General features: G+C 40.8%; 105 protein-coding genes, 8 tRNA genes and 1 pseudogene (1 of these 114 only partly in view). 70 read left to right on the top strand and 44 right to left on the bottom strand.

The features are described from left to right. Nucleotides 1-25: 25 nt before the first annotated feature. A complete protein-coding gene (locus E0H89_RS05705) occupies nt 26-3,517 on the bottom strand; it encodes a hybrid sensor histidine kinase/response regulator (RefSeq protein ID WP_131215344.1) in 3,492 nt (1,163 codons plus the stop codon). A gap of 182 nt (nt 3,518-3,699) precedes the next feature. Here E0H89_RS05705 and E0H89_RS05700 point away from each other — a divergent pair, with 182 nt between their 5' ends. From E0H89_RS05700 to E0H89_RS05685, 4 genes are all read left to right on the top strand, one after another. Then, nucleotides 3,700-4,032 (top strand): DUF485 domain-containing protein, encoded by a 333-nt coding sequence (locus tag E0H89_RS05700; protein ID WP_131215340.1) that lies wholly within the window; start codon nt 3,700-3,702, stop codon nt 4,030-4,032. Between the two features lies 1 nt (nt 4,033). Next, nucleotides 4,034-5,749: a cation acetate symporter gene (locus E0H89_RS05695; RefSeq protein WP_131215336.1), complete on the top strand. Its 1,716-nt coding sequence runs from the start codon at nt 4,034-4,036 to the stop codon at nt 5,747-5,749. Nucleotides 5,750-6,052: 303 nt separating this feature from the next. Then, nucleotides 6,053-6,745 (top strand): ion channel, encoded by a 693-nt coding sequence (locus E0H89_RS05690; RefSeq protein WP_131215333.1) that lies wholly within the window; start codon nt 6,053-6,055, stop codon nt 6,743-6,745. 174 nt (nt 6,746-6,919) lie between these two features. Beyond that, nucleotides 6,920-8,890 (top strand): glycine betaine transporter, encoded by a 1,971-nt coding sequence (locus E0H89_RS05685; protein WP_131215330.1) that lies wholly within the window; start codon nt 6,920-6,922, stop codon nt 8,888-8,890. A 62-nt stretch (nt 8,891-8,952) separates the two neighbouring features. Here the strand turns inward: E0H89_RS05685 and omp33-36 are convergent, their stop codons facing one another. Continuing rightward, a complete protein-coding gene (omp33-36, locus tag E0H89_RS05680; protein WP_131215326.1) occupies nt 8,953-9,828 on the bottom strand; it encodes a porin Omp33-36 in 876 nt (291 codons plus the stop codon). A gap of 1,110 nt (nt 9,829-10,938) precedes the next feature. Here omp33-36 and blaOXA point away from each other — a divergent pair. Both blaOXA and E0H89_RS05670 read left to right on the top strand, forming a co-directional pair. Then, nucleotides 10,939-11,760 carry a class D beta-lactamase gene (gene blaOXA / locus E0H89_RS05675; RefSeq protein ID WP_131215323.1) on the top strand — a complete coding sequence of 274 codons (822 nt, stop codon included), beginning with the start codon at nt 10,939-10,941 and terminating at the stop codon, nt 11,758-11,760. A 213-nt stretch (nt 11,761-11,973) separates the two neighbouring features. Further along, a complete protein-coding gene (locus tag E0H89_RS05670) occupies nt 11,974-13,677 on the top strand; it encodes a GGDEF domain-containing protein (RefSeq protein WP_171459133.1) in 1,704 nt (567 codons plus the stop codon). 7 nt (nt 13,678-13,684) lie between these two features. Here E0H89_RS05670 and E0H89_RS05665 read toward each other — a convergent pair whose 3' ends face one another. Then, the gene (locus E0H89_RS05665) at nt 13,685-13,975 is read right to left on the bottom strand and encodes a hypothetical protein (protein ID WP_131215320.1); all 291 of its coding nucleotides are present in this window, start codon (nt 13,973-13,975) and stop codon (nt 13,685-13,687) included. Between the two features lie 379 nt (nt 13,976-14,354). Beyond that, nucleotides 14,355-17,186, bottom strand: a complete 2,832-nt coding sequence (gene uvrA, locus E0H89_RS05660) for an excinuclease ABC subunit UvrA (protein WP_131215317.1) — start codon at nt 17,184-17,186, stop codon at nt 14,355-14,357. A 258-nt stretch (nt 17,187-17,444) separates the two neighbouring features. Between uvrA and E0H89_RS05655 the strand changes: the two genes are divergently transcribed. After that, nucleotides 17,445-17,798, top strand: coding sequence for a DUF1304 domain-containing protein (locus E0H89_RS05655; RefSeq protein ID WP_131215314.1), 354 nt, complete (start codon nt 17,445-17,447; stop codon nt 17,796-17,798). 64 nt (nt 17,799-17,862) lie between these two features. Then, the gene (locus tag E0H89_RS05650) at nt 17,863-18,204 is read left to right on the top strand and encodes a GlpM family protein (protein ID WP_131215312.1); all 342 of its coding nucleotides are present in this window, start codon (nt 17,863-17,865) and stop codon (nt 18,202-18,204) included. 318 nt (nt 18,205-18,522) lie between these two features. Here E0H89_RS05650 and tenA read toward each other — a convergent pair whose 3' ends face one another. Continuing rightward, entirely contained in the window at nt 18,523-19,194 is a 672-nt protein-coding gene (gene tenA / locus E0H89_RS05645) for a thiaminase II (protein WP_131215309.1), read from the bottom strand. 239 nt (nt 19,195-19,433) lie between these two features. Between tenA and E0H89_RS05640 the strand changes: the two genes are divergently transcribed. The 4 genes from E0H89_RS05640 to ahpC all read left to right on the top strand — a co-directional run bounded on the left by E0H89_RS05640 (nt 19,434) and on the right by ahpC (nt 23,465). Continuing rightward, nucleotides 19,434-20,519 carry a DUF475 domain-containing protein gene (locus E0H89_RS05640; protein WP_131215306.1) on the top strand — a complete coding sequence of 362 codons (1,086 nt, stop codon included), beginning with the start codon at nt 19,434-19,436 and terminating at the stop codon, nt 20,517-20,519. A gap of 148 nt (nt 20,520-20,667) precedes the next feature. After that, nucleotides 20,668-22,032, top strand: coding sequence for an MFS transporter (locus E0H89_RS05635; protein WP_131215303.1), 1,365 nt, complete (start codon nt 20,668-20,670; stop codon nt 22,030-22,032). A gap of 51 nt (nt 22,033-22,083) precedes the next feature. Beyond that, nucleotides 22,084-22,689, top strand: coding sequence for a single-stranded DNA-binding protein (ssb, locus tag E0H89_RS05630; protein WP_131215300.1), 606 nt, complete (start codon nt 22,084-22,086; stop codon nt 22,687-22,689). Nucleotides 22,690-22,901: 212 nt separating this feature from the next. Continuing rightward, nucleotides 22,902-23,465 carry an alkyl hydroperoxide reductase subunit C gene (gene ahpC / locus E0H89_RS05625; protein ID WP_131215297.1) on the top strand — a complete coding sequence of 188 codons (564 nt, stop codon included), beginning with the start codon at nt 22,902-22,904 and terminating at the stop codon, nt 23,463-23,465. Nucleotides 23,466-23,970: 505 nt separating this feature from the next. Here the strand turns inward: ahpC and ycaC are convergent. Then, nucleotides 23,971-24,597 carry an isochorismate family cysteine hydrolase YcaC gene (gene ycaC / locus E0H89_RS05620; RefSeq protein ID WP_131215294.1) on the bottom strand — a complete coding sequence of 209 codons (627 nt, stop codon included), beginning with the start codon at nt 24,595-24,597 and terminating at the stop codon, nt 23,971-23,973. 307 nt (nt 24,598-24,904) lie between these two features. Between ycaC and E0H89_RS05615 the strand changes: the two genes are divergently transcribed. From E0H89_RS05615 to E0H89_RS05605, 3 genes are all read left to right on the top strand, one after another. After that, complete coding sequence (locus tag E0H89_RS05615; RefSeq protein ID WP_131215292.1) at nt 24,905-25,792, top strand: pirin family protein; 888 nt, start codon at nt 24,905-24,907, stop codon at nt 25,790-25,792. Nucleotides 25,793-26,221: 429 nt separating this feature from the next. Further along, entirely contained in the window at nt 26,222-27,520 is a 1,299-nt protein-coding gene (locus tag E0H89_RS05610; protein WP_131215288.1) for an FAD-dependent oxidoreductase, read from the top strand. A 3-nt stretch (nt 27,521-27,523) separates the two neighbouring features. After that, nucleotides 27,524-28,351 carry an SAM-dependent methyltransferase gene (locus E0H89_RS05605; protein ID WP_131215285.1) on the top strand — a complete coding sequence of 276 codons (828 nt, stop codon included), beginning with the start codon at nt 27,524-27,526 and terminating at the stop codon, nt 28,349-28,351. 85 nt (nt 28,352-28,436) lie between these two features. On the opposite strand, the gene E0H89_RS05600 is transcribed toward E0H89_RS05605, so the two are convergent. From E0H89_RS05600 to E0H89_RS05580, 5 genes are all read right to left on the bottom strand, one after another. Continuing rightward, a tRNA-Thr gene (locus tag E0H89_RS05600) sits at nt 28,437-28,512 on the bottom strand. Between the two features lie 136 nt (nt 28,513-28,648). After that, nucleotides 28,649-28,876 carry a hypothetical protein gene (locus tag E0H89_RS05595; RefSeq protein ID WP_131215281.1) on the bottom strand — a complete coding sequence of 76 codons (228 nt, stop codon included), beginning with the start codon at nt 28,874-28,876 and terminating at the stop codon, nt 28,649-28,651. Nucleotides 28,877-29,143: 267 nt separating this feature from the next. Next, entirely contained in the window at nt 29,144-30,202 is a 1,059-nt protein-coding gene (locus E0H89_RS05590) for a type II asparaginase (protein WP_447053754.1), read from the bottom strand. 377 nt (nt 30,203-30,579) lie between these two features. After that, complete coding sequence (locus tag E0H89_RS05585) at nt 30,580-30,690, bottom strand: hypothetical protein (RefSeq protein ID WP_131215275.1); 111 nt, start codon at nt 30,688-30,690, stop codon at nt 30,580-30,582. Between the two features lie 273 nt (nt 30,691-30,963). Next, a tRNA-Ser gene (locus E0H89_RS05580) sits at nt 30,964-31,054 on the bottom strand. Between the two features lie 122 nt (nt 31,055-31,176). On the opposite strand from E0H89_RS05580, the gene E0H89_RS05575 reads away from it, so the two are divergent. Continuing rightward, on the top strand, nt 31,177-33,057 hold the full coding sequence (locus E0H89_RS05575) for a potassium transporter Kup (protein WP_131215272.1): 1,881 nt from the start codon (nt 31,177-31,179) through the stop codon (nt 33,055-33,057). Between the two features lie 83 nt (nt 33,058-33,140). Here E0H89_RS05575 and E0H89_RS05570 read toward each other — a convergent pair whose 3' ends face one another. Beyond that, nucleotides 33,141-33,875: a prolipoprotein diacylglyceryl transferase gene (locus E0H89_RS05570; protein WP_131215268.1), complete on the bottom strand. Its 735-nt coding sequence runs from the start codon at nt 33,873-33,875 to the stop codon at nt 33,141-33,143. A gap of 254 nt (nt 33,876-34,129) precedes the next feature. On the opposite strand from E0H89_RS05570, the gene E0H89_RS05565 reads away from it, so the two are divergent. Further along, the gene (locus E0H89_RS05565) at nt 34,130-35,248 is read left to right on the top strand and encodes a DNA/RNA non-specific endonuclease (protein ID WP_131215356.1); all 1,119 of its coding nucleotides are present in this window, start codon (nt 34,130-34,132) and stop codon (nt 35,246-35,248) included. 69 nt (nt 35,249-35,317) lie between these two features. Further along, a complete protein-coding gene (locus E0H89_RS05560) occupies nt 35,318-35,563 on the top strand; it encodes a hypothetical protein (protein WP_131215265.1) in 246 nt (81 codons plus the stop codon). Between the two features lie 174 nt (nt 35,564-35,737). Here the strand turns inward: E0H89_RS05560 and E0H89_RS05555 are convergent. Next, nucleotides 35,738-35,986, bottom strand: a pseudogene (locus E0H89_RS05555) (MIP/aquaporin family protein); the annotation flags it as partial. Nucleotides 35,987-36,046: 60 nt separating this feature from the next. Continuing rightward, complete coding sequence (locus tag E0H89_RS05550) at nt 36,047-37,048, bottom strand: AraC family transcriptional regulator (protein ID WP_131215259.1); 1,002 nt, start codon at nt 37,046-37,048, stop codon at nt 36,047-36,049. Nucleotides 37,049-37,159: 111 nt separating this feature from the next. On the opposite strand from E0H89_RS05550, the gene E0H89_RS05545 reads away from it, so the two are divergent. After that, entirely contained in the window at nt 37,160-37,771 is a 612-nt protein-coding gene (locus E0H89_RS05545) for a sterol desaturase family protein (protein ID WP_131215256.1), read from the top strand. A 306-nt stretch (nt 37,772-38,077) separates the two neighbouring features. Here the strand turns inward: E0H89_RS05545 and E0H89_RS05540 are convergent, their stop codons facing one another. Next, a complete protein-coding gene (locus E0H89_RS05540) occupies nt 38,078-39,025 on the bottom strand; it encodes an IS30 family transposase (protein ID WP_131215253.1) in 948 nt (315 codons plus the stop codon). Between the two features lie 154 nt (nt 39,026-39,179). Next, nucleotides 39,180-39,938: an imidazole glycerol phosphate synthase subunit HisF gene (gene hisF, locus E0H89_RS05535; RefSeq protein ID WP_131215250.1), complete on the bottom strand. Its 759-nt coding sequence runs from the start codon at nt 39,936-39,938 to the stop codon at nt 39,180-39,182. 113 nt (nt 39,939-40,051) lie between these two features. Here hisF and E0H89_RS05530 point away from each other — a divergent pair, with 113 nt between their 5' ends. The 3 genes from E0H89_RS05530 to E0H89_RS05520 are packed head-to-tail and all read left to right on the top strand — an operon-like array spanning nt 40,052 to nt 42,067. Continuing rightward, nucleotides 40,052-41,002 carry a homoserine kinase gene (locus tag E0H89_RS05530; RefSeq protein WP_131215247.1) on the top strand — a complete coding sequence of 317 codons (951 nt, stop codon included), beginning with the start codon at nt 40,052-40,054 and terminating at the stop codon, nt 41,000-41,002. An 18-nt stretch (nt 41,003-41,020) separates the two neighbouring features. Beyond that, complete coding sequence (locus E0H89_RS05525) at nt 41,021-41,644, top strand: DUF1294 domain-containing protein (protein ID WP_131215244.1); 624 nt, start codon at nt 41,021-41,023, stop codon at nt 41,642-41,644. A gap of 30 nt (nt 41,645-41,674) precedes the next feature. Continuing rightward, nucleotides 41,675-42,067, top strand: a complete 393-nt coding sequence (locus tag E0H89_RS05520; RefSeq protein WP_131215241.1) for a DUF4870 family protein — start codon at nt 41,675-41,677, stop codon at nt 42,065-42,067. Between the two features lie 150 nt (nt 42,068-42,217). Here the strand turns inward: E0H89_RS05520 and E0H89_RS05515 are convergent, their stop codons facing one another. From E0H89_RS05515 to hisB, 6 genes are all read right to left on the bottom strand, one after another. After that, nucleotides 42,218-43,120, bottom strand: a complete 903-nt coding sequence (locus E0H89_RS05515; protein WP_131215238.1) for a DMT family transporter — start codon at nt 43,118-43,120, stop codon at nt 42,218-42,220. Nucleotides 43,121-43,192: 72 nt separating this feature from the next. Beyond that, on the bottom strand, nt 43,193-43,924 hold the full coding sequence (gene hisA, locus E0H89_RS05510) for a 1-(5-phosphoribosyl)-5-[(5-phosphoribosylamino)methylideneamino]imidazole-4-carboxamide isomerase (RefSeq protein WP_131215235.1): 732 nt from the start codon (nt 43,922-43,924) through the stop codon (nt 43,193-43,195). 67 nt (nt 43,925-43,991) lie between these two features. Beyond that, nucleotides 43,992-44,669: a 3'-5' exonuclease gene (locus tag E0H89_RS05505; protein ID WP_131215232.1), complete on the bottom strand. Its 678-nt coding sequence runs from the start codon at nt 44,667-44,669 to the stop codon at nt 43,992-43,994. 109 nt (nt 44,670-44,778) lie between these two features. After that, nucleotides 44,779-45,303 carry a DUF805 domain-containing protein gene (locus E0H89_RS05500; protein ID WP_131215229.1) on the bottom strand — a complete coding sequence of 175 codons (525 nt, stop codon included), beginning with the start codon at nt 45,301-45,303 and terminating at the stop codon, nt 44,779-44,781. A gap of 168 nt (nt 45,304-45,471) precedes the next feature. Next, a complete protein-coding gene (gene hisH / locus E0H89_RS05495; protein WP_131215226.1) occupies nt 45,472-46,089 on the bottom strand; it encodes an imidazole glycerol phosphate synthase subunit HisH in 618 nt (205 codons plus the stop codon). Continuing rightward, nucleotides 46,089-46,682 (bottom strand): imidazoleglycerol-phosphate dehydratase HisB, encoded by a 594-nt coding sequence (gene hisB, locus E0H89_RS05490; RefSeq protein WP_131215223.1) that lies wholly within the window; start codon nt 46,680-46,682, stop codon nt 46,089-46,091. Before hisB ends, hisH begins: the two co-directional genes overlap by 1 nt. A 96-nt stretch (nt 46,683-46,778) precedes the next feature. On the opposite strand from hisB, the gene E0H89_RS05485 reads away from it, so the two are divergent. The 7 genes from E0H89_RS05485 to E0H89_RS05455 all read left to right on the top strand — a co-directional run bounded on the left by E0H89_RS05485 (nt 46,779) and on the right by E0H89_RS05455 (nt 50,775). Further along, complete coding sequence (locus E0H89_RS05485; RefSeq protein ID WP_131215219.1) at nt 46,779-47,156, top strand: acetyl-CoA sensor PanZ family protein; 378 nt, start codon at nt 46,779-46,781, stop codon at nt 47,154-47,156. Nucleotides 47,157-47,654: 498 nt separating this feature from the next. After that, nucleotides 47,655-47,730 (top strand) — tRNA-Phe (locus E0H89_RS05480). Between the two features lie 132 nt (nt 47,731-47,862). After that, nucleotides 47,863-47,938: transfer RNA gene (locus E0H89_RS05475), tRNA-Phe, on the top strand. A gap of 108 nt (nt 47,939-48,046) precedes the next feature. Then, nucleotides 48,047-48,496, top strand: coding sequence for a hypothetical protein (locus E0H89_RS05470; protein ID WP_131215216.1), 450 nt, complete (start codon nt 48,047-48,049; stop codon nt 48,494-48,496). A 17-nt stretch (nt 48,497-48,513) separates the two neighbouring features. Further along, entirely contained in the window at nt 48,514-49,215 is a 702-nt protein-coding gene (locus tag E0H89_RS05465; RefSeq protein WP_131215212.1) for a hypothetical protein, read from the top strand. A 27-nt stretch (nt 49,216-49,242) separates the two neighbouring features. Next, nucleotides 49,243-49,977 carry a class I SAM-dependent methyltransferase gene (locus tag E0H89_RS05460; RefSeq protein WP_131215209.1) on the top strand — a complete coding sequence of 245 codons (735 nt, stop codon included), beginning with the start codon at nt 49,243-49,245 and terminating at the stop codon, nt 49,975-49,977. Between the two features lie 267 nt (nt 49,978-50,244). Beyond that, nucleotides 50,245-50,775: a hypothetical protein gene (locus E0H89_RS05455; protein WP_250697842.1), complete on the top strand. Its 531-nt coding sequence runs from the start codon at nt 50,245-50,247 to the stop codon at nt 50,773-50,775. Between the two features lie 95 nt (nt 50,776-50,870). Here E0H89_RS05455 and E0H89_RS05450 read toward each other — a convergent pair whose 3' ends face one another. After that, nucleotides 50,871-51,317, bottom strand: a complete 447-nt coding sequence (locus tag E0H89_RS05450; protein ID WP_131215208.1) for a hypothetical protein — start codon at nt 51,315-51,317, stop codon at nt 50,871-50,873. Nucleotides 51,318-51,715: 398 nt separating this feature from the next. On the opposite strand from E0H89_RS05450, the gene E0H89_RS05445 reads away from it, so the two are divergent. Further along, entirely contained in the window at nt 51,716-51,985 is a 270-nt protein-coding gene (locus tag E0H89_RS05445; RefSeq protein ID WP_131215206.1) for a hypothetical protein, read from the top strand. A gap of 201 nt (nt 51,986-52,186) precedes the next feature. Then, nucleotides 52,187-53,056 carry an SAM-dependent methyltransferase TehB gene (gene tehB / locus E0H89_RS05440; RefSeq protein ID WP_131215204.1) on the top strand — a complete coding sequence of 290 codons (870 nt, stop codon included), beginning with the start codon at nt 52,187-52,189 and terminating at the stop codon, nt 53,054-53,056. An 82-nt stretch (nt 53,057-53,138) separates the two neighbouring features. Here the strand turns inward: tehB and E0H89_RS05435 are convergent, their stop codons facing one another. From E0H89_RS05435 to E0H89_RS05420, 4 genes are all read right to left on the bottom strand, one after another. Further along, nucleotides 53,139-53,990 (bottom strand): hypothetical protein, encoded by an 852-nt coding sequence (locus E0H89_RS05435; RefSeq protein WP_131215202.1) that lies wholly within the window; start codon nt 53,988-53,990, stop codon nt 53,139-53,141. Between the two features lie 174 nt (nt 53,991-54,164). Next, entirely contained in the window at nt 54,165-55,337 is a 1,173-nt protein-coding gene (fadA, locus tag E0H89_RS05430; RefSeq protein WP_131215200.1) for an acetyl-CoA C-acyltransferase FadA, read from the bottom strand. 12 nt (nt 55,338-55,349) lie between these two features. After that, complete coding sequence (gene fadB, locus E0H89_RS05425; RefSeq protein WP_131215198.1) at nt 55,350-57,503, bottom strand: fatty acid oxidation complex subunit alpha FadB; 2,154 nt, start codon at nt 57,501-57,503, stop codon at nt 55,350-55,352. A 537-nt stretch (nt 57,504-58,040) separates the two neighbouring features. Further along, nucleotides 58,041-59,090, bottom strand: coding sequence for an AAA family ATPase (locus tag E0H89_RS05420; protein WP_131215196.1), 1,050 nt, complete (start codon nt 59,088-59,090; stop codon nt 58,041-58,043). Between the two features lie 191 nt (nt 59,091-59,281). On the opposite strand from E0H89_RS05420, the gene uvrC reads away from it, so the two are divergent. The 3 genes from uvrC (at nt 59,282) to pgsA (ending at nt 62,681) form a co-directional block, all read left to right on the top strand. After that, nucleotides 59,282-61,081: an excinuclease ABC subunit UvrC gene (gene uvrC / locus E0H89_RS05415; protein ID WP_131215194.1), complete on the top strand. Its 1,800-nt coding sequence runs from the start codon at nt 59,282-59,284 to the stop codon at nt 61,079-61,081. A 109-nt stretch (nt 61,082-61,190) separates the two neighbouring features. Next, nucleotides 61,191-61,985: a thioesterase family protein gene (locus E0H89_RS05410; protein WP_131215192.1), complete on the top strand. Its 795-nt coding sequence runs from the start codon at nt 61,191-61,193 to the stop codon at nt 61,983-61,985. 108 nt (nt 61,986-62,093) lie between these two features. Then, nucleotides 62,094-62,681 carry a CDP-diacylglycerol--glycerol-3-phosphate 3-phosphatidyltransferase gene (gene pgsA, locus E0H89_RS05405; protein WP_131215191.1) on the top strand — a complete coding sequence of 196 codons (588 nt, stop codon included), beginning with the start codon at nt 62,094-62,096 and terminating at the stop codon, nt 62,679-62,681. A 902-nt stretch (nt 62,682-63,583) separates the two neighbouring features. Here pgsA and E0H89_RS05400 read toward each other — a convergent pair. Both E0H89_RS05400 and argH read right to left on the bottom strand, forming a co-directional pair. Continuing rightward, nucleotides 63,584-63,859, bottom strand: a complete 276-nt coding sequence (locus E0H89_RS05400) for an oxidative damage protection protein (RefSeq protein ID WP_131215189.1) — start codon at nt 63,857-63,859, stop codon at nt 63,584-63,586. An 11-nt stretch (nt 63,860-63,870) separates the two neighbouring features. Beyond that, nucleotides 63,871-65,301 (bottom strand): argininosuccinate lyase, encoded by a 1,431-nt coding sequence (argH, locus tag E0H89_RS05395; protein WP_131215188.1) that lies wholly within the window; start codon nt 65,299-65,301, stop codon nt 63,871-63,873. Here argH and E0H89_RS05390 point away from each other — a divergent pair. The 21 genes from E0H89_RS05390 (at nt 65,292) to rimI (ending at nt 82,833) form a co-directional block, all read left to right on the top strand. Next, complete coding sequence (locus E0H89_RS05390) at nt 65,292-66,446, top strand: sensor histidine kinase (protein ID WP_131215186.1); 1,155 nt, start codon at nt 65,292-65,294, stop codon at nt 66,444-66,446. The genes argH and E0H89_RS05390 overlap by 10 nt on opposite strands. Nucleotides 66,447-66,499: 53 nt before the next feature. Further along, nucleotides 66,500-67,240, top strand: a complete 741-nt coding sequence (locus tag E0H89_RS05385; protein ID WP_131215185.1) for a LytR/AlgR family response regulator transcription factor — start codon at nt 66,500-66,502, stop codon at nt 67,238-67,240. Between the two features lie 107 nt (nt 67,241-67,347). Beyond that, nucleotides 67,348-68,265, top strand: a complete 918-nt coding sequence (gene hemC, locus E0H89_RS05380) for a hydroxymethylbilane synthase (protein ID WP_131215183.1) — start codon at nt 67,348-67,350, stop codon at nt 68,263-68,265. Between the two features lies 1 nt (nt 68,266). Further along, entirely contained in the window at nt 68,267-69,046 is a 780-nt protein-coding gene (locus E0H89_RS05375; RefSeq protein WP_131215181.1) for a uroporphyrinogen-III synthase, read from the top strand. Next, nucleotides 69,043-69,885 (top strand): hypothetical protein, encoded by an 843-nt coding sequence (locus tag E0H89_RS05370; RefSeq protein WP_131215179.1) that lies wholly within the window; start codon nt 69,043-69,045, stop codon nt 69,883-69,885. Before E0H89_RS05375 ends, E0H89_RS05370 begins: the two co-directional genes overlap by 4 nt. A gap of 7 nt (nt 69,886-69,892) precedes the next feature. Beyond that, nucleotides 69,893-71,086, top strand: coding sequence for a heme biosynthesis protein HemY (locus E0H89_RS05365; protein WP_131215177.1), 1,194 nt, complete (start codon nt 69,893-69,895; stop codon nt 71,084-71,086). A 10-nt stretch (nt 71,087-71,096) separates the two neighbouring features. After that, nucleotides 71,097-71,525 carry an acyl-CoA thioesterase gene (locus E0H89_RS05360; RefSeq protein WP_131215175.1) on the top strand — a complete coding sequence of 143 codons (429 nt, stop codon included), beginning with the start codon at nt 71,097-71,099 and terminating at the stop codon, nt 71,523-71,525. A gap of 157 nt (nt 71,526-71,682) precedes the next feature. Next, nucleotides 71,683-72,009, top strand: coding sequence for an H-NS histone family protein (locus E0H89_RS05355; protein ID WP_131215173.1), 327 nt, complete (start codon nt 71,683-71,685; stop codon nt 72,007-72,009). A gap of 172 nt (nt 72,010-72,181) precedes the next feature. Then, nucleotides 72,182-72,925, top strand: a complete 744-nt coding sequence (gene gspN, locus E0H89_RS05350) for a type II secretion system protein N (protein WP_131215171.1) — start codon at nt 72,182-72,184, stop codon at nt 72,923-72,925. Then, nucleotides 72,925-73,773: a type II secretion system protein N gene (locus E0H89_RS05345; protein ID WP_131215169.1), complete on the top strand. Its 849-nt coding sequence runs from the start codon at nt 72,925-72,927 to the stop codon at nt 73,771-73,773. The genes gspN and E0H89_RS05345 overlap by 1 nt, the downstream gene beginning before the upstream one ends. Nucleotides 73,774-73,816: 43 nt before the next feature. Then, entirely contained in the window at nt 73,817-76,087 is a 2,271-nt protein-coding gene (gspD, locus tag E0H89_RS05340; RefSeq protein WP_131215167.1) for a type II secretion system secretin GspD, read from the top strand. A gap of 69 nt (nt 76,088-76,156) precedes the next feature. Continuing rightward, complete coding sequence (locus E0H89_RS05335; protein WP_131215165.1) at nt 76,157-76,891, top strand: FHA domain-containing protein; 735 nt, start codon at nt 76,157-76,159, stop codon at nt 76,889-76,891. 93 nt (nt 76,892-76,984) lie between these two features. Beyond that, entirely contained in the window at nt 76,985-77,656 is a 672-nt protein-coding gene (locus E0H89_RS05330) for an HAD-IA family hydrolase (protein ID WP_131215163.1), read from the top strand. A gap of 112 nt (nt 77,657-77,768) precedes the next feature. Further along, on the top strand, nt 77,769-79,262 hold the full coding sequence (gene trpE, locus E0H89_RS05325) for an anthranilate synthase component I (RefSeq protein WP_131215161.1): 1,494 nt from the start codon (nt 77,769-77,771) through the stop codon (nt 79,260-79,262). A 98-nt stretch (nt 79,263-79,360) separates the two neighbouring features. Next, a tRNA-Thr gene (locus tag E0H89_RS05320) sits at nt 79,361-79,436 on the top strand. Nucleotides 79,437-79,490: 54 nt separating this feature from the next. Then, nucleotides 79,491-79,574 (top strand) — tRNA-Tyr (locus tag E0H89_RS05315). A gap of 37 nt (nt 79,575-79,611) precedes the next feature. After that, nucleotides 79,612-79,687, top strand: a tRNA-Gly gene (locus E0H89_RS05310). A 14-nt stretch (nt 79,688-79,701) separates the two neighbouring features. Further along, a tRNA-Thr gene (locus E0H89_RS05305) sits at nt 79,702-79,776 on the top strand. 149 nt (nt 79,777-79,925) lie between these two features. Then, nucleotides 79,926-81,116, top strand: a complete 1,191-nt coding sequence (gene tuf / locus E0H89_RS05300) for an elongation factor Tu (protein ID WP_131215160.1) — start codon at nt 79,926-79,928, stop codon at nt 81,114-81,116. 274 nt (nt 81,117-81,390) lie between these two features. Beyond that, nucleotides 81,391-82,272 carry a metal-dependent hydrolase gene (locus E0H89_RS05295; protein ID WP_131215157.1) on the top strand — a complete coding sequence of 294 codons (882 nt, stop codon included), beginning with the start codon at nt 81,391-81,393 and terminating at the stop codon, nt 82,270-82,272. Nucleotides 82,273-82,374: 102 nt separating this feature from the next. Further along, on the top strand, nt 82,375-82,833 hold the full coding sequence (gene rimI, locus E0H89_RS05290; protein ID WP_131215156.1) for a ribosomal protein S18-alanine N-acetyltransferase: 459 nt from the start codon (nt 82,375-82,377) through the stop codon (nt 82,831-82,833). A 6-nt stretch (nt 82,834-82,839) separates the two neighbouring features. On the opposite strand, the gene E0H89_RS05285 is transcribed toward rimI, so the two are convergent. From E0H89_RS05285 to trxB, 3 genes are all read right to left on the bottom strand, one after another. Next, nucleotides 82,840-83,655, bottom strand: coding sequence for an arginyltransferase (locus tag E0H89_RS05285; protein ID WP_131215154.1), 816 nt, complete (start codon nt 83,653-83,655; stop codon nt 82,840-82,842). Nucleotides 83,656-83,676: 21 nt separating this feature from the next. Next, entirely contained in the window at nt 83,677-84,408 is a 732-nt protein-coding gene (gene aat / locus E0H89_RS05280; RefSeq protein WP_131215152.1) for a leucyl/phenylalanyl-tRNA--protein transferase, read from the bottom strand. A 113-nt stretch (nt 84,409-84,521) separates the two neighbouring features. Then, a complete protein-coding gene (gene trxB, locus E0H89_RS05275) occupies nt 84,522-85,478 on the bottom strand; it encodes a thioredoxin-disulfide reductase (RefSeq protein WP_131215150.1) in 957 nt (318 codons plus the stop codon). Nucleotides 85,479-85,764: 286 nt separating this feature from the next. Here trxB and E0H89_RS05270 point away from each other — a divergent pair, with 286 nt between their 5' ends. Next, nucleotides 85,765-88,815: a DNA translocase FtsK gene (locus E0H89_RS05270; RefSeq protein WP_131215148.1), complete on the top strand. Its 3,051-nt coding sequence runs from the start codon at nt 85,765-85,767 to the stop codon at nt 88,813-88,815. A 149-nt stretch (nt 88,816-88,964) separates the two neighbouring features. After that, on the top strand, nt 88,965-89,867 hold the full coding sequence (locus tag E0H89_RS05265) for an AEC family transporter (RefSeq protein WP_131215146.1): 903 nt from the start codon (nt 88,965-88,967) through the stop codon (nt 89,865-89,867). An 86-nt stretch (nt 89,868-89,953) separates the two neighbouring features. On the opposite strand, the gene E0H89_RS05260 is transcribed toward E0H89_RS05265, so the two are convergent. From E0H89_RS05260 to yihG, 6 genes are all read right to left on the bottom strand, one after another. Continuing rightward, nucleotides 89,954-90,241, bottom strand: a complete 288-nt coding sequence (locus E0H89_RS05260) for a PA4642 family protein (RefSeq protein WP_131215144.1) — start codon at nt 90,239-90,241, stop codon at nt 89,954-89,956. 263 nt (nt 90,242-90,504) lie between these two features. Then, nucleotides 90,505-90,777 carry a cell division topological specificity factor MinE gene (gene minE / locus E0H89_RS05255; RefSeq protein WP_004648029.1) on the bottom strand — a complete coding sequence of 91 codons (273 nt, stop codon included), beginning with the start codon at nt 90,775-90,777 and terminating at the stop codon, nt 90,505-90,507. A gap of 3 nt (nt 90,778-90,780) precedes the next feature. Then, nucleotides 90,781-91,593 carry a septum site-determining protein MinD gene (gene minD / locus E0H89_RS05250; RefSeq protein ID WP_067862937.1) on the bottom strand — a complete coding sequence of 271 codons (813 nt, stop codon included), beginning with the start codon at nt 91,591-91,593 and terminating at the stop codon, nt 90,781-90,783. A 66-nt stretch (nt 91,594-91,659) separates the two neighbouring features. Next, nucleotides 91,660-92,394 (bottom strand): septum site-determining protein MinC, encoded by a 735-nt coding sequence (minC, locus tag E0H89_RS05245; RefSeq protein WP_131215142.1) that lies wholly within the window; start codon nt 92,392-92,394, stop codon nt 91,660-91,662. 121 nt (nt 92,395-92,515) lie between these two features. After that, on the bottom strand, nt 92,516-93,568 hold the full coding sequence (locus tag E0H89_RS05240; protein ID WP_131215140.1) for a preprotein translocase subunit SecA: 1,053 nt from the start codon (nt 93,566-93,568) through the stop codon (nt 92,516-92,518). Nucleotides 93,569-93,587: 19 nt separating this feature from the next. Then, nucleotides 93,588-94,511, bottom strand: a complete 924-nt coding sequence (gene yihG / locus E0H89_RS05235) for a 1-acylglycerol-3-phosphate O-acyltransferase, YihG family (RefSeq protein WP_131215138.1) — start codon at nt 94,509-94,511, stop codon at nt 93,588-93,590. A 245-nt stretch (nt 94,512-94,756) separates the two neighbouring features. Here yihG and E0H89_RS05230 point away from each other — a divergent pair, with 245 nt between their 5' ends. The 9 genes from E0H89_RS05230 (at nt 94,757) to E0H89_RS05190 (ending at nt 104,353) form a co-directional block, all read left to right on the top strand. Then, nucleotides 94,757-95,407: a YiaD family glycine zipper/OmpA-like lipoprotein gene (locus tag E0H89_RS05230; RefSeq protein ID WP_131215136.1), complete on the top strand. Its 651-nt coding sequence runs from the start codon at nt 94,757-94,759 to the stop codon at nt 95,405-95,407. Between the two features lie 125 nt (nt 95,408-95,532). Beyond that, nucleotides 95,533-97,572, top strand: a complete 2,040-nt coding sequence (locus E0H89_RS05225) for a UvrD-helicase domain-containing protein (protein WP_131215134.1) — start codon at nt 95,533-95,535, stop codon at nt 97,570-97,572. Nucleotides 97,573-97,607: 35 nt separating this feature from the next. Then, nucleotides 97,608-98,060: a dUTP diphosphatase gene (dut, locus tag E0H89_RS05220; RefSeq protein ID WP_131215132.1), complete on the top strand. Its 453-nt coding sequence runs from the start codon at nt 97,608-97,610 to the stop codon at nt 98,058-98,060. A 461-nt stretch (nt 98,061-98,521) separates the two neighbouring features. Continuing rightward, nucleotides 98,522-99,946, top strand: coding sequence for a phosphomannomutase/phosphoglucomutase (locus E0H89_RS05215; protein ID WP_131215130.1), 1,425 nt, complete (start codon nt 98,522-98,524; stop codon nt 99,944-99,946). A gap of 10 nt (nt 99,947-99,956) precedes the next feature. Beyond that, complete coding sequence (gene argB, locus E0H89_RS05210) at nt 99,957-100,856, top strand: acetylglutamate kinase (protein ID WP_131215128.1); 900 nt, start codon at nt 99,957-99,959, stop codon at nt 100,854-100,856. A gap of 209 nt (nt 100,857-101,065) precedes the next feature. Continuing rightward, nucleotides 101,066-101,914: a class II glutamine amidotransferase gene (locus tag E0H89_RS05205; RefSeq protein WP_131215125.1), complete on the top strand. Its 849-nt coding sequence runs from the start codon at nt 101,066-101,068 to the stop codon at nt 101,912-101,914. Between the two features lie 436 nt (nt 101,915-102,350). Next, nucleotides 102,351-102,806 (top strand): bacteriohemerythrin, encoded by a 456-nt coding sequence (locus E0H89_RS05200; protein WP_131215123.1) that lies wholly within the window; start codon nt 102,351-102,353, stop codon nt 102,804-102,806. Between the two features lie 141 nt (nt 102,807-102,947). Next, the gene (locus E0H89_RS05195) at nt 102,948-104,030 is read left to right on the top strand and encodes a hypothetical protein (protein WP_131215121.1); all 1,083 of its coding nucleotides are present in this window, start codon (nt 102,948-102,950) and stop codon (nt 104,028-104,030) included. Then, nucleotides 104,030-104,353 (top strand): RnfH family protein, encoded by a 324-nt coding sequence (locus E0H89_RS05190; RefSeq protein ID WP_131215119.1) that lies wholly within the window; start codon nt 104,030-104,032, stop codon nt 104,351-104,353. The genes E0H89_RS05195 and E0H89_RS05190 overlap by 1 nt, the downstream gene beginning before the upstream one ends. 44 nt (nt 104,354-104,397) lie before the next feature. On the opposite strand, the gene E0H89_RS05185 is transcribed toward E0H89_RS05190, so the two are convergent. Further along, nucleotides 104,398-104,796: an outer membrane protein assembly factor BamE gene (locus tag E0H89_RS05185; protein ID WP_131215117.1), complete on the bottom strand. Its 399-nt coding sequence runs from the start codon at nt 104,794-104,796 to the stop codon at nt 104,398-104,400. A gap of 112 nt (nt 104,797-104,908) precedes the next feature. On the opposite strand from E0H89_RS05185, the gene fur reads away from it, so the two are divergent. After that, on the top strand, nt 104,909-105,346 hold the full coding sequence (fur, locus tag E0H89_RS05180; protein ID WP_131215115.1) for a ferric iron uptake transcriptional regulator: 438 nt from the start codon (nt 104,909-104,911) through the stop codon (nt 105,344-105,346). A 61-nt stretch (nt 105,347-105,407) separates the two neighbouring features. Here the strand turns inward: fur and E0H89_RS05175 are convergent, their stop codons facing one another. Beyond that, nucleotides 105,408-106,529, bottom strand: coding sequence for a PilT/PilU family type 4a pilus ATPase (locus tag E0H89_RS05175; protein WP_131215113.1), 1,122 nt, complete (start codon nt 106,527-106,529; stop codon nt 105,408-105,410). A gap of 25 nt (nt 106,530-106,554) precedes the next feature. Next, nucleotides 106,555-107,592, bottom strand: a complete 1,038-nt coding sequence (locus E0H89_RS05170; RefSeq protein ID WP_131215111.1) for a type IV pilus twitching motility protein PilT — start codon at nt 107,590-107,592, stop codon at nt 106,555-106,557. Nucleotides 107,593-107,715: 123 nt separating this feature from the next. Between E0H89_RS05170 and E0H89_RS05165 the strand changes: the two genes are divergently transcribed. Both E0H89_RS05165 and E0H89_RS05160 read left to right on the top strand, forming a co-directional pair. After that, nucleotides 107,716-108,402 carry a YggS family pyridoxal phosphate-dependent enzyme gene (locus tag E0H89_RS05165; RefSeq protein ID WP_131215109.1) on the top strand — a complete coding sequence of 229 codons (687 nt, stop codon included), beginning with the start codon at nt 107,716-107,718 and terminating at the stop codon, nt 108,400-108,402. A 161-nt stretch (nt 108,403-108,563) separates the two neighbouring features. Continuing rightward, nucleotides 108,564-109,361 carry a thioesterase family protein gene (locus E0H89_RS05160; RefSeq protein WP_131215107.1) on the top strand — a complete coding sequence of 266 codons (798 nt, stop codon included), beginning with the start codon at nt 108,564-108,566 and terminating at the stop codon, nt 109,359-109,361. Between the two features lie 62 nt (nt 109,362-109,423). On the opposite strand, the gene E0H89_RS05155 is transcribed toward E0H89_RS05160, so the two are convergent. From E0H89_RS05155 to E0H89_RS05145, 3 genes are all read right to left on the bottom strand, one after another. Then, complete coding sequence (locus tag E0H89_RS05155) at nt 109,424-113,020, bottom strand: AAA family ATPase (RefSeq protein ID WP_131215105.1); 3,597 nt, start codon at nt 113,018-113,020, stop codon at nt 109,424-109,426. A gap of 9 nt (nt 113,021-113,029) precedes the next feature. Next, nucleotides 113,030-114,280: an exonuclease SbcCD subunit D gene (locus E0H89_RS05150; RefSeq protein WP_131215103.1), complete on the bottom strand. Its 1,251-nt coding sequence runs from the start codon at nt 114,278-114,280 to the stop codon at nt 113,030-113,032. Between the two features lie 124 nt (nt 114,281-114,404). Further along, a complete protein-coding gene (locus tag E0H89_RS05145; protein WP_131215101.1) occupies nt 114,405-114,782 on the bottom strand; it encodes a VOC family protein in 378 nt (125 codons plus the stop codon). Between the two features lie 300 nt (nt 114,783-115,082). Here E0H89_RS05145 and E0H89_RS05140 point away from each other — a divergent pair, with 300 nt between their 5' ends. Continuing rightward, on the top strand, nt 115,083-115,343 hold the 5' end (the start) of the coding sequence (locus E0H89_RS05140) for a sensor domain-containing diguanylate cyclase (protein WP_131215099.1). Its footprint extends 720 nt past the window's final position; only the first 261 of its 981 coding nucleotides appear in the window; it begins with the start codon at nt 115,083-115,085; the stop codon falls past the right edge of the window.

The raw sequence follows: 115,343 nt of genomic DNA, 5'->3' as shown, positions 1-115,343 counted from the left end.
GGACGTGCGGGTTTACGATTTAGGTTTAATCACTGGAAATTTTTAATCCAGATAACCATGAACGAAGCGATGCCGGTTTTAACGGTTTTTTCAGCAGCACAATATTCAGGTCTTTCAAATATTGTGGAAGATCAGGATCAGAATCTGCAGTAATCAGCGCCACAGGGACCTGTTCCTGACGGTTTTCCTGAATAAAATCGAGACCAATTTTACCGTTATTTAAATGCTGGTCGACCAGCCATACCTGAATGTTTTCTTGCTGAATCAGTTCTAGCGCCTGTTCAGGTTCAGTCGCTTTAAACACTTGATAGCCCCATTTGGTCAGCAAGGTCGACATCCCTTCTAAAATGGTTTCATCATTGTCTAAGCATAAAATTTTATAGGCTTTGCTTTTCAGTGGAATCGCCTGAACCGGTGTTGCCACCACTTTTGGCGCTTCCACAATCGGTACTTCAATCATGAAGCAAGAGCCTTTGCCATATTCGGAATAGACATGTACCGGATAGTCCAGCATGCTGGTCATACGTTGAACAATGGCCAGACCGAGTCCCAAACCTTGTTCACCCCAAGGGGAGGTGTGGCCGCAGCGCTCGAATTCCTGAAATAGCTTAATCCGTTGTTCTTCAGCAATACCTGGACCGGTATCCCAAACCCCAATCCGAATGTTATTGGGTTTATCGCTTGAACGCAGCACACCGACAATCACGCGACCTCTGGCGGTATAACGCAAGGCATTGCTGACAAAGTTTTGAATAATACGGCGAATCCATTGCGGGTCGGTATCAATCCAGAATTGCGCATCATGCACACTGAATTTAATCCCGCGTTGTGCAGCAATGGATTTAAATTGCAGTTCTAAATCACTGAGCAAGTCATGTAGAGGATAAGACTGACGTTTCGGCTGAATTGTTCCGCCTTCCAGACGGGCAATATCCAGCAAGGCTGACAGCATGCTTTCTGCCCCATGTAAGGCGCGATCAAGTTGTTGCAGGGTTTTGCGATCTTCATCTGACTGAACGCTTTGTTCCAAGGCAGTACTAAACAAACGCGCAGCATGCATCGGCTGTAGCAAGTCATGACTTGCCGCTGCAATAAAGCGACTTTTTGACATGTTGGCCCGGTCGGCCTGTTCGCGTGCCAGTTGTTGCTCGGAAAGTGCATTGGCAAGCTGTTGGGTACGATCTTGAACTCGTCCTTCAAGCATGGCTTCGTTTTCACGGAATGCGGTAATGTCGGCAAAAGTGGTGACGAAACCGCCACCTTCGATCGGATTACCGCGCATCTGAATCACTCGGCCATCTTTACGGATCCGTTCAAATTCATGCGCGCTCCCCATGGCCATCCAGTGAATCCGTTTCCGGACGTGCTCTTCCACCGAACCCGGACCGCATTCACCGCGTTCCGCGTTATAGCGAATTAAATCGGAAATTGGGCAACCGACATAGACAATGTCTTTTGGATAATCGAACAGTTTCAAATATTGATTATTCCAGGCCACCAGACACATGTTTTCATCTACCACACTGACCCCTTGGGTCATATGATCAATCATGGTCATGATCAGGTTTTGATTAAACCGCTGCCACTGTGAGGCCTGATCTAGAATATTCGCCACTTGACCGAGGGCTAAGCCATTATTCACCATCGCCGTGGTGAGCAGGGTACGCGCAGAAGCTGAACCAATAGTTCCTGCCAGATATTGCTCGGTGAAACGCCACCACATGCCATTGGCACTGCTATTTTCATTCAGGATGACATTATTTTGTGCGCAGAATTGGTGGAAAGCTTGGGTGGTGGGTCCTTCACCGGTAATCCGTTTGGCCAAGGCAATTAAATCTCCCACTTTCAGACGCGCCACATCATGATTGAGGTAGCTAATATCAGTCGAGCTGGTGTGTGCCGGCAAGGGCTTGGTTTCATAATAGAAGAAACTTTCTGCTTGAATCTGTTCTGCAATACTGGGGCGGAAAATTCGGGAGACCCAGACATATAACAGGATATTTAGACCTAAAGACCAAACTACGCCATGGGTCAAGGCTGCAAAAGACTGAAAGCCGAGCAGGGCTTCTGGACGTAACCAGTTAATCCCCAAAGGTCCCAGACTCAGAAACTGTTGGGAAAACTGGCTATATTCAGCAGGCAAGCTACGCAGTACCGTCGGTAACAGCAAGGTATACGCCCACATTACAAAGCCGGTAATCAGACCTGCATAAACCCCTTGTTTGCTACCGCCACGCCAATACAGTCCCCCAATCAAGGCAGGGGAGAACTGTGCTACTGCACTGAATGCCAGCAAGCCGAAAACAGAAAGTTGGTCAATGTCATTAAAGAAATGGAAGAACAGGAAGCCCAGCAACATGACTGCTAAAATACAGACGCGACGGGTAAATTTGAGGACCAACGGCAGACGTTTGTCGTGACGTGAAATTATGCCTGTGCGCCAGAGTGCCGGCATAATCAGGTCATTACTGAGCATAATCGACAAGGCGACTGATGACACCAGCAGCATGCCGGTTGATGCAGAAAAACCACCCAGAAAGGCCAGTAAGGTTAACCATTCCTGATTATAACTGAGCGGCAAGGACAGCACGGCAACATCTGGAATGGCTAAAAAGTGCGGGGCTGCATGTAATGCCCAGCTGGCAATGGGAATAATTGCGATGGTGGTCAGGATCAGATAAGTGGCAAACCAGCGACGTGCCCCGCGAATATGTTTTTCGTCGCGTAGTTCAACTACAGCCACATGAAATTGGCGCGGCAAACAAATGATCGCCAAGGCTGCCAATACCGTTTGTACCCAAAACGTTTCCGGTACCCCAAACAGTTGAACCTCTTTAAAGGTGTCCGCGACATCACTTGAAATTTGCGCCAGATTTCCCGGAGAATCAAACACGAAAAATAAGGCGACACAAAGTAAAGCGAAGAGTTTTACAAAGGATTCAAATGCCACCGCCAGCATTAAACCACCATGCTGTTCGGTATTGGCAATTTGCCGGGTCCCAAAAATCATGGCTAAAATGGCCAATATCCCCGTTAAGAACAGCACGCCATTGGTGGTGCCTTCTATGCCAGAGTCCTGTTGCAGAATCACGGCGGCACTTAAGGCAATCGCTCTGAGCTGTAAGGCCAAATAAGGAATAATCGCGATGACGGCAAGAATGGTAACCAGTGACGCCAATGTCCCGCTTTTGCCATAACGTGCGGCAACAAAGTCGGCAATAGAGGAAATAGCATGATGTTGACGTACCCGGCCCAAACGTCGCCAAATATCGTAACCGACCCCAACAAAGATTAACGGTCCTAAATAAATGGGCAGGAAGATAATCCCTTCCCGAACTGCGGCCCCCGTTGCGCCATAAAATGTCCAAGATGAACAATAAACCCCTAAAGTTAAACTAAAGAGTAGCATGCGTCCGCGGGTACTTAATCGACTGGCATGTTTTTCCCCAAAAAATGCACAGATAAAAAGTAATGCGATATAAAGGGCAAGAACCCCGATAATAAGCCAGCTATTCATATTGCCTGCAGTATAAAACTATATCGTAATAATACCCTATCTGATAATCTGACCGCTCAATTGATCAAAATTTAACGACCAAAGTATTAATTACAACAACCCAACAAGATTGTTAAGTTATACAACGTAATAATTCGAATTAAAAATAGCACCTAAGATTGGATGCACAAAGGAGCATTGTTATGGATGAGAGACAGGTAGAACAAATTCTACAAAATCCAAAATTTAAACAGATGGTCAGTAAAAAAAGTACACTGAGCTGGACACTTACAGCAATTATGTTGTTCGTCTACGTGGGTTTTATGCTGCTCGTCGGTTATAACAAAGAATTCTTAATGAGTTCTTTTAGTGGTGGTGTAACAACTTGGGGCATACCACTAGGTCTAAGCATCATCGTATTATCATTTATACTTTGTGGCGTGTATTCCTATATTGCTAACAACAAGTTAGATCCGCTAACAAAAGAAGCGATGAGAGAAGTAGAAGCAATTGCCAACGCAAAAGGACCGCACTAATATGAAATGGAATTCATTAAAGGCTCAGACCTTGGCAGCATCAACGCTGTTCATGTCAGGTATGGTCATGGCTGGTCCAGATCTTGGGGCTGCTGAACAGCAACCGACCAACTGGCATGCCATTATCATGTTCGTGATTTTTGTTGCTTTCACTTTGGTGATTACCAAATGGGCAGCGAAACAAACCACCAGTACCACGGATTTCTATACTGCCGGTGGGGGGATCTCAGGTTTCCAAAATGGTTTAGCGATTGCTGGTGACTATATGTCTGCCGCATCCTTCCTTGGAATTTCTGCACTGGTTTTTAGTTCAGGTTTTGACGGTTTGCTTTACTCACTCGGTTTTATGGTGGGTTGGCCAATCGTATTGTTCCTGGTGGCTGAACGTCTGCGTAACCTGGGTAAATTCAACTTATCTGACGTGGTGTCTTTCCGTTTGGCAGAAAAGCCGGTACGTACTTTGGCAGCTGTGAGTTCACTTGTGGTTGTTGCGTTCTACTTAATTGCTCAGATGGTTGGGGCAGGTCAGCTCATCAAACTGCTTTTTGGTTTGAACTACAACATTGCTGTTGTCATCGTTGGTCTATTAATGATGGCTTACGTGATTTTCGGCGGTATGCTGGCAACTACTTGGGTACAGATCATTAAAGCGGTGATGTTACTTTCAGGCGCGACCTTTATGGCATTTATGGTCATGAAAGGTGTGGGCTTTAGCTTCACTGAAATGTTTGAACAATCGATTCAAATCTTCTCTAAAGTACATGATGTAAGTTTGGCAGAAGCCGGCAATATTATGGGGCCAGGTAAATTAGCAGCCAATCCTCTAGATGCTATTTCACTCGGTCTGGCATTGATGTTTGGTACTGCAGGTTTACCCCATATCTTGATGCGTTTCTTCACCGTAAAAGATGCTAAAGAAGCTCGTAAGTCAGTAGTTGTTGCAACTGGTTTCATTGGTTATTTCTACCTTTTAACTTTCATCATTGGTTTTGGTGCGATTCTTTATGTATCGAATAATCCGCAATTCCTTGATGTGGCGAAAATGGCAATGACCGGCAAGTTAGAACTTGTTGGTGGTAACAATATGGCTGCGGTGCATTTAAGTGATGCGCTTGGCGGCGACTTGTTCATGGGCTTCATTTCAGCAGTGGCATTCGCAACGATTCTTGCTGTGGTTGCAGGCTTGACCTTGTCGGGTGCTTCAGCAATTTCACATGACTTGTATGCAAACGTATTCAAAAAAGGTCAAACGACGCCTGAATCTGAACTTCGTATGTCAAAAATTGCGACTCTAGGTCTTGCAATCTTTGCGATGATTTTGGGTATTTTATTCGAGAAACAAAACGTTGCCTTCATGGTTGGTTTGGCATTCTCGGTGGCTGCATGTGCCAACTTCCCGGTACTTGTACTTTCAATGTTCTGGAAAGGTTTAACCACGCGCGGTGCAGTGATTGGCGGTGTTGTAGGTCTGGCTCTTGCAGTACTCTTGATTGTTCTGTCTAAAGCAGTTTGGGTAGATACCTTAGGTATTTCTGATACACCAATTAATCCGTTTAATGGTCCTGCAATCTTCGCTATGCCATTGTCGTTCTTCTGCTGCTGGTTGTTCTCTGTGACTGATAACTCAGCACGTGCACAAGCAGAACGTAAAGCATTTGACGCACAGTATGTTCGTTCACAAACGGGTATTGGGATCTCTGGAGCGTCGGATCACTAAGACTCAAAATTGAACCGATAAAAAAGTCCCTGCGGGGACTTTTTTATTGTCTCAAGATTGATGATGTGCTTGATGAATAAGCTCTTGTTTCAAATTTAATCGGTTTATTTAAAGCTGATTTTTATTTTTTTGCTTCATAGATTCAATGTTTAAAATTAAATTTAGAGTATTGATGAATCAATTTCTTGATGATTTTCATACAAATGTGTTGCTAGGATTGTGTTCAATTCATGCTAATTTTATTAGATGAAAATAAAGAAAAATCCCTGATAAACAAAAAATAGTCATGTCTTGGAGTAATGAATGCAGGCGTTTATTCATGTTTGGAAGATTTTCCGCTTATTACCTTCAGCCTGGCTGATCTTGTTGCAATTTTTCATTTTAATATTATCTGTAGCCGTCAATTATAGTATGACCTATCGGACTTTGACTTGGCTTTTAGGGGTATTGGTTTTATTGGTGATTGCCAAAGTTATTCGACAAACACCGATGTTTACATTTTTAGGCTTAAGTTTTGTGGGTGGAGCCGTCGTTTTTTCTTCACTGAGTTTATTGGGTATAGATCATCCAATGATTCAAGTAACAGCGCATGGTTTCGAGGCTGCAGCCTATTTTAGTGCTGCATATGGTTTATTGCGTTATATGTTTGAAGACCGTTATTTAACTATAGATGAACTGTTTGCGGCAGGTGCTGTATTTACGTTGCTTGCTTGGGGTTTTGCCTTTTTATATAACATGTGCCAGCTTTTGGTTCCGGGCAGTTTTTACAATTCAAATATGACTGGTTTACACAGCTGGCTGGATTTATTGTTTTTAAGTTTTAGCTTGCAGTCAGCAACGGGTTTATCTGACTTAATGCCAGTGAGTGCACCTGCACGGGTGTTGGCCATGTTGCAAATGTTCTGTGGTGTGATGTACCTGGCGCTGATTGTTTCGCGGTTAATTGCGCTGCAATATATTGCGCATTTACCTAACCGGGATAAAACTAACAAATAAAATCAAGTTTTTATTATGTTACAGGACGGTAACTGCTTTATAGCTAACATTAATTTATGATGCGCCTGAGTTTTTTATGTAGTTCTACTTAAATCGTCTTTAATTTATCTTCTATAAATGCTTTGTTTGACCAATAGGTCTGTCACATTAATTAAAATATAAACTGGAGGATATATGCCTTCCAAAAATCCATCCTGGTTTGCAAATGTCAATCCAAATGTGTTTTTAAGTACGGTGGCTATTATTGTCATCTTCTTGGCAGTAGTGGTTTTAGCCCCCAATTCATTTGAGCTGATTACCAAACATCTCAATCAGTGGGTTACGGATTCTTTTAGCTGGTTTTACGTATTATCGGTCGCAATATTCCTTATTTTACTGATTTATATTGCGCTATCGGATATGGGTAAAATTAAACTGGGTCCTGATCATAGCCAACCCAGTTATAGCAATGGTTCCTGGTTTGCCATGTTATTTACGGCAGGCATGGGGATCGGGTTGATGTTCTTTGGTGTTGCCGAACCGGTCATGCATTATGTGTCACCCCCAGAAGGTGCGGGTGAAACGATTCAATCTGCACAGCAGTCTATGCGTGTGACTTTCTTTCATTGGGGCTTTCATGCCTGGGCAATTTATACTGTCGTGGGATTGGCACTGGCTTATTTTGCTTATCGCCATAATCTGCCACTAAAAATTCGTTCTGCTTTATACCCGATGATTGGTCAGAAAATTCATGGCCCAATTGGGGATGCAGTGGATACCTTTGCCACCATCGGGACAGTTTTTGGTGTCGCTACCACCTTGGGCTTTGGGGTTACACAAATCAATTCCGGGCTGAACTATCTGTTTGGAATTCAGCAAGCGCCCATGACTCAAGTGATCCTGATTATTGTGGTCAGTGCCATGGCTTCAATGTCGGTATTTTTAGGCTTAGATAAAGGGATTAAACGGCTATCTGAACTTAATTTAATTCTGGCGCTAATTTTATTGCTGTTCGTATTTTTTGCCAGTTCTTCGATCTATTTGCTACAGACCACCATTCAAAATGCCGGGCAATATGTCTCAAATTTATTCGCGATGACTTTTAATCTCTATGCCTATCAGCCCAATGGCTGGATTGGCGGCTGGACCATTATGTATTGGGCATGGTGGATTTCATGGTCGCCATTTGTGGGAATGTTTATTGCCCGGGTATCCAAAGGACGCACTATTCGTGAATTTATTGTGGGTGTTTTGCTGATTCCGACCGGCTTTACCCTGATCTGGATGGGTTTTATGGGAAATGCCGCGTTATATAGCATTCTCCATGAAGCGAATCATTCTCTGGTTCTGGCGGTGCAACGAGATTCATCGGTCGCATTATTTGAGTTCTTGCACAGCTTGCCTTTTTCAAGCGTCATGAGCTTACTGGCAACATTTTTAGTGATGCTGTTTTTTGTGACTTCTGCGGATTCGGGTGCATTGGTGACCGATTACTTAACTGCAAAATCTGAAAATTCTCCTACTTGGCAAAGATTGTTTTGGACCGTACTGATGGCAGTATTGGCGATTGTTCTATTGTTAGTAGGCGGATTAGGTGCATTACAGTCAGCCACCATGATGAGCGCCTTGCCGTTCACTTTTATTATGCTGTTTATTTGTTGGGGTTTATTAAAAGCCTTGCGTTTAGACGTCACCAAAATGAATGCATTACAAGAGGCACGCATTACTCCACGAGCAATCCAAAACCCACGCAGCTGGCAGCAGCGTTTAGGTTTAATTATGCATTATCCGCATACTGAAGCAGAGGTGAAACAGTATATTGAAACTGAAGTATCCAAGGCCTTCCAAAGTGTGCAAAAGGAGTTTCAACGGCGTAAGTTGACGGTGAGGATTGCTTCGATTGCTGATGGCTTGGAATTGAGAGTCGATCATCATGATGAAATTAATTTTATCTATCAAGTGGTGATACGAGAAACGGTTCCACCGAGCTTTATGCCAGAAATGACTGCGAATGAAGTGACCTATTATCAAGCGGAAGTTTTTTTAAGAGAAGGTGGTCAGAACTATGATGTGATGGATTGGACTTCAGATGATTTATTGCAAGATATTATTGATCAATATGAACGTCATTTACATTTTTTAAGTTTGGTTCGAACATCTGAATAAAGCTAGAAAATAAAAAAGGACGCATAAAGCGTCCTTTTTTGAATTTTTTTTCTAATTAAAAATTAGAAGCGGAATTTAGCATTTACGCCAACAGTTTGAGTATCAAGAGCAACTTCTTCGGCATTTGCATTTACGTAAGAAGCGCCAACTGCAACAGCAGGAGTAATGAAGTAATTTACATTTGCGCCCCAAGCGTTATCTGGAGTACCAGCAAAGCTAGATTCAGCGTAAGAAGCACCAACGCTTAATTTAGGAGTTACATAAAGGTCAGTTTTTAACTGGTAAGCCGTGTCATCACCATAAATGATGCCAGACTCAAAACCGATTGCCATATTCGTGTCATCGATCGCACCCACATATTTAGTACGTGCAGTAATTGCGTCTTGATCTTGACCGATTGTTGCAGTTTCAGCAACAGATTTAGCAATCCCATTACCCATTACATTAAACGCATCTACAGCAGCTTGGTCAGCAACGTTAGTATAACCAACAGCCATTAAGAAGTTTTTAGTAGCAAAAGCACCAAGTTCTAATGCAAAACGGTCGCCGTTGTTATCGTTAACAGCTGCATTTTTAGAATCAAGGATGGTATGGCTATAAGAAGCACTTGCGTATGCAGGAACAAATTTAGTAGGAATGAAAGCTTCAGCTTTAGCACCAAAGTTATGTGCTACAACATCAATACCATTTGAACCTAACTCGCCGTAATTATAAGCAACAGAAATGTTAGACGCTTGGTTTAAGAAAGCTGCTTCAGCCAATGGGCCTTTAGAAGAATCGACATCTTTAAGGTAATAAGTACCTTGAACACCGCCAGTAAAATCTTTGTCATTTGCTGTAGTGTCGATGTACTCAGATTGACCTTGTACTTCGAATTGGTATGCTTGAGCACCGGTCATGGCTAATAATAAAGCAGTGGCTAAACCGAGTTTTTTCATAATAGTTACCAGTTCTGTTAAAAATGGATTAAACAGCAGGCATTGTATTGTAACAAAACATTAAGTCAATGAACTAAAACAACATTATTTTGTTGAGGTTTTGTTCTAAATAATATGAATGGTTAATAAATAAACTTATATTTTTTTGTGTATCAACTAAAAAACTTTTTCAGAACAAAAGAATATGTGTATTCAAGCAATTTATCCTTCTTGAAATTAAGAAAATTCAGTGAATCTTTACAATGTTAAATTAGATTAACTTTTATATTTCAATTGTAAAAAACAATTTATGAGTGTAGGTATAGCGTCAACTAATTATCATATTTGTAATATTTTCTAGATCAAAACAATAAATAACACTTTAAATAGATATTTTTTGTTTAAAAAATCAACATTCTAATTGGGAGATTGCGGAAGATTTCACATTTATCTGTGATTATTGTGATGAAATTAAATCCATACTGTTTCTATAGGCTTTACTTATTTAGTATTTTTTACCATAATCTATCTATCAAGTCGTATTACATTGAAATAATGTGATCATGATCTGATTCTCCATAAACAAGTTTTGTTTTTATATGCCCAGCTTTCCCCAAGGTTGGGCTTTTTTTTTGCCTGAGCTCAGTGTGCTTAAAATGAATCTTGATATTCAATCAAGAAACTATCCAAACATTCGCTCCCCCATTCAAATCCAAATATGATTACTTTTTCTTTTCCACAGGTATTTATTGCCAAATTTAATATTTTAAAAAGTTTATTTGTAAATGTTGCCACTTTAGTTGCCTTATTTTGGTGCAATAATCATTTGAATTTTATTTCACTGAGTAATTTTAAGCAATAAAAAACCCCAGTTTTCAAAGAAACTGAGGTTTTTTAGCCAAAATCTCAGGTAAATCAAAGATCCTGCTGAGGAATGATTTTGATATGCCCTAATTCAGTGCATTATGAACTTGTTTGTAGCATGTGTAAATATTTTCTTACATCTGTTATAAAAATATTTTTAGATATGCCTAATCCCTACAAAACAGGTTCGGGAATTTGATAAAAATAACAGATTAGCTCAGTCGAGAATTTTAGATAAAACAGGGATTATTCTACTTAGGTTGCTTAATGGCCTTGATGCAATTAACGGCTTGCCACCTGCAAACAGAACAGAATTCTAAACACGGCGTGATAAAACCCGTCTCGGAAGTCACGTCTGTACGATCAAAAGATATTGCCACATTATTAAATCAAGCCAATAAACAAGCAGTCTTTACGACTTACGATGGTCACCAGTTGAATCATTATGGAAATACTTTAACCCGTGCCAAGCATTCCTATATTCCAGCCTCAACGTTTAAGATGTTAAATGCCTTGATTGGCTTGCAACATAATAAAGTGAATGCAACGGAAATCTTTAAATGGAACGGTCAGAAACGTAGTTTTGCTGCATGGGAAAAAGACATGACTTTGGGGCAAGCCATGCAGGCTTCCGCAGTTCCGGTTTATCAGGAGCTGGCTAGACGGATTGGGCTGGACTTAATGCAACAAGAAGTACATCGTGTCGGTTTTGGAAATCAAAATATTGGTCAACAGGTAGATAATTTTTGGCTGGTGGGTCCTCTGAAAATCACACCTGAACAGGAAGCGAAATTTGCTTATCAGCTTGCAACAGAACAATTGACTTTTGATGCTGCTGTACAAAAACAAGTGAAAGAAATGCTTTTTATAGAGCGTCGAGTGAATACAAAACTATATGCGAAAAGTGGGTGGGGAACAGATGTTCATCCACAAGTGGGCTGGTATACCGGTTGGGTTGAGCAGCCCAACGGACAGATTACTGCTTTTGTTTTAAATCTGGAAATGCATGACACTGATGATGCAGGCGAGCGCAAGCAGCTCAGTTTAGATATTTTAGATAAACTGGGTCTGTTGTCTTATCTTAATTAATTGCAAGCAGATAAAAAATCAAAATTTTAAAATGATATATAAATGTGATCTCTTATCACAAAATATTATAAGAGACTGATAAAAGGTATAAATTTACTAAAATTGGTTAAATTTTGTCATTAAATATTAAAATAATGTAATATATACGATTGTATTGTAAACACAACCTGATGATGACTAGCCAGCTGTTTCTGTGTGGAGCGTACTGAAATTATGTATAAATTACGTTCGAAGCATATTAGTCAGCGACTTTTTTTGTCGATGATCATCATTATCCTTTCATTACTTTTTCTTTCTGTTCCCTTAATTGTCAGTAGTTATCAGAGTTATCAAAAGGCAGATCGTGCCTTAATTGAAATTTCTGCACTACGTGCAGTTGCAGATTTATCCAATAAAGTTTCACGTGAGAGAGCACCTGCCAATAAGGTGATGTCGAGTAACGCTGATGAATTAGCGGAAAATTTAAAAGAATTGCATGCGCATCGAAAAGAAGTTGATTTACAGATTGAGCGAACCCTGCAGATTTTAGAAGCAGCGGGCTTTTCTGCTCAGGTGCGCGGCTTATTTTCCAATTTAAAAGTGACTTTACATCAAGGTCGTCAAGCTATAGATGCTTATGCTGCTTTGCCTCAATCTGAACGAACTTCAAAACAGCTTGATAATGCGATTAAGCAAATGTTCACGGCTTGGGATAGCTGTCATGACATTTTAAAAAATGTATTAATACAATCTGAAGCTGAAAGTACAGCTGTTTCTGAATACTACACCCTGATTTTAATTCTGGCAGATTTACGCGATCAGGCAGGGCGAATTGCCTCAAATATTATCGCATCCATTACTTTTGCAGAAAAAATATCTGCGGATAATCTAGCTCGATCATTACAGACTCAACATCAAGCCTATTATTTATGGGACTTGGTCAATACCCTACAACCTGAACAAGCTAAAACTCCAGAATATTTAGCTTTGCATCAACAAGTAAAGGCGCAGTTTTTAGATCAAGGTATTCCAATCATTACGCGTTTAATTAATGAAAGCATGCACAATCAAGCATATTCATTGACTGATACGCAATTGACAGAAGTAATGGTTGATAAATTCTTAACCGTGGTAAATTTGCAAACCTATATTTTGGATTACAGTGTCAGCATTGCTCAAAACCAAAAAAATCAAGCACAGCAACAATTTATCCTAACGTTATTGGTTGCGGTAATTTGTCTGGTTACAGTATGCTTTACCATGATCTATGCGCGAAATGGGGTGTTTAAACCTTTGCTTAAAGCCAAAAATAGCATTCTTCGTTTGGCACAGCATAAAATTACAGATCATGAGTATGAAGATTCACCTACTGATCCGATCACTTTGCTCGATGCAATTAAAAAGTTAAAACACGTGCTAGAGCAACGAGATGCTTTAGAATTTCAGCTCAGAAACATTGCCAATACCGATACTTTAACCGGTGTATCCAACCGTTTGGCTTTGGATGAATATATTAAATATGTGGAAAAAAAATCTGAAAAATTTACTCAAACTGGTTTAATTATTTTCGATATTGACGATTTTAAACAGGTAAATGATACGTTTGGACATATTATTGGTGACGAAGTTATTCGGCTGGTTGCGGAAAAATTACAATTTTGTGTGTGTACTTCAAATTTAATTGTACGTTATGGCGGTGATGAGTTTTTGGTATTAATCGAGCAGGTTGATTTTAAGGATGCTTGGAGCATTGCGAATAAAATTCTTGAAGAAATTGGCAGTTCCGAACTGTATATTGCCGAGATCAATCAAAATATTCAGATTTCGGTAAGTGCAGGTGTGGCGGTTGGTGCAGCATCGTGGATGGCATTATTGGAAAAAGCCGACAAGTCTTTATTTCAGGCCAAAGAAAATGGCAAAAATAAAGTAGTGGGGTGAGTTAATTTCAGTCAAAAAGTATTGTTCTTAAAGATAGTTGCATGAGATACCAAGAACCGCATTCTTCACCTCTCAATTCTGGAAAACCTGAACCTTGATTTGCATAGTTTAAAGATACGTAGGCTTCTTTTGAAAAATTAATACCATTTGTTAAATAGGATATCTGTGTTTTAATTTTAGTTGTTGATGGATTTATATCTTTGGATTCCTTTATATAAAAATCTATAAGTTCAAATTTTGAATAATCGATTTTAATATCTAATATTTCTTTTCCTAGATGGTTGCCAATTGTATGCAATAATTTGGGAGCTAATTTCCCCCATCGTTTATTTTTCCACGCATGTAAAAACTCGAATAAATTATATTCAGGGCTGCTTTTTTCTAAAGTTTCGATAGTTTGTTTTTGCCAATATTCAGAATCATAGATAGGGCGTTTCGTCCAAGCATTTATTCGCTTTGAATATCCGCTAGTTCTGTTCGCGAAAAGACCTTAACTTGGGAAATTGAGTATAAAGAAAAGGCAGCCTATCTATTATTTCAAAACTGCCTTTAAAAGTTTTTGTCAGATCGATTAAGGGTTTTACGGATTCATTATCTTTAATTTTTTTAGTCATATCAGAAAATAAAAAAACGGTGAATGAATCACCGTTTTATCATGCATTTAAGCTAAAAGAAAATTATTTCAATAACGGCTTCAAGAACTTCGCTGTATGTGAAACTTTAGATTTCGACATGTCTTCAGGTGTACCTTCAGCAATAATCATACCGCCACCTGCACCACCTTCAGGACCAAGGTCAATCACCCAATCGGCAGTCTTAATCACATCCAGATTATGTTCAATCACTACAATGGTATTACCCTTATCGCGCAGCTGATGCAAAATATCGAGCAACTTGGCAATATCATGGAAATGCAGGCCTGTAGTTGGTTCATCCAAAATATATAAGGTTTTACCTGTATCACGCTTGGCCAATTCACGTGCCAATTTCACACGTTGTGCTTCACCACCTGAGAGGGTGGTCGCAGACTGGCCTAAACGGATATAACCCAAACCGACATGAGTCAAAGTCTCTAAACGACGGTGAATCACTGGAATGGCTTCGAAGAAATGCATGGCATCTTCAACAGTCATGCCCAAAACATCAGAAATGTTTTTGCCTTTATAACTAACTTCTAACGTTTCACGGTTATAACGGTCACCATGACAGGCATCGCAAGGCACATACATATCCGGTAAGAAATGCATCGCCACTTTAATCATACCGTCGCCTTCGCAGGCTTCACAGCGTCCGCCTTTTACGTTAAACGAAAAACGACCAGCAGCATAACCGCGTGCTTTGGCTTCAGGTGTTTGCGCGAACAATTCACGAATCGGGGTGAACAAACCGGTATAGGTTGCAGGGTTTGAACGTGGCGTACGTCCAATCGGGCTTTGGTCAATATCTACGACTTTATCAAGGAACTGTAAGCCATCAATCGAATCAAATTTTTCTGCCGTTAAGGTGGTTGCACCATTCAATTGCGTTGCCGCAAGCGGTAATAAGGTACGGTTAATCAAGGTCGATTTACCTGAGCCCGAGACACCGGTGACACAAGTCATCACGCCTAAAGGAATGGTTAAATCAACATTTTGCAAGTTATGACCTGCTGCACCCATCAACTTGATTTTTTCTTCCGGTTTTGGCGGTTGAGTTCGGACTTTCGGCACTTCAATTTTTAACTTACCTGATAAATACTGTCCAGTAAGCGAGTGGGGATTCGCCAAAATTTCTTCATACGTCCCTTCGGCAATAATATGTCCGCCATGCACACCCGCACCTGGGCCAATATCAATAATGTGGTCAGCGGCACGAATCGCATCTTCATCATGTTCAACGACTAAAACTGTGTTTCCTAGGTCACGTAAACGAACCAGAGTTTCCAGCAGACGGTCATTATCACGCTGATGCAAACCAATTGAAGGTTCATCTAGTACATACATCACACCCATCAAGCCTGCACCAATTTGCGAAGCCAGACGGATACGCTGTGCTTCACCACCCGATAATGTTTCGGCAGAACGCGAAAGACTTAAGTAGTTCAAACCGACAGAAACCAGGAAGTGCAAACGCTCACGAATTTCTTTAAAAATCTTGTCGGCAATTTCACCTTTGGCGCCTTCAAGGTTTAAATCTTGATAGTAATCTTCAGCATCGCCAATCGACATTTTGGTAATCTGTGCGATGGTTTTGTCTTTAACCCGGACGTTACGTGAAATTTCATTCAGACGCGAGCCATCACAGGCATCACACGCAGCATTAGATAAATACTGCGCCAAATCATCACGAACATAATTCGATTCAGTTTCACGGTAGCGACGTTCCAGATGCGGCAAAATCCCTTCAAAAGGAATGACCCGATTATGTTTGCGGCCACGTTCATCAATATAACTTAAATCAACTTTGTCTTTTCCGGTGCCGTAAAGGAATTTCTTTTTAGTATCGGCATCCAGTTCATTCCAAGGCGTATCTAAAGAAAAGCCAAAATGTGCTGCGACTTTTTCAATCATGCTGTAGTAATACGGACGTTGTCTGTCCCAACCACGAATCGCGCCTTGGCTAATTGAAACTTCATTATTTGGAATCAGTTTTTCAGCACTGAAATGACTGCGTGTACCTAAACCATCACAGACCGGGCAGGCACCAAATGGATTGTTGAAGGAGAATAAACGCGGTTCAAGTTCGGCTACAGCTCGGTCGCATTCAGGGCAAGAATGTTTGGCAGAAAATACACGATCTGCCTGTTCATCTTTCATCCACGATAAAATCGCGATGTCGCCACCTAAACGCAGCGCAGTTTCAAAAGATTCGGCAATGCGGTTACCCAAATCATCACGCACTTTAAAGCGGTCGACCACTACTTCAATGGTATGTTTTTTCTTTTTATCCAGTTCAGGTGGAGTGTCAATATCAATCACTTCACCATCTACACGCGCACGGACAAAACCCTGACTTTGCAGTTGTTCAAACAGATGGGTATATTCACCTTTACGCTCACGTACCACAGGTGCAAGCAGCATTAAAGCGGTGCCTTCCTCCAAACCTTTAACCGCATCCACCATTTCTGAAATGGTTTGTGCCACCATCGGTAGATCATGTTCAGGACAATATGGTGTTCCGACACGGGCATATAAAAGACGTAAATAGTCGTAAATTTCGGTGATTGTTCCCACAGTTGAACGTGGATTGTGACTGGTTGATTTCTGTTCAATTGCAATTGCCGGGCTTAAACCTTCAATAGAATCGACTTCTGGTTTTTCCATTTGCGAAAGGAACTGACGTGCATAGGCAGACAGTGATTCCACATAACGGCGTTGACCTTCGGCATATAAGGTGTCAAATGCTAAGGAAGATTTACCAGAGCCTGAGAGTCCCGTAATGACCACGAACTTGTCGCGTGGAATATCGAGTGACACATTTTTTAAGTTATGGGTACGTGCGCCTCGAATACGGATATGACTTTGGCTCATAAAACATCTCGGTAATGTGCAAATTGAAGGTTATATATGATAGCGATTTAATTTTGTTCAAGCTGAATAAAATCGTTTTTTAACGACATAATGTGTCGGCTGAATGAATTTAGTTAAATTTTATAAGACTGTAGCGGGCTTTAGTGAGACTCACAAGTCTGAATAAGTTACTTTTAATGTGAATCGTGTTAAATATGAGAGTGCTAAAAAAGAAAAATCACTGTACAAGAGTATGAAAATAAAAAAGGAATTAAAACCATGATGGCTAAAATTTTAATCGCACTGATTGCATTACTGCATGTTTATATATTAGTGCTTGAAATGTTGCTGTGGGATAAACCCATGGGTATGAAAGCTTTTGGCAATAATGCAGAAAAGGCAAAATTGACCAAAGTTCTAGCGCAAAATCAGGGTTTGTATAATGGTTTCTTGGCAGCCGGATTAATCTGGTCGCTGTTTGCACCTGAAACTTATGCGACCGCACTGGCCAATTTCTTTTTAGCCTGTGTTTTGGTTGCCGGGATTTATGGTGGCATCACTGCCAGTAAAAAGATTATTTATATTCAGGCTGTACCGGCATTGATTGCCTTGATTGTGGTGAATTTCATTTAAGCGAAAGATAGTTTGCAGCGTAGACTATGTGATTGAATGAGTTGATCTGTTTGGATGGATAGGGATGCTGGCTTTATTTTTAAAATGTAGTTTAGGGGCAGCGGTTGTTTTAATTATTTCTCTCCTTTCCAAGAGTAAAGCTTTTTATATTGCCGGGCTGGTTCCACTATTTCCGACTTTTGCTCTAATTGCACATGTGATTGTGTCGCAACAGCAGGGCGCAGAAGCGTTGCGTAAAACCGCATTATTCGGTTTATGGTCGCTTATTCCCTATTTTATTTATTTGATTTTGGTGTATGTATTGGCAACCAAAATGTCGATGTGGTCGTGTCTGGGTATAGCGACGCTATGCTGGATGGTGGCTGCGGCCGGCCTGATTTATGGCTGGCAGATGTTTCAGAATTAAAAACAAACAATGCATTTTTATGACTAGTAATTAGATAACTTGTGAAAATCAAAATATGTTCAATATTAGATTTTTTAAAATCAGAACTGCCTTATTTAACTGATTTAATTTCTATACCTTTGCGTAGGTATTAGCTCTACTTTTGAAAGGTCAAAAGTAGACAAAAACCTTTTGTTCCCCCATACACGACATCCTTGTCGTAATGGGAAACGTGTGGCATCCATGCCACACTCATGAATCAAATACTTGCTAAATTTATCTTTTATTTTAGTTTTATGAGGAATTTGTAGGGATTGAAAAATGACTTATGAAAGAAGTCTATTCATCCAAACCTAACCATTGGCGCTGATCATAAGCACTATCCCAGAACAGCCATTCCAGTTTAGCGGCTGTGGTATAGGCATGATGCATTTTCTCAAGCGTATCGGCATCACAGCGCGCTGCGACTTTATCAATGGTGGCAATCACATTTCGTACTGCTTCATTAAATTCTTCGCCTGAATAGGTGTCGACCCAAGCTTGGTACGGATTATTTTCTATAGAGTTTTTGACAATATCTTTACCGACTTCTGCATAAATCCAGAAACAGGGAAGTAAGGAAGCCAACACCACCGGATAGCTTTCAGACCAGGCTGTCGCAGTTAAAAATGAAGTGTAATGATGACAAGCCAAGGTCAAAGGAGTGGATTCAAATTCTTTTTTGGTGATATCAAATTCCTGCATGAAACCATCATGCAGACTGCGTTCAACCACAATGGCAATGCGAGCAGCTTCTGCAAATTGAATCACGTCATCAGCTTCAAAAGCTTTCGCAGCACAGACTGCCAGCGCACGCCCGTATGCCAGTAAATAATGCGCATCCTGAATCACATAGTGACTAAAAACCTCTTTGCTCAACGTACCTTGTGCAAGTTCCTGATTAAATGGCAGGGTTAAAGTTTTTTGATATAAATCCAGATTTCGCTGCCAAACCTCTTGAGAAAAGCTCATCTCATCATCCTAACGCTATTAAAAGAAGAATTTACAGAAGGCAGGACTATAACAAGAGTTTTCACACGAAGATATCCGGCAGCCCAAAGCGTGATTTTATCTTCAAAAAAAAATCATACGAAGAATTTTGGATTAATCTCAAAAAGGCGTCATAATTATGCGCATAAAATCTTAAGCTTCTGTTTTTAAGTTTTACCGAATTTACTCTCCATACATCTTTGTTCATAGGTCGATCTATCATGATGAAACATTTTGGTTTCTCAATCATTTTTACGATCGTGTGTCTGGCTATTTCTGCATATTGGGGCTATACCCATGGCCCAGAAGCAGGTTTAAAGACCATGTTCACGGCGCTCACCATTACTGCCATTCTAGCAGTCATGGAAGTGTCACTTTCTTTCGATAATGCTGTGGTGAATGCCTCGGTACTCCGCGGTTGGGATCATTTCTGGAAAATGATTTTCTTGACCGTCGGCATTGTTATTGCTGTATTTGGCATGCGTTTGGTGTTCCCGATTGTGATAGTGGCTGTCACTGCAGATATGGGCATGCTTGAAGTCGTGAAAATGGCGATCAATGATCCTATTCTTTATTCAGAGAAATTAATGGCACATCATGCTGAAATTGCAGCATTTGGTGGCTCATTCTTGTTGCTGGTATTTCTGAATTTCTTCCTGGATAGTGAAAAAGATACACACTGGTTTAGATGGATTGAAGCACGTTTGTCGAATCTTGCCAATGTACCGGCAATGTCGGTATTTATTGCTTTGGTTGGCTTGCTGATCATGGCGGCCAATGTAGCGGAAGCATCGCGTTTAGCTGTGACCATGGCAGGGATCTGGGGTATCGTCATTTACATTGGGGTTCAAGTCCTGAGCCACTTGTTAGGCGGTGAACCTGAAATTGATGAACAGGGCAATGCTGTGGCACATGATGCCAGTGGAGCATCTACAGGTGTGATTAAAGCCGGTTTTGGTGGTTTTCTTTACCTTGAAGTACTTGATGCGTCATTCAGCTTTGATGGTGTCATCGGTGCTTTTGCGATTACATCGGATGTGGTGATCATTATGCTGGGTCTAGCGATTGGTGCCATGTTTGTGCGTTCAATGACCATTTACCTGGTCGAAAAAGGCACACTAGATGCTTATGTTTTCCTTGAGCATGGCGCGCATTATGCCATTGGTGCTTTGGCATTCATTATGCTGGCGAGTGGTGCCGGGTTACATATACCAGAAGTCGTGACCGGTTTGATTGGGGTCGCGTTTATTGTCTGGGCAGTCATTGCATCCATTCAATATAGCAAGCGTCAAGAACGGATCGGTTAATGGTTTTTTAAGAAAAACGGTTACAATAGAGGCGCATGAAAATGCGCCCTTTTTTATGAGGGCTGCCCTTTGAATAAATCAGCATCCAGAACATGAATGTTGTAGGATAGCCCATCGAAATTAAACTTATAAACCTAAGCTTACTGATATGATGAATGCTTTAGAACGCCGTTCAACCTTTGCCTTGAGCAGTATTTTTGCACTGCGTATGTTGGGTTTGTTCATGATTATTCCTGTGTTTTCTGTAGCAGGACAGTCATATCAAGGCGCAACGCCTGCGCTGATTGGTCTGGCGGTCGGCGTATATGGTTTAACCCAAGCCATTTTACAGATTCCATTTAGCTTGCTGGCTGACCGTTTTAGCCGTAAGCCTTTGGTCGTTTTAGGCTTATTGTTGTTCGCACTCGGTGGTGCAATTGCCGCGATGTCTGAAACCATTTATGGCGTGATCATTGGTCGTGCGATTGCCGGCGGCGGTGCGGTTTCTGCGGTCGTCATGGCTTTGTTAGCTGATGTCACCCGTGAAGAACAGCGCAGCAAAGCCATGGCGGTTATGGGGATGAGTATCGGGTTCTCTTTTATGCTCGCGTTTAGTCTTGGACCTTGGCTCACGAGTCTGGTCGGTATTTCCGGACTATTTTGGGTGACCACCATTATGGGCCTGGCGGCAATTTCCATGTTACTGCTGGTTCCCAAAGTCACCCGTCATCATAAAAATTATCAGCAAGGTTATCTCGCACAACTGAAACAGGTGCTGAAAATGGGCGATTTAAACCGCTTGCATGTTTCCGTGTTTGCACTGCATCTGTTGCTGACAGCGATGTTTATTTATATGCCATCGCAACTGATTCAGTTTGCTGATATTCCATTGGCCAGTCATGGTCTGGTGTATTTGCCTTTACTAGTGATTAGCCTGTTTTTTGCTTTTCCAAGTATTATTTTGGCGGAAAAATATCGTAAAATGCGCGGCATTTTCCTGACTGCAATTGGCGGGATTATTCTGGGTTTACTGGTACTGATTTTTGGCTATGAATCCAAATATATTTTATTGGCAGGTTTGGGGTTCTTCTTTATTGCCTTTAACGTAATGGAAGCGCTGTTGCCTTCGTGGCTCTCTAAATCCGCACCGATTCAGTCTAAAGCCACAGCGATGGGTGTGAATGCCAGCAGTCAGTTTTTAGGAGCATTTTTTGGCGGTATGATTGGTGGTCAACTCTTATTACTCAATAATACGGCCTTGGGTTGGAGTATCTTAAGTGGTATCGCCATTGTCTGGTTGCTAATCAGTTTTGGCTTGGCTCAACCGCGCTATCTTTCATCTTTGGTTTTGCGTTTACCTGAGACCAAACAAACGGATGAGTGGACTTCTCAACTTTTGGCAATTCGTGGTATTGAAGAGGTTGTGGTGATGTCTGATCAGCAATTTGCTTATGTTAAAATTGATAAGCAGCTTATAAATGAAGCTGCGCGACAAGATTTAACGCAGTTGTTAGGTAAAGATATAGCCATTTAAGCATAACTCTTATAAAGTAAAATATAGAAATAAATAGGAAGTGTACGTCTGATGCGTGGTGTTAATAAAGTAATTTTAGTCGGAACTTTAGGTAAAGATCCTGAAACCAAAACTTTTCCAAATGGTGGTTCTCTTACTCAGTTTTCAATTGCAACTAGCGATTCGTGGACTGATAAAAATACTGGTGAGCGTAAAGAGCAAACTGAGTGGCATCGTATTGTGTTGCATAACCGCTTAGGTGAAATTGCACAGCAATATCTACGTAAGGGTTCAAAAGTTTATATCGAAGGTTCATTGCGTACGCGTCAGTGGACAGACCAAAGTGGTCAAGAACGCTACACCACAGAAATTCGTGGTGAACAAATGCAAATGTTAGATAGTAACCGTCAGCAAGGTGAACAAACTGCGGGTGGTGACAACGCGGGTTATAATCAACCACGTTTCAACAACAACCAAGGCGGCGGTTATAACAACAATAATAACAATAGCAATAACCAAGGCGGTTATGGCAATAATCAAGGTGGTGGTTTTAATAACAACCAGCAAGGCGGTTATGCAAACAATAATCCGTCTGCTTTCCAGCCGAAAGCACCGCAATCAGCACCTGCTGCGCCTGTCGCTGCACCTGCTGATCTAGATGACGATTTACCTTTTTAATTGAATTAGAACGGCAAGTCATCTCCAAAGCCCTCTCATTGCAGAGGGTTTTTTTATTGCCTAAACCAATCACTTTTATAAAATGAATAGGAATAATTGATCGTATAATTCGATTGTTTTTATAAAAAAGTACGGTTTTACCTATTTGAGAAACTTTCGTATTCTTGCTTCACAAGATAAGCAATCCCAGAAGTAAGTTAGAGGAATATTTAATGAGTTTAATTAATACTGAAGTAAAACCATTCAATGCAACAGCGTATAAAAATGGTGAATTCATTCAAGTGTCTGAAAAAGACATGATCGGAAAATGGTCAGTGGTGTTCTTCTATCCTGCAGACTTCACTTTTGTTTGTCCAACAGAACTCGGTGATTTGGCAGATAACTATGCTGAATTCCAAAAAATGGGCGTTGAGATTTATTCAGTATCTACAGATACCCACTTTACTCATAAAGCTTGGCATGACAGTTCTGAGGAAATCAAGAAAATCCAGTATCCAATGATCGGCGATCCAACCTGGACTTTGGCAAAAAACTTTGAAGTTTTAATTGAGTCTGAAGGTTTGGCAGACCGTGGTACTTTTGTGGTTGACCCAGAAGGTAGAATCCAGATTATTGAAATCAATGCCGGTGGTATTGGTCGTGACGCTCAAGAGCTTCTACGTAAAGTGAAAGCAGCGCAATATGTACATGCGCACCCGGGTGAAGTTTGCCCGGCAAAATGGAAAGAAGGCGATGCCACACTTGCACCTTCAATCGACTTGATTGGTAAAATTTAATCTCAAGTTAAAATACTCTCCCAAAAAATCCAGGACTTAGCTCCTGGATTTTTTATATGCACCATCTGTTAACTTAAAGCGCATAACCTAAATGATCTTTGGCTAAATTTATTAAACCTTCAACCAGATAATCAAACAGTCTTTCCATCACCAGATGTTGATCTTCTGCATGGAAACTCCGACAAAATTATTAATTTTAATCCGTGGTTGCAGCGGAATATCAATGACTTCATCATGCGTACGGTTGTTCAAATGCCAATAATATTATGATTTTTGTATGCCGCGAACTATGTTTGAAATTTGATTTGATGAGATTGCTGGCATCAATTGTTGCACTAAATCCACCATATTTCACCACCAAAGAAGTTAATCATCAAATGAATGTATAAATCATGCTTAAACTGGGTAAAGAACTCTTTATTGTGGCTGAAAAAAGATAAAAAGAAGGAGGTTATAAAACAAAATAAAAAGCGATCCGAAGATCGCTTATTTATAAGAAAAAATCTTATTTTTGAGTGCTATGTTGGTTATAACTGTGAATTAGGTTGCGATAATCAGGAATGTGATTCGAGAACAATGCGCCCAAACCTTCCACATCATTACGCCAGTCGCGATGTAATTCACATGCCGCACCAAACCAAGTCATCAGTTGCGCACCTGCATTTGACATACGATTCCATGCCGAGTCACGGGTTAAAGAATTGAATGTACCGGAAGCATCAGTAATCACGAATACCTCAAAATCTTCTTCCAGTGCAGAAAGTGCAGGGAAAGCCACACAGACTTCAGTTACCACCCCAGCAATAATCAGCTGTTTCTTACCTGTGGCTTTTACTGCTTTGACGAAATCTTCATTATCCCAAGCATTAATTTGACCCGGACGTGCAATATAGGGCGCATCCGGAAACATTTCTTTCAGTTCCGGAACCAGAGGCCCATTGGGCCCGTTTTCAAAACTGGTGGTTAAAATAGTGGGAAGATTAAAATATTGAGCTAAGGCAGCTAATGCTAAAACATTATTTTTGAATTTATCCGGATCGATATCACGAACCAATGACAGTAATCCAGTTTGATGGTCGACCAGTAAAACTGCTGCATTATCTTTATCTAAACGAACATAGGGGTTGCCCATTTTTGTAGTCCTCTTTTTAATCATTATGGAGGCTGATGGACCGAGCATAAAACGCTGACCTCAGCTTCTGAATATTTTCATTATGACCTACAGTAAAAACGTGAAGTGTGTGAAAGGGGGAAGCCTCATCATAGGATGAGTAGCCTCAGAAGATTGATAAAAATGATCTATTTTTTGTATTCTTTTTGAGTGTAAAAAATAGAATTATCCCATTCCTGGGACGCTGTATATTGCTCATGCGCTAGGCTGGTGACTTTAAAAGTTCTAAGATAAATCCATATTATTTCCTAGTGATAGGAGCTTTGAAATGAAAAAAATTATTGGTGTTTACCGTAACCAGAACATGCATTGGGTCGGAGATGGTTTTCCAGTTAAGAACCTGTTTTCCTACGACCGCTTAGGTCAGGCGATTAGTCCATTCTTGCTCTTGGATTACGCAGCACCCTATCATTTTAGCCCGACTACGCAGCAGCATGGCGTGGGTTCACATCCGCATCGTGGTTTTGAAACGGTGACGCTGGCTTATCAAGGCGGGGTGACTCACAAAGATTCAGCAGGCGGTGGCGGTCAGATTAAAACCGGTGATGTACAGTGGATGACTGCAGGTGCAGGTTTGATGCATGAAGAGTTTCACTCTGAAGAATTCGCTAAAAATGGGGGACTCTTTGAAATGGTGCAGCTTTGGGTGAATTTGCCTGCGGCAGATAAAATGACCCCGCCTAAATATCAGGCTATTGAAGCACAAGAGATTCCGGTCATTGAACTTGACGAGAGTGCCGGGCATATTCGCGTGATTGCAGGGCGCTATCTACAGGGTGATACAGAACATAGCGGCCCTGCCTCTACTTATAGTCCTGTAAATGTCTGGGATGGTGAATTAAAAGCAGAACATATTCATCACATTCATGTACCGGTCGATCACAATGTATTGATTGTGGTGCTATCCGGTGAAATGCAGTTGAACGGAACGCAGCATGTTCAAGACAGTTCCATTGTCATGTTTGCTCAAGATGGTGAAGCCAATATTCAATTACAGGCGATTAAAGACAGTAAATTTTTGGTGCTAACTGGTCAACCTTTGAATGAGCCCATTCAAGGCTATGGTCCCTTCGTAATGAATACCAAGGATGAAATCGTGCAAGCTTTTAATGATTTTAATAGCGGCAAGTTTGGTGAGATCCCGGTTGCCAGTTAATTTTGGCCATTCCTTGATCATATAAGAAATAAAGAAGCCCCTAAAATATTTAGGGGCTTTTTGCGAAATAAATTTTCTTGTTTTTACAGCATTTGCATAGTTATGGGTTGTTAAAAGTGTGATCTGATGGTCAATTTGTTAGGTGAGGTATGATAGTGATATTTTAGGCTTTTGTAAAACGATCGTTATAATATTGGTTAATATATATATGCTTTTTTTAACATGTTTTAAAATTTATCTTAATAAATTTTAAAACTTTATTATATTTATTTGGGGTTTTTTCTATGTAAGTAAATGTAAAAATCTTGCTGATATCCCTGATGAGGACTTTTGTTAAAAAAACATATTCTGGAATATTTTAATACCGCCTTTTAATCTCGCTTGGTTCATAATTTCAAGAATCTTATATGTAACTGACGGATAATAATTTTGGATATTGCAGTTATTGGTAGTGGCATGGCTGGGCTAGCTACCGCCAGAATTCTTAAAGATGCAGGGCATAGCATAACTATTTTTGAAGCATTGCCTGGACGTGGTATGGATAGCCATAGCATTGAATTTGAAGGCGGCTTAATTGATGCACCCTTGCGTGTAATGAATCCTCATTTGTGGAAAAATACCCTGAGTCTGGCGACCTATTTGGGTATACCCACTTTCCCTGTGCGTACCTATATGGCATGCAGCTGGTTGTTTGAAGACCGTACTGAAACATGGTTAACCACTACTCGTAGCCGTATTGGTAATTTCCCGATTATTAACAACCGTAAAGGACTTCAGCAATACGGTTGGCGCCTGGTCAAAGGCATGCTGCAACTGAAAGCAGCTATCACTCGATTCTTCAAATCAAAGAATCAGGATATTACCCTGGCTGAATTTATAAATAATAATGATATTGAAGAAGTATTCTGGCATGGCGCAGTGATGCCAGTGCTCTATACCATTTGTACCTGTAATCCAAAAACTATTGGCGAATGGCCTGCAAAACCTTTATTGACCTTCTTGCGTCAATTGACCGATGGCGATGCTTTACTGCGTATTCAGGGCGGCACTCCGGCATTGGTAAACAAGCTGATTGAAGGCATTGAAATTCATAATAGTTCTGCCATTACTCAAGTTAAAGAACAAGACAATGGTGTTTTGATTGAAAATGCACTAGGTGAGCAGCGCATTTTTGACCGTGTGATTGTGGCCACACCGACCAATAAAATTGAAACCTTCTTAAATAATGAACAATTTGCAGCTGATATTGCGCTGTTAAAGAAATTCAAATTTGAACAGGGTCAATTGGTGATTCACACCGATCAAAGCGTAATGCCACCCAAACGTAAAGATTGGGCGGTACTCAGTTATATGATGGATCGTAAATTTACCCGTCAACAGTTCACGGTATGGTTGAATTCGGTTGAGCCGAGTCTGGTTGGTAAAAATCCAGTGTTCCAAACCTGGCAGCCGGTGACTGACATTGATCCTAAGAAAGTCATTTCCAGCGTTACGTTAAATCGTGCTGTAGTGGACTCACAAACAGTGGCTTTAAATAAAGAGCTGCAACAACGTCATAAAGATCTCAACCGTAAAGTGTTCTATTGCGGTTCTTGGTCTTGTGATGGTTTGCCACTTTTAGAATCGGCAGTGACTTCAGCAATGAATATTGCGGAAATTTTTAATGCCCCATTGCCGTTTGTAGGATTACAACCTAAAGTTGAGGTTGCCCCACAACTCGGCTACTAATAGATGAAATGGCTTCAAACGGTTCAGCAGCAATTTTTACAACATAAGTATGCGATAAACGCAAAACAGTTGGGAGATAATGCTGAACTTGCTTGGAGTAATTTAGGTTATTGGAATGATGCAACATCATTCTATCCAGAGGCTTGTCGTCAATTGGCAGATCAGTTGGCGCAAGCAGTCCATTTAACTTCAAAGGACAGATTGCTCGATTTAGGCTGTGGACAGGGTGCAAGTCTGGTTCATTGGCAACAGCAATACCATGTTCAAAATATTGAAGCCGTGGAATTACAATCCAGTTGTGTGATTCAAATTCAAAAACTTCTTCCTGAACTTCCTGCGATTCATCAACAATCTTTTTTAAATTTAAAACAGGTTCAGTTCCAAACTGGATTTGATGTGGTGCTGTGTATCGATGCAGCCTATCACTCAAATTTGAATTTATTTCTCGATTCAGCGGGGAGTGTTTTAAATTCAAAGGGCAGATTGGGTTTTCATTATTTAATGTGGTCTGAAAAATGGCTAGATTTAAATTCATTCCAGAAAAAAAAGTATCAGTGGTTATTAAAAGCAGCAGATGTCAATTTAAATCATTTAATGACGGAATTAGTCTTGAAGCAAACCTTGCAGAGCTATGAGTTTGCAGAGATTGAAATTCGTGATTTATCTAAAGGCGTTTTGCAGGGTTTTGCAAATTATTTTCACACCTTGCAGCAATTATCGCCACAGACTACAGATTTGGATGCATTTAAAATTCGTATGACAGCAAAGTTATGTCGCAAGCTGTATGCAGAGGGTGTGGTCAAGTACGTGCAAATCAGCGCGAAAAAATAATAAATAATGATGGGTTAAATATTTTGAAAAAAGATGAGTCCCAAAAACAACAAAGCCTCACTAAAAAGCGAGGCTAAGTATAAAATGGTGCCGGCACACGGATTCGAACTGTGGACCTACTGATTACAAGTCAGTTGCTCTACCAACTGAGCTATGCCGGCAACGTGGGATGAATAATAGCGAATTTTGCTGAAAACGCAAGCCAAAAAATGAACGATTGATTTACCAGCTTTAAGATAAAAAAATTACCCACCGCAAAGGTGGGTAAGTCAAAAAGAATTTAAAAGATAAAAATGCTTATTTGGGCCTCAGGATCTGGGCTAAGTCTTGTGCGCATTCTTCTAATGTTAAAGCCATGTCTATTTGCATTTGTGGCTTCAGTTCATCTGCAAGCTTTCTCCATTGTTCTATTAAACGTATAGCTTTCTGAATTTTATGTTTATTCATGTCTTTGGCAATGGTTGGGGTATAACCACCACGTTTCGCATTCTTGATCTGTTTTACATAGTTATCGCTGGTATTCATGCTTACTCCCGAATAGCAGTTTTTGATATGTTGAATGAGCTTTTAGGCTTCGATCTAAGGTTCTGTAATATGATTATTATCAGCAGAATATTGCAGCTTGATGATATTTTTTTGAGTTTTTATGGAGTCTTGTAATACTGGAGTGAAGGTCTAAATTTATTTTCAAAATGTGCGCCGTTATTTTAAATTTTAAATCCACAGATGACGACTTTTAACTTCATGAATGAAGAAAGTATCTAGGGATACTTTCTTCAGTTTATCTAAATATTAATATTCCCAAAACATGCGCTGAATTTCTTTTGCATCTCGGGTTTTGGTAAGCGCAAGGGCTGCCAGTAGTTTTGCTTTCTGTGGATTTAAGTCATGCGCCACCACCCAGTTATATTGATCATCGGGCTGTTCTGCATTTCTTAAAACAAAGCCTTGTGGCACACGTGAGGAACGGATAATTTGCACGCCTTGTTTTTGTAGCTCATTTAAAGTTGGCACAATATTTTTTGCCACTGAGCCATTGCCTGTACCTGCATGAATAATGGCTTTTGCCCCAGCTTTTGCATACGCTGTATATGCATCGGGAATCATATTGCCAGAACCATAGACAATTTGAACTAGAGGTAACGTATCACCTTTAATATTTTCAATATTGAATTCAGAGGCATTATTAAAACGTTTCGCCACATTTCTAAACCAATAGGTTTTACCTTCGACCAGGGTACCTAATGCCCCCCACTGACTAGTAAAGCCATTGGTATGAATATTAATACTTTTGGTCACATCACGTGCTGCAAAAATATCATCATTCATGAGCACAAAAACGCCTTTAGCTTTGGCATTGTCGGCAGCAGCTAGCGCCACAGCACTATATAAATTTAAAGGCCCATCCGCGGATAATGCTGAAGGTGGGCGCATAGAACCCACGACTACAATGGGTTTATCCGTATGAACGGTCAAGCTTAAAAAATAAGCTGTTTCTTCTAGGGTGTCGGTGCCATGCGTGATCACAACGCCATTTACATCTGGATTTTTCACCAATTCATTGACTTTACGTGCAATGGTTAAAAGTTCTTTGTCTGTAATGCTTTCCGAAGCAACTTGAAGTGCCTGTACACCGGTAACATTTGCAAGGTTCTGAATTTGAGGAACAGCTTTAAGTAAGTCGTCCACAGGTACTTTGGCTGCGGTATAGGTTGCACTATTGGTGGAACTGGCACCTGCACCTGCAATCGTACCGCCTGTGGCGACCACCACGACATTATTTTTAGCAAAAGTTGAAAAGGGTAGTAATAAACCGAGGCTCAAAGAAAGGGCGGTAAGTGTTTTTTTCATCATTTTTCCTTATAAACGTTCTGTACAATCCAATCATTTTTTGTACCACTTATAACGTAATATAAAGACACTAGATTTGCCTATACCTAATTTAAAATATGCATTTCATAATGAGAAATATAACAACTGATGATTTTTATATAGGCTGAATAAACGACAGTAAAATGCTAAATAGGTTATTTTTATATTGATAAAACAATGATATGAACGAGATGGAGGTAAATTCTAACAAAGAGGGGATAGTAAGTATCTAAGTGAAGATACCCATAAGACTAAACTACCCTTTGATTTTAATGTAGCGCCTCCACCCAAATAAAAAGATTTATATCTGGGTACAGGGCGTTTTAGCAGGAATAAATATTAGAATAATTAAGAATTTATAAAAAATATTCCCAAATAACATACCCCAAACCGAATCCAATAAATGAGTAAAGTGTAATGATAAAGAATACAAAGCTCGCTTTATTTTTCTTTTTTAAAAAACTCATATTAATCCCCAAGATTCGGCCTAAGTTAGATCATATTATCCCATTTGTTTAGGAAAAGTGGTCTGCTCGGCTGCTTTTAAATAGACCCATTTCGTTTTTTTTTGATTATAAAAACACTCTTAACGCAATCGTCGAGAAGCTGCGGTTGAAACTTATCTAGAGCGATACGCTAGTTTAGACAGATTAAATGTGGGGTTATAGACAATAAAAAAGGCTTAATCCCTTTAGAATTAAGCCTTTCTTTACTGCTTTGGAGTGCAGTTCCTTCGAATTTGGCGGTGAAAGAGGGATTCGAACCCTCGAAACGCTATAAACGTTTACACACTTTCCAGGCGTGCTCCTTCAGCCACTCGGACACTTCACCATTGCGCCGCGATAATAACGAAAAAAAACGCCTCTGCCAAGTTGAAACAATTGATTTAAAGCAAAAGTTTTATCTCGGTGATATGATGGCGAAAAAATAGTGTCTAAAAACGAAGACAAAATATGCAAAGTACTGCAAAGAAAGCCGCCTTGCCTGTGATTACCCTCGCAGCGCTTGGGGTTGTATTCGGAGACATTGGCACCAGCCCACTGTATGCGCTTCGGCAATGTTTCCTCACCGCACATCTCGCTATTAGCGAAGCATCAGTCCTTGGCATTTTGTCGCTGATCTTCTGGTGCATGATGCTGACGATTAGTTTCAAATATGTCACCATTATTATGCGTGCAGACAATAATGGTGAAGGCGGGATTATGTCGTTATTGGCATTGAACCTTCGGACATCACGTATTGCCGAGAACAAAAAGATTTACCTGATTGCCTTGGGATTTATTGGTGCATCACTTTTTTTTGGTGACGGCATTATTACCCCGGCAATTTCTGTCCTGTCAGCCATTGAAGGTTTGAGTATCGCGACACCGATGTTTAACCAGTGGTTAATGCCTCTAGCGATTGGTATTTTGGCTGGATTGTTTCTGGTACAGCGGCATGGCACCGCCACCATGGGAAAATTTTTTGGTCCACTAACCATGGCTTGGTTTTTATCCATTGGTGCACTCGGGGTATGGAGTATTATCCAAACGCCATTTGTATTGACCATGGTGAGTCCACATTGGGCCTTTAACTTTATTGTCCATCAACCCTATGTGGCTTTTCTCACCATGGGTGCAGTCATTCTGACCATAACTGGTGGTGAAGCTTTATATGCCGATATGGGACATTTTGGTCGCTTACCGATACGTCTGGCTTGGTTCATTATCGTCTTGCCTTGTCTACTGTTTAACTATGCAGGACAGGGGGCACTATTGCTACGTAACCCAAATGCAATTGCCAATCCATTCTATATGCTGGTTCCTGATTGGGCTTTATTTCCCATGATTGGTTTGGCGACTGCTGCGGCAGTCATTGCCTCACAGGCGGTGATTACCGGTGTATTCTCCATGACCAATCAGGCGATTCAGCTGCGTTATTTGCCGCGCTTAACCGTCCATCACACTTCGGATGTTGAGCAAGGCCAAATCTATTTGCCGTTCATTAACTGGGTGTTATTCATTTCGGTGGTTATCCTGATTTTACTGTTTGAAAGTAGTGCCAGTTTAGCCAGTGCTTATGGTGTAGCGGTCACTATGACCATGCTCTGCGGTACGATTTTAATTTCGTTTCTGGCCTACGGTTTTTGGCGTTGGCCGGTCTGGAAAGTTTTGTTATTTGCGGTACCATTCTTATTGATCGATTTCGTTTTTGTGGCCTCTACCTCATTAAAAATTATTTCTGGAGGATGGGTGCCAATTCTGATCGGCGCTGCGGTGTATACCCTTTTAATGACCTGGAAAGCGGGACGAGAAATCGTACTGGCACGTTTAGAAAAGGATGCCTTACCGATAGATCTGTTTATTAAAAGTATTAGTATGAGCGCGGAAACTCAATTTGTTCCCGGTTCAGCGGTCTTTCTAACCGGCACACCGAATATCGTGCCGCATGCCATGTTGCATAATATCAAGCATAACAAGGTACTGCATGAGATGAATATTATGGTGACGGTAGTGACCCGTGATATTCCTTATGTAGCACAGGAGGAGCGAACCAAAGTCGAAAAACTGGACAATCGTTTCTATCGTATTTCTCTGTATTACGGTTTTAAAGATCAGCCCAATATTCCAGAAGCACTGGAACAGGCCTATCAACAGTTAGGTTTTGACTTCGACATGATGCAAATAAGCTTCTTTATTTCGCGTGACCGACTGATTCATACGGTTGGAGAAGGTTTGTCTCCTTGGCGTGAAAAACTGTTTATTTCGATGCAACGCAATACCAGTCCAGTGAGTGATTTTTATCAAATCCCACCCAATCGTGTAGTCGAGCTGGGTAGTCAAATCGAAATATAGTTTGGTCAACATCAGATAATAAAAAACCAAGGTGGAAAATCCTTGGTTTTTTATTTGGAGGATAAAGCCTGAAAAGAGAATGATTAGTTCTCTGTTTGTTCTAGAGCGGGAGCTTCTGGAGATGCATTCACAGGCGCATCATTAATACCAGCTTCTGGTGCAGCCTGTACCGCATCCTGAGGCTGTGCAGTTTCAGGTGCAGCTGCGAAAGCTTCATTTGTTTCAGCAGTATTCACTGGTGCCGCAGCGACAGCTTCATTGGTTACATCAGTTTGTGACATATCCGCAGCATTTACTGGTGCATCAGGAGACGATGAAGTCATAGGTGCTGCAGCAATATTTTCATTGGTTTCATTTACGGGTGCCTGTGCAGCGGTTTCCTGATCCATGACTTGTTCAGCTTGCTGCGCAGCTAATTCCGCATTGGGTTGCGGATCAACATTTTCTGATGCAGCTTGGGCAGTTTGCTCGAGGGCAGGACTGTTCGTTTGCTCTGATAATGCTTCAACGGCTTGTGCTGTTGTATTTATATCCGTAGCTTGAGGTGCATTTACATCTACAGCTGAATTGGTTTGTACCTTTTGGGTCTCAGATCCCGCGTCAGCGGGTGCAGTAGCGACTTGACCTGCATCGACAATACGGATTTGACCACTTGTCACCAAATCTTGAATCGAACCAACTTGACCATTCACGGTAGTAGTCACTTTAACTTTAGATAAACTTTCTAAAGAATCGCCAGGTTGAATTGCGGGTTCTGCGAATGCAGTTGCACTCATTAGTCCTGTAACGAGACTTAAACCTAAAAGCTTCGAATGCATATAATACTCCGTAGAAATAAAAATTCCGAATCTTGCATCTTTTCACCTTGTCATAGTTAGGATCGGTTTTTCAATCAAACATACGTAAAGCCATTAAGAGTCTTTATAAAAGCTTTATAAAATTAGACATACTGTTACAACAACTGCGCTTTTGTTAATCATGTTTTGTTTAAATGTTAAACAAACAGCTTTCGCTACATATACTTCATTTTCCCTGCTTGTTAAGCTCAAGGAAAATGAGTGTTTATCTGAAAATGGCAATTAAGAAACGTAAAACCAGTAAATCTTGGGTGCAGCTTTTAAATCAAAATAGTTTAAAAATTATTTTGGGCTTAGTCGCGACCAGTAGTTTTGCGATTGCCTTTGGACAAGAAAAGATTCAGCAATTTGTTTCATTACCATCTTCATCAAACTCAGCGTGTTTAGACCAGTTTTATCGTGATATTCCCCCTTATTTGACAAAAGAAAGTCTTCATAAAAATACTTATCCCTTGTGCTTTAATGGTTTCAATGTGATGTATTCAGGGGTGTCTAAAACACCTTTGTGGGTTGCGGAAGCTTTGACTCCGCAACGATTAAGTCAAAAAATTCCACGTGAAGATAGTTTTCATGAAGAATCCAAAGTCAAAGTAGAACATCAGGCGACCTTGTCGGACTATAAAGCATCGGGTTACGATCGTGGACACATGGCGCCAAATGCCGACATGCCGAATAAAGCTGCGCAGAATGACAGTTTTTCGTTAGCCAATATGGTGCCGCAAGCACCAAAAAATAATCAGCAGGTCTGGCGTGAGTTAGAAGAAGCCACGCGTGCGATTGTGACCAAGCAGAAGCAGGATGTTTACGTGGTGACCGGCCCCGTATTTGCTGCTAAAAAACTTAAAACCATTGGTAAGGGTGTAATTGTTCCAACAGCGACCTACAAAGCCATCTATATGCCAAAAACAGGGGCTGCAGGGGTGTACTATGCCGACAACACCCTGAAAAATACTGCGCCAAAAGTTCAGGTGATCAGCATATGTGCATTGGAAGATCTCACGGGAATTAATATTTTCCCTCAGCTAACAGAAGACCAAAAGCGTAATACTTACAATTTGCCATTAAGGGCAAGTGCGGTCAAAGCGACTCAGAAAATTGCTTATTCATATTGGGATGCAGAAAGCCAATGTGCCGAGGAGGTCAGTTCAGATGCGCTTAGCACTTTGCAGAAACAGTTTAAATCTTCCTCTGTAAGTTCATCTTCAAAGGCGGCGACGACGCAATCGGGTGAAAACAAGAATGCAGCTCCGACGATCGATCCAAATACGCAAGAGACGATTGTTAAGCAATTGATCGAAGGACTTTTACAGTACATTTTACAGTTGTTGAAATAAGCCTTTTTTAAGTAGGATGGAGGTAATCATGCTACTTTTTAAATAACAACAAAGATCAGTGAGAAGATAATGTTCAAGCCTTTTGAAAATGGTAGCGAATCGCATGCTATTCACGACCTCACTTTAGAAAACCAAGAAGATTGCGTCAGTATTTATGGTAACTTGCAGCTGACTAAAGATCAGGCCGGTTTGCAGGCTGCTAAAGCCTTACAGGCCTTTTTAAATGCTGTAGTCAGTGCTTTGGAAAATGAGGACAATTTGCCTGAAAAAATTGATCGTCAAGATGAACAGGAAATTGAAAATCCATTTCTATAAAAACCATTAAAATATTATGTTCCACATGGAACGTAAAAAAGCTGATCAGAGCTGTAATATCAATTGGTTGACAATTGATAGGAGTTTTTAACTTTGAATTCATTCTTTGATACTTGGAAAGGTCATTCGCAACTTAAGCAACATCAAAGCTTATGTGCCGATTTTATCGAGGAGGGTGATTGGAATACTGATTAAATGAATCAGGGTTAAAGCCAGACTGGTGGCAACAGGTGCAAGACGCGCAGGTGCAGGTTGGTCAGTCGCGACCCTAATCACAATTATAAATATGGCAGCTATTACAATCTTAATAATTAAAGCCGAAGTCATACAGTATTTACCCGCAGATAACTCGGCAAATCTATTATTGGCAAAACCGCCTGTGCCTACTTGACCCTGTATAATCACATATAAAAAGAGTGCTGCTCAGGTGGCATCAATGACTAGATAAATAACGACTCGATAAATAATACAAGGAATCAGAGTTTATGAGTATTGCTGTTGTCGCCATTGTTGGGGGGTATAGCCCGTCCACTGTTTAAAGGCACGTTGGAAGGCACTTTGTTCAGAATAGCTCAGCAATAAAGCAATTTCTTGGAGGCTTAGGTGCGGATCTTTTAAATATTGTTCGGCCAACAGATGTCGGACTTCTTGCATACGCTGCTGGTAAGTGGCACCTTGCTGGTGTAAATGGCGTTGCAACTGGCGTACAGACATGCCTAATTGTTCAGCAATCGGTTTGATTTGATAGCGGTTTTTTTGAAGACCGGTCAAGATAGCCCTTTGCAGACGATGATCAAGCTGAGTGGAGTTGGGGAGCTTATCAAGTAAAGCATGTGCTTGCTGCATCAGTAAATGTTGTAAGGTTTGATCGCCTTGAGGAAAGGGTTTGGCCAGTTCTTGAAGTGGAATAATAATCTGAGCAGTGGGTTGAGAAAAGCGGACTTTACAATGGAAATACTGCTCATACAACGCGATATTTTTTGGAACCGGATGGACAAAATGAACCTCATGTAAATGTATGTCTTCAAAATCCATAAAGTGTTTAACAAACTGCAGCATTAATGCGATAGCAATTTCATGAGTGACTTGAGTGGTCAAATGAACAGGGATTTCTCCCCAGCCAATCGCCAAATAATCTCCAAGCATATTGACATGTAAGCTACTGCCATCATAAACCAAACGATGAAAATCATGATAACGATATAAAGCTTCGCCTAAGGTGTTACAAGACAACGCAATGTAAGCAATAATTCCGAGATGCTTGGGTTGCATATGTTCGGCAATGTCCAGACCCAAGGTCGCAATTTGGACCTGTTGTTCTATATCTGTCAGTAACTCGCGCCAAAGACTGAAGTCAAAACGTTCAAGATTTTGAACCCGTTCCAGTTTTTCAGAAATAGCGAGACCCTTAGCTTGACTATAAGCATAAAGTAAATGCCCGAGTCCACCGTATACCGAGCCTGTATAGTCTTTTGATTGCTGCATCGTAATCGTGATCTTTTTGTTGTCGTAATTTGTCAATGAAGTTTTATTTTAGGGTCAATATTTAGCACAGTTCATTGCCTATATTCAACACAGGATGAGGAGAAAATAAATATGTGGAAAGGTTTTCTGGTTGGATTGGTGGTGGCCAATGGCTTTGAATGGGTCGCTCATAAATATATTTTGCACGGTACTCATCGAAGTGGAAAGCCGCGTTATAGTCCCGTACCTGACAGTATGAAATCGCATTGGGAGCATCATCGTGAAGTCCGAAAAACGGATTTTTACGACCATGGCTATGTTGAAGGCATTTCAAATTGGCGTACGAAAAATGAAATCGTTTCTCTGGCAGTGGTAGCGACCAGCACCAGCTTAATGTTTTATCCTGTCTCTAAAGGCATGGCTCTGGCTGCGGTGTATAGCGCCTGCAACTATTATTATATTCATCGACGTGCCCATTTAGAGTCGGATTGGGCAATGAAAAAAATCCCCTGGCATTATGATCATCATATGAACTCAAATCAGGATGCGAACTGGTGTGTGACCAAGCCTTGGTTTGATTATTTGCTGGGAACCCGGGTAATTTCATCCCAAAATTTGCAAGAACAGAATCCATTAGGTATCACATTACCCCAGTCTATTTCCAAGCTATTGAATTTTGTCGCAGATAGTTACTTTCCAGCAAAATGGGTAGAAAGGTTACCTGAAGAATCAATGAAGCTATAAAGGAATTTATCTTATGAGATTTTAATGCCAACGAATTACACTGAGCTTTTGAGCTAAAAATACGCTATAGACGGTCTTTCTTAAGGTATGTCGTAAATTGTCAATATTTTCGGCATGGATAGTCAATATTTCGTTTATTTTTTACTCTATATTTGCCGCATCGTTAAGTGGTAAGATAACTTGACGGCAAATAGATATGTTTTTTGTTTTACGTTTCAAGAAATCGCGCTGTAGTTTTCTTGATTTATAGGGAGTCTTAAAGACTCCTTTTTTTTATCTCAAATTTTGTTATTGCTTTATTAAAACTTAGATTAGCATTTGAAGTGCAACACCATGTTGTTGCCATAATACCTGACTCGGACTTTTAAAGCCGAGTCTTTTTCTTGGACGATGATTCAATCGTTGAGTAATTTCTGCAATATATGCATCCGTATAGTCATTCAAGTCACTGCCTTTTCTAATATATTGTCTGATCAATCCATTGGTATTTTCATTTGTTCCTCGCTGCCATGCACTATAGGGATCAGCGAAACACCAGTCGACATCTAATTCCTGAGCAGTATACTCATGCAGGCTGAACTCCTTCCCATTGTCCGCGGTAATTGTTTTTAGATGTGCTTTGATGGGTTTCAATAATCTGATCGTAGCTTGGCAAACTTCCTCAGCCTTTCGCGTGCTGCACTTTTTCAGCCAAAGATAACCTGTCTTCCGATCTACAATTGAAACCAGGGATTGTTGGTGGTTCTTGCCAACAATCGTATCTATTTCCAAATCACCGAAGCGAGAGCGCTGCTCAATCTCAGCAGGTCTATCGTGGATACTTTTGCGGTTTGTCAGTTGGCCACGAGTCTCAATAGAGCCATATTTTCTCTTCCTTTGATTTCTGAAACGTAAGTTGTGGAAGAGCACACCACCTTTGCTTTTATCCTGCTGTATAAACCTGTATATGGAATGCAGACTGACTGAAACATGAGAAGCAATCTGTTCGGGACTCCACTGGAGATCAAGATAAGCAATGACCTGTACCCAAGTATCATAAGAGATTCTTTTAGGATTAGGGCAATGCCGTCTGCGAGCTAACTTATTGGCATGTTTAGCGAAATAACCATTCCTTGCTCGATTGCGTGCTATTTCTCTGGAAATGGTTGAGGGTGAGCGATTTAGCCTCCAGGCGATATAACGTTTAGAAAAACCTTCACGTAACAATGTAGAAATCTGATATCTTTCTTCTTGAGTAAGATGAGTATAGTTCATGATGCAACTTTGACTTTGGTCGGTCGGAAGCAAAATGCTAGCTCATCTTGCTTCCTTCCAATAATTTAATCTCTGTTGCACTTCATTTGAGAATCCAAGAAATAAAAAAAGAGTGTTATTAAAACACCCTTTTAAGCTTGATCACATCAAAAAATTAAAGACGCATTTCAATGCCTTGAGCTGCCAGATATTGTTTTGCTTCGGGAATGGTGTGTTGACCAAAATGGAAAATAGAGGCTGCCAAAACCGCATCTGCTCCGCCTTGCAAGATCCCATCTGCTAAATGTTGTAAACAGCCCACTCCACCTGAAGCAATAGTTGGAATATTCACGCGATTATTGATTTGACGCATTAACTTAAGATCATAACCGGCTTTGGTACCGTCTGCATCCATCGAAGTAATCAGCAGTTCACCCGCACCGTATTCGGCCATTCTCACTGCCCATTCAATGGCATCAATCCCAGTCGGTTTACGGCCGCCATGAGTGAAAATTTCCCATTTATGATCAGCAGTTTTTTTCGCGTCAATCGCGACCACAATACACTGTGCGCCAAAGCGTTGCGATGCTTCTTGTACAAATTCCGGATTAAAGACTGCAGCCGAGTTGATGCTGACTTTATCTGCACCGGCATTCAGCAATAATCGAATATCTTCAACTTTACGTACCCCGCCACCTACGGTTAATGGAACGAATACGCTTTCTGCCATACGTTCAACTGTACGGTAAGTGGTGTCACGACCGCTCGAGGTGGCAGTAATGTCTAGGAAGGTAATTTCATCGGCACCTTGTTCATTATAGCGACGTGCCACTTCAACCGGATCGCCTGCATCACGAATATCAAGGAATTGCACACCTTTCACTACTCGACCATTATCTACGTCAAGGCAAGGAATAATACGTTTAGCAAGCATAATTTTTTCCAAAAATAACAGCCGATTATGAAACTTCGCCACGAAGGTGCTACACCTTGGCAGTTGGAGCAGGTATTCTATCAAAATTATGTAAGTTTTTTTGCAGGTTTTCTATGTCGGTTTATACCCCTTTGACTTTACAGGAAGTTCAGGCTTTTGCAGCACCTTATGGATTAGAGGTGATTGACCTGATTCCCATTCAAGGAGGTATTCAAAATACGAATTATTTTTTAGTCTGTGAAAATGCTACCCAGTATGTACTGACTATATTTGAAGAGATGGATGAGCAAGGTGCAGGGGAGCTGGTTCCTGTACTTGAGCATTTGGGTAAACATGGTCTAGCGGTGCCAGTGCCATTAAATTATGAAGGTAAAGCCATTCATACTTTAAAAAATAAGCCTGCCCAAATTGCGCCACGCATGATGGGCCAACACCCCATGCCATCGACTGTGGAACAAGCACAAGCGATTGCTATTGCGCAGGCAAAAATGCATATTGCATTACAAGATTTTCCTTTAGAACGGGCAGAATATCGTAATCATGATTATTGGTTACAAGTCGCTAAAGAATTAAAACCGACTTTAAATCCTGCAGATGCTATTTTATTGAGTGAAGTTTTGGGCTTGCATGATGCTTTAACGGCGGTCTATCCTAACCGTCCAAAAGGCTTTATTCATTCAGACTTATTTCGTGACAATACCCTATTTGAAGGCAACGAATTAAAAGGTATTCTGGATTTTTACGAACTGAATGAAGATGAGTTCCTGTTTGATATCGCTATTACTTTAAATGACTTCTGTACCGAATATCCAGATGTACATTTAAATGAAGTTAAAGCACAAGCGTTCTTAGAAGCGTATGAAACGATACGTCCATTAACGACTGATGAAAAAGCCTGTTTAGAGATCTATCTGGCGAAGGCAGCAGCTCGATTTTGGTTGATGCGTTTACAAGTGGCACAAAAAAATGCACAACAGGGACGTACTGGCGATGATATTTTGCAGAAAAATCCACAAGAGATGCGTAATATGCTTGTAGAAAGACTAAAATTTGTGACTGCTTAAAATAAATAGGAAATAAAAATGCGCGATCAGGGGCGATTAGTCGAATGGTTTGATGAAAAAGGCTATGGTTTCATTCAACCGAATGATACCTCGAAAGATCGCGTGTTTTTACATATTAAGGATTTTGCCCGTCAAGGTCCACGTCCTATTGTCGGTTGTGCCCTGGAATATACGGTATTACTGGATGGCGAAGGGCGTTTCCGTGCGCAACAGGTCATGTATCTCAAAGCATCACAAACACAAAAAATATTGCCAAAACCGAAAAACGTCAATGAACAAGCACAAAAATTAAAACCGATGCAAATTGCCTGTGTAGGTTATATTTTAGCTTTGGCTGTTTTCACAATAGCGGGCTTATTAAGTGGAATGGTGCTGTTATTTATCAGCATCATTAATGCCATGACCTATTGGATGTATGCGCAAGATAAAGAGGCAGCATTAATGGGCAAGCGCCGTGTACCTGAACAGACTTTACATATTTTATCCTTTCTTGGAGGCTGGCCTACAGCATGGCTTGCACAGGAAAAATTGCGCCATAAAACACAAAAACAACCCTTTAGAAAGATTTATTTTTGTACCATAGCCTTAAACATTCTTTTGATTTTATGGCTAATTTCTCCTTTAAATATCCTTAAAATTTAAAAGAGAACAATGACTTTAAAAGGTATAACAATGAATTATTCTATAGATAAAGACTCTAATCGTACTCTGACTTTAATTCTTTATGTACTTTATATTATTGCTATTTTTTCAGCTGGTTTACTGGCAATTATTGCCTTAATTATTAACTATGCCAAACGTAACGATGTACGCGGCTCTATTTTCGAAAGTCATTTTACTTGGCAAATTCGCACCTTTTGGTGGTATTTATTCTGGAACATTATTGCTTTTATTCCGTTCTTTTTCTTGTTTTTTACCGGTGAGAATACCGATCTTTTTGCGGGTGTTGCACTTATCGCAACCACGTTCTGTGTTACGGTGATGGGTATTTCCTGGATCTGGATTGTCTATCGGGCTATCCGCGGTATTATTCGTTTAAATGATAATCAACCGATGTATCAATAATAATGATTGATCATAAAAGGCAGCTTGGAGCTGCTTTTTTATTTATTTTTTTAAGGTAAAGAATAATTTTGTCTAAGTGGGTTTATTCAATAACTTTCGTTAAATTTGATCAATTTTCATCTCAGTAATTTAACTAATAAAAAGAGTAAATTAGCGAGCCAGCTCTTTATTTTTCTTCAAAAACCTCGGCTTCCATTCACTCAAAATCACACCCATCACCACCAATGCACCACCCAAAATGGCAAGCATGGGTAAGCGTTCACCAGCCAGTCGTCCAATCAGGGCAGCCCAGACCGGTTCACCTGAATAGATAATAGCAGCTTGTGAAGGATCAACTTCACGCTGTGCCCAGTTCATCACCAATTGAATGGCTGCACTGGCCAAGCCTAGTCCACAGAGAATGATCATCAGTGGCCAAGAAAATGATGGATTCCACGCTTCACCCGTCACAGGCATCATGCAAAAAGCAAAAACAGACGCAAAGCCGAGCTGAATCACCGTTACGCGGCGTACATTGACTTTACCGGCAAAAAAACCAATCAGGATAATTTCAAGGGCGATGGCGATTGAACCCAGAATAGTAATAATTTGCCCAAAGCTCAGTTGTACGTGCCCAAAGCCATTGCCGGTCAAAAATATGAGACCGAGAAAAGCCAGCCCTGCACCACACCAAGTCATAAATGGTGGCGTTTTACGAAACAATAGCCACAACAGAAGCGGCACTAAGGGCACATACAGCGCGGTTAGAAAAGCTGATTCACTGCTACTGATACTTTGTAGCCCAATGGTCTGGGTGCCATAGCCAATCGCGATCAATAAGCCTATTAAGGCACCGGCAGCAATTTCTTTCAGATTAATACCGCTTAAATCTTTCCAGGAAAACAAGCTAACAAAAAGCATGGCTGTAATAAAACGACAGCCGACAAAAAACATGGGACTGGCAAAATTTAAACCATATTGCACGGTAAGAAATGACCCACCCCAAATCATGGTAATCATAATTAAGGCCAGTTGCGGGGCTTTGGTTTTAAACCATGAAGGAACGTTTAACATGTCTATACAGGGATGACTTGATTGAAATAAAAAAGAGGTCCGAAGACCTCCTTTAAGGATGTGGAACCCATATTAAATGGATTGATCATCCCAAAGTGATTGCGCTTCACGAAGGTTCAGTGTGCCTTCATAGATTGCACGGCCGGTAATCGCACCTAAAATACCCGGTTGGCCTTTTAAGTTACGAACGTCATCTAGGTTGGTTACACCGCCAGACGCAATCACTGGCAAACCTGAATAAGTCGCTAAGTTTACAGTCTGTTCGATGTTAACACCTTGCATCATGCCATCACGTGCGATGTCAGTATAGACAATGCTCGATACACCCGCATCTGCAAAACGTTTAGCAAGATCAGTCGCTTTTACGTCAGTGACATTTGCCCAGCCATCGGTAGCGACCATGCCATTCATCGCATCAATTCCGACAATAATGCGGCCTGCAAATTTCTTGCATGCTTCTTCGACGAAAGCTGGGTCTTGAACCGCTTTAGTCCCGATAATGACAAAAGATACGCCTGCATCCAAGTAATGTTCAATGGTTTCAAGCGAACGAATACCGCCACCAATTTGAATTGGAAGTTCAGGCTGTGCTTTAGCAATTGCTTCAACTACAGGTTTATGGATAGGCGTCCCGGCAAAAGCACCATTTAAATCAACCAAATGTAAGCGGCGCGCGCCTTCATTTACCCAATGCTGTGCAGTTGCGACGGGGTCGTCAGAAAATACGGTATCATCTTCCATACGGCCTTGTTTTAAACGGACACATTTGCCATCTTTCAGGTCAATTGCAGGGATGATCAGCATGCTTTCGCTCCTTGCTTAATCTCGTTAAAGTTATTGTTTGTCATCTTAGCAAAATATTGTTAAATCTCTAAGCCTCAGTTTCAGCTTTTATTTTATCCGGTCTAATACCTAATTTTAATGAAGTGTTGGGGATGGGTTTAGGCAGTAAGCCTAAACCCAGCAATTCTTCAAACACCAGTACCGGTGCATAAGCATCGGCAGCCGCGTATTGAATTTGATGGGGTGTCAGTATTTTACGTGCCCAGTTCGAGGTACTGATTTTTTTACTTTTGGGAAAATTCACTTGAAATAAAAGTGCCATGGCATTTTTTAGCCCCATAGGATTAGAAAAGCCAAAGGCGGAAAAGCATTTCGACAGTTCAATCACGCTATTCAGCTCAATGCCTTTTTTGCGAAAAAGATGGGCATCATTTTTTAAGCCGAAACCCACTTTAACTTGATCTCGATTCTCAAAAACAGGTTTTAGAAATTCTAATATTTGAGGGTTGATTTGAAATAAATAAGCTGTATCGTGACTGGCCAATTGAATCAGATGCGGCCCTGTTGACACTTCACCTTTGGCAAAGGTCGGTTTGGATTCGGTATCGAAACCCAGTAATGCACAGCTTTTCAGTTCTTGTTCGAGGGCAAGACATTGCTCAATGCTATTAATGAGATGAATCTGTTGCATGGGAAGATTCTGAAATAAAGGCAATTCCTGAATTTGTTCTTTGCTGGGTAGCGTTTGAAGCAGAGGTTCTTCCATAATGATCAATATAATAATTTATTTTAAATTCAGCTTAATCGCTTTTCCGAGTTTAGGCAAAAATAAAGCCTGCATAATTACAGGCTCTAGGTATGTATAGAGGCAACGGTTAATGGTTTTGCACAGTTTGTGGTATTTCCATTTGTGCCACTTGTGCACGTTGCACATAATCTTGATAGGCAGGGACTGCAATAGCAGTGAGAATACCAAGTGGAAAAATCAGCACATAGAACCATGCTAAAACTTTCTCCCAGGTTTTTGTTATACGTGGTAGACCAAACTGGTTTTCATGTTCATCACCTTTTGCAAAAGTTAAATACACGGCTAAACCTAAATTGACCAATGGGATCAACATCAGTAAAGATAACCAGCCACTTTTATTCAGGTCATGCAGGCGACGAATCGCAAAAATAAAAGAAAAGTAAATCATCGCAATATACACAATGCCTAACAGCAACATGGGGAAAAGTGGCATGCCTTGGCTGGGTTCTGGCACAAAACCAGGGAGCAGAACGGCGCTAAGAATGCCCAAAGTCATCACAACGAACAATAGCAGCCCGTTCCAGCCCAAATAAGATAATCGACCAAATCGTCCATCAGCATTCAATGCTGAGTCATTACTAATATTGCTCATTATTATTTTCCTATATTTTTTAAATGGATATATTTAATATTTAGTCAAATAATAATCAATTTTAATATAAGTTCAAAGAGGAATTTTTAAACTCGGATCCCAAAATAAAAAAAGCCCAACCAGGGTTGAGCTTTTAAAATGTTGATCTAAGCGTCTAAAATTCTAGTTTTAGATGTTCCATTCCACAAAGTTTTTCAGTAACTGTAAACCTGCGGTATGGCTTTTTTCTGGATGGAACTGGGTGGCAAACAGGTTTTCTTTATGCAATGCCGTGCAGAACTCTAAGCCGTAGTCACAGGTCGCGGCAGCCAGGGAAGCATCTTTCGGTTCAACATAGAAACTATGCACAAAATAGAAACGCGCATCCTGTTCAATGTCTTTCCACATTGGATGGCTTGGGTCTGCCTGATGAACCTGGTTCCAGCCCATATGGGGAACTTTTAAGCCCGCCATTTCCGGGAAGTGCTTTACTTCGCCTTCAAAAATACCCAGTGCATCTGCACCGCCATTTTCTTCAGAGTGCTGCATCAAAGCCTGCATACCGACACAGATCGCCAAAACTGGTTTGTTGAATACCGCATGGCGTACCACTTCATCAATACCCGCTTCATGCATGCCTTGCATACAGTCACGCATTGCACCGACACCGGGGAATACAATCTTATCGGCCTGGGCAATTAATTTAGGGTCATTGGTCACATCGACAGTTGCGCCCACATGTTCCAGGGCTTTGGCTGCAGAGTGTAAATTTCCCATGCCATAGTCAAGAAGGGCAATACGGGTCATTATAAAGTCCCTTTGGTTGAAGCGACAGTATTTTCAGCACGTGGATCAATTTCACAGGCCATACGCAGCGCGCGTGCAAAGGCTTTAAATGTACATTCGATCTGGTGATGACTGTTTTTGCCTTTCAGGTTGTCAATGTGCAATGTCATTAACGCATGATTCACAAAGCCTTGAAAAAATTCAGAGAATAGATCAACATCAAAGGTACCAATACGGGCGCGAGTGAATGGAATATCCATCCATAAGCCAGGGCGACCGGATAAATCGACCACCACACGGCTTAAAGCTTCATCCAGTGGTGCATAAAAATGACCATAACGTCGTAAGCCTTTTTTATCACCCAACGCCTGGGCGAAAGCCTGACCGAGTGTGATACCACAATCCTCGACAGTATGATGGTCATCGATATCCAGGTCACCATCACAGTGAATATCGATATCGAACAAGCCATGTCGCTTGATTTGATCAATCATATGATCTAAAAATGGAACACCTGTGTTGAGGGTGCCCTGACCCGTACCATCAAGATTCACACGAACTCGGATTTTGGTTTCGTTAGTGTTTCTTACCACTTCACTGATACGTTGCGTCATAGACACGTTCCTCAAAAACGTTAAAAATGATGATGTAAAATGTTTTTTCGCGATGACGAAATCATCGCATATTAGATTGCTCAGGAGGGTTAATCAATGCCTATTACCGTACATGCTTATACTTCACTAGAAAATGACGAAGTGCGCAGCCAGCTTGAGCGACTGTATGACACTAGCCCGGAATTTGGAGATGGGCAGGATGCCATTGAACAACTAGAGCAAAACTTGGCTCAGTATACCTTAGTTTACACAGCAGAATTTAATACTAAGTTGATTGGGGCGATTTGGTGCACTGGACAAGGGGAAAGCAAGATCCTAGAAAATATTGTGGTTCATCCGGCTAACCGTGGACGCGGCGTTGCGGAACGACTGGTGAGCGAAGTCTGCCGTATGGAAGAAGAAAAGGGCGTGAAGACGTTTGAACCGGGCTGTGGCGCCATTCATCGTTGTCTGGCGCATCTGGAAAAAATTTAAGTTTGAATAGATTATAAAAAAATGCCAGTCAGTTAAGAAATTGACTGGCATTTTTTTTATTGTGAATTCATCATGTTATTTGATACACGTAAACGTCATCCGCAATTGTTTGAGGTAGCACAAGATTAAAAAAGTTGCTGTTTATGCGATAAATTCGCTCCACGGTGATAGTGGACGAGTTTTGCGGGTGACAAATGCTTTTGGTTCTTTCGACGAAACAAAAAAACATTCGAGCTCCAAGTATTTGATCTAAAAAAATAAGATTTCGTTGTTAATGACCAAAAGCTAAGAAGTTTATTAAAATCCTTTTAACTGATCAGCATTAAGCCTTGAAACTGTTTTTTATGCTTAAACATAGCTTTGGTTGAAATAGTGAATGAAGTTTTAAATAAAAAATAATCAAACAACTTGAGATTTGCTGTAAAAATAAACGTTTGTTTAAAAAAGCATAAAACCTGCTTGACTGAAAAACACTTAGACTGTTTAATACGCGACATCGGCGTGATAGCTCAGTAGGTAGAGCAACGGATTGAAAATCCGTGTGTCCCCAGTTCGATCCTGGGTCTCGCCACCATATTCAAAATCATCAAGATTTCAATCCCTGATCCCATCAGGGATTTTTTTTGGGCAAAAAATATTCGATCAAATAAAAATGTCATGAATTATATTGACTATTGATGCCAGATACGGCTTAATACACCGCATCGGCGTGATAGCTCAGTAGGTAGAGCAACGGATTGAAAATCCGTGTGTCCCCAGTTCGATCCTGGGTCTCGCCACCATATACGAAAAAACCTCAAATTATGTTTGAGGTTTTTTTTTGTCAGCGTTTTTTTCAGCTGAACTTTTTTCGTATAAAATAACGTCAATAACAATTCGAGCATAAAAAAATGAAAACAATCGGATGTTCAATATTAACTTTACTTTCTTTCCTGCTGACAGCCTGTGGTGGCAGTGGAATCGGAGATAACTTTAACTCTTCTTTTGAAAAAACTTTTACTTTTGGTTCACAAACCTATATTTGTCGCAGTGAAAGAGCAGCCAATGCTTGTGGCGGTGCGAGTCAGGATTGTTCCGCATGTGACGTACAGTCTTCATCTTCACCAGTGATTACCCAGGTATGTACTCAGCCAGTGGTTAATACGCATAGAGTAACAGCGAATGGCTGCGTGTTAAGACTCACCAATAATACCCAGACGGGAATCTGTACTTCAGAAGGATTAAGACTGCTGTCCGGAACCAATTTCACCAGACTGCAAGTCAGTGCAGGCACATTATTTCCGAGGGGAAGTTTAAGTATCAATGTCGGAAACCTGACTGAAACCATCGCTTGTAATTAAAAACCATGAAATTTTTTATGCCGTTCATTATTGGCATTCTCTGCTTTGGATTGGGTTATTGGGTGGCTTCATCCAAGCCTGAGTCTGAACAGCATGTTCCTGAGCATAATCAGGTTATTGCTGTAGAAAATTTTATTCAGCATATCCAACCCAAAGGACAGACTCAGCCTGAAGAAGGTCTTGTCTTACAACAGCAGCTAAAAAATCAGAAAACACAGGTCAATCTAGTCATAGATAGCGCGACCACTGAACAGATCAATAAGTATCTTGAGCAATCCTTTCCGGGCTATGACTTATCCGATATTCAAAATAAACACGCGTTTGCCAAACGTCTGGTCAGTGAATTTGTCGATTCAGAAAATGATCCGAATGAAGTTTTGGCAGGGAAGGCCACAGTGACGACAGAACAACAATATTCAGTAGGAGATGTGTTGCCTAGGCAGATTTATGCCGGACAACAGTTATTTGCCCATTTTGATACTTTGGGAAAAGTACCTAATAACGAGCAGGTCTTTGTGCGCTGGAGCAACCAGTCTACAGGTGAAGTGCTGTTTTTTATGCCACAGCGGGTCAGTGCCACTCGGGAACAGAACTGGGTCAGTTTTAATCCAGTGAAGGGCTGGAAAGTCGGAACTTATGATGTTAAATATTATCAGTTGAATGATCAGCTTAATCCAATTGCCCAGACCCGTTTTAAAATTGACCAGGTGATTGATTAAATTAACAAATATTTTGAGAATGGTTTAATGAAAGACCTCTTTTCCAGCAATAGTCTTTACTACAAACAAGCCCGCCCGAATTATTCCATCCAAATTGTGAAAGAAATTTTAAAGCATGTTCCGGAACGAAATTTTGCATGGGACTGTGGTGCTGGGTCTGGACAATTTACCCAATTATTAGCTCCGTATTTCAATCATGTGATGGCAACCGATATTAGCGAAGCACAGTTGCAGCAAGCGCCTTATTTTGAAAATGTCAGCTATCAGGTGCAAGCAGCCGAGCAGACCAGTATTGCAGCCAACTCCATTGACTTGATCACGGTGGCTCAAGCCATTCACTGGTTTGACTTTGATGCATTTTATAAAGAAGTTAAACGGGTGCTTAAACCACAAGGGGTTTTTGCTGCCATTGGTTATGGTTTAATTGAGGTACAGGATGCTGCGATTAATAGCCTGGTTCAACAGCTGTACTTTGAAACGCTAAACGGCTATTGGGATGCTGAGCGCCGTTATATTGATGAGCTATATCAGACTATTCCATTTCCTTTTAATGAACAGGCTGTTCCGGAACTGCGTTTACAATATCAATGGTCACCGCAGCAATTGTTGAGCTATTTAAAAACTTGGTCAGCGCTGAAGCATTATCTGGATAAAAATGATCATGAGCCGCTACAGCGGATTTCAGAGGTTTTACAAACTGCACCAGACAATTTAGATGTAACATTTCCTATCTTATTACGTGTGGGAACGGCGGAAAAATAAAGATTTAGCTGCTTGCTTTATATCGTGATGTTAATGTGATCAAGCGAAGATAAAAATATGATTTTTATATTTTAATCGAATAAATATTCTGTTTTTTATTAAAAATATTAAGTATATAAAGATTCTTAATTAAGTAATTTTTAGATAAAAATTATGGTTTTTACCAAACCGCTTATCTGAGCAAAGGCTGTCAAATAGAGCGTTTATTATAGAATAATGGCTGTTGAAGGGTGTTTGTTTACTTTTATTTATTTGAGTAAAACTGCCATGAATCTCCTAAAGAATTTGTCCTGTGTAATAGTAGCGATTGCTGGAAGTTTTTCAATTTCCTCTACTTTTGCTGATACTGCTGAAATGCCTGTTTTAAGAATGATGGCAGAACCGGAATTAAGAGCTGAAACTACAGGCATAATTCAATATCAACAAGATCCGCAAGAAGTGAGAGCCTTGCAGCATCGGATTATGCAAATACAACTGGACACTCAAAACTTTGTTGTTAATCCGACTATTTTAGCGACCATAGATCTTGTGCCTGATGGACCAATACCCGATATAAACAGTTTGCCATTGGAACAGCAGCAATATGTTCTGGCGGTTGCACGAGGTTTGCAGTCTTCTGATCCAAGAGAGGGCTTGTATATTATCCTTGAACCTTTTGGTATAGACCGTAACGCAACCAATGTACAAATTGCTCGAGAGCAAATTTCTTTGGGTATTTTGGAAAATACTCCGCAAAATCAAGCTATCAGACAGTTACAACAACAGCAAGAATCTATTCAAAATAATGGTATGCGCTAGTTTTAAAATATTGATAGAAAAATAAATGTTTTTTGTAGAAAGAAAAAGGATGCTCAAAAGCATCCTTTTTTAGAGCTAACATGCGTTAAAGCAAATTAAGCTGCAGATTTTTTAAACCAAGAGAAGAAACCTTTTTTCTCAGCTTTTACTTCAGCTTTAGCAGCATCTGCTTTTTCAGCAGTCACTTCTTTTACTTCAGCAGTTTTTTCAACAGTCGCGTCTTTTGCTTCAGTTACTTGAGCAGCAGTTGCATCTTTCACTTCAGCAGTTTTTTCTACTACAGCATCTTTTGCTTCAGTTGCTTTAGCAACAGTCGCATCTTTAGCTGCTACAGTGTTTGCCACTGCAGCATCTTTAGTCGCTACGGTTTTAGCTACAGCAGCGTCTTTAACTGTTGTTGCAGTTGGGGTGGTTTCTGCTTTTACTTGTGCTTTTAATGCAGCAATTTTAGCAGTGGGAGTTGCTTCTACAGTGGTAGTCGCCATAGCAGAAGTGGTTACAGTAACTAAAGCAATCGCCATCGTCGTTTTAATCGTATTCATAGTCATCACTCTATAGAAAATGTTTTGAAAATAATGCGTTGTGAATACTATTCCTTCTGTGGATTCGTTTGGTTACAGGAGACTTGGCAATTGTTTTGGTTGCGTGATTATTCAACCAAAATTACAAAGTGATAACATGATGTTGCGGATGGGTTACATTGCTTTTGAGTGTTTAGTTTTATCTCGGTTTGATGATATAAAAATTGATATTTTCTGATGAGTGTAATGATTAAATTTTCTTGGTTTTTTTCCGGCAAAACTATTATGCAGTTGAATAAAAGCATCTCATCTTTTCAAACATCATAGCTTTGCAATAAGACTGTCATTTGTTATTCAAACTCTGTTGCTAGATTAAAACGGTCGCAAAGATCACAACATGAAATCTAGGCAGGTGAGTCATGAAAACCCTACATGTTTTTGATGATATTCAGCATCTATACAGTGAGTTTGTTGAAAATAAAAAATATCCGAAACTGGAAAGCCTGAACAATTGGAGCAAGAGCCGGTCTTTCTTCAACCAGTATTTCCAGCTGATTGAAGGCTGGCATCATACTGAACAGATTGTGATTCAGTTCAATCAGCAATATTTCAGTCTGGACACAGGCAATTCGCCTGATTTTATGGACCGAGAAAAATATATGGCGTGGTTACGCGAACAACTGGTGTAGTAAAACTGGAGTTTTATTGCTTCTCTTTTTTAAAAACCGTCAAACCGTCCGTACCGGACGGTTTTTTTATAGGGGGGAGCTGGCTTGTATGTATGCAATACGATCGGTTTATTTCAATTTGCTGTTAAACGGCATATGCTAAAAATCTAGTCAACTGATTGATTTCAGACCGACAATTGATGCTTTGGAGCGCAGTCTTTTATGGAACAGCTTATTTGTTATAAAGAACTTCCTGTCTGGACACAGCAGGGTATTCCGCAAGGTTTTAAAAATCAGCACAATACCAAAGTTGGTACCTGGGCAAAACTGACCGTATTAAGGGGTGAGTTGCATTTTGCGATACTGGATGAGTCGGGTGCTGTACAGTCTGAGCATGTATTTACCCCAGAGCAGCAGCCTCCATTTATTGAGCCACAGGCCTGGCATAAGATTGGTTCTGCCAGTGATGATATGCAATGTCAGTTACGGTTTTACTGTCTGCCACAGGATTACTTCAGCAAAAAATATCAGCTGACCGCTACCCATTCCGAAGTACTGGCAGCCATGCCTTATTTACACGGTGGCCACGCTTTGGATGTGGGCTGTGGTTCAGGTCGTAATGCCCTGTATTTAAGTCAACACGGCTTTAAGGTTGATGCCTGGGATGTCAACGAAAACAGTTTGCAGACCTTAAGACAGATTGTGCAGACGGAGCAGATTGATCAGTTACAGATACAGCGCCGCGATCTCAACACGGATGCAAGCATTCCAGGGCAATATGAATTTATCTACTGTACCGTGGTGATGATGTTTCTGGAGGCGAAAACTATTCCATCGCTCATTACACAGATGCAGCAGGCGACCGTGTCTGGTGGCTATAACCTGATTGTCTGTGCGATGGACACGGCCGATCTTCCGGCACAGCCTGATTTTCCATTTGCCTTTCAGCCAGGGGAGCTAAGTGCTTATTACGAAGGCTGGAAAATTGTGAAATACAATGAAAATGTTGGTGAGTTGCATCGCGTGGATGAGCAGGGAAATCGGATTAAACAGCATTTTGTGACTTTGTTGGCGCAAAAGTCTGAAGCATAGTGTTCTAAATTCAGCAAGTTAAAAAAAGATTTTTTCAACTTGCTGAACTGTATTTTTAAAACTTAAAGCATGGAATTTGCTACTAATTAACTTTTACTTCAAATAAAGGATTTAATATAGTATCGGCTTGAACAGTATGATTTTTAATGGAATAAATATTACCTTTAAGCAAATCATATTTATTCCATTCAAATGCTTGTTTATCCAAATCTAAAAGACGAACAGAATATTGTTGCCCTTCTCTTGGCATATAGGCAGTCACGATTCCAGCACCTGCACCCATCGTTGCAAGTGTTACGCCTACACTTAAAGCACCAAATGCAAATTTAGAACCCAAAGACGCATTTAATCCATCCACTGAAACAACAAAAATATAATTTGATTTTGACCAATTTTTTAGTGTGTTGATGGTTCTATCATCTAGCTGAGGTATGTCTAAGGTTGTCTTTTGCTTTTGCACCATCTTTAGCTGTACTGCATCAAATTTCGCAATATATTGATTTAAAACTAGAACAGCTGCCCTTTGCTCATCGGTCATATTAATATTATTTTGATTTAACAGAGGATAGGTATTAATCAGTGTTCTTTTAGATTTTGTATCTGCTTGAAACTCATATTTTTTAAGTTGTTCTTCTGGTATTGTTCCACAAATGAATGGTACGGCAGAAGCGCTGACGGTCACATTATGTTGGTTTAACTGTTGTGTAAATGCTTGAATGAATTTCTCAGCAGTGAGTTTAGAAGGCTCATTGAGTACTAAATCTTTCCCCAATTCATTGGTTAAAAGGCATGAATTGACTAAAATTGAAACAGGTTTTGCTTGAATTGCAGCTTGTGTTTTATTTAATTGTTGGCGCGCTTCTGGTGAAATTTTTGTCGTAGCACAACCAGTAAATACCAAACTAGCAATAAGGGGTAATACAATTTTTTTCATAAGTGCTCTTATTTAATTTTGATGAATTTGCTTGATCATTATGTATAAGTAATATTAAAAATTTAATAATTTTTTTTATTTAAATGAATATATTTCATAATTTTATTTTTAAAAATAGATAAAAGAAACCCCGCAATAAGCGAGGTTTCTTTTATCTCAATATTTAATTAAGAATTAAACACGTTCAATAATCGTTGCGATCCCTTGACCAAGACCGATACACATCGTCGCAAGACCGATTTGTGTATCTTGTTGCTCCATCACATTAAGTAATGTCGTCGTGATACGCGCACCAGAACAACCTAGTGGGTGACCAAGCGCAATCGCACCACCGTTCAAGTTCACACGGTCTTGCTGGTCATAAATGCCTAAGCCTTTAAGAACAGATAAACCTTGTGCAGCAAACGCTTCATTCAATTCAAACGTTTGAATATCAGCAATTGACAACCCAGCACGTTTCAACGCTTTTTGCGTTGCAGGAACTGGACCATGACCCATGATTGCTGCGTCACAACCTGCAACCGCCATAGAGCGAATGACAGCACGTGGCTTAAGACCTAAAGCTTGAGCACGTTCAGCAGACATCAATAACATTGCAGAAGCACCATCAGATAACGCTGAAGATGTAGCAGCAGTGACCGTACCGCCTTTCGGGTCGAACACAGGACGTAAACCGGCAAATGTTTCAATATTTGCATCAGGACGAATCACTTCGTCGATATCACACAAAATTTTGAAACCGTTTTGGTCATGACCTTCAACACCAATGATTTCGTTTTTGAAACGACCTTCTTGCGTTGCAGCCCAAGCGCGGCGGTGAGATTCCACACCAAACGCATCTTGTTCTTCACGCGTAATGCCGTTCATACGACCCAACATTTCAGCGGTTAAGCCCATCATGTTAGATGCTTTAGCATAATGCTTAGATGCTTCAGGGTTTAGGTCGATGCCGTGCATCATGCCGACGTGACCCATGTGCTCTACACCACCAATAATGAAAATATCACCTTGGTTGGTTGCAATTTGTGCCGCCGCAGTATGAATAGACTGCATAGATGAACCACAAAGACGGTTAACAGTTTGACCTGCAACAGTTTTTGGAAGATCAGCAAGCAATGCGATGTTACGCGCAATGTTCATACCTTGTTCTAGGGTCTGGTTTACACAGCCCCAGATCACATCTTCAACTTCGTTTACATCAAACTGGTTACGAGCAACCAAGGCACGAACTAATTCAGCAGATAAGCTGTCAGCACGTACATTGCGGAACATACCGTTTTTGGTTTTACCCATTGCTGAACGTACGCCATCAACGATGACAACGTCACGTGGATTTAAAGTAGCCATTCACGTTGCTCCTTAACCGTAGAATTTTTTGTTGTTAGCAGCCATGTCACGCAACATTTGTGGCGCTTCATAAGCTTTACCTAAGTGTGCATACTTGTCGCAAAGCGCAACGTATTCAGCAACACCTGTTTGGTCGATGTAACGGCATGGACCGCCACGGAATGGAGGGAAACCTACACCCATGATCATCGCCATGTCTGCTTCTGAGGCAGTCGCGACAATGTTGTCTTCCAGGCAACGAACTGTTTCGTTACAGAAAGCCAGCATCATACGGTCAATGATTTCTTGCGCGTCAAATTCACGTTTTTCGCCAGTCACTACAGATGCAATCAGATCATATGCTGTAGGATCAACTTTTTTCGCTTTCTTGCCTTTACGGTCTAACTCGTATTTGTAGAAACCAACGTCATTCTTTTGACCTAGACGTTTATTTTCATACATGGTTTGAATCGAACCTTTGAAGTCCGGTTTCATACGGTCAGGGAAGCCTTCAGCCATGACTTCTGCACCATGAACGCCCGTGTCAATACCGACAACGTCCATCAAGTAAGCAGGACCCATTGGCCAGCCGAAGCGTTCCATCACTTTATCGATTTGCTGGAAGTCAGCGCCGTCTTTAAGCAACAGGTCGAATGCACCGAAGTAAGGGAACAATACACGGTTAACCAAGAAGCCTGGGCAGTCGTTCACTACGATTGGTGTTTTACCCATTTTCTGAGCAAGAACTACAGTCGTTGCAATCGCTTCATCAGATGTCTTCGCACCGCGAATCACTTCAACCAAAGGCATCATGTGAACCGGGTTAAAGAAGTGCATACCGACAAAGTTTTCAGGACGTTGCAGGTTTTCAGCCAAACGAGTGATTGAAATGGTTGAAGTATTTGAAGCAATAATCGTGTTTTCACGAACATTCTTCTCAGTTTCAGCCAATACAATGCCTTTTACTTTTGGATTTTCAGTCACCGCTTCAATCACGATGTCCACTTCTTTAAACTCGTCATAGCTTAAAGTAGGGCGGATGCGCGCAAGAGTTTCACCCATTTTTGCAGGGGTCATTTTCTTACGTTCAACTTGTTTGGTCAGTAAGCCATTTGCTTCTTTCATACCCAAAGCAAGTTGCGGATTACCAATATCTTTCATAATGATTGGTGTGCCTTTGCTTGCCGCTTGGTAAGCAATACCACCACCCATGATACCCGCGCCGAGAACAGCCGCTTGGTTGACTGGGTGCGCGCCTTTTTCATAGCGCTTCGAGGTTTTTTTCACAATTTGATCGTTGATGAATAAACCAATCAACGCACCTGCTTGAGGCGTAATTGCAGCTTTAGCGAAACCTTCCGCTTCAATTTTTAATGCTTCGTTACGTGGAAGGCTTGCACCCGCTTGTAAAGAATCAAGAAGAAGTTTTGGCGCAGGATATTGCGCAGGATTTGCTTTGGCTAAAACCATCCCTTTAGATGAGTTAAACGCCATCATCTGTTCGATTGGGCTGAGTTTAACTGGATCTAGTTTTTCCTGACGTTTGATTTTCCAGTCAAGGCGACCAGCAATGGCTTGTTTCACCAGGTCAATTGCAGCTGCTTGAAGTTTGTCCGCAGCAACCACCGCATCAACCGCACCGTCTTTCAGTGCTGCATCAGGGCGTTTAGGATTCGCCATCGCCATCCATTCAACGGCGTTATCGATACCAATCACACGGCTTAAACGAACTGTACCACCGAAGCCGGGGAAAATACCGAGTTTGATTTCAGGCAGGCCCACTTGAGCTGCTTCTGACATGATACGGTAGTCACAGACCAAGCACATCTCAAAACCACCGCCCAATGCCATACCATTGATTGCAGCAACTTTAGGAACATCTAAATCTTCAAAGCTGTTGAAAATTTCGTGAACAGGCATCGCCCAATCCACAATTGCTTTTTCGCCTTGAGCAAAGTTATCACCAAATTCAGTGATGTCTGCACCTACGATAAATGTTGATTTACCAGAGGTAACGATTAAACCTTTAACGTCGCTATTGGCTTTAACAGCCTCAATCGCCGCTTTAAAGTCTTCAATCGTTGCACGGTTAAATTTGTTGACCGACTCACCTTGTAAGTCAAAGCGGAATTCTGCAATTCCGTCCGAAAGCATTTGGACGGTAATGGCATTGCCAGCGTGGATCATGCCTGATCTCCTTTATTTTGGAGGACTTATTAAGTTGATGTTTTGAAGCATGTACGCATTTCCCGCGTACATCGAGCTTCGCTAATCTTACGATAACTATATCCAAAAAGAACATAACAAGTTGTATCAAGCAGTGACGCAAGGGTCATCAATTTTTTTTGAATAAACCCTTGTAGTGGTCAGCTTTACTTTTACTCTGCTTTGTAAAAATGTAATGAACTTTTTGTTTAAATTAAGATTTTTTAATCATTTTGTGGCTATTTATATCGGGGGTAAGTTGTGGATTTCAAGTTTTTTATGGACTTGTTTTGGTCAAAAAAGTCAATTGAGCCAATTTTTTAACTCGATGACGTCATCATTGCTGCACAGTTTTAAGCTGAAGATGGTCAATCGGCAGAACTGAGGCGTATTTCATTTGAATAAAAAAGGACGCATTTGCAGTCAAATATGCTGCCGAATGTTTGACTGCAACGATGATTATTGAGGTGGTTGTCTGGAGGATGATTAAGCTAAATGTTTAGCTGATTATTTAAAGAGTTATTCCGGCTGAATTGTCAATTGCCCACCATCAAAATCCACGGTGAGCTGAGTTTTTTCCGGATAATTTAAAAAGTAAATCGCCAGAATCGGTTCCAGTTCAGTCCGCATTTTACGAGCCAAATGGCGTGCGCCAAAACGGATATCATGATTTTTGTAGAAGTGAGCTTTGGCTGCATCACTTAAAACCACAGCACGCTTTTGATGCTGTAATCGCTGATTGAGTTTTTCCAGTTCAATCTCGACCAACTTGGGCAAGGCATCATCCTGAACCGCCTGATAATGCAAAGTACGATCAATGCGGTTTAAAAATTCAGGGTCGAATTTTTTAAACATCACTTTTTCAATAATGGTTTTGGTCGGTATTTTTTTAAGGCAAATGTCCTGCATTTTTTTGGGCAAAAAATTCAGTTTATCCAGGTATTGCTGCGCAGCTTGAGCGCCGACATTACTGGTCATAAAGATCATGCAGTTACGGAAATCAATGGTTTTTGTGCCTGAGGTTAATGTCAGTTTTCCGGTATCCAGTATATTCATTAAACCGCGAATTACTTCAGTGGAAGCCTTCTCCAATTCATCAAACAATACAATCCCGGGGCGGGTATGTGAACCGGCAATCGCTGTTTCATCAAACAGGCTATGACCTTCTTTCGAGCCAACGTAGCCTGGAGGTGCACCGGTAATGGCTGCGGCATAATGTTCTTGCGCCAACGTATTCATGTCAATCCGGCAAAAAGCATCCGGGCGGCCATAAATCGCCTCGCTAATTAAACGTACAGTTTCAGTTTTGCCGACCCCGGTTGGACCAAGCATGAGCATTACCGAGATAGGGCGTTCCGGACTGGAAAAATCTGCCTTGACCACATGCAGCATTTTTTCGATTTCTTTTAATGCGGCCTCCTGTCCGATAATTCGGGTATGCAGGAGTTGCATGACCTGTTGAGGTTCAAAATGAAAACGGGGTTTGCCAATCAATTTATCTTTTTCAGATGTGCTATGCGTTGCAGTTACCGGCTTAACGATATGCATGGCATGATTGTGGTTCGTCATTCAGTTTGATCCAAATTTTTCAGATGACTTGAGCATAGCAAAATAAGCATGAGTCACTTATAGCTTTTAGCAATTAAATGATTGTTAGAACTTTGTTTGATGAGAGGAGAAAATAGCGAATTGGCTTGAAAATGGCGTGAAAACCATCACATCATGTAGCAAAGCAAAGATTATTCTGAATAAGGCTGAATGTGAACGAAAACGCACGTGACAATATTGAAAAGATTTTAGCCCATATGACGACTTTGCCCGGCGTTTACCGGATGCTGGGTAAAGACGGTGAACTGCTGTATGTTGGCAAAGCCAAGAATCTAAAAAACCGTGTGTCGAGCTACTTCGTTAAAACCATCGAGCATCCGAAAACACAGGCGCTGGTGGCCCGGATTTATAATATCGAAACGCTGGTGGTACGTTCGGAAACCGAAGCCTTATTGCTGGAACAGAACCTCATTAAACTGCATCGTCCGCCGTACAACATCATGTTGCGCGATGATAAATCCTACGTCTATATTTTTGTTTCCAGTGACAAGCCTTATCCGCGCATTGCAGCAGGACGCGGCAAAGGCAAGCATCAGGTCGGTAAGTTTTTTGGACCTTATCCAAGTGCCTATAATGCCCGGGATACTTTGGTGGTGCTGCAAAAACTGTTTAATGTGCGCCAGTGTGAAAACAGCTATTTTGCCCAGCGTAAACGTCCGTGTTTGCAATATCAGATCAAGCGCTGTACCGCCCCTTGTGTTGGTCTCATTTCGCCTGAAGATTATCAGGAAGATGTTAAAAATTCGATTCGCTTTTTACAGGGCGATACCAAAGAGCTGAATCAGGAACTGATTGCCAAAATGGAAGCGGCGGCAGAAGCTTTGGAATTTGAAAAAGCGGTATTTTACCGTGACCGTATGGCGCTGTTGCGTGACGTGCAATCACAGCAGGCGATTTATAAACTCAAAGGTGAAGCCGATATTCTGGCGATTGCCTATCATGCCGGGGTGACCTGTGTGCAGATTATGCATGTACGCAATGGCAAGATGCTTGGTGGGAAAAGCTATTTCCCGGATATGCTGGGCGATGATCTGGGGCAAATGCTGTCGGACTTCATGGCGAACTTTTATTTTCAGGTCGCAGATGAAGTACCTGTCGAGCTGATTATAAATACCGAATTACCCGATCGCAAAGAACTGGAACAGGCGCTGCAACAGGAATTTAGCAAGAAAGTTCAGATTAAGTCCAATGTTCGGGAAACTCGTGCCGAGTGGTTAGAGCTGGCCAATATGAATGTGCAACATGCCATTAAAGGGCAGTTGGCCAATCATTTTGAACTGAATGAACGTTTCCATCAGCTGGAACAAGTGGTCGGTCGTCCGATTGACCGGATTGAATGTTTTGATATCTCGCATACCATGGGTGAAGCCACGATTGCTTCCTGTGTGGTGTTTGATTCGGGCGGTGCACGCAAACGTGATTATCGCCAGTTTGCCATTGATGATATTACCGGTGGGGATGACTATGCGGCCATGCGCCAAGCGTTGACGCGGCGTTATAAAAAAGCCATGTTGCCGGATTTATTGCTGATTGATGGTGGTAAAGGCCAATTACATATGGCGATGCAAGTGATGCAAGATCTGGGACTGGAAGCCTTTATGGTCGGAGTATCCAAAGGCGAGGGGCGTAAACCCGGTCTGGAAACCTTACATTTTACTGATGGTACTAAAATTCAGTTGCCTGAAGACCATAAAGCGCTGCATTTGATTCAGCAGGTACGAGATGAAGCACATCGTTTTGCTATTACCAAGCACCGTGCTAAACGTGATAAACGTCGTGGTGGTTCGGTACTGGAAGTGATTCCGGGTCTTGGTCCGAAACGCCGCCGTGATTTGCTGACCCATTTTGGTGGCATTCAGGGTGTACTCAAAGCCTCGGAAAATGACTTGAAGCTGGTTCCGGGTTTGGGTGATGTCATGGCTCGAACAATTTATAAGGTACTGCATGAATAAATATAGACCGATTGGCCGAAGTGCTCACTGACGCTGCAGTCATTGATCATTCACAACACTTCAAAATAAGTAAAAGATAGAGCAAATCAACAACTTCAAAGGACAAAGGATGTCACTGCATCAATTATTTACCGACATTGAACAAAATGAATGGGTTGATATGCCACAGGGATGGTTACAAGGCCGCACCATTTATGGGGGCTTGGTTGCAGGGATGATGATGCAAAAAGCAGTGGTGGCAATTGCTGATCCCTTAAAACGTTTATTAAGCACCAGTGTGACTTTTGTTGGTCCCGTACAGCAGGCACCCGTTCAATTAAGTGCTGAAATCTTGCGTCAAGGCAAGTCTGTGACAACGGTTGAAGTACGGCTCTGGCAGGATGAGGCGGTGCAAAGTATTTTGATTGCCAGTTTTGGTACCCAGCGTGAGTCGGCAATTTCGGTACAACAGGAACGCGTTGCACCAGTATTTCCAGCACCTGAGCAATTAAACGTTGCACAGCATCATCCTCTAGCACCTGAATGTTTTGGACAGATGGACTTGGTCTGGGTGGATGGGCAGTATCCATGTAGCGGCAGTATGAAACCTGATTTTAGTGGCTGGATGCGTTTTAATCCGGATCTACATGAGAACCGGGAAATGACAGTGGCTGATTTGATGGTGGCATTTGATATGTGGCCTCCCGGTGTTTTGCCCATGTTTAACAGCATGGCACCCGCCAGTTCACTGACCTGGCATGTGACTTATGTTCACCCTTTGAATAATTATCTGCAGGATTGGTTTAAATATAAAGTATTTACCGATTATGCGGCAGAAGGGTATTCCACTGAATATGCCCATCTTTGGGATGCCGAGAATCGACTGATTGCGATTTCCAGACAGACAGTTACCGTGTTTGCCTAGTGACACTTTATAGCAATTCGTATAAAGTGAGTCTGAATTAACGATGAATCCATCCCAAAATATGTGTGGTTTTTCATTGTACATACAGGGGAAAAATTGGCGGTGTCTATGACTACAGGTCGCATCCTGAATATTCCAAATATCTTGACTTTGGCGCGTATAGCTTTAATACCTGTTTTTTTGTTGGTGGCTTATTGGCCGCCTGCAGTTGGTGTTGCAGAACACGACACTAACATGACTCGTCACATTATTTTAACGGCGATTTTTGTGGTTGCTGCAGTAACTGACTGGTTCGATGGTTATTTGGCACGTTCACTGAACCAAACTTCAGCTTTCGGTCGTTTTCTTGACCCTGTAGCCGATAAGCTGATGGTTGCAGCTGCACTGATTGTTTTGGTGCAATGGCAACCGAGTATTTCCATGGCATTTGCAGCGATTGTGATTATTTCGCGCGAAATTACCGTATCTGCTTTACGTGAGTGGATGGCGGAATTGGGTGCACGTACCAATGTGGCAGTATCTACCGTCGGTAAATATAAGACGGCGTTTCAAATGATTGCAATTTCCGTGTTTTTACTGAACTGGCAACTACTGGATACCTTAGCTTATCTTTTACTTTATACCGCGGTGATTCTAACGTTGTGGTCCATGTTCATTTATTTGAAAGCCGCATGGCCGTATTTGAAACAGCCTTAAATTTAATAAATAACCAAAACACCCGTTTCAGGGTGTTTTTTTTGGTTTTGATTTTTTTGTTGAAAAATTTACGCACAAAAAAAATCCTAGATTTTGGGGGAAACCTAGGATTGAAATCGGGTATCGTTATATCTTTTATAAGATGTTTAACCATCTTCTTGAAACTGATTATAGGAGAATCAATTTTATGAATCATGTAGGTTATTGTATTGTAATGTAGATTTTTATTGAGAAATGTAGTTTTGGTTTACAGTTATTTCGAGATGTAAAAAATATATTGAGACTAAACTTTTAATGCTAGCAGCTCAGTTAGCGTGCTAAAAATAAAACCCGGTATCAATCATGGATTTTAATCATGATATACCCTGCTAAACAGGGGCTTGTAGTGCAAAAAAATAAGAGCGCGTAAAAAAAAAGAAATTATTAATAAAAAAGGGGGGCCACGTATTAAAGCCTACACACCTTCACTGTTTGTCTTGATTAAAAAGAAAGCAGTGCCCTAGTTTTCACTCGAAGCATAGCTTCTCGTCTTCTTGCAGAATATATTCCTCAGGGTCGAGCAGTGCTCTATTAAAAGTAAAAAAAAGCCTTTAAAAGACTCCTTGATGACATTTGAAACTATACGCTTCGCTTGTCTTTACGTAAAATTTAAAGCAGTTTAAAAAACAAATCTCCAATAATGAAGATTTCTTTTTCAGATGAGAACTTGCGCGAGCAAAGCTTCTTACCTTGCGTAATTTTCAAAGCAACGCTTTAATTTTACCACTTTAAGCATAGCTTCTCGTTTTGCAGCCTGGCGAAACAGTGCTTCCAGAAATAAAAAAGGAGCCTTTTAAAAGACTCCTTTATGCCACTTGAAACTATGCGCTTCACTTGTCTTGCATATAAAATAAGGCAGCGCCTTATTTTTCTTCAGGCTTTAGGCCTTCAGCTTTTTCGAGTGACTCATCGTTACTAAAGAATTTTTCACGTTGCTCTTCCAGAAATTTTTTCGCATCCGGTTCAAACACGTTTAAACGCTTTTCATTGATCAAGGTTGTTTGGTGTTTAAGCCATTCTTGCCATGCCTGTTTAGACACGCTGTCAAACAATTCTTGACCTTTTACACCTGGGAAGGGTGCAAAATCTAAACCTTCCATGTCAGCCTGATACTTACGGCAAAATACTTGTCGAGACATATCATTATTCCTTAAGCGTAAAGTTTTTCTAAACGTGTATAGGCACGTGCAATTGCAGCTTCAACTTGAGCTGGTGCAGTACCGCCAATATGGTTACGTGCATTCACCGATGCTTCAAGTGTTAATGCTTTTTCAAATACGTCAGCCTGAATCAAATCAGAGAACTGTTGTAGCTGTTCAAGCGTCAATTCAGACAAATCTTTCGATTCTTGAACACCGAGCGCAACGGCTTTACCGACAATTTCATGTGCATCACGGAACGCAACGCCATTTTTCACCAAATAATCGGCAAGATCGGTTGCGGTTGAGAAACCGCGTAGTGCAGCTTCACGCATAATTTCGATGTTTGGAACCAATGCAGGAATCATGTCGGCAAATGCCATTAATGAGCCACGAACGGTATCAATCGCATCAAATAATGGTTCTTTGTCTTCTTGGTTGTCTTTGTTGTACGCTAAAGGTTGACCTTTCATGAGGGTTAAAAGACTCATTAAGTCCCCATAAACACGTCCGGTTTTACCACGAATCAATTCAGGAACATCCGGGTTCTTCTTCTGCGGCATAATTGAAGAGCCGGTGCAGAAACGGTCTGGAATGTTCACAAATTTGAACTGAGCAGAAGTCCAAAGAATCATTTCTTCAGACATACGTGATAAATGCATCATGATTAAAGATGCAGCAGCATTGAATTCAATACCAAAGTCACGGTCAGACACGGCATCTAACGAGTTTTCACACACTGCTTCAAAACCTAAAAGCTGTGCTGTGTATTCACGCTCGATTGGATAGGTTGTACCGGCCAAAGCAGCAGAACCTAATGGTAGGCGATTGACACGTTTACGACAGTCAATCAGACGTTCAGAGTCACGCACCAGCATTTCAAACCAGGCCATTAAGTGGTGACCGAAAGTCACGGGCTGGGCAGTTTGTAAGTGAGTGAACCCAGGCATAATGGTTTGGGTGTTTTTAGCAGCTAAGCCCAAAATACCTTTTTGTAATTTTTCCAGTAATTTTAAAATCGCATCAATTTCGTCACGTACATATAAGCGAATATCAGTTGCGACCTGGTCGTTACGGCTACGACCGGTATGTAGTTTTTTACCTGTAATACCAATACGCTGAGTCAGGCGAGACTCAATGTTCATGTGGACATCTTCCAGATCAACGCGCCATTCAAAGTTACCCGATTCAATATCCGCTTGAATAGCAGTTAAGCCGGTGATGATATCGTCACGTTCTTGCTCGGTAAGTACGCCAACCTTTGCAAGCATGGTTGCATGGGCGATAGAACCTGCAATATCTTGTTTATAAAAGCGTTGGTCAAATTGTACAGATGCTGTAAATTCAGCAACAAAAGCGTCCGTCGCTTCAGAGAAACGACCGCCCCACATACCCGAAGTTTGGGTTTGTGACGGATTTGAGGAATTAGAAGATGTGGTCATGTCGGCTCAATAGGATAAAAAGCATTAGAACTAAAAAGAGTATAACAAATTCAGGTTCACTTGCCGAAGGACAAGACGACCAATCTTTTGCTCATACGCAAGGAAATAAAACATATGCTTATTTTTTTACGAAAATAGGGCGTTGGCAACATTTAATCGAATTATTTATTGCCAGCAATATTTTGGCGATGATTTTAGCTTTAGCCGAAGCACAATCTTGGGCGGCCTTAAGTGTAGGGCGTTTATTGCAGTATATGTTGTTCATTAACTGGGTGTTGCTGGCTTTTGCAGCATTGCTGGAACTGTTTCAGAAAAAAATTCAGCATTTAAGTTTTGGCCAAGTCTTATGTGTCAGCTTCGTTCTGTTGCAAATGATTGTTTTATTGACCACCGTGGTACTAAATGGGGTGATTTATTTTGGACAAAATTTTCAAATTCATCATTTAAATCTTGCTGTGTTATTCGATGGTGTGGTGTTACATCTGAGCTATGGCGTGCTGATCGGGACATTTTGTTTCCGTTATCTGTATTTTCGAGAGCAATGGGCACGTCAGCAAAATAGCGAACTGAATGCACGAATTCAGGCGATGCAGGCACGAATTCATCCACATTTTCTGTTTAACAGTTTAAATACGGTAATCAGTTTAATTACCATTGATCCGGATAAAGCAGAGCAAATGTTACTGAATTTATCACGGCTATTTCGTGCGAGTTTTAAAGAACTTAAACTGGTTCGCCTAAAAGATGAAATTGAATTATGTCAGCATTATTTAGCGATTGAGCAGATCCGTTTGGGTGATCGTTTACGCGTAGAGTGGAAATATGACGATGAAGTTCTCTTTTCTCAGATACAAATTCCGTTATTAACTTTACAACCTTTAGTGGAAAATAGTATTTTTCATGGAGTTGAAAAATTTTTAACAAAGAGTACGATAAGCATATTGGTTGAAATATTGCAAAATCAAGTCAATATAGTCATTACTAACCCTTATACACAGGATAAAATAAATATACGACCAGGAAATGGTATTGCAGTCGAAAATGTGAAACAGCGTCTAGAGGCTTATTATGGACGGACTGTGAGCTTTCAGACATACGCGGGAAAGGGAATATTTACCACAGTTGTGCAATATCGATATAAATAAAAAATCAGAGTTAACCTATAAAAAAAATCATGGTAACTGTGAAAGGAGGAAAAATGGACATCCTGATTTGTGATGATGAGCCTCTTGCTGTAGAGCGCTTATCACGTTTAGTCACACAACTGGGACATCAAGTGGTTGCAACCGCAACCCATGGTCAGCAGGCGATTGAGATGGTTCAGTTTTATGAGCCAGATGTCGTGCTTTTAGATATTCAAATGCCGGAAATGGATGGTTTAAGCTGTGCGCAGTATTTGCGTCAGCTAGAGCCTATGCCCGCTATTATTTTTTGTACAGCCTATGATGAACATGCTTTAGAGGCATTTAAGTCGCATGCAGAAGGCTATCTATTGAAACCGGTGATGCAGCAGGAATTGCAACAGGTTTTAGATCACTTAACAAAACTGACTCAAGCACAAATGAGCACTTTAAAACAAAAAGAAGATATGAACGAAATCAATATAAAACGCCATCAAATTGTGGCAAAAACCTACCGCGGGGTAGAGTTGGTGCCTGTGGAAAATATTTATTATTTTTTAGCAGATCAAAAATATGTCACGGTACGCCATAAAAATGGCAGTGTACTGATTGATGAAACCTTGAAAGACCTGGAAAATGAATTTGGCGATCAATTTGTCCGAATTCATCGTAATGCTCTGGTTTCTGTACATTTTCTGGATGGACTCGAAGTTATTAGTTCCGGGCAATATCAGGTGCGTTGTCGTGAATTGGAGGAACGCCTGGCAGTCAGCCGGCGCCATTTACCCAATTTAAGAGAACGAATACAAAAAATTTAAATCTGCCTTCATGGTTTTAGTGACAACAACTGTGCGAATGTACTTGCATTTTCAAGTCAGCGCGTTAAGTTTAGAATAACGCCCTTAATTGACTGTTTCTAAAATTTATGAAGATTTTGAAGATTGCAACTCGACAAAGCCCGCTTGCATTATGGCAGGCTGAACATATTCGTGCCCGTTTAGAGGCATTGCATACTGATCTTAAAGTTGAGTTGGTGACCTTCGTCACTCAGGGTGACAAAATTCTGGATACGCCTTTGGCAAAAATTGGTGGTAAAGGTTTATTTGTTAAAGAGTTAGAAGCGGCATTACTGGATGGTCGTGCAGACTTGGCGGTTCATTCGATGAAAGATGTTCCTATGGCGCTGCCTGAAGGTTTGAGCTTGCCGGTGATTTGTGAACGTGAAGATCCGCTGGATGCTTTTGTATCGAATACTTATCACTGTTTTGATGAATTACCGCAAGGTGCAAAAGTGGGGACATCCAGCCTGCGCCGTAAAACCCAGATTTTAAAACAACGTCCGGATTTAAATATTATTGATTTGCGTGGAAATGTTGGCACGCGTTTATCTAAACTTGATTCAGGTTTATACGATGCGATTATTTTGGCAAGTGCGGGTTTAAAACGCTTGGGTTTGGCGGAGCGTATTCGTCATAATCTGTCTCCTGAAATCAGTTTGCCTGCAGTTGGACAGGGGGCACTCGGCTTGGAATGCCGTACCACAGATCAGGTTGTACTGGATCTTATTTTACCGCTTTTACATATTGAAACTGATGTGTGCGTTCGCGCAGAACGTGCTTTCAATGCGTATTTGGAGGGCGGTTGCCAAGTGCCGATTGCAGGATATGCCACTTTAAACCAAGGGCAACTCCATATGGAGGGACGTGTGGGGAGTGTGGATGGTGTGACACTATTAAAAGTTAAACTCAGTGGGGCGCCAGAACAGGCTGAACAGTTAGGAGTGAGTCTCGCACAGAAGTTGCTGGAACAAGGTGCAGGCGATTTGCTTAAAGCGCTTTATTAACATGTTGTTTATTAATACCCGTCCTCAAGATCGTGCAGAAAAATTGAGTCATACCTTGCGTATGGCTTATATACCTGTTTTGGATTTGCCCTTACTGGAATTGCTGGCTCGACCTTGGTCAGAGCCATTGTCTAAGTTGTATCCGCAATTACTTTCTGCGCAGGTGATTGTAGTGGTGAGTCCAACTGCGGTTCAAGTGGGGATGGATTACTTAAAACAGGCAGGGATTAGTCTTGATAAACTTCAGCATATCCAGTGGATTGCAGTAGGTGAAACAACGGCGCAAGCTTTATCGAACTATGGTATTGCTGCTGAAGTTCCTTTGGTTGAAACATCGGAAGGGATGTTACAACTTCCAATACTTAAAAGTATGAATGCTGGAACGTGTATTGCTTTTTGGCGAGGGGAAGGTGGCCGTCCATTTATGATGGAACAGTTAAAACAGCAAGGCATGCATATTCTAAATTTTATTTTATATGAGCGTCGCTGCCCGTTACTTACTTTACAGAACCTTCCAGATATATTGCCATTATTAGAACGAGAACAACAATATGCTATGGTGGTGAGCAGTGAAGCGGGCTGGCTAAACTGGATTAAGTTAATGCAGGGTCAAGATGCGATTATTGCAAAAGGCTATTATTTTGTTTTGGGCGAGCGCTTGTATCAAGTTGTTTCAGATTATAAAAAAAATCAACAGACATGTTTTAATATCGCCCGATTACCTGATTTAAAAACAGATTCAATTTTGCAGCAGCTTGTTGTTGTGCAAGGGAACACATGAAGAAAATTCTCATTTTATTACTTATTTTAAGTTTACTCTGGATTATAAAATTAAGTTATGACGTATTTAATGTCTCTGCACAACAAACAGAATTAATCAGCAGTTTGCATCGTATTGAACAAAACAATGCAAATTTAAATGATCAACTGGTGGCTTTACAGCGTCAGGTAAAAGTTGAAGCTGGGACAGTAGCGCAAGGTGTTCAAGCAGAGCATGATTTAAAAGCCATTGAAGCATCAAATATTGATCCGGTTGTGGTGATTAAACAGCAGTTAGATTTGATTGAATTTATGCTGAAACAGCAAAAACTGAATGAAGCCCTAGATAAGTTAATGAATTTGGACCGCAATTTAGAGCAATATACTTTAGCACCTTCCTTGAAGCAGAGTTTACATCAAGTGATTGCGAAAGATCAGCAGGTGATTCAGCAGTTTGCAAGTGACCGCGTGGCACAGCAAACAAAAGTAGATGGATTAATACACCAGCTAGATCAAGCTTTAACTCAAGAAATAAATATACCTAAATTAAGTTCAGGCCAACCACAAACTAAACATTTTTGGCAGCGCTGGCTGGTTATTGAACCAGCGAAACAACCTGCTGTGGCTTTAATGCAACGTCCGCTAATCTTAAAGGAAGCGCAACTGAGATTATTATTGGCACATCAGGCATTACAGCAAGGTCAATATTTAGAATACCAAGAATCGCTAACTGAAATTATCCAATTGTTACATCAAATACCGGATGAGAAATCACGCCAACTGATTCAGAATATCCAAAAAATAAAAGGATTTACTGTTATTCCGACGCCAATTTTAAATACGCGTGCATTATTGGGGTGATGGATTAATGAAACAGATTTTACTTGCCTATGCTTTTATCAGCCTGATTATAATCGCCAGCCTGAGTGTTTTAAGCTACGGTTATGGCGCAGGTTATGTTTATTTATACTGGCGTGAATGGCAAATTCAAACCAATATCTGGGTCATTTTTATTTTCCTCGCCAGTCTGAGTTTAATCATTCAATTGTTGTGGTTGCTAATCAAGCGCTATTTAAAAAGACAACAAAGAAAGCTGGAAACTGTTTTTAATTTTAAAAATTTGCATCCTTATGAACAGTTGGCTGTAGTGTGGTTATTAGAAGCAGCGCAAGACCAGCATGAATTTATTCAAGGGGTATTTTCGCAATCGGGTTTATTAAAAGGCATTATTGGTTCGAGATTGTATTTGATGCAGCAGCAATACCCACAAGCGCTCGCAATATTAAATCAAAGCAATGCCATGGCATTTGAGTTGGCTGAAATACAACGAATTGAAATTTATCTGGCTCAAAATGATGGAGAGCAAGCCTTAACCCATCTTGAGTTCTTAAATCAGCATGAACTTTCGCCGTGGTTAAATGATGTAAAAGGTGCCTATAATTTACGCTTGACTGCCCTATGGGGAGAGTTTGCCATTCAATTTCCATGGATGTATTTACGTTCGACTAAATATGGTCATTTAGGAACCGAAAACAAACAGGAGTGGTTGCAACAGTTATTGCTCGGCTTTGATCAAGCGCACGTTGAGGATTTACAAAATTTACAACAACGTTATTTAGACTTGCAAGATCAAATTTATAGTCGCAATTATGAGATAAAAACTTTATGGTTAAAGTTGTTGTCTCGTATGCCAGAAATGAGTCAGCAACATGAAGACTTGGCATTGCATTTATTAGATGAACAATTTAATAAAGATGTTTTTTATTTATGGTTCCAGCAGCAGTTATTGAAACAAAACCCTGATTATTTAAAGGTTGAGCAAAGAATTGACTATTGGGAAAATAAATATCTTTCTTTGCCGGTGTTTAGCTTTGCAAAATGGTATATATATGAGGCAACAGCCCGTAATGCTGAAGCCGAAAAATTATTGGAATTACATCCAGATAATGTGATGATGAATTATTTAAGAATTAAATCTACTTTAAAAGGTCAGGACAATTTAATTAAACAGTTAAATTTAATATTTGAAAATAATGCAAATTTTGTTGAAATAAAAATATGAGGTCAATTCAATGTTAACCCTATCAGATTATCCTGTTATTTATGAACAGTCAGTTGCTTGGGGAGACATGGATGCTTTCGGGCACGTAAATAACGTCATGTATTATCGTTATATCGAAAGTGCACGTATTCGTTATATGGATGAATTAAGTATTTTTCAACAGGATATTTATACGGTGGTTGCATCAAATCAGTGTAAATATATTCGTCCGGTATTTTATCCAGACCAGCTTAAAATAGGGGTGCGTGTTGAGGAAGTTCGCAATAGTGCATTTCGTATGAGTTATTTGTTATGGAGTGAGACACAGCAAACTGTAGTTGCATTGGCTGAAGCGGTCATCGTTTGTGTAAATAAAGACTCAATGCTTAAAACAGAAATTCCTGAAATTATTCGTCATAAAATTACTGAAATTGAATTAAGCGTGAATCATTTAATTTAAAAATTATTTAAAGCAAACATTCTATGAAACTCTAGAAATGTATAATCTATTTTAAAGATCGTTGTTATCTAAAAATTTATATTGAATGTTTTAGATAATAAAAATATTATGATCGAGTTTTAAATAAATAAAATATAAAATCTATTTAGGAGTTATTATGATGCCAGATATTAGTAATTTATCTGTTGAACAGTTAAAACGTTTACAAGTTGAAGCGGAAGCATTAATTGCTTCTAAAAAAGATCAAGCGGTTGAAGATGCTTATCAGCAAATTTTAGATATTGCAGAGAATGTAGGTTTATCAATTGAACAAATTTTAGAATTCGGTGCAACGAAACGTAAAAAAAGCACTCGTAAATCTGTTGAGCCTCGTTACCGTAGTAAACAGAACCCCTCTGATACCTGGACGGGTCGCGGTAAACAACCACGCTGGTTAGTTGCTGAACTGGAAAGTGGTGCGAAACTGGAAGACTTCCTCATCTAATTTTAAAATTCATGAGATTGTCATCCAATTGGATTAGGCTAAAAAAACCAAGCATATATGCTTGGTTTTTTTATATCTTTGAATTGGCGTTGTGGGAAAAGTGTGCATAATGTGTATAGAAAGATAATATCGTGGCTCAGGGAAGAAGAATAGATATGTTGGTCGTGGTGGGATGATAAAAAAACCTAAATACATCACGTGGTGGATCTTTGCCATCAGCGTTTTTTTTATTTTCGTCTTACTCCAAATTCCAGCGGCTTGGCTCATTTCAAAATTTTATAAGAATAACCAGGTCTTGCAAAACGTAAGCGGCAATATTTGGCAAGGGCAAGCAGATTGGCATAGAGGAAACCTCAGAGGCTCGTTAAGTTGGAAAACACGGCCTTTAGATCTGTTTTTGCTGCGTTTAGGGGCGCATATTGAACTTCATAGTGGTAATACCCAGCTTGATGGGGTGATGGGGTATGGTTTTGGCAAAAAAGTCACGATTCATAATTTGAATGGACAAATTGCACCTGAGACCCTAAAAAATCTGGTGGACTGGCAATGGCCTGCAAATGCCATTCAGCTCCAGGATATCGATTTTAACTATAAAAAAGAGCAGGGCTTTTCACAGGCAGACGGTCAATTACAGTGGGCAGGTGGTGAGCTGATTTACACCTATGCTCAGCGACAGGATCGAATGAATATGCCGTCCTTAAAAGGAAAACTGTCAGATGAAAATAACAAGCTACTGTTTGATATTCGTGACCAGCGTGATCAAAAACTGATTGCCTTGGATCTGGATCAAAACCTGATGCTTGATGTGCAGCTCACCCAGCGTTTATTGATGAATATTCCTTCCTACGATGGCAAAGCAGGTCTGGACACCTATGTCATTAGTTCACGACAACCTTTATTTAAAGGTGGTTTCTAATGAATGAATGGATTGAAAAAATTCAACAGTTAAATTGGAAACAAGCGGATCGGATTGCACCCATCCTGTTGGCACTGCTGATTTTATATCTATGCTGGAAGTTGGCGAGTATTTTCTGGTTATTGCTCGCACCACCTCAAGTCATGCAAGTTGAGCGTGTGGAATTGGGCTCACAACAGCCGCAGGTTCCAAACATTTCTTCGTTTGCATTGTTTCAAGAGGCCGGAAAGACCGCTGCTGCAGACGAGAACATCAATTTAATATTACAAGGTGTCGTGGTCGGCTACCCAAGTCAATTTTCTTCTGCCGTGATTAAAGTCAATGACGTGGCAGATCGCTATCGGGTGGGAGAAAGTATTGATGCCACGTCTTACCAGTTGGCTGAAGTGTACTGGGATCGCGTGGTATTGCGTCAAAATAATGGCACCACCCGAGAGTTACAATTTAAGGGAATTGAAAATGGGTTGGATCAATCTATTATTCCACCTGAAGTCAACGCGGCAAACTCAAACAATCAAGCGAGTCAAACGACTCAAGCTGCACCGAGTCAGGAAAATAATGCTTTGGGACAAGCCGTACAAAAAATACAGCAAGACCGGGAACAATATTTAAAAGATATGGGGGTGAATGCGGCTGGTGGAGGGTATGAAGTGACCTCAAGAACTCCGGCAGCATTACGCAGCAAGCTGGGTTTGCAACCGGGTGACCGAATTATGTCTTTGAATGGACAGGCGGTAGGTCAGGGGCAAAGTGATGCTCAGTTGCTGGAACAGGCGAGACGCGAAGGTCAGGTTAAGCTGGAAATAAAGCGTGGTGATCAAGTGATGACCATACAACAGAATTTTTAAGTGATGTATCGTCACATTATAGGGTTAGGAAGCACGGAATTTTATGGCTTTATTTAATCATCATCGTTCAGTCTGGACCTTATTTGCAACTGCCCCACTTATTGCTATGGTGAGTACTGCAAGTCACGCACAGACATGGAAAATCAACTTACGTGACGCTGATTTAACAGCGTTCATTAATGAAGTTGCAGACATTACGGGGAAAAATTTTGCTGTCGATCCGCGTGTGCGTGGCAATGTGACGGTAATTTCAAATAAACCTTTAAATAAAGCTGAAGTTTACGAGTTATTTCTGGGTGTGTTGAATGTGAATGGCGTGGTGGCTATTCCTTCGGGCAATACCATCAAATTGGTACCGGATAGCAATGTTAAAAGTTCCGGTATTCCTTATGATGGCAAACAGCGTGCCACGGGTGATCAAATTGTGACTCGGGTGATTTGGCTGGAAAATACCAATCCAAATGACTTGATTCCTGCAATTCGTCCTTTAATGCCACAGTTCGCGCATTTATCCGCGGTCGCAGGGACCAATGCGCTGATTGTTTCAGACCGTGCCAGTAATATTTATCAGCTTGAAACTATTATTCGTAACCTGGATGGTACCGGACAAAACGATATTGAAGCGGTAACGCTGCAATCCAGTCAAGCGGAAGAAATGATTGGTTTACTGGAATCAATGAGTTCGACTGGCGCAGCCAAAGATTTAAAAGGCTCACGTATTCGCATCATTGCCGACACGCGTACCAACCGGATTGTGCTGAAAGGCGATACTGCAACCCGTAAACGTATCCGCCAAATGATTGAAATGCTGGATGTGCCTGCGGCAGATCGGTTAGGTGGACTCAAAGTCTTTCGTTTAAAATATGCCAGTGCCAAGAATCTGGCGGAAATTTTACAAGGCTTGGTTACTGGTCAGGCAGTTTCAGGTTCATCAAAGTCGAACAGTTCATCGTCGAATACCAGTAATACGATGAATAATCTCAGCAGTAATAACTCGAATACTTCAAGCAGTGGCTCATCTAGTATTTCAACCCCAAGTATTAATCTGGGTGGTGGATCGAATAGTAACACTCAAAATAGCATCACCAGTTTTAATGGTAATGGGATCAGTATTATTGCCGATGACAGCCAAAATGCGCTGGTGGTGAAAGCTGATCCACAATTGATGCGCGAAATTGAATCGGCCATTCAACAACTGGACATCCGTCGTCAACAGGTACTCATTGAGGCTGCCATCATTGAAGTGGAAGGAAGTGATGCCGATCAACTCGGTGTGCAATGGGCCTTGGGTGACTTAAGTAGTGGCATCGGATTGATTAGCTTTGATAATGCAGGGGCAAGTCTGGCGAGTTTAGCCGGTGGTTATTTAACGGGTGGTGCTGCCGGTTTAGGTGCCGCAGCAGCTGGGTTAAAAGGCACCTCACTGATTCTTGGAGATTACAAGGAAGGCAGTGATGGATCTCGTCGACTTTATGGTGCACTGATTCAGGCACTCAAAAGTAATACAAAATCCAATTTACTTTCCACGCCATCCATTGTGACCATGGACAATGAAGAAGCCTATATTGTGGTGGGGCAGAACGTACCCTTTGTTACAGGTTCTGTCGCCACGACCACAGCCGGGATTAATCCCTATACCACGGTGGAACGTAAAGATGTCGGTGTGACTTTAAAAGTGGTGCCGCATATTGGTGAAGGTGGCTCGGTTCGCTTAGAAGTCGAGCAGGAAGTTTCTGCAGTACAAGCAAAAGGTGAAGCGCAGGATTTGGTCACCAGTAAACGTGCCATCAAAACCTCAATTTTGGCTGAGCATGGTCAGACCATCGTGTTGGGCGGTTTAATTTCGGATAACTCGATTCATGGTCGTCAGTCTGTACCGGGCTTGGGCGCTATTCCGGGAATTGGGCGTTTGTTTAGATCTGATGTTAAATCGAATGAAAAACGCAATCTATTGGTCTTTATTCATCCCACTATTGTTGGTGATGCTAAAGATGTGAAGCGTTTATCGCAGCAACGTTACAGTCAGTTATATAGCTTGCAGTTGGCCATGGATCAGGATGGCACTTTCTCTAAGTTACCGGAAAATGTGGATGATATTTATCAGCAAAGACTGCCAGTTACGCCTTCAGCTCCTAAAGTGCCGGATTATCAAACGGTACCATCAGGTGCGCAGAGCCGGTCCAATGCCACTACGATTAGCACTCCTGTAGCGATTGAGCCTGTGGTGCAACGGCAAGTTATTCAGGCCCCTCAATCTGAGGTTGAACGAACCAAAAATACCGTAACCACGACCACGATTCGATCAGGTTCTTAACAGAGGATGTAAAGACTTGAAGATTTGCCGTGATATGATGAAAAAAAATCGCAAAGAGAAGTGCATTTCATGACTTGGAAAATACAAGCAATTACCGGTGAATTGACGGGACAAGAAATTAGCATCGACCGTGATATGGTGGTCGGTCGTCATCAGAGCGCAGATATTGTATTGCAAGCAGCGGAAATTTCGCGCAAGCATGCGGCTTTCTTGCTAAAAGACCAAGCCTTGTGGGTACAGGATTTAAACTCATCTAACGGCACATTCCTCAATGATTTACAGATTGAACATGAAACCTTGTTAAAACAAGGTGATATTATTCAGTTTGCCAGTTTAAAATTTTCAGTTCTTGAGCCAGCTAAAGATATTGCGCCTCTAGTGATTGAACCCGTTGAAGTTGCAGCTGAACCTGTAGCAGCGGAAACAGAAGTGATTCCTGCTACTGAACAGCCTTCGGAAGCTGTTGCGGTTTCTGAAACAGCAGCCGCAGAAGCGGAGGAAGCATCGAAAACAGTTGCTCAACAAATGAATGAGCAAGGTATGCCTGAGCTGAAAGAGCGCGATAGTAATGTTCAGGTCAGTCGTGATGGTATGCCGCAAGGCGTTGCAATCCCGAAACCTGCGCCTATTCCGGAAGGAATTGATATCACAAAAGCACAGCCTGAACCGCAGCCTGTTGCAATTGAAGAGCCAGTATCCCGTGTTGAGCTAGATAAAAACGAGCAGAAAAATGCATCGGTTGGCTTAATGACCATTATTGCCTTGATTATCCTTGCAATCATCGCATGGTTGTTATTTAAATAAGGGTGCGCTCGACATACAATAAAGGCATGCAATCGCATGCCTTTATTGTATGACTGGATGTTGTTGTGTGAGATGAATCAAGAGAGGAATAAGATGTCTGTAGCAAACTTGGCAAGTCGTGAACTTATTTTATTTGACTTGGATGGCACATTGGTGGATTCCGCATCTGATTTATATCGCGCCATGAATATGAGTCTGAATGTCTTGCAATTACCGGAAGTAACTGAAGAACAGGTTCGGACGTGGGTGGGTAAGGGTACATCGCTTTTTTGTTATAGCACTTTGCAGTATTTAACCGGACAGGTCGATCCTGCTCAACATAAACAATTATTAGACACATTTTTAGAAATTTATAATGCCGAGCCATGTGTAGACACTCAGCCTTTTAATGGGGTGGTAGATTTTCTCGACTGGGGTTTAAGTAATAACAAACAAATGATCTGCGTGACCAACAAGCCGGAACAACCGGCGCGCATGATTGTGGAATCCTTGGGCTTAAGCAAATATTTTGTCGATGTGATTGGTGGCGATCGCTTTGAAGAGCGCAAGCCGCATCCGCGCCAACTGCTATTCTGTGTTGATGAATATCAGCTGGCAAAAGACCAGGTATTAATGCTGGGCGATTCCAGTAATGATGTAGAAGCAGCACGACGTGCAGGAGTGGATTGTATTGTGGTTAGCTATGGCTATAATCATGGTGAAAATATTCAGGACTGCCAGCCGCAACAAGTGGTCGATGATTTAACAGAATTACTCGTGAAATAATTTAAAAGTAAGGATATTGGAATGAGAAATTGTATGGCTTTTCGATGGCGACACTAAGCAGATAATACCAAAACTAACTTAAATAAGCCCATATCGAAAATAGAGAATACTCATGACCACTCAAACTCAGTTCGACAGCTTGAAATCTGACGGTTACAACCTTATTCCTGTTTACCGTCAGCGTTTGGCTGATACTGAAACGCCACTTTCCGTGTTTGCGCGCCTTAAAGACCATCAACAAGCCTATTTATTTGAATCGGTTGAAGGTGGTGAAAACTGGGCGCGTTACTCCATTATTGGTTTGGGTGAATCGACTGTTTTTTCATGCAATGAAAGTATTTTAACCATCCAGCAAGGCGATGGTTCAATTGAAACCCAAGTTTGTAGCGATCCATTTCAATATATTCGTGATTTCCAATCTCAATTTCATGTGCCAACGCAAAAGGACCTGCCAGCCTTGCCGAGCTTTACCGGGGGGTTAGTGGGTTACTTTGGCTATGATGCGGTGCGTTATATTGAACCGCGTTTGACCAATGTGCCGACAGCCGATCCGGTCGGTTTACCCGATATCTGGATGATGCTGTCTAAAACAGTGATCGTGTTTGATAACTTGAAAGATACTTTGTTCTTGATCGTCCATGCAGATGTCCATGATCCTGATGCTTACGCTCGGGCCCAACAACAATTAGATGCTTTGGAAGCAGTACTGGCTCAACCGATCAGTCTGCAAGCGAAAAAACATACCGCACCGCATTTTGAATCGCTCACAGGCAAAGAAAAATATCTTGAGTCGATTGAAACCGTCAAAGAGTACATCCGTGCAGGTGATGTGATGCAAGTGGTGCCGGGTCATCGTATGGTGTCAGATTTTGATGGTGAGCCATTACAGGTATACCGTGCGCTACGTCATCTTAATCCATCACCGTATTTGTTTCTGGTGCAAGGTCAAACCTTAGACAATAAAAAACCATTCCACATTGTGGGATCTTCTCCGGAAATTCTGTCGCGTCTGGAAAATGGTATTGCCACAGTTCGTCCACTGGCAGGTACACGCCCACGTGGCAAGACCAAAGAGGAAGATTTAGCATTAGAAAAAGACCTGTTGTCTGATGAAAAAGAGATTGCTGAACATCTGATGCTGATTGACCTGGGACGAAATGATGTCGGACGCGTGTCAAAAATTGGCAAAGTACAAGTCACGGATCAAATGGTAATTGAGCGTTATTCGCATGTGATGCACATTGTCTCCAATGTACAGGGGGAGGTTCGCGATGATGTTGATGCTTTGGATGTCTTTAAAGCCACTTTCCCGGCCGGAACACTTTCTGGGGCACCGAAAATCCGTGCCATGGAAATTATTGACCAGGTCGAACCGGTAAAACGTGGAGTTTTCGGTGGTGCTGTCGGTTATTTAGGCTGGCATGGTGAAATGGACATGTCGATTGCCATTCGAACCTGTGTTATTCGGGAAAATAAGGTCTATGTACAGGCCGGAGCGGGGCTGGTGGTGGACTCAAATCCTGAATCTGAATGGAATGAGACCCAAATAAAAGCTCGCGCAGTGATCAAAGCGGTTGAATTATCGTCAAATGGATTGATTTTGTGAGTTTTTGGAGTTTTTTTTTAAAAAAACACTTGCAAGGATTCAGAGTTTTGCTAAACTGCACACCGTTCCGATACGAAACGTACGAAACACTAAGAAACGCCGGCATAGCTCAGTTGGTAGAGCAACTGACTTGTAATCAGTAGGTCCACAGTTCGAATCCGTGTGCCGGCACCATCTTAGAGTGTTTGAATAGTTAAGTTGAAGGATGACACTGAAATAAGTGTATGTGGTGAGGTTCCCGAGCGGTCAAAGGGGGCGGACTGTAACTCCGCTACGAAAGTTTCGAAGGTTCGAATCCTTCCCTCACCACCAATTTAAGAAATTCGATACAGTGTAGTTGTACCAATATGCGGGAGTAGCTCAGTTGGTAGAGCGGCAGCCTTCCAAGCTGCATGTCGCGAGTTCGACCCTCGTCTCCCGCTCCATCGAAGATTTTATTGCTCTTATAGCTCAGTGGTAGAGCACTCCCTTGGTAAGGGAGAGGTCTCCAGTTCAAATCTGGATAAGAGCTCCAGATATACAGTTTAGTGACTTGTTCACAAAGTTTTAAAAGAAAGCAGGCTTATTAGTCTGCTTTTCAAGTATTGGGTGTTTAGTTTTTTAGGTGACCTGTCGAAGCTGAGTTGTTTAAGACCGTGTTCGACGTAAACGAGGAAGATGATCATGGCTAAGGCTAAGTTTGAACGTAATAAGCCACACGTAAACGTGGGTACAATTGGTCACGTCGACCATGGTAAAACAACTTTAACTGCTGCAATTGCAACGATTTGTGCAAAAACTTACGGCGGTGAAGCTAAAGATTACGCAGCAATTGACTCTGCACCAGAAGAAAAAGCGCGTGGTATTACCATTAATACTTCACACGTAGAATACGATTCTCCAACTCGTCACTACGCTCACGTAGACTGTCCAGGTCACGCCGATTATGTTAAAAACATGATCACTGGTGCTGCTCAAATGGACGGCGCGATCCTTGTATGTGCTGCGACTGATGGTCCTATGCCACAGACTCGTGAACACATCCTTCTTTCTCGTCAGGTTGGTGTACCTTACATTCTTGTATTCCTTAACAAGTGTGACCTTGTTGATGATGAAGAATTACTTGAATTGGTAGAAATGGAAGTTCGTGAACTTCTTTCTACTTATGACTTCCCAGGTGATGACACTCCAATCATCCGTGGTTCAGCGCTTCAAGCATTGAATGGTAATGAAGGTCCGTATGGCGAATCTGCTGTAATCGAATTGGTTGCTGCGCTTGATTCTTACATTCCTGAACCAGAACGCGCAATCGACAAAGCATTCTTGATGCCAATCGAAGACGTATTCTCAATTTCAGGTCGTGGTACTGTAGTAACAGGCCGTGTTGAATCTGGTATCGTTAAAGTTGGCGAATCAGTTGAAATCGTTGGTATTAAAGATACAGTTGTAACGACTGTAACTGGCGTAGAAATGTTCCGTAAATTGCTTGACGAAGGTCGTGCTGGCGAGAACTGTGGTGTTCTTCTACGTGGTACTAAACGTGAAGACGTTCAACGTGGTCAAGTACTTGCTAAACCAGGTACAATCAAACCGCATACTAAATTCGACGCAGAAGTATACGTACTTTCTAAAGAAGAGGGTGGCCGTCATACTCCATTCCTTAACGGTTACCGTCCACAATTCTATTTCCGTACAACTGACGTAACTGGCGCAATCCAATTACAAGAAGGCGTGGAAATGGTAATGCCTGGTGACAACGTTGAAATGTCAGTAGAATTGATCCACCCAATCGCAATGGACCCAGGTCTACGTTTTGCGATCCGTGAAGGTGGTCGTACAGTGGGTGCTGGTGTAGTTGCTAAAGTAACTCTATAATCAGTATTGATTGTATAAAAAGCGCTCCTTTGGGGGCGCTTTTTTATGGCTAACATTTCTTTACTTGGGTTTTTAAGTCAAAAATAATTTCACTTATCATTTTTTCCCTTGCGTCAAAATAAAGTAGCACTTTATTTCTCTTCATGTCCTTAACTGATATTTTCCTGACCTTATCTGCACTTATAGCAAATTTTTAAATACGTAATATAGGAATTAAGAAAAACAAACATAAGTGAATTGAGCAATATTATTTTGCTAGATAGGAGTAAAAGTCATGAATGCAAAGGTCAATATTACCAATCGTGCAGGTGCAAGCTTTCCTGTACGTCGAATGAATTTCGATTTTAATAATGTGCCAGAATACTGGATGAATGGCTCGCCAGGTCTTACCCATTTTATGACGGCATTGTCTGCATTATTTCCGGCAGGTGAAAAATTTTTTATTGATAGTGTTCGAGCTGTTCGCCACCATCCTGCTATTAAAGATAATCAGCACTTACAAAAAGAAATCAGTGCATTTATTGGTCAAGAAGCCATGCATACCCATGAGCATGTCGGTTTTAATGCTTCAGCACAAAAATATGGGCATGATATTGCTGCTTTAGAATCAAAAACAGATAGTGTGATTCAAACTTTCCGTAGAATATTCGTAAAAATGGCAAAACCTTTAGGTATTACGCAGGAAATGATTGATTTAACTGCAACTACCGCACTTGAGCATTTCACCGCCACTATTGCGTCTGAATTGCTGCGTAATCCGCATATTCAAGAGCTGATGACGGACCAGACGATGGCAACCATGTGGGCGTGGCATGCAATTGAAGAAAATGAGCATAAAGCGGTAGCCTACGATGTTTTTGAGGGCGTGTTTGGTCGAGGTCTTAAAGCCTATATATTACGTACCAGCTCTTTAAGCTTAGCAATGGTAATTCTTTTTATCACTCAATCTTATTTTCTTGCACGCTTATTAAAAGAGGATAAACAGCTAAATCTTAAATCATTAAAAGAAATTTATGCTTATGCCTATAAACCCTCTACAGGCATTATTGCCGGCATGGGTAAGGAAATGCTGGCTTATTTTAAACCAGGTTTTCATCCGAATGATTTGGATACTGTCAGTTTGCTAGACACTTGGAAAGTTAAATTAGGTTTTTAAGCAGTATTAACTCTTGGGGCAATAAATATTGCCCTTTTTTCTCGATTTTTTATGCAAAGTTTCTATAATGCGAAACTTCTGGTATTTAAAAGATGAACGAAGATGATTCGTTTAATGCAAAAAGCGGATGTAAGTCGCATCACGCAAATTGAGCAATTGGTACAAAGCCATCCATGGACGGCAAAACAGTTTGAAGAATCCATTGATTCTTATATTAGTACCGTGATTGAGCATCAAGGACAGGTGGTCGGTTTTTGTATCTTGCAACCTGTTTTGGATGAAGCCAATCTTTTACTGATGGCTATTCATCCGAGTCAGCAGGGCAAGGGATTAGGTTATCAATTGCTTGAAGCTTCAATTGCCCAATTGAAAAATAATCCGCTACAAATTTTTTTAGAAGTGCGAGAAAGTAATCAAACTGCGGTTGCACTGTATGAAAAAGCCGGCTTTCATCAGATTGATTTACGTAGAAATTATTATCCCAATCCTGATGGCTCACGCGAGCATGCCATTATTATGGTGAAATCATGCAGTGATGATTTTTCACAGCTTTTTAAATAACTAATACTATTTGATAATTGGGTTATTCCATCCAGAGGGTAATGTCGTCATGAGCGAGTTTCCCAATTGTTGAATTTCTTCTTGATTGAGCAAACGGTTTAATCGGCGCCATTGTCCATCAATCAGTAGCTCCAAAGGTACATATTGAGATTTGTAATTCATTTTATTGGAATGCGGCACCCAATAACCTAAATACACATAAGGCAAATTTAAAGCTCGTGCATGTTCAATTTGTTTAAGTACTGCAAATACGCCAAGTGAACGTCGACTCTCATCAGGATCGAAAAAAGTATAAACCGCAGAAACTCCATCATCTAAAGGATCACAACTTGATACGCAAATAAGTTTGTCATCTTTCCAGAATTCGAGAAAAAAACTGTCCGTGCAGCTATGCACTAAAAATTTTTCGAATTGATCTAGGCTGGGTGGGAACATATCGCCATCGGCATGACGCTCATTGATATAGCGTTCATACAAGGTATAATGAAGATCAGATGCATCCGCAGTACGCGTAATTTTGATGCTTAGGTCTTGATTGCGTTTCCAGGCTTTTTTTTGCGTACTGTTCATGTGAAAATCAGCAACAGGTACTCGACTAGACAAGCATTGACGGCATAAGTGACATTCAGGACGATAAACAAAATCGCCACTACGACGAAAACCGACACGAGAAAGTTCAGATAGACTGACCACGTCAATGCGATGTGCAGGATCTAAAAAGACCATCCGCGCTGATTTATTTTCCAGGTAACTACAGCTATGCGGTGGGGTAATATAATACTGCAAATCATTCAATAGGGACTTTGGGTGATACGAATTCATAGCAAGATCCCTCTGTTATTTTCATTCAATTAATTGTGCGTGTTGCGCTATTGTTTTACTTGAAAATACACCCTCTTGATATTTTTTCCAATCTATAGAGGGCTGTTTAACAACATCTTGTAACGAATTAAGATACGCTTGGCGAGAAAGTGTGCAAGCACCCAAGCTTAAAAGGTGGTCATTGACCAGTTGGCAGTCAATCCAAGGCAGATGATTTTCCTGACCAATGAGCATTAAAGTATAAAAAGCCATTTTAGAAACATCGGTTTGGGTGCTAAACATTGATTCACCAAAACAGCCACGTCCAATGGTCACGCCATACAAACCACCCACCACTTTGCTTTCATCCCAAACCTCAATACTATACCCATAGCCTGCATCAAATAATTGGCAGTATCCATCAATAATCTCTTCAGAAATCCAGGTATCTTCCGCATAATTGCGTGGTAGGGAGCAGGAACGAATGACGTGTTCAAACGCTTGATTAATTGTAATTTTATAATCAAACTTTTTCATATTGCGAATTAAGGACTTGCTAGGATGATAATCTAGCGGACGGATAATGCAACGTGGTTCAGGGCTCCACCAGCAAATAGGCTCGCCCTCACTAAACCATGGAAACAGACCGTGAGTATAAGCTTCAAAAAGCGTAGCAGGGGAGAGGTCGGCACCGATGCAAATTAACCCCTGATCATCGGGATCAGCTTCGATGGGATCGGGAAAAATAAATTCTGAGGGTGCTAATGGATGCATGGGATTCAGCCTGAACGAAAAGAAAAACTCGCAATAAGCGGTTGTGATTTTTATCATACAAAAAACCGCCCAGTGAAGGACGGTTTTTATTGAGTTGAATTGATTTGTTTAAATCAGTCAGCTAAAGCATCAAGATATTTTTCAGCATCCAGCGCAGCCATACAGCCTGAACCCGCTGAGGTAATCGCCTGACGGTAAACGCTATCCGCAATATCACCGGCAGCAAATACACCGGCTACAGAAGTAGCAGTCGCATTACCTGCTGTACCACTGTGAACTTGAATATAACCATCACGTAAGTTCAATTGACCTTCAAACATGCCGCTGTTTGGCTTATGACCAATGGCAACAAATAAGCCGGTGACTTCTACATCTTGCTTAGAGCCATCTTGAGTCGATTGCAGACGAACAGCAGTTACCCCTGACTTGCTGTCACCCAGAACTTCATCTACCTGATGATTCCAGATGATGCTAATTTTGTCTTCTTTCTCTTTCTCGAACAGATGGTCTTGCAGAATTTTCTCTGAACGCAAAGAATCACGACGGTGAACTAAAGTCACGTGTGAAGCAATGTTTGAAAGATATAAGGCTTCTTCAACCGCAGTATTACCGCCACCCACAACCATAACTTTTTGGTTTTTATAGAAGAAACCGTCACAGGTTGCACATGCGCTGACACCTTGACCCATGAATGCAGCTTCAGATTCAAGACCCAAATATTGTGCAGTAGCGCCAGTTGCAATGATTAATGCATCACAAGTGAACTCTTCCATATCGCCTTTTAAAACGAATGGACGAACGCTTAAATCAACTTCGTTGATATGGTCATAGACAATCTCTGTACCAAAGCGTTCAGCATGCGCCTGCATACGTTCCATGAGTGCAGGGCCTGTTAAACCTTCAGGGTCACCCGGCCAGTTGTCGACTTCAGTTGTCGTGGTCAATTGACCACCCAATTGTAAGCCTGCAATCAGCATTGGCTTTAAGTTGGCACGTGCAGCATATACAGCTGCGCTATAACCAGCAGGCCCTGAACCTAGAATAATCAAACGTGAGTGACGAGCGCTCATTCGCGGCATCCTTTTTTTATTTAGAAATTTGTGAAATTATACGTGAAACTCGATAACAGTTGTGTGCGTTCGATGTCGATATTATTGATCATTGAAATCGATTTGAGCTATATACAATAACCATGCGGTGCTAGATACTGCATTGATAGTATAGGCATCCACAGCCTATACATAATATTGCATCTTTTTCCTTGGAACAGGTGCATAATATCGAGTTTAATTGCGAAACTATTTTGTCTTAGTTTCTTACAAAAACATGAATGAAAAATTGGTTACAGGACAGTATATGACTGCGGTGTCGAGTGCTTACGCACAGCGCTTAATAATGACATTATTTTTAGTCTCTTTTGGAATTTATTTATTCCTTGCAACAGTGACTTATACGCCTTTTGATCCAGGCTGGATGCATATTTCCAGTGATACACAGCAGGTATCGAATGCCAGCGGTGTGGCAGGTGCCTGGATTGCAGATTTACTGTTCGGTTTCTTGGGCTGGGCAAGTTTACTCATTCCAATCTTTCTATTTGTCGAGGCAATTCAGGTCTGGTGGCCGTATAGCTTTTTGAATAAGCCTTTCCGTTATGCTGCACAGTTCTTTATTTTACTGGCGACAGCAAGTTTACTGTATTTATTTTGGCAAGTTCCGGCAGATACCCTAGACAATGCATCTGGCGGTATTATTGGTTATGAATTGGGGCAAAGTCTGTCTCAAATTTTAACGATTTATGGTGCGACCTTATTTCTAGTGGTGTTTTGGGTGGTGCTATTTACCTTGGCATTTGGAGTGAAGTGGAATAAAACATGGGTTACGCTTAAAGCGACTCCTGCTTATTTACAAGACTTATTCTATAAAAATGTTCCGGAAAGCGAGTCTGCATTTGATCGTACGGCACCTGAAATCAAAAAATCAGTGGCCAGTGTCAAACAAAAAATAGCCACAGAAACTTTAACATCTGCTCCAGAACATCGTGAAATTCCAGAGACCTCATCTCTGGTGCGAGATCAGGCTGCGGAACGCTTGTTTAACGATATGGTAGAAAAAGAACAATATGCACAACAGCAACTCATTGATGCTGAAGATGAAGCAGAATTCGCACAAGTCTTGGAAAAAGCACATCGCCTAGAAGAAAATACTCGACGTGTGGTGGCAACCGGTGAAGTTTGGCGTGCATTAAACTCGGATGAAAATCAAAAACATAAACAAGATATTGATGCCTTGTTAAAAGCTGCAGAAGAATCTGATCTGCATACACCAAATGAACATTTTAAGACATTTGTACATGAGCAGCCTGCATCAATCGCTACACCACAGTCTAAACAGAATTTGGACTGGGATGATGATGAAATTTTTGATGAATTACTTGCCGCTGTTCCCAATGGAAAAACAGCGACGGATGTGCATACCCCATTTAATCATGTAGACAGTGAATCTTTGCTCTCCAGTGTTGAAGAAAAGATTGTAATTGCACCTACTCTAGCAGCTTCATCTTCGAACCATCCTACACCTAAGAATATAGCCTTAGATAATGAGTTTGATGGACTTGATGATCTATTGTTTGATGATTTGCTGATTGATGATATTGAAGAAAAACCTGCTCCAGTACGTAGTACCAGTAGTTATGCACAATCTTCAGCCTTTATAAGCAGCCAAATAAAGACCCAGATTCAGCAGCCGGTTATTTCGGAGGATGAAAAAGCTTTAATTTCATCAAATAAAGATGTGTTCCGTGAAGTGTGGCAGGAAACGGCAGGTAAACCCGTCGAGGAAGATGAGTTCGATTTTGATGCACCATTAACCGATGCCTCAGGTCGTCCGATGTCACTTGCGATGCAGGTTGCGGCACGTCGTAAAGATTTGTCCCCATTACCGGGACTGGATTTACTGGATAAAGTTGATCCAAATAAAAAAGTGAACTTTACTGCTGAACAGTTAGCACGTTTATCTGAACTTTTAGAGATTAAACTGCAAGAGTTTAATGTCAAAGCCAAAGTGGTTGAAGCACAACCCGGGCCTGTGGTAACGCGTTTTGAGCTGGATTTGGCACCAGGGGTGAAGGCGTCTAAAGTCACCAATATTTCCCGCGATCTTGCACGTTCTATGTCAATGGCCTCGGTTCGTGTGGTTGAAGTGATTCCGGGTAAACCATATATCGGAATTGAAGTACCGAATAGTGCCCGTGAAATGGTGCGTCTGATTGAGTTGCTGACCATTCCTGCTTTTACCGACCCCAATAGCATTCTTTCGATGGCGATGGGTAAAGATATTTCGGGTAATCCGGTCATTGCTGACTTAGGTAAAGCACCGCATATGCTGGTCGCAGGGACAACCGGTTCAGGTAAATCGGTGGCAGTGAACTCGATGATTTTATCGATGCTGTTAAAATATACGCCTGACCAGTTACGTTTAATTTTGATTGACCCGAAACAGCTGGAACTTGCCAACTATAACGATATTCCACATTTACTTACGCCAGTCGTGACTGACATGAAAGATGCCGTCAATGCATTAAACTGGTGTGTCAATGAAATGGAACGTCGCTACAAGCTGATGTCTTACTTGAAGATTCGTAAACTCAGTGACTACAACCGCAAGGTCGATGAAGCGATTGCCAATGGTGAAGACTTAATTGATCCGACTTGGAAAGCGAGCGACTCAGTTGTAGGAGAGCGTGCACCACGTTTAACGCCGTTGCCATCCATTGTGATTGTTGCCGACGAATTTGCCGACATGATTATGCAGGTAGGTAAAAAAGCTGAAGAGATGATTACTCGTTTGGCGCAAAAATCTCGTGCAGCTGGTATTCACTTGTTACTTGCAACTCAGCGTCCATCGGTGGATGTGATTACCGGGTTGATTAAAGCCAATATTCCAACTCGTGTGGCTTTACGGGTAAACAGTAAGATTGACTCACGGACTATTTTGGATGCGGGTGGTGCAGAGGACCTATTAGGTCATGGTGACATGCTGTTCCTAGGACCGGGTAAAATTGAGCCTGAACGTGTTCATGGAGCTTTTATTTCCGATGATGAAGTAAACAATATTTGTGATGCATGGCGTGAACGTGCTGCTCCGAATTATGTTGATGAAATTCTGACGCCTTATGATGAAGAACCAACTTCACGTGGTTTTGAAGATGGTGATGGTGGTTCGGATCGAGATGCCTTATATGACCAGTGTGTGTCCTTTGTTCTGGAAACACGCAAGGCTTCAACCTCGTCGTTACAGCGTAAGTTTAGCCTTGGTTATAATCGTGCTGCACGTATTATTGATCAGATGGAAGAAAATGGAATTGTTAGTAGTATGGGTGCCAACGGTAAACGTGAAATTTTAGTCTAAATTTCTATACTGAGTTCAAGGCCTGCTTATGCAGGCCTTTTTCTGGACATTAAAAATACTTATTTTAAAGTTACATGCATAATCATGATGGCGATAAAGATTATTCACGTCAGGCAATGGAAATAACATTTAGGGATGAAAAATAGAGAATGAATATGGTAATGACTTTGTTTCCATTAATTATTTTAATTGCCATGGGTTATGCCTTTAAAAGGGTGCAGTTTTTAACGGATGAATTTTGGCGTGGCGCTGAAAAACTGAATTATTTAATTTTATTTCCGGTATTACTTTTTAATAATCTGGCTTATATAAAACTGGAACTTGCAACCTTTGCTCAGATGCTAGTAGCTCTATTTATTGTCATCATTATGAGCACTTTAACGCTATGGATAGTGAAGGCCTTATTTCATATCCCAATTGCGCGTTTTGGCGTGTATGTGCAAAGTCATATTCGTTTTAATACCTATATGGGTTTATCCATTATTTCATTGCTGTTCGGCGCTCAGGGCATGCAAATGTTTGCCATGATAATTGCGTTGACAATTCCTTTGGTCAATGTGATTTCAGTGCTGGCTTTTTCCCAAGGGCAGGGTTTAAAAACGACACAAATTCTACTTTCTTTGATAAAAAACCCCTTGATCCTGGGCTGTGTGGTTGGAATTGTTTTTAATCTGCTGCAATTGTCATTATTTTCTGGTGTGGAACAATTGTTTAAGATTTTAGCCAGTATGAGTTTGCCATTGGGATTAATTTCTGTAGGCGCTGCCTTACAGTTTGCAGAATTGAAACATGATTATTCAAGACTCTTGTTGAATACTTTGGGACGTTTATTGCTAATGCCATGTTTGGCTTATTTGATTTGTTATGCATTAAATTTAAATCATTTTGAAACCACTATATTGGTGGTCTTTTTTGCTTTGCCTACTGCCTCTGCTTCTTATATTTTAACCCGTTATTTTCAGGGGGACAGTCAACTGATGGCAGGTATTATTAGTCTACAAACACTATGTTTTGCAGTCACGTTTCCTGTACTAATGATATTGCTAACTTAATGTGATTGTCTTGGCTTCTCATAAAAAAGCCTGTCGGTATTATTTAAACAGACAGGCTTTTTTGTTTTTAGCTGTACTTTTATAAATTAGGCAAACTTAGCCAAAACTTCTAAGAAGCCTTCGCTTTGACGAGGGTATTCAGCAATCACATCATGAATGCGTTGGCCTTCAGGATTGGTTGCATTGACATCACGACCATCGGCAACGAATTGCGTCAATAAGCGTTCATAGTCATTTGGACGCATATGTTTGAATGCGTGATAAAGCACGTGAAAATCGGCATTCACGCCTGCAGGAGGAAGCTGTGTTAAATAGGCAAATACACGCTCGTCTGACCATTCTTCATTGAACGTTGCTGGCTGAGATAATGCCATCGCAATCTCTCCTTGGTAAATTGAATAAAATAAAAAAGCAAAATATGAAGGACAAGAGAAAGTAGTTTTACTTGACCGGGCCAACTGTGAAGCACAGTTTCTCGTCTGGAGGCTGGGCAAGTCCTTAAAGCAGTGCTTTAAGTTTGCTGATCCAGTCCATTCGAAGCACAGCTTCTCATCTTGCGGCTGGGCAAAGTAGTACTTTACTGATCCAGCCTCATATTTTGCCTTGATTCAATTTGCTTGACTAATCAGAATTCAGATTATCGCTCTTCAGGCAAATTGATATTCATTTCTAACATTTCGATGTTTGCTTCAGAACGAACAGACATTTGAATATGCTGCTCATCTACACCACGAACGTAACGATTGACCACCTGCATGATTTCTTTCTTCATTTGGTCAATTTTGTCTTGGCTTAAGCGTTTACCTAAACCTTGCTCAGAGGCAACAATTACTTTTAAGCGATCTTTAGCAGTTTGTGCGCTTGAAGGTTTATCATCGTTGCTGAATAATTTACTCCAGAATCCTGCCATTTCTTACGCTCCAAATAATCGTGCTAACCAACCTTTAGGTTTTACCGAAATGTGACGGTAAGGACGTTCTTCACCCAAAAAGCGTGCTACCAAGTCATCATAAGCCTGACCTGCTGCATCTTCAGTAAACAGAATCACTGGTTTACCTTCATTTGATGCTTGTAATACGCTTGGACACTCAGGAATGACACCCAGTGTTGGTACGCGTAAAATATCTTTAGAAATATCGTCAATCGTTAACATTTCTTGTTTATCAGCACGTTCTGGATTAAATCGTGTAATACACAAATGTTTACGGATACGACCTTCGTTCTGTTCTACTTTTTTGGTTTTGCTGTCGAGCATTCCAATAATGCGGTCAGAGTCACGTACTGAAGAAATCTCAGGATTGGTCACAATGATCGCTTCATCAGCATGGTACATCGCCATGATTGCACCGCGCTCGATTCCCGCAGGTGAGTCACAAATAATGTAATCAAATTCTTGCGAAAGTTCATCCATTACACGTGCGACACCCTCATCTGTCAAGGCATCTTTATCACGGGTTTGTGATGCAGGAAGGATATATAAGTTCTCAATATCTTTATCGCGAATAAGCGCTTGTTGAAGACGAGCTTCGTTATTTAAAACATTCACAAAATCATAAACAACACGGCGTTCACAACCCATGATTAAATCTAGGTTACGTAACCCCACGTCAAAATCGATCACAACAGTTTTGTGACCGCGAAGGGCTAAACCTGTTGCAAAAGATGCACTAGTCGTAGTTTTACCTACACCACCTTTGCCTGATGTTACGACAACAATTTTCGCCACCGAATCCACTCCTGTTATGGTTCAAATCCCCTTTTAGATATGGGGCTTTTGGTGTTTATTTATACATTAAAACTCGAGAACTTCAAACATAAGTTCTTGTTGATCATTCAAGCAAATATGCACAGCTTTTTTGAGGACATGCTGTGGAATGTCATCTGCTACACAATATGTACCTGCAATCGATACCAGTTCTGCTTCTAGGGAATGGCAGAAAATACGTGCTGCACCGTTCCCGCCTACGCCGGCGATGACTCTACCACGCGCGCTACCATAAATATGTATATTTCCTGAAGCAATCACTTCAGACCCACTATTAATGCCTGCATTGAGAATAATATCGCCATGATCTTGTACCAGGCATTGGCCAGTCCGCAGAATTTCATCGTGATAAGAGGTCACATGACTCACCACACGGGCAGGTTTTTCCTCTGATTTCTCTGAATTTTCCGCTTCATTATTACTGGTAGTGTCGGCTTCTACTTCAACGACCTGTTCTTTAGTCGGTTTAATACGTTGCAAGGGTTTAGTGTCTGAAGGCAGAACAGGAAATTGAATTGCGCGCGCTTGATCAGCAAGTAAACCTTCAGTTACAGCCATAGGTTGTACTTCTAGGCTGATCAATAATTGAATTAAGGCAATAAGTTCTTGGTCAACTGAACTTTCGATCACAACTAATGTACCCGGTGGAAATGCTTTTTGTAGCATTGGCGCGAGTTGCTGGCGGATTGCATCATGATCATTGGTATCTAAGTTAATGCGAATCGCATTGACCATTCTGCCCTTTATCCGTATATCAGCCATAATTATTCCTTAATACTTCTGACTCATTCATTTTATGTCGAAGTGATGTTGTAAATAGAGCAAATCCTAGAACAAATTGAATGATTTCTCTAGCAACGTTTTAAATATTTTTATCTGATGATCATTCTTTAACTTGATCATGTTGTTCCAGCATTTGTTGCCATTGCTTTATTTTAACCTGTTGACGAATCGCTTCTAAGCTCTCAAAAACGGCAGACTCAACCAGTTTTTCAACATGGATGTTATTTTCAAACTGTATTTGACTGATTCTATTCGAAATTTCTAAATAAGTCAGATTTTCTTTGTTTTTATTACTTTGAGCGAAAGGCTCAATCAGTCCTTGGGTAATATTTTCACCCAAACGTTGCCCAATACTTTGAATCTGCTGTTCTATACGTCCACCCACAATCGGAATTAGACGTAATAATTGTGTTAATTCAGGCGTATCTTCAATCGCCTGATTCACAATACTTCCGACATTTTTTGCAATGGTCACTCTTTGCGCTTGCAACTCTTTGCCCAAAGATTCTTGTAAAATATCGGCAAGGGCAGTGGCGAACATTTCACGGTGATGGGCGACCAAATCTTCAATCAGTTTTTTATGCGTGGTACTGGTGGAAAGTTCATGTTTTATACTATCTAAAACAGTAATTACAATACGGCTAGTGAGTTCCTCGAGCACCAGATGGTAATAAAAGTTGGCACGCTTATACCAACTATCAGGAATCACTTTATAGCCATGTTCATGCAGGTTGTAGGCGATTGAACCGGCACGTAATAAACGCAAAAAACGCAGTTGTGGAATAATCGACAGAATTTCATACCAATGAATAAAAGGAAAGAAAAACCAGCGTTTATGATGTTGCCCGATGATGGCAATTCCCCAACGGATCAGCAGTTCAATCACAAGAAAACTGGTAAACCAACTTTCGGTAATAATTACCCAAGGACGTAATTCTGTCCTATAAAACTGCAATAGTTCAGGAAGATGGATAAAGTTAAATAACCAACCACCAAAATCACTCATGAGAATGGCATTGGCACTTAAGCAAAACAAGTTGATGATGATCAAAAGCATCATAAAAATGTCATAGCACAGTGCAACTTTCCAGCCCCAAGAATCTTTTTTCACGAAATGAAAGGTCGGCTTGGCTATTTTGTCATCTTGCTTCATTTTCTTCCTTAAATGTTATTTATGCTTTTGCAGCCAAGTCTTGTTTCATGCGTTCAATTAGTTGATCTTTCTCAGTCCATAACTCATCGACCCATTGCTGAAAGTGTTCACGATATTCAGCATCCTCTTCGTAATTGCCACTTAAAGCCCAATCTGGAATCTCAATTTTACGCAAATTGACTGCAATACGATTAACATCACCCAACCAAAAATCGCCATAGCCTGGTGCGCCATCAGGATAAACAATGGTCATATCTACCAGGGCATCAATTTTGTCACCTAAAATATTTAGGGCCAAAGCTAAGCCACCCGCTTTAGGTTTGAGGAGGTGCTTATAGGGAGATTGCTGTGCGTCATGTTTCTCTGGGGTAAAACGCGTACCTTCTAAATAGTTCAGCAAGGTAAAAGGTTGACTCAATAATTGTTCACAGGCCTTGCGTGATTCTTCTATATCACGTGTTTTGAGCTCTGGATTTTTAGCAATTTGTTCCTTGCTATGACGTTTCATCATTGGAAAACCCAAGATTTTAAAGGCTTGTCCAACGAACGGAATAAAGATCAGTTCCCACTTGGTAAAGAAACGGGTCAGGGGCATACGGGTTAAACCAAAATATTGATTCACCGTAGTATCGACCCAGCTTTGATGGTTACAGGTCATCAGGTAACGACCCTGCATGCTCAGATCTAAATCGTCATCAATACTAATATCCCATTTTAAATGAGGTAAGACATGATCGATCAGCCAATTATTGACACCGAGCCAACTGTTGGTAATCTGAATATTAGTTTCGTCTACTTTACGTGATTTTTTGACCAGTTTAGTCAAGCCCAATGCAAGCACTGGAGGGCCATGAAAAAACGTACTTCCGGTAATCACTGAGCCTACAGTTAATCCACGAGATAATTTTTTTAATATAGATTGCTTCTTGATTTGCGATGACATAGAAGAACGGTCCTAAAGATGAAGTCGCCTAATTTTTTTCACCATTTAATATAATTGTAGAATTTAAAATTAAAAAGCCTATTCATATAACTATGTAGAAATTGTGACCAAGGGATCTTGATCACCCGCATAGATTATTACAAAATGTAACTGGGGCTTATATTATTTACAAAAAATCAATGGTATGCCCATTTTTTTTAATTCATCATTCCACTATACGATAAAACACAAGAAGGAGGCATGCAATGCGTGCACTAGCAATTTCAGCAGTAGTAGGGGCAATGGTATTATCAGGTTGTTCGACAACAGGTAATAACTTAGGTGGCGTAGAATATGACAAAACTGCTTTAGGTGGCTTAATTGGCGCTGCAGCAGGTTATGGTATTTCCAAAGGCAATGCTAATACCAGTGCACAAAATAATCGTGCAGCAGCAATTGGTGCTGTAGTGGGCGGTGCTGCGGGTGTTTATCTGGACAACAAAGAGAAAAAACTTCGTCAACAGATGGCTGGTACGGGTGTAGACGTAAACCGTAATCCAGATGGTTCTGTCGGTTTAGTAATGCCTGGTAGCATTACTTTTGATACCAACAAATCAAATATCAAGCCGAACTTCTATGCTACTTTGAACAAAGTTGCGCAAACTTTAACTGAAGATAACAAGAGCGGTATTTTGGTAACCGGTTATACCGATAGTTCAGGTAATGACTCAATCAATATTCCACTGTCTCAAGCACGTGCACAATCAGTAGCTAGCTATCTTGCATCTAAAGGTGTTTCTACTTCACGCATTAATGCACAAGGTCAAGGTTCAGCGAACCCGATCGCAAGCAATTCAACTGCAGCAGGTAAAGAACAAAACCGTCGTGTAGAAATTAGCATTTACGCAGTTCAATAAGTTTTACTGAATGTATAAAAACCACCTTCGGGTGGTTTTTTTATAAATGTCAAACCTGTATTTTAGGTTATGAAAGTTTGTCTGACCCGACTATAATCTAGCTCGAATCAAAACGAGGAAATCCTATGTCGTCGGCAAGTCAACTCAATGACAAGCAACTTGAAGCCATGAAATACACTCAAGGACCCTTGTTAGTACTTGCAGGGGCTGGGTCAGGTAAAACATCCGTAATCACACGAAAAGTTGCCCATTTGGTTCAGAACTGCGGTATTCCTGCATATCGTATTACTGCAATGACCTTTACCAACAAAGCTGCACGTGAAATGAAAGAGCGTGTCGGAAAATTATTGTCTCGTGAAGAGGCCAAAGGTCTTTCAGTTTCGACTTTCCACACCTTCGGTTTGAATTTACTGCGTCTAGAACTGAAACATACACCCTTAAAAAATAATTTTTCAATTTTAGATGCCGATGATTGCAAGCGCATTCTGATGGACTTAATGCATCGTGATAATTTGTCCGGTGCCGAAAGTAAAGAACTGATTGCCAAAGCCATGAGAATGATTTCGGACTGGAAAAATGATCTGATTCCACCCGAACAAGCGCATACCACATGCGAAACAGCAGAAGACGTGCAATTTGCGCATTTGTATCAACTGTATGAGCGCAACTTGCGTGCCTATAATGCGGTCGATTTCGATGACTTGATTGTAATGCCGACCCGTTTATTACAAGAAAATGCCGAAGTCCGGGATAAGTGGCAAAACCGTGTTCGTTACCTGTTGGTCGACGAATATCAAGATACCAATACTGCGCAGTATATTCTGGTCAAACTGCTGGTTGGTGTGATGGGTCAATTCACCGCGGTAGGGGATGATGATCAGTCGATCTATGCATGGCGTGGTGCAAAGCCTGAAAATATGGCGTTGTTGAAGGAAGATTTTCCTAATTTAAAAGTGATCAAACTCGAGCAGAATTATCGTTCGACCAGTCGTATTTTAAAAGCTGCCAATACAGTCATTGGTAACAATCCACATATTTTTGAAAAAAAGCTCTGGTCAGATAAAGGTCATGGTGAAGTGATTCGTGTCATTACTTGCCGTAATGATGATGATGAAGCTGAACGCGTGGTTAAAGATATCATCACTCATAAGCTGATGAATGGCAAAAGCTGGAAAGATTATGCGATTTTATATCGGGGTAATTTCCAGGCTCGTGTTTTAGAAACACAACTACGTCAAATGCAAATTCCGTATAAATTATCTGGTGGTCAGTCATTCTTTGGTCGTGCTGAAATCAAAGACATAATGAGTTATTTACGTATCATCATTAATCCAGAAGATGACAGTGCTTTTTTGCGCATTATTAATACGCCTAAACGTGCGATTGGTCCGGTGACTTTGGAGAAGTTGGGATTATTCGCGCAGGAAAATCATCTGTCATTATTAACAGCAGCGGGTGATCAGCGCTTGACCATGGTGATTCCGAAAAAAGCCACCACACAACTGGCAGAATTTGCCGATTTTATTGGTAGCTTCACCCGTAACTTGCTGGAAGATGACGAGCCAGTGCCGATTATTCGTCAGATGATGCTTGAAGCCGGCTATATCGATTACATTAAAGAGCAGGCAGCAACACCCGCGCAAGAAAAAACCAAGCTCGATAATATTGAAATTTTGTACAGCAGCATTCAAAGTCTGATTAATCGCGCTGAAGATGTCGATGAAAAAAACATTGAAAGTGTGATTCGTAAAATGGTGTTGCTGGATATGCTCGAGCAGCAGAAGGAAGAAGAAGATACCGACAAGGTTAATTTACTGACTTTGCATGCTTCAAAAGGTCTTGAATTTCCTTATGTATATCTGATTGGTCTGGAAGAAGAATTACTACCGCATAAAAATTCGATTGCTGCAGAAACCGTTGAGGAGGAGCGCCGTTTAATGTACGTGGGAATTACTCGCGCACGGCAAGGCTTAACCATTACGCTGGCCGAACAGCGTAAAAATGGCGGACAAATGAAGCAAATGACCCCAAGTCGCTTTCTGGATGAATTGCCGCAAGATGATTTGGACTGGCTGGGTCGCAAGAAAAAATTGGCAGGTAATATTGATCCAAAATTACAAGCACAGCATTATCTCGAAAATTTACGTGCGCTAATTAAGCGTTAATCCACTCTTTAAACCATGCAATTAGGAAAGAACAGATGAAAGTTCAAGTGAAAGTACTCGATACACGGTTAGGCAGTCAATGGCCTTTGCCAACCTATGCGACTTCGGGTTCAGCAGGTTTAGATTTACGTGCTTGTGTAGAAGAAGCTACTGTCATTGAACCAGGTCAGACTGTATTGGTTAAAACAGGTCTAGCTATTTATATTGAAGATACTCAATTTGCAGGTTTGATTTTACCGCGTTCGGGCTTAGGTCATAAACACGGCATTGTTCTAGGTAATCTTGTCGGTTTAATCGATTCAGACTATCAGGGCGAATTGATGGTATCGGTCTGGAACCGTAGCCAAACAGCATTTACTTTAGAGCCAGGTGAGCGTTTAGCTCAATATGTACTTGTTCCTGTAGTGCATGCTGAATTTGAACAAGTCGATGAGTTTGTTGGGACTGAACGTGGGGCAGGTGGTTTTGGTCATACCGGTAAAGGCTAAACTATAAATTGAGTTTAAAGAATTTATAACCTGATAAATGAACAGTAATATTTGTTTTTTTATCAGGTTATATTCTTTATTTTATATAATTTTTGTATTAGAAACTTTAACTCCCTTTATAATAAAAGAATTCGTAAACAAAGATTTACAATACTTACACCAGAAGTATTGCTTTTATCTTTAGGTGAAATCCGGTTTAATTTTTTTTAAATTAATGATATTTAAATGAAAATATTTAATAATATTTGTCTTAAAATTAAATAAAAGATTTTTTTCGAATAAATATAATCTTTTTTATATAATTATTTGTAAGATTTTTTTGCCGCTGATTAAAAATATGAAATACTTTTATAATGCTAATCTTCTCTTTTAAAGTGATGCACTGGTTATGAATACTGACCTTATTAAATTTTCCATAAAGTTCTAATTTTATGGCCTACTCCTAAGTAGCAGATGTCATCATGAATTTTGAAAATAAAAAATTCCCATTACAAATTTTTCGTGCCTATGATATTCGTGGAAAAATATCACTTTTGACACCTGAAATTGTTAAAGCGATTGCCTATGGATTGATTGCTCAATATCTTAAGGTGGGGCAGACGCGACTTGCTATTGGTTATGATGCGCGTTTAACCAGTCCGCAATATGCAGAAATCATCAGACAGGTGTGTGAAGAAAAAGGACTGCATGCGACTATCATTGGTTGTTGTTCAACGCCATTATTATATTTTATTGCACGCCAATTCGGTGGCAATGGAATCATGCTGACCGCCAGTCATAATCCTAAAACAGATAATGGAATTAAGTGGATCATTCAAAATGAACCACCCTGTCCAGCAATGATTGAACAAGTCGGTATAAGTGCTAGTAGCGTTTTTGATCCATTACAAAAATTAGTGACCAAACCTGTTCAGCATGAAGTCGTTATTGAATATTGTCTCGAATATCAGCAAGCATTATTACAAGATATCCAGTTAAAGCGTCCTTTTAAAGTGGTACTCGATGGTTTAAATGGTTCGGCAGGGCGCTGTGCGGCATTGGTGTTAAAAAAATTAGGTTGTGAAATCACAACCATCCGATGTGAAGCGAATGGTGATTTTCCCGATCATGCACCAGACCCTTCACAAGAAAAACATCTTGTTGAATTACGAAAAACTGTACTTGAGCAGCAAGCAGATATCGGAATTGCGTTGGATGGTGATGGTGATCGCCTGGTATTAATTGATGAATATGGTGCTATTATTTCAGCAGATCGATTATTGGCTTTATTTTCTGAAATGTGTTTGAAAACGCATCCCGGTCATGAAGTTGTTTATGATGTGAAATGTTCGACCATGGTCAGGAATACCGTTCATCAATTAGGTGGACAGGCGAAAATGATTCGTACAGGCAGTTCCTTCTTGCGTACTTATATGTCGCAATCTAAAGGAAAAGCGGTTTTTGGTGGAGAATACGCAGGTCATTATGTTTTTAATGACGGGCGTGGTTTTGGCTATGATGATGGTTTATATGCAGCCTTACGTGTGCTGGAATATTTGAGTCAACAACCAGGTTTAACCCTATCAAAAGCATTGCGGGTTTATCCTGAGCGCAGTTGCACTGAAGACCTTTATATTAGTACCCATAGTGAAGAACCTACAGCGGTATTACATGATGTTGAGGTTAAAAGTCAGAATTTAGGTGCACAATTAAGTAAAATTGATGGTGTGCGACTTGATTTTGAAGATGGATTTGGCATTATTCGAGCATCGAATACCGGTGAATATTTTACAGTACGCTTTGATGCGGACAATCCTGTAAGATTAAACGCGATTCGACACACATTTGTTTCCATGTTAAGTGACCGATATCCTAAAATCGCACAAGACATTTTAGATGCTCAATAAGGAGAGGCGAATGCCACATCAGCATACTGGCATCGACAAAGCACAAATTTTGACTGAAGCTTTGCCGTATATTCAACGTTTTGCGGGTAAGACGCTAGTAGTGAAATATGGTGGCAACGCAATGACCGACCCGGAGCTGGAAAGCTCGTTTGCACGTGATATTGTATTGTTGAAAACCGTCGGTTTAAATCCAATCGTGGTGCATGGCGGTGGTCCACAAGTGGATTCATTCTTGAAGCAACTCGGTCGTGAATCTGACCGTATTGATGGCATGCGTGTAACCGATCCTGCAACCATGGAAGTGGTTGAAATGGTTTTGGGCGGTAGTGTGAACAAATCTATCGTCAACCTGATTAATCAACATGGCGGTCGTGCTATTGGGTTAACCGGTAAAGACGGTAATTTACTTCGCGCTCAAAAGCTGTTGATGGAGAAAACGGCGGAAGACGGCACAGTAAAACAGATTGATCTTGGCTTGGTCGGTGAAGTCGTTGGTGTGAAAACTGACGTACTTGAAATGTTCACGAACAGCGATTTCATTCCTGTGATTGCACCACTGGGTGTAGATGATGAAGGTAATACTTACAACATCAATGCCGATTTAGTCGCGGGTAAAGTGGCTGAAGCCTTGGGCGCAGAAAAGCTCATTCTTCTGACCAACATTACTGGTGTTCTTGACGAAAATAAAAACTTGCTCACAGGTCTAACCACTCAGGAAGTCGATCGTTTGATTGAAACCGGCGTGATTTACGGTGGTATGATTCCTAAAGTCGGTTGTGCACTGGATGCAGTGAAAGGAGGCGTAGTCAGCGCGCATATCGTGGATGGTCGTGTTCCACATGCAACCTTATTGGAAATCTTCACTGATCATGGGGTAGGGACCTTAATTACCAACCGTGCCAAGCACTAAATGAATCACTTTAAAAAGCCTCCTTGTGAGGCTTTTTTTATTGCTTTGATTAGACTAACTTATATAGAATTTTGAATGAAATTAATTATTTGAGTATTATTCCTGAACTAATGCATAAAATAGTGATGCGTATTGTAAATTGAGATTTGCAAGCCCCAGCCCAGTCATGCAAAATAGAAAATTCCTGTATTTGCTGTTTGATCAAGACTATGTGTCAGTTGCTCGGAATGAATTGTGCTACGCCAACGGATGTGACTTTCTCATTTCGTGGTTTTTCTCAACGCGCAGGCATTACCTCTGACCATTGTGACGGTTTTGGCATTGCTTTTTTTGAAGATAAAGCTTGTCGCCTTTTTGTCGATAACCAATCGGCAGTTGAATCTCCGATTGCAGAACTGGTGCGTAATTATCCAATCAAGTCACGCAATGTGATTGCCCATATTCGCAAAGCGACGCAAGGTAAAATTAATTTAGAAAACTCGCATCCCTTTAGTCGTGAACTGTGGGGACGGCAATGGATTTTTGCCCATAATGGCGATTTGCATGATTATAATCCCATTTTATCCGGTCGTTTTACCCCAGTGGGAAATACCGACAGTGAACGCGCATTTTGTTTTTTACTCGATCAGTTGGTGCATAAATTTGGTTATCATGAACCGAAACTTGATCAAATTTTTGATTTGTTAGCGGAAGTCTCTCCAAAAATAGCAGAACATGGAACATTCAATTTTTGCTTGTCGAATGGTCAGGCTCTATTTACCTATGCCATCACCAAATTGCATTGGTTAGTACGGGAATATCCATTCAAACCGGCTCAATTGATTGATCTTGATGTAGAAGTCGATTTTAGTCAGGTGACTACTCCGGAAGATCGCGTCGCAGTCATTACCACCGAACCTTTAACGCAAAATGAAACCTGGAATGCTTTTGTGCCGGGAGAGATGATCTTATTCCAGGATGGTCGACCTGTTCGAGAACAGCAGACTCATGTCGAGCGTTTAGAGCGTGAACGCTTAAATCCAGAATTAAAACGAATAACCAGAGCCGATCAATATTAAGTGATGGCTAAATATTTCTAAATCTATAGAGATGTTGATTTAACTAGCTGTATAGATTTTTTTATTGATTTATAAATTTGGTTTTCAATAAATATAATAGTATTTTCTACTTGGTTTGATGAGTTTTAAATATCATTTTTTTAAATCTTTATGTGCTATAAAAAGATTTTTTATTAAAATAATATTTAATCTTTTGTTTTTATAGATTTTCCCCTTTATAAAATATCACTTAAAACAGGATTGATTAAAGAGAATTGGTTAAAAAATACTTTATCCTTTTGATTGGGATTAACTTTAAAAACAATAGATATCATGTGCTTAAGTAATAAACTAAGTTTTTTTATTAAAACCAACCGTTTTAGTTCATTTTTATTTGTTTAAAATCAATATATTATAAATTTACGTGATGAATTGTATATATTTATAGGCGGTCGTAATGAAAATGAAATGGGTTCCAGAATATAATACTGGTATCGATGTGATTGACGATCAACACAAAAGAATTCTGGATTATATTAATGAAATTGATGATATTTCAAGTAATATGGATCGTATTCGTATTAAACAGATTCTTGAAAATATTATTGATTATACGCAGTCGCATTTTACTTTTGAAGAATCTTTGCAAGAAGAAGCCGGTTATAAATATCGTGTACCGCATAAACGTGTCCATGATTTATTTATTAAAAAGATTGAATCTTACCGTGACCGTTTTGAAATGGGACAAGCGATTGAAGGTGAGTTACATGAAGTGCTTTCAAAATGGCTGATTAATCATATTCAGCACGATGATGCCGATTATGTCGGTGCCGTAAAAGAAAATATGATGGGTATCATTAAAGAAAAAGAACAGAAAAAAGGCAAAAACTGGTTTGCTCGTTTCTTTTCATAAAAAAGATAAACGAGATAATAACAATTACAAGTCACAATAAACTTGCGCTGCAAATCATCAATAATGATGGTTTGCTTTTTCTTTTTGATTTTCCCGCATGACAAAGGCAAAATAGCGAAAGACTTTTTTTAGGAACGCATCATGCAGGACAATGCTATGTCACGATGGCTATCGCCGCTGATGGCATTTTGTTTATCTTTTATCATCATTGCCACATTGGCACCGATTGTCGGGATCCAAGTTGAACGTCAACTTGATTTCTGGTTGTTATGGTTAGGTACCATGCTTATTTTGGCATTACCGATCTGTTATTTAGAAATTGCTTTGGCGAAGCGTTCAAAAACCACTGCCTTAAATGCATTGTCCAGTTTAACGCGTGATGCAGATGCCTCGCAGAAATGGCGTATCGTCGGTTGGTTGGCCGTGGTCTTTATTCCTTTCTTGGCAGGTGGCATGCTGTCTAATGCCAGCCAGCTATTGGGGCATTTTGCCTTCAATGGGGTTGCTCCGAATCTGTTATTCGTTGGCTTGGCGATTGTTGCAATTACACTTTCATTTGCACCGCGAAAAATTATTGTCATCTTAAATGTTGTTGGAGTTTTAGCTTCCTTAATTCTAGCGAACGTGATGGGAACGGCTTTGCCTGCTTGGCAAGTGACACCCGTTGAATTTAGTGAGTGGGGCAGTGCAACCGTATTGGCACTTGTTGCCAGTGGTTTGGGTATGGGTTTGTACTGGCAAAGTAGTTTGCCTATGATTAAGCAACGAGATGTTGCAACCAAAACTGCATTACCTATTTGGATTGCACAATTATTTGCAGTGATTGCCTTTGGCTTCTTTGCTGCCAATACTGAAATTCCAAGTTTTGCCTTCGTGGTTGCTGTAGTCAGTATGGCAGCACTTTTGCTCAATATGGCACGTGAACAATTATTACAACGTCAATTGAATATCGCGATTCAATGGCTCGTGATTTTAGTTGCTGTATTTGTTTGGGCAATTCCTACAATCAGTCCAATTTTTAATACGCTACTTATGCTTTGGGGTCTCATCATTTGCTTGATCTATGCCATTTTCGCTGGTTGGGTCATGAAAATTAGCCATTTACGTAAATCGATGAATTTTAGCAATGAGCTATTTTATAACCTGTGGCGTATTGCAGTACGTGTGGTGCTGCCTGTATCGATTATCTTGGCAATAGTAGCGATTATTGGACAATGGGTCTAATGAGTAAGATACAACAGGTTTGGGTGGCATATGCAGCCCAGAATCAACAGTTTCATCTTGCTGTGCCTTTTCGACAAGGGATGACCGCTCTAGATGCGATTGAGCAAAGTGGTATACGGATACAAATTCAGTTACCCGAACCACTTTCATTGGGGATTTTTGGGATGCGATTGCAAGATCCAAATCAAATTTTGGAAGTCGGTGATCGTGTCGAGATTTATCGTGCATTAACGGTTAATCCGAAAGATATTCGTCGAAAACGTGCTGCAGAAAATCCGGTTGGACTTTATTGTCGTGGAAATCGCTTTAAACAATTGAAGTGATAAGAAAACCCCTCATTGAGGGGTTTATTTTTATTTTAAAGTGGCTATAGTGGGGGCGCAGTTAGAATCGCTTCTTTTGATCCTGGTAAGCCGGGTTGAGATTCTGGAATGGTTTCCAAGCCTTCAATCTTTTGTACTGTTCCTGTTGGATCAAAATAGATTCTTAAATGTTGACCGTGAGCTGCAGGAATGTTGGCTTTTTTAGCATATGTTCCTGGTGTGTAGTCGTAGATGTAGTCCCAACGTAAAGGATTCATTGGATCTGAAACTGTAGGGCTACCGAGCAAGAAGCGAACTTGTTGGTGGCTCATACCGACCTGAATTTTTGAAGCTTGTGCTTGAGTTAATGGTGTCCCTTGCGGAATATCAACTTTATACACGCCCAAGGTCGAACAGCCTGCGAGCAGTGAAGTGACGAACAACGTCAACATGATTTTTTGCATTTTGCTACACTATCCCAAATTAATTATGATGCATTTGATCCACCGATAGATCATACTGCATCTAAACTTTGTTGCATATTCCAACTTTAAATTTGTTGAGAGACCTTTTTACATGCCTATTTCAAATCAAGATTTACGCAAAGCTGGACTTAAAGTTACGCTTCCACGAATAAAAATATTGGAATTATTAGAAAATTCAAGACAACATCATTTAAGCGCAGAAGACATTTATAAAACTTTACTCGAACAGGGTGAAGATGTCGGTTTAGCAACTGTGTACCGCGTGTTAACACAGTTTGAAGCTGCGGGTATTATTCAGCGCCATCATTTCGAAAACAATCATTCCGTTTTTGAAATTATGCAAGAAGATCACCATGATCATATTGTTTGCCTAAATTGTAACAAAGTCGTTGAATTCATTAATGACGTAATTGAACATCAGCAACATGAAGTGGCTGAAAACTATGGTTTCACTTTGACAGGTCACTCTTTGAATCTATATGGTTACTGTGATGCACCAGAATGTCAGGACGCCTTACGTAAAAAATAATACTGACTTAAGAAATCAGTTAAAAAAAACAGGCTTACTATGAAGCCTGTTTTTTTTGCTTTTAAGCCTGACCATCGAAGGTAATGTTCGAGCTTGCATGCAATAAGCGATCCCCACCTTCTTCGGATAGCTTGATTTGCAAACGTAGATCGTTCGGTGAGTCAGCATGTTTTAATGCATCTTTATAGGTAATCTGTTTGGCTTTATACAAGTCAAACAGGGCCTGGTCAAAAGTTTGCATACCCAGTTCACGTGAACGCTTCATCAATTCTTTAATTTCATGTACATCACCTTTACGGATCATGTCTGCAATTAAAGGCGAGTTGATTAAAATTTCAATCGCTGCACGACGAGACTGCCCATCAACAGATGGAATAAGCTGTTGCGCAATCACGGCTCTTAAGTTGAGTGACAAATCCATAAATAATTGATTATGACGGTCAGCATCAAAGAAGTGAATAATCCTGTCAATGGCCTGGTTGGCGTTGTTAGCGTGTAGTGTGGCAAATACCAAGTGACCGGTTTCGGCAAAGGCAATGGCATAGTCCATGGTTTCACGCGAACGGATCTCACCAATCAAAATAACGTCGGGTGCCTGACGCAAGGTATTTTTTAAAGCAATTTCGAAAGAGTCAGTATCAATACCGACTTCACGTTGGGTAATAATACAGCCCGCGTGTTCATGAATAAATTCAATCGGGTCTTCAATGGTAATGATATGCCCTTTGGAGTTCTGGTTACGATAGCCAATAATGGAAGCCAAAGAGGTCGATTTACCTGTACCAGTCGCACCCACGAACATGATGATACCGCGCTTGGTCATGGCCAATTCTTTTAAAATAGGCGGTAACTTCAGCTGTTCCATAGTCGGAATAACGGTTTCGATCCGACGCAATACCATGCCCGGTTCATCACGCTGTTGAAATGCGCTGACACGGAAACGGGCAGTCTTGTCACGGTTGCTGATAGCAAAGTTGCATTCACGGGTTTCAGCAAATTCTTTACGCTGTTTCTCACTCATAATCGAGTTTAAAAGCTGCTCGACAATTTCCCCGGTCAGTTTGGTTTTCGCAATTGGAACAATCTGACCATTAATTTTCATCGATGGTTCAACATCGGCAGTAATAAATAAGTCGGATGCCTGCTGTTGAATCATTAAATTCAGTAAGTCGTTAAAATCCATAACTTAGCCCCAAATCCGTTTAAGCTTATAAGAATGATTCTGGTTGTTTCGCCATAGTACGGGCAGTTTGCGGGCTAATAACGCCTTTAGAGACCAGCGTTTTTAGGCTTTGATCAAGCGTGGTCATACCGTAGTTGGCACCAGTTTGAATGGCTGAATACATTTGCGCTACTTTGTTTTCACGAATCAGGTTACGGATGGCAGGAATACCGATCATGATTTCATGTGCCGCCACACGACCACCGCCATTTTTCTTCAATAATGTTTGAGAAATCACGGCTTGTAAGGATTCCGACAACATGGCACGAACCATGTCTTTTTCTTCTGCCGGGAATACGTCAATGACACGGTCAATGGTTTTGGCAGCAGAAGTGGTATGTAGGGTACCGAAAACCAAGTGACCCGTTTCGGCAGCAGTCAATGCCAAACGGATGGTTTCAAGGTCACGCATCTCACCGACCAGAATAATGTCAGGATCTTCACGCAGGGCAGAACGTAGTGCTTCGTTAAAGCCATGCGTGTCACGATGTACTTCACGTTGGTTAATCAAACATTTTTTCGATTCGTGTACAAATTCGATCGGGTCTTCGACCGTTAAAATATGGTCATAACGGTTATCATTAATATAGTCGATCATCGCAGCAAGGGTGGTTGATTTACCCGAACCGGTTGGACCTGTGACCAGTACAATCCCGCGTGGGAAATTACAAATATCTTTGAAGATTTGACCCATGCCCAGGTCTTCAATGGTCAGTACTTTTGATGGAATGGTACGGAAGACTGCACCCGCACCGCGGTTCTGGTTGAATGCATTGACACGGAAACGCGCCACACCCGGCACTTCAAAAGAAAAGTCTGTCTCTAACTTTTCTTCAAAATCACGACGCTGTTTATCGTTCATGATGTCATACACAAGTTTGTGTACTTCTTTATGTTCTAAAGCGGGTAAGTTGATACGACGAACTTCGCCATCGACGCGGATGAGTGGTGGCATACCCGCTGATAAATGTAAGTCTGATGCCCCATTTTTAGCAGAAAAGGCTAAAAGTTCAGTGATGTCCATAATTTCCCCGAGATCATTTAAATGTTATTTATTTTGTTAGAATAATAAGGCTTTCCTGGAGCTTAACCAACAGTTAGTTTAAGGGGAAAGCGAAAAATATGAATGAAAATGAGAATCTGGTCAATGAATAGTCTTCAAGCGTCACGAAATAAAGTTTTACAGCAAATTCAGGATGCATGTAAACAAGCACAGCGTGAGCCGGAAACCGTACAGTTACTGGCTGTTTCGAAGACTCATCCAAGTGAGTCGCTACGTGAAATGTACCAAGCTGGGCAGCGTGCCTTTGGAGAAAATTACTTACAAGAAGCGCTGGAGAAAATTGGAACTTTAAATGATTTAGATATCGAGTGGCATTTCATTGGCCATGTACAGCGCAATAAAACCAAACATCTGGCTGCAAATTTTGCATGGGTTCATGGGGTGGATCGGTTAATCATTGCCGAGCGGTTATCCAGTCAGCGTGAAGCCGCTCAAGCGCCGCTGAATATTTGTTTACAAGTGAATATTGATGCACAGGACACCAAAGACGGCTGTCGGCCGAGTGAAGTGGCGGAACTGGTTCAAAAGATTAGCCAATTGCCTCATTTAAAATTACGCGGTTTGATGGTGATTCCCGCACTTCACAATAGCCAAGCTTTTGCAAATGCGAAGCAGTTTTTTGACATCGTTAAAAAAGAACATGCACATCCTGAAGACTGGGATACTTTAAGCATGGGCATGTCTGGAGATATGGTAGAAGCAGTTGCAGCAGGTTCAACCATGGTTCGTGTTGGAACAGCATTGTTCGGCGCGCGAGATTATTCCAAGTAACGAATACTCAAATCCATTTTGATTATTTTGAAAACTGAACTTTAGGGTTCAGTTTTTGTTTTAAAAATTGAGCTTTCCACTAAAGTTGAGTACAAAAGGAACTGTCTAAGGACATAATCTGGATAAGAATTATTTATTCGACCAAGAAAATAGGGAAGTGTATGACGGCATATTATCAACTGATCGGGCGAAATACGGATACCACCGGAAAAGTCACTGCGCATTATTGCTCAACCATACTGGCTCAAGGGGCATGGAATGAGCATGAGCAGCATATGGCACCAGCGACTGGAATTATCTGTGCGGAATTGGACCTTTTCGCACCGCGTAGTGATATGCGCATTGGCCGGATCAGTTTAGATATTTTAGGTCTTATTCCTGCCGGAGAGTTTAGTATCACCACCAAAGTAATTCGCCCGGGCAAGACCATTGAACTGATTGAGTCAGAAATGATGGCTCAGGGTAAAACGTGTGTTGTTGCAAGAACCTGGCGCATGATGACGCAAAATAGCCAGTTGATAAAAGGCCTGGAAGATGCGCATGGAAATACGCCTGAAAATGCGCCAGTGTGGGAAGGAATTCGTCAGTGGCCGGGTGGATATATTCAGTCGATAGAAGCACGAAGTCATCAGCGTCGTGCTGGAAAGGGCATTGTTTGGCTGCGAACGCCACATGATATGGTTGAAGGTGAACCTACCAGTGATTTTGTCCGCTTAATGGGGATGGTCGATACCGCCAATGGCATTGTGCCACGTCTAGAAACACCCTTTAGCTGGGGCTTTCCTAATCTGGATTTACAGATTCATATGCACCGTTTACCGCAAGGTCAGTGGCTGGGCTTAGAAACCACACAACAATATGGAGATGATGGCATAGGTCTAACCAGTTCAGTGTTGCATGATCTTTCCGGACCCTTCGGGCGCAGTGAACAGATTCTGACTTTGCGCCCCATGGCATAGTTTTTTTGCAAATAAAGCCTAGTGCATTTTCTAGGCTTTTTTATGATTTTCGGATTTTAAAATTACCCAACCACTTGAATGGTACTCGCACCGGCACCTAACGGTTTCACCTGAATCTGTACCGGAATACGCTCATGCATTTCCTGAATATGTGAAATCAGCACCACTTTACGCCCTTGGTTTTGTAATTGATCCAATGCATTCATCACCATATACAAAGAAGATGCATCTAAAGTTCCAAAACCTTCATCAATAAACAGCGATTCGATTTTCATCGAACCTGATGCCATATTGGCAATAGCCAAAGACAAGGCTAGCGCAGTCAGGAAGGATTCACCGCCAGAAAGAGAGGAGACTGAACGGGTTTCACCATCCATATCATGATCGACAATCGCAAGGCTTAATGAGTGATCCAGACGTTTGAGGGTATAACGCTGCGACAACATGGTAAGTTGCTGATTGGCATGTTCAACCAGAATGTCCAGATTATATTGCTGAGCGTAATCACGGAATTTTTTACCGTTTGCATCCCCCATGAGTCCGGAGATTTTGCCCCAGCGGTGTTCCTGTTGCTGAATGTTTTGAATCTGATCGGCAAATTTGGCCTGCTTATCAAGATTATCGTGATGGCGTGCAAGATCGACTTTAAGTTTATCTAAGACCTCAGATTGAGCAGTTAAAGCTGCCAGATTGTCTTCAATTTGCAGTGCTAAGACATTGAACTCAATATTCGGTTGCTGGCTGAGATGCGCCGTCTGTTGCTCTTGTAAAGTTTTTAAAGCCGATGCACTTTCATTTAATAAGCGTTCAGCATTTTGCAGTTGAGACCGGATCTCTTGCTCTTGCGCAGAACTGATCTGTACTAAGTCGGTCAAATCCTGGGTTGTAAAATCTTGATGAGCTTTCAACCAGTCTTCAATTTCAACATTCAGCTGATTAATCATATTTTGGTGTTCAGCCTGTCGAGAAATCAATTGCTTCAAATCACTCTGCTGTCTTTCAAAATCGATCCTCAATCGTTCAAAACTTTGTTTTTGCTGCTGATAAGCCTGTTGTTTTTGTTGGCGGTCTTCATCATGTTGAATTAACCATTCATGCGGTTTGACTGCCGTTAAATCAGTCATCTGTTGAATCAGTTGAGTGGCAAGTTGAGTATTTTGTTGCCCTCTGGCATAGGCTTGATCACGTGCTTCGGTCGATTCATAAATGAGTTTTAGGAGGTTGTTCTGATTTGTGCTAACTAAAGTTAAAGTTTGATGAAGATTGTCTTGATCTTTAGCGACCTTATCTAAGCTGGTCAGATGTTGAGCACGATTGGATAATGCCGATAAAACGACTTTTGCTTGAGCCGTAGTTTGTGTCGTCCATTTTTGTTTTTCAGTATCACTTAAACAAGCGACGACATGCTGAACGTGTTGTTGCAAGTTTTCTGCATTGTTCAGTTGATATTGAATACTTTGAATGTGCTGGGCTAAATGATGTTGATCTTTCAGGGTCTGATTGAGTGTTGTTAATTGATCTTCACTCGCTTGTTTTGCATTTTTAAATTGAGTTAAAGCTTCTAATGCCTGTTTTTCAATATCATGAGCTGATTGTTCAAAATTGATTTGAATCTGCAAATTTGAAAACTGTTGCGCTATTTCATTTTGCTGGATTTCTAATTTTCTAATATTGCTTTGAATGTTGTTTTTGAGTTGATCTAGTTCAGATTGCGCTTTGGTTGCCTGTTGTTGGGCCATTTGCCAGTGTTGGAAATTCTCCTGCTCTTTTTGAATGGCGTGTTGTTCTTGCTGTTGTTGCAATTCAAACAAGGCTTTTGAAACTTGCGATTCGTCATTTTTATAAGGATGAGAGGTGCTACCACACACCAGACAAGGCTTATCTGCCACTAAATTGATACGTAATTGTTCAATATTTTCTGCATGCAATAAGCGCTGTTTTTGCAAAATTTCTTGCAGTTGAACCCGGTCATTTTTTGCCGTTTCAAAGGTTTTTTCTGCTTGTATATTTGCCTGATTCAGTTCAAGTACTTGTGAGCTGAATGTCTGTAATTGAGTTTGATGATGAGATAGATCCGCATGTAATTCAAAATATTGCTTTAACTTTTGTTGTGCAAGATCTAACTGATTAAGCTGGAAAATTCCTAGCTCACGCTCTGTATTTAATTTTAGCAATTGCTGTTCAATCTGCGTGACAGCACCAAATTCAGTCTGGAGCTGATCTAGTTTGCGTTGATCTTCTGCACATTTTGATTGCGCTTGGGTCAGATCTCCTAGACTTTGTTCAATCGTTTGATATTGAGTAATGAATTGCTGTAATTGTTGAATATGGGCATGAATACTTTGATCCAGCGGACTGAATTTTTCAGTTTCGGATAATTGCTTTTGAATTGCTTTTTGCTGATCGAACAGCCTTGAAATATCCAGTTCAATATTTTGTTTTTGCGCATTTAATGGTTGTTGTTGTGCATCTAATTCTACGCATCTGGTTTTCAGCTTGTTAAATTCAGCCCCAATAAAATCACGTTCTTGAATACAGCTTCGAACTTGTTTTAAAGCCTCGGCATGGGTGAATTCAAAATCTTGCAGAACTTTAAGTTCAGTGTCCACTTTTTTATACTGTTGTTGTTCATTATAAAATTGCTTTGAAACCGCATCAAAAGAATTTTGGAGTTGCTGAATATGGGGTACCAGCTGTTGTTGGGCTTTGACTAATTGAGCTTGTTGAAACACAGTTGGGCGAATACTTGAAAATACTTCTAAACGGTTCAGTTTATGACGTTCAGGGGCTAATTGTTGTTGAACACAAAATTGATCATCATAATTTTTTTGTTTGTCACTGATTTGGTTTTCCAGCTTTTGATGTTCTTCAAACCAAAGCTGTTGTTTGCTTAGATGTGTTTTTTCAGTTTCTAGTTTTTTGTATGCAATATTTGCAATTGTAAATTGCTGATTTAATTCAGTAATTGCTTCATCTGACAAAATATCAATATGACCGATCATTTCTTCGAGTTTTTTACGCTCTTTTTCAATATCGGCGGTTTTACGAAATGCAATTTCACCAATTTTGGCAAAAATATTGGAGTTGGTTAAGTATTCCAGTAAAGCGCCACGTTCATTATCTCGGGCTTTTAAAAAGGCAGTGACTTCAGATTGAGCCAGTAAAACTGCACGGGTAAATTGCTCAAAACTGAGTTGGGTGATTTTGAGGATATTGGCATCGACTGCTTTGGCTTTATCCGCAATTACCACACCATCGGTTAAACATTTTAAATGGCGTTGGACGCTTTGTAATTTACCTGTGGCACTTTCACGCGCACGTTTAATTTCCCAACGTGCCAGATAATGCTTTTGATCCTGTGCCACAAAGACCAGTTCGGCAAAACCATGTCCGGTACCACGGCGAAGCACGGTTAACGGTGAATTGGTGAGTAATTCAGAACCATCCACATCGACCAATTTGCCATCACTGCCTTTAAGACGCGGCACTTGATTGAAGAGCGCCAGACACATGGCGTCAAGAATTGTGGATTTGCCTGCACCTGTTTTGCCAATAATGGCAATCAGCCCGGCATTGGCCAAAGGTTCACTTTCAAAATCAATAAAATGTTCGCCAGCAAGAGATGCCAGATTTTTTATACGGATAGATAAAATTTTCACGGCACATCCTTAAATCGTGTTTTTATTTTCAAGCGATTGATGTGCTTCTTGCACCAGACTCTGAAAATCTTTTAACACGGCATCATCTTGTACATAACCTTTGTTTTGCCAAATTTGTTCAAACAATTTTTCTGGCGTTGGCGGTTCTAGCTGAATTTTTGTAGCGCAGTTTTGCACTTGAAGATTTTTGTACTGGCGTGAAATTTTCACCAGTCGGTAACGGTTTTTAGGCAAGGCATCTTCAAACTGTTGTCTCAAATTGGGTAGCGGAGGGGTATCGGTATGATATTCAATATCGATATATTCACGTTGGTCAATATTAGCAATTTCACCATCTGCCATCGCTTTAAGTTGGTTAAATACCTCATTCAGCTCTCCCCGAACGCGGTGCAGTTGAATGCTGCGAGGAACAGGCAAGGTTTCAAATTGAAAAGCAGATTGATCTGCTTTTGAGGGTTCAATTTTGACTTCAACCACTTGATGCTTGTAGTTAATTTCACTGAATGAAAGTGGAATCGGGGAGCCACTATAACGAATATGCGGATGCTGGACTTTTTGTGGTTTATGTAAATGTCCGAGCGCTACGTAATCAATCACATCGTCAAATAAGGCCGTAGACAAAGCCTCTTCATTGCCAATAATAATCGGGCGTTCAGAGTCGGAAGTTTCGCCGCCTTGCATATGCGCATGTGACATTAAAATGAGCGCCTGATCATCGGTTTTCCGTTTTTTGGCTTCACTAATCAGTTGCTGGTGCAAATAGCCAATCGCATTTTGGCTATTTGTAGTATGTTCATTAAAACCGGTAATTTCAGCAGCACGTAAAAAAGGCAGACTCAAACACCATGCGACAACCTTTTTATTCAGGTCATAAATCGGCAGCAGTAAACGATCGAGATCTAAAGTCTTGTCTTCCTTCCAGCGAATAACCCCAACCGTTCTGGCATTGTATTTTTCCAGTAAGGGTTCGACCTGTTCAATCCGATAACCTGAATCATGGTTACCTGCAATCATCAGCGTTTGCATATGCGGGGCAAGTGCATGCGCGTCGGCTAAAAACTGGTAAAGCTGTTTTTGTGCAGCAGATGCCGGGTTGATGACATCAAAAATATCCCCTGCAATGAGTAGGGCATTCGGTTGTTTTTGTTTGATCTGTTCAAGTAGCCAGGCTAAAAACTGTTCATGTTCATACTGGCGTGAATGGTTATAAAAAAATTGTCCCAAATGCCAATCTGATGTATGAAAAAAATGAACAGCCATGAACGCCCCAAATCACAATGCATGATGAGGCTATAAATTACCATAAATACTGCCACTTATTATGCAATTCATCGCGGGTACGACTACTTAAGTCATTCTAAACAATTAGAATTTATCTATTTTTTTATTTTGCTTTTTCATCAGCTTCAACCAGACCGAAGATATTTTGATCCAGGTCAAGAAAATATCCCTGCCAGCAACGACCGGGAATCGCAAATTTAGGCATGGCAATTTGACCACCGGCGGCAAGGATCTTCCTCGATGTTTCATCGAAATTTTCGACCAGCACAGAACAGGTAAAAGCATTGGTTCCGCAATGTGTAGGTAGTATAGCTGCAGGGCGTTTCAGTAAGCCACCTGACATGTTTTCAGTTTCGATCTGGTAATATTTAACAGGAAGACCTTCAACCTTGGTAAATTTCCAGCCAAAAACAGTCTGGTAAAAGTCAATGTCTCTGGGTGGATTTGAAGACTGGATTTCAAAGTAGACAATGTTATTCATGATGTAGCCCTGATTATTATTTGGAATATTTCAGAAAATTGATGCGATGTATTTGTTGTATGCGCAAGTTTTAATAGCTTTAAAAATAAATCAATTACCCAAAAGGATATATTTTCTTATGGAAGGAATTGTATGATAATTAATCATATTGAAATATAAAATGTTCAGTTGCGAAAAACAATTTTTATTGGGGAAACCTGCTTTAAGTAGGTTAATTATTAAGAGCGTATTGGAATGTCTTATATGGCAAAATCAGAGCATGTCATGACATTGTTTGCGCATTCAAATTAGAGTAGTCGTATGCCGAATAATCCGTTTGATGAGCATCAATTGTCGAATGACATGTTTTATAAAACATTATTAGAGTCAACTTTAGCTATACCCTGGAGTATAGACTGGGCAACGAAACAGTTTAGTTATATTGGTCCTCAAATTGAAAAGTTACTGGGCTGGAAACAGGATTCCTGGAAGTCGGTGCAGGATTGGGCAGACCGCATGCATCGTGATGACCGTGATCATGTGCTGAATTTCTGTGTAAGCCAGTCCATTGCCGGTATAGAT

Source organism: Acinetobacter sp. ANC 3781 (genome assembly GCF_004331285.1).
Classification (GTDB): domain Bacteria; phylum Pseudomonadota; class Gammaproteobacteria; order Pseudomonadales; family Moraxellaceae; genus Acinetobacter.
This window is presented reverse-complemented; position numbering and strand designations above follow the sequence as displayed.

Coding starts and splice junctions, on each gene's coding strand:
- E0H89_RS05595 (WP_131215281.1), bottom strand. CDS start 28,876: ATGAATACCAGCGATAACTATGTAAAACAGATCAAGAATGCGAAACGT.
- E0H89_RS05520 (WP_131215241.1), top strand. CDS start 41,675: ATGAATTATTCTATAGATAAAGACTCTAATCGTACTCTGACTTTAATT.
- E0H89_RS05230 (WP_131215136.1), top strand. CDS start 94,757: ATGCGTGCACTAGCAATTTCAGCAGTAGTAGGGGCAATGGTATTATCA.
- E0H89_RS05435 (WP_131215202.1), bottom strand. CDS start 53,990: ATGAAAAAAATTGTATTACCCCTTATTGCTAGTTTGGTATTTACTGGT.
- E0H89_RS05455 (WP_250697842.1), top strand. CDS start 50,245: ATGAATCTCCTAAAGAATTTGTCCTGTGTAATAGTAGCGATTGCTGGA.
- hemC (WP_131215183.1), top strand. CDS start 67,348: ATGAAGATTTTGAAGATTGCAACTCGACAAAGCCCGCTTGCATTATGG.
- E0H89_RS05265 (WP_131215146.1), top strand. CDS start 88,965: ATGAATATGGTAATGACTTTGTTTCCATTAATTATTTTAATTGCCATG.
- E0H89_RS05485 (WP_131215219.1), top strand. CDS start 46,779: ATGCCTATTACCGTACATGCTTATACTTCACTAGAAAATGACGAAGTG.
- E0H89_RS05705 (WP_131215344.1), bottom strand. CDS start 3,517: ATGAATAGCTGGCTTATTATCGGGGTTCTTGCCCTTTATATCGCATTA.
- fadB (WP_131215198.1), bottom strand. CDS start 57,503: ATGATCCACGCTGGCAATGCCATTACCGTCCAAATGCTTTCGGACGGA.
- E0H89_RS05560 (WP_131215265.1), top strand. CDS start 35,318: ATGTTCAAGCCTTTTGAAAATGGTAGCGAATCGCATGCTATTCACGAC.
- E0H89_RS05585 (WP_131215275.1), bottom strand. CDS start 30,690: ATGAGTTTTTTAAAAAAGAAAAATAAAGCGAGCTTTGTATTCTTTATC.
- E0H89_RS05365 (WP_131215177.1), top strand. CDS start 69,893: ATGAAACAGATTTTACTTGCCTATGCTTTTATCAGCCTGATTATAATC.
- E0H89_RS05390 (WP_131215186.1), top strand. CDS start 65,292: ATGTGGTCATGTCGGCTCAATAGGATAAAAAGCATTAGAACTAAAAAG.
- argH (WP_131215188.1), bottom strand. CDS start 65,301: ATGACCACATCTTCTAATTCCTCAAATCCGTCACAAACCCAAACTTCG.
- E0H89_RS05465 (WP_131215212.1), top strand. CDS start 48,514: ATGCCGTTCATTATTGGCATTCTCTGCTTTGGATTGGGTTATTGGGTG.
- E0H89_RS05570 (WP_131215268.1), bottom strand. CDS start 33,875: ATGCATTCGAAGCTTTTAGGTTTAAGTCTCGTTACAGGACTAATGAGT.
- minE (WP_004648029.1), bottom strand. CDS start 90,777: ATGGCAGGATTCTGGAGTAAATTATTCAGCAACGATGATAAACCTTCA.
- E0H89_RS05240 (WP_131215140.1), bottom strand. CDS start 93,568: ATGAAGCAAGATGACAAAATAGCCAAGCCGACCTTTCATTTCGTGAAA.
- E0H89_RS05375 (WP_131215181.1), top strand. CDS start 68,267: ATGTTGTTTATTAATACCCGTCCTCAAGATCGTGCAGAAAAATTGAGT.
- E0H89_RS05565 (WP_131215356.1), top strand. CDS start 34,130: ATGGCAATTAAGAAACGTAAAACCAGTAAATCTTGGGTGCAGCTTTTA.
- E0H89_RS05400 (WP_131215189.1), bottom strand. CDS start 63,859: ATGTCTCGACAAGTATTTTGCCGTAAGTATCAGGCTGACATGGAAGGT.
- E0H89_RS05450 (WP_131215208.1), bottom strand. CDS start 51,317: ATGAATACGATTAAAACGACGATGGCGATTGCTTTAGTTACTGTAACC.
- rimI (WP_131215156.1), top strand. CDS start 82,375: ATGATTCGTTTAATGCAAAAAGCGGATGTAAGTCGCATCACGCAAATT.
- dut (WP_131215132.1), top strand. CDS start 97,608: ATGAAAGTTCAAGTGAAAGTACTCGATACACGGTTAGGCAGTCAATGG.
- E0H89_RS05500 (WP_131215229.1), bottom strand. CDS start 45,303: ATGAGCAATATTAGTAATGACTCAGCATTGAATGCTGATGGACGATTT.
- E0H89_RS05460 (WP_131215209.1), top strand. CDS start 49,243: ATGAAAGACCTCTTTTCCAGCAATAGTCTTTACTACAAACAAGCCCGC.
- E0H89_RS05370 (WP_131215179.1), top strand. CDS start 69,043: ATGAAGAAAATTCTCATTTTATTACTTATTTTAAGTTTACTCTGGATT.
- E0H89_RS05150 (WP_131215103.1), bottom strand. CDS start 114,280: ATGGCTGTTCATTTTTTTCATACATCAGATTGGCATTTGGGACAATTT.
- E0H89_RS05695 (WP_131215336.1), top strand. CDS start 4,034: ATGAAATGGAATTCATTAAAGGCTCAGACCTTGGCAGCATCAACGCTG.
- trxB (WP_131215150.1), bottom strand. CDS start 85,478: ATGAGCGCTCGTCACTCACGTTTGATTATTCTAGGTTCAGGGCCTGCT.
- fur (WP_131215115.1), top strand. CDS start 104,909: ATGCCTATTTCAAATCAAGATTTACGCAAAGCTGGACTTAAAGTTACG.
- E0H89_RS05575 (WP_131215272.1), top strand. CDS start 31,177: ATGCAAAGTACTGCAAAGAAAGCCGCCTTGCCTGTGATTACCCTCGCA.
- E0H89_RS05650 (WP_131215312.1), top strand. CDS start 17,863: ATGCTGGCTTTATTTTTAAAATGTAGTTTAGGGGCAGCGGTTGTTTTA.
- E0H89_RS05515 (WP_131215238.1), bottom strand. CDS start 43,120: ATGTTAAACGTTCCTTCATGGTTTAAAACCAAAGCCCCGCAACTGGCC.
- E0H89_RS05170 (WP_131215111.1), bottom strand. CDS start 107,592: ATGGACATCACTGAACTTTTAGCCTTTTCTGCTAAAAATGGGGCATCA.
- E0H89_RS05445 (WP_131215206.1), top strand. CDS start 51,716: ATGAAAACCCTACATGTTTTTGATGATATTCAGCATCTATACAGTGAG.
- E0H89_RS05185 (WP_131215117.1), bottom strand. CDS start 104,796: ATGCAAAAAATCATGTTGACGTTGTTCGTCACTTCACTGCTCGCAGGC.
- E0H89_RS05295 (WP_131215157.1), top strand. CDS start 81,391: ATGAATGCAAAGGTCAATATTACCAATCGTGCAGGTGCAAGCTTTCCT.
- hisB (WP_131215223.1), bottom strand. CDS start 46,682: ATGACGCAACGTATCAGTGAAGTGGTAAGAAACACTAACGAAACCAAA.
- ycaC (WP_131215294.1), bottom strand. CDS start 24,597: ATGGGCAACCCCTATGTTCGTTTAGATAAAGATAATGCAGCAGTTTTA.
- E0H89_RS05530 (WP_131215247.1), top strand. CDS start 40,052: ATGTCGGTTTATACCCCTTTGACTTTACAGGAAGTTCAGGCTTTTGCA.
- E0H89_RS05190 (WP_131215119.1), top strand. CDS start 104,030: ATGAGTAAGATACAACAGGTTTGGGTGGCATATGCAGCCCAGAATCAA.
- E0H89_RS05550 (WP_131215259.1), bottom strand. CDS start 37,048: ATGCAGCAATCAAAAGACTATACAGGCTCGGTATACGGTGGACTCGGG.
- trpE (WP_131215161.1), top strand. CDS start 77,769: ATGACCACTCAAACTCAGTTCGACAGCTTGAAATCTGACGGTTACAAC.
- E0H89_RS05420 (WP_131215196.1), bottom strand. CDS start 59,090: ATGACGAACCACAATCATGCCATGCATATCGTTAAGCCGGTAACTGCA.
- E0H89_RS05540 (WP_131215253.1), bottom strand. CDS start 39,025: ATGAACTATACTCATCTTACTCAAGAAGAAAGATATCAGATTTCTACA.
- E0H89_RS05175 (WP_131215113.1), bottom strand. CDS start 106,529: ATGGATTTTAACGACTTACTGAATTTAATGATTCAACAGCAGGCATCC.
- E0H89_RS05360 (WP_131215175.1), top strand. CDS start 71,097: ATGTTAACCCTATCAGATTATCCTGTTATTTATGAACAGTCAGTTGCT.
- tuf (WP_131215160.1), top strand. CDS start 79,926: ATGGCTAAGGCTAAGTTTGAACGTAATAAGCCACACGTAAACGTGGGT.
- gspD (WP_131215167.1), top strand. CDS start 73,817: ATGGCTTTATTTAATCATCATCGTTCAGTCTGGACCTTATTTGCAACT.
- E0H89_RS05205 (WP_131215125.1), top strand. CDS start 101,066: ATGTGTCAGTTGCTCGGAATGAATTGTGCTACGCCAACGGATGTGACT.
- E0H89_RS05355 (WP_131215173.1), top strand. CDS start 71,683: ATGATGCCAGATATTAGTAATTTATCTGTTGAACAGTTAAAACGTTTA.
- tenA (WP_131215309.1), bottom strand. CDS start 19,194: ATGAGCTTTTCTCAAGAGGTTTGGCAGCGAAATCTGGATTTATATCAA.
- yihG (WP_131215138.1), bottom strand. CDS start 94,511: ATGTCATCGCAAATCAAGAAGCAATCTATATTAAAAAAATTATCTCGT.
- E0H89_RS05640 (WP_131215306.1), top strand. CDS start 19,434: ATGATGAAACATTTTGGTTTCTCAATCATTTTTACGATCGTGTGTCTG.
- ssb (WP_131215300.1), top strand. CDS start 22,084: ATGCGTGGTGTTAATAAAGTAATTTTAGTCGGAACTTTAGGTAAAGAT.
- E0H89_RS05700 (WP_131215340.1), top strand. CDS start 3,700: ATGGATGAGAGACAGGTAGAACAAATTCTACAAAATCCAAAATTTAAA.
- E0H89_RS05345 (WP_131215169.1), top strand. CDS start 72,925: ATGAATGAATGGATTGAAAAAATTCAACAGTTAAATTGGAAACAAGCG.
- E0H89_RS05285 (WP_131215154.1), bottom strand. CDS start 83,655: ATGAATTCGTATCACCCAAAGTCCCTATTGAATGATTTGCAGTATTAT.
- hisA (WP_131215235.1), bottom strand. CDS start 43,924: ATGCTGATCATCCCTGCAATTGACCTGAAAGATGGCAAATGTGTCCGT.
- E0H89_RS05525 (WP_131215244.1), top strand. CDS start 41,021: ATGCGCGATCAGGGGCGATTAGTCGAATGGTTTGATGAAAAAGGCTAT.
- omp33-36 (WP_131215326.1), bottom strand. CDS start 9,828: ATGAAAAAACTCGGTTTAGCCACTGCTTTATTATTAGCCATGACCGGT.
- E0H89_RS05605 (WP_131215285.1), top strand. CDS start 27,524: ATGAAATGGCTTCAAACGGTTCAGCAGCAATTTTTACAACATAAGTAT.
- E0H89_RS05165 (WP_131215109.1), top strand. CDS start 107,716: ATGAATAGTCTTCAAGCGTCACGAAATAAAGTTTTACAGCAAATTCAG.
- E0H89_RS05670 (WP_171459133.1), top strand. CDS start 11,974: ATGTATAAATTACGTTCGAAGCATATTAGTCAGCGACTTTTTTTGTCG.
- E0H89_RS05410 (WP_131215192.1), top strand. CDS start 61,191: ATGTCACTGCATCAATTATTTACCGACATTGAACAAAATGAATGGGTT.
- E0H89_RS05330 (WP_131215163.1), top strand. CDS start 76,985: ATGTCTGTAGCAAACTTGGCAAGTCGTGAACTTATTTTATTTGACTTG.
- E0H89_RS05685 (WP_131215330.1), top strand. CDS start 6,920: ATGCCTTCCAAAAATCCATCCTGGTTTGCAAATGTCAATCCAAATGTG.
- E0H89_RS05270 (WP_131215148.1), top strand. CDS start 85,765: ATGACTGCGGTGTCGAGTGCTTACGCACAGCGCTTAATAATGACATTA.
- E0H89_RS05335 (WP_131215165.1), top strand. CDS start 76,157: ATGACTTGGAAAATACAAGCAATTACCGGTGAATTGACGGGACAAGAA.
- hisF (WP_131215250.1), bottom strand. CDS start 39,938: ATGCTTGCTAAACGTATTATTCCTTGCCTTGACGTAGATAATGGTCGA.
- tehB (WP_131215204.1), top strand. CDS start 52,187: ATGGAACAGCTTATTTGTTATAAAGAACTTCCTGTCTGGACACAGCAG.
- E0H89_RS05590 (WP_447053754.1), bottom strand. CDS start 30,202: ATGAAAAAAACACTTACCGCCCTTTCTTTGAGCCTCGGTTTATTACTA.
- E0H89_RS05260 (WP_131215144.1), bottom strand. CDS start 90,241: ATGGCATTATCTCAGCCAGCAACGTTCAATGAAGAATGGTCAGACGAG.
- E0H89_RS05615 (WP_131215292.1), top strand. CDS start 24,905: ATGAAAAAAATTATTGGTGTTTACCGTAACCAGAACATGCATTGGGTC.
- E0H89_RS05505 (WP_131215232.1), bottom strand. CDS start 44,669: ATGGAAGAACCTCTGCTTCAAACGCTACCCAGCAAAGAACAAATTCAG.
- E0H89_RS05200 (WP_131215123.1), top strand. CDS start 102,351: ATGAAAATGAAATGGGTTCCAGAATATAATACTGGTATCGATGTGATT.
- E0H89_RS05385 (WP_131215185.1), top strand. CDS start 66,500: ATGGACATCCTGATTTGTGATGATGAGCCTCTTGCTGTAGAGCGCTTA.
- aat (WP_131215152.1), bottom strand. CDS start 84,408: ATGCATCCATTAGCACCCTCAGAATTTATTTTTCCCGATCCCATCGAA.
- E0H89_RS05635 (WP_131215303.1), top strand. CDS start 20,668: ATGATGAATGCTTTAGAACGCCGTTCAACCTTTGCCTTGAGCAGTATT.
- blaOXA (WP_131215323.1), top strand. CDS start 10,939: ATGGCCTTGATGCAATTAACGGCTTGCCACCTGCAAACAGAACAGAAT.
- gspN (WP_131215171.1), top strand. CDS start 72,182: ATGATAAAAAAACCTAAATACATCACGTGGTGGATCTTTGCCATCAGC.
- pgsA (WP_131215191.1), top strand. CDS start 62,094: ATGACTACAGGTCGCATCCTGAATATTCCAAATATCTTGACTTTGGCG.
- minC (WP_131215142.1), bottom strand. CDS start 92,394: ATGGCTGATATACGGATAAAGGGCAGAATGGTCAATGCGATTCGCATT.
- E0H89_RS05225 (WP_131215134.1), top strand. CDS start 95,533: ATGTCGTCGGCAAGTCAACTCAATGACAAGCAACTTGAAGCCATGAAA.
- E0H89_RS05690 (WP_131215333.1), top strand. CDS start 6,053: ATGCAGGCGTTTATTCATGTTTGGAAGATTTTCCGCTTATTACCTTCA.
- E0H89_RS05545 (WP_131215256.1), top strand. CDS start 37,160: ATGTGGAAAGGTTTTCTGGTTGGATTGGTGGTGGCCAATGGCTTTGAA.
- E0H89_RS05215 (WP_131215130.1), top strand. CDS start 98,522: ATGAATTTTGAAAATAAAAAATTCCCATTACAAATTTTTCGTGCCTAT.
- E0H89_RS05160 (WP_131215107.1), top strand. CDS start 108,564: ATGACGGCATATTATCAACTGATCGGGCGAAATACGGATACCACCGGA.
- uvrA (WP_131215317.1), bottom strand. CDS start 17,186: ATGAGCCAAAGTCATATCCGTATTCGAGGCGCACGTACCCATAACTTA.
- hisH (WP_131215226.1), bottom strand. CDS start 46,089: ATGACCCGTATTGCCCTTCTTGACTATGGCATGGGAAATTTACACTCT.
- argB (WP_131215128.1), top strand. CDS start 99,957: ATGCCACATCAGCATACTGGCATCGACAAAGCACAAATTTTGACTGAA.
- fadA (WP_131215200.1), bottom strand. CDS start 55,337: ATGGCTACTTTAAATCCACGTGACGTTGTCATCGTTGATGGCGTACGT.
- E0H89_RS05655 (WP_131215314.1), top strand. CDS start 17,445: ATGATGGCTAAAATTTTAATCGCACTGATTGCATTACTGCATGTTTAT.
- E0H89_RS05145 (WP_131215101.1), bottom strand. CDS start 114,782: ATGAATAACATTGTCTACTTTGAAATCCAGTCTTCAAATCCACCCAGA.
- E0H89_RS05195 (WP_131215121.1), top strand. CDS start 102,948: ATGCAGGACAATGCTATGTCACGATGGCTATCGCCGCTGATGGCATTT.
- E0H89_RS05470 (WP_131215216.1), top strand. CDS start 48,047: ATGAAAACAATCGGATGTTCAATATTAACTTTACTTTCTTTCCTGCTG.
- ahpC (WP_131215297.1), top strand. CDS start 22,902: ATGAGTTTAATTAATACTGAAGTAAAACCATTCAATGCAACAGCGTAT.